Raw genomic sequence first — 111,644 nt, 5'->3', positions numbered from 1 at the left:
TGACAGGCGCCGTCTATGGCGTTTTTGCCTTGGGAAACTGCTCGCAAATTGTCAGACGATACTGGCGTACCAGCTTTCGGCGTGCCATTCTCCCCCCGTCTGCCGCAGCCTAGAGCCTGTACGGCAAGGCTGCGGTGCCTTGGGCGCTGTTGGGAAGACAGCACGGACACAACAACAACAAACCGTCAAAGAGGCATTTATGCGTAAACCAGAACTCGCCGCCGCGATCGCCGAGAAGGCCGACCTCACCAAAGAACAAGCCAACAAGGTGCTGAACGCGCTGCTGGATGAAATCACTGGCGCGCTCAACCGCAAGGACAGCGTTACCCTTGTCGGTTTCGGTACCTTCGTTCAGCGCCACCGTGGCGCCCGTACCGGCAAGAACCCGCAGACCGGCCAACCGGTCAAGATCAAAGCCAGCAATACCGTTGCCTTCAAGCCGGGCAAGGCGCTGAAAGACGCAGTCAACTGATCGTCTCAAGCCCGGAGCCAGAGCGGCTCCGGGTTGCCTTCTACGGTTACATAATCCCTCCAAAAGACCGGATGTAGTCCGTTTTGAAACTGGCTACAATGCGCAGACTTTTGTCTCGAACGTCGAGGTTTGTGCATGAAATTCCGTCTTCTCCTGTGGATGCTCGGTCGCCTGATGGCCAAGGCCAGCCGCGAAAACCCGGCATTCCAGAAGCAGCTCGAAGGCAAGGACCTGGTGTTCCAGCTCCACACCCTCGACGGCAAGGTCGCCCGCCACTACATCGTCAAGGACCTCAAGGTCAGCGCTCGCCGCGGCACGCACCCCAGCCCTGCCTTCGCACTGGGTTTCAAGGACGGCGCCTACGGCTTCGCCACCATGACCTCGAAGAACCCGCAGTTGGCGTTCATGCAGGGCATCCAGAACAAGGACATCCAGATCCAGGGCAACCCCGGCCTGGTGATCTGGTTCCAGGGCCTGGTGAAGTACCTGAAGCCGAAGAAGAAGGCCGCGCCGGCCAGCGACAAGAAAGCGGCCTGAACCGGCCACAAAAAAGCCCTCTTGAGAGGGCTTTTCTATGGGTGCAGATAACGGCTTTTAGCAGGCGCGAGCTTGCTCGCGAACCGGAACCGCTCGGTGCTCTTGGGTTCGCGAGCAAGCTCGCTCCTACAAGAGAAAGCGCAGCTTCGCTCAGTGGCCGGGGTTGAACTGGCTGGCCAACTCGCGCAGTACCGCTTCAGCGTCGAGCACCTTGCGCACAGCGTCTTCGGCCTTTTCACGCGGGATATCCAGGCGATCCAGCAGGTCCTGCGGGATATCGGTCTCCGGGCCGCTGCCGATGCCGTGGTTGCGCAGCAGGCGGGTCGCCAGGCACACCAGGTTGGCGTAGGCCGAGCAGTCGCCGGCATAGGACGGATCGTGCTGGAAGCGCAGCGCGGTGTAGATCTCTTCCGGCATGTCCCAGGTGCGCATCAGCCAGGCGCCGATCTGCTCGCGGGTGATGCCCAGCAGGTGCTGCTCGACGAGGTTGTGCTCGACGTGCGGGTTCACTTCCAGGTGCCGGCAGATCAGCGAGAAATGCGGCGGGAAGATATGCGCCAGGACCAGGTAGCCGATGCTGTGCAGCAGGCCGCCGAGGTAGGTCAGGCCGGCTTCCGGGCGTTCGGCGCGCGGCACGGCGCGGGTCAGGCCCTCGATCACCGCAGCGGTGTAGATCGCCTGGTGCCAGTAGGGCGTGGCGTGCTGCGGCTGGTCCTTGGGCAGGCTCAGGGTCTTGCCCAGGGCCAGGCCCAGGGCCAGGTTGATCACCAGGTCGAAGCCCAGCACGCGGACGATGGCGTCTTCCACCGAGCGGATCTTGCCGGGTGCGGCGTAGTAGGGCGAGGCGGCCCAACTGACCACCTGCGCGGCGAGTGCCGGGTCGGTTTCCACCACGCCGGTGATGTCGTCCACCGTGGCATTGGGATCGACGCGCAGCTTGATGATCTTCTGCGCGGTTTCCGGCAGCGGCGGGATCTCGATGGTTTCTTCCAGGCGCTGCTGGATGCGGCGGGCGGTGAACGCCTGCACGGCCTGGGTGATTTCCTTGCGGTCGTCGTCCGGGCGGTCGAGGTTCGGCCGGATCGAGTCCAGCAGTACGCCGAAGCGCGCCGCGCTGGCTTTCTCCAGCAGGCTGCGGAAGGACGCCGTGGGAATCTCCAGCAGGGTGCCCGGCGTGCCGGATTCGATCAGCAACTGGGGCTCCTGCAGCAGGCGCTCGTCATACAGGCACGGCGAACTGGTCAGCGGCGGCAATGCCGGCAGGCGACCGAGCTGGTGCTTGCCGAGCATGCGCTCCAGGCGATCCGGCTTGACCGCCACCAGCTTGCGCCCGGTGAGTTCGGCGAGGCGATTGAGGTCCAGCAGTTGGCTCTGCGGGAACAGCACCAGCAGGGTGCCGACCGCATCTTCCAGCAGGCTGGCCTGCACCCGACGCGCAGCGGGAAGCGTGGTGGCGTCGCTCACCTCGCGAGAGGGAATGCCCAGCTTGGCGAGCAGCTGCAGGATGACCTCGGGGGCCTGCGAGGAGTCGGATGGGGCGCGTGCGGCATCGCTCATGAATGTGATCCGGTTATCAACGGCTGGGTCGGAGTATAACCACGCAGTCAGCGTGACCGAGCGGTCAACTGACCGATGAGAGTGAAATACATCACACTTGTCCGTATTGCTGCCCGTGTCGCAGCCAGCGTGCCAGCAATGGGCTGACCGATTGCGGCCAGTGTGCCAGTAGGGCTTGAGCGGCATCGCGTACCGCTGGCAGCAGGTCGGCGTCGCGCATCAGGTCGGCGACCTTGAATTGCAGCAGGCCGGTCTGGCGGGTGCCGAGCATTTCGCCGGGGCCGCGCAGCTCCAGGTCCTTCTCGGCGATGACGAAGCCGTCGCAGGTTTCGCGCATGATCCCCAGGCGCTCGCGGCCGATCTGCGACAGCGGCGGGTGGTAGAGCAGCACGCAGTGGCTCGCCGCGCTGCCCCGGCCGACGCGGCCGCGCAGCTGGTGCAGCTGGGCCAGGCCCAGGCGCTCGGGGTTCTCGATGATCATCAGGCTGGCGTTGGGCACGTCCACGCCGACCTCGATCACCGTGGTCGCTACCAGCAGCTGCAGCATGCCTTCCTTGAAGGCTTCCATGACCACGGCCTTGTCCGCCGGCTTCATACGGCCGTGGATCAGGCCCACGCGCAGTTCGCCCAGCGCCGAGGAGAGTTCCTCGTAGGTGGTTTCCGCAGCCTGGCAGGTCAGCTCTTCGGATTCTTCGATCAGCGTGCAGACCCAGTAGGCCTGACGGCCTTCAGCGCAGGCGGCACGAACGCGCTCGATCACTTCGATGCGGCGGCTGTCGGCCACCAGCACGGTGTTAACCGGCGTACGGCCGGGCGGCAGCTCGTCGAGGATCGAGGTGTCCAGGTCGGCGTAGGCGCTCATCGCCAGGGTTCGTGGGATGGGCGTGGCGGTCATGATCAGCTGGTGCGGGCAGAGCCGGCCGTCCACGCCTTTCTGGCGCAGGGCGAGGCGCTGCTGCACGCCGAAGCGGTGCTGCTCGTCGATGATCACCAGGGCCAGGCGCTTGAACTTCACTTCGTCCTGGAACAGCGCGTGGGTGCCGACGATCATCGGTGCGCCGCCGGCAATCTGTTCCAGCGCGCTGGCGCGGGCCTTGCCCTTGAGCTTGCCGGCCAGCCAGGCGACCTCGATACCCAGCGGCTGCAACCACTTGGTGAAGTTGAGGAAGTGCTGCTCGGCGAGGATCTCGGTGGGCGCCATCAGCGCCACCTGGTAGCCGGCCTCCAGCGCCTGCAGGGCGGCTAGGGCGGCGACCACGGTCTTGCCAGCACCCACGTCGCCTTGTACCAGGCGCAGCATTGGCTCGGGCTGGGCGAGGTCGTAGGCGATCTCCGCACCGACCCGCTGCTGTGCGCCGGTGGGCTTGAAGCCGAGGTTCTTCAGGTACAGCGCCGGCAGTCGCTTGGCCGGTGGCAGCTGAGGCGCGGCCTGGGAGCGCACGCTCTCGCGCAGGCGTTGCAGCGACAGCTGGTGGGTCAGCAGTTCCTCGAAGGCCAGGCGGTGCTGGGCCCAGTGGCGGCCTTCGGCGAGTTCTTCCAGGTCGGCGTCGGGCGGCGGCCGATGCAGGTAGCGGATGGCTTCGTCCAGCGGGCCCAGGCGGTAGTCGCGGGCCAGCTCCGCCGGCAGCCAGTCCGGCAGGCTCGACGGGCCGAGACGCGCCAGGGTCTGCTCGCTCAGCTGGCGCAGGCGCTGCTGGGTAAGGCCTTCGGTGGTCGGGTAGATCGGTGTCAGCGTCTGCTCCACCGGCGCCGCGGCGGCGTCGGTGAGCGAGCGGTATTCGGGGTGGTAGATCTCCAGGCCCGATGCGCCGGGGCGTGCCTCGCCGTAGCAGCGCAGGTGCGTGCCGCGCTTGAGGTTTTCCTTCTGCGCCTGGCTGAAGTGATAGAAGCGCAGGCTCAGCGTGCCGGTGCCGTCCTGCAGGCGCACCAGCAGGCTGCGGCGCTTGCCCATCACCACGTCGGCGCCGGAGACCACGCCTTCGACCACGGCATCCTGCCCTGGGCGCAGCGCGCCAATGGGAGTGATGCGGGTACGGTCCTGGTAGCGCAGCGGCAGGTGGAAGAGGATGTCCTGGAGGTTCTCCAGGCCGACCTTCGCCAGCTTTTCCTCCAGCGCGGCGCCGACGCCCTTGAGCGCGGTGACCGGGACGTTAGACAGATCGGTCATGCCGGCTCGGCTTCACCCTTGACGGTCGGCTTGGCGACCGAACAGAGGCGGATCGAGTCGGCCAGCACCTCGATGGCGCGCGGCCGCGGGAAGCTGGCGCGCCAGGCGATGGCGACGGTACGGAAGGGCACCGGCGCGCTGAACGGACGCACTTCCAGCACGCCCGGTGCGTAGTGGTGGCTGTCCACGGCGGAGAACGGCAGCACCGACACGCCCAGGCCGGAGGCGACCATGTGGCGGATGGTTTCCAGCGAGGAGGATTCCACGGTGGTGTGCTTGTTCTCGCTGCCCTTGTGGGTCGTCGGGCAGGCTTCGAGCACCTGGTCGCGGAAGCAGTGGCCTTCGCCGAGCAGCAGCAGGCTCTTGTCGTTGAGCAGCTCCGGGTCGATGGTCTTCTTCGCGGTCCATTGATGGTCCGCCGGCATCAGCACGTAGAACGGCTCGTCGAACAGCTGCAGGGTCAGCACGTCGGCTTCCTGGAACGGCAGGGCGATGATGATCGCGTCCAGCTCGCCGGTGCGCAGCTTGTCGCGCAGGATGTGGGTGAAGTTTTCCTCGATGTACAGCGGCATCTGCGGAGCGACCCGGTGCAGCTGCGGGATCAGGTGCGGGAACAGGTACGGGCCGATGGTGTAGATGGCGCCGACCTTGAGCGGCGAGGTCAGCTGGTTCTTGCCGGCCTGAGCCAGTTCGCGGATGCCCTGGGCCTGCTCCAGCACCTTCTGCGCCTGCGCCACGATGCCTTCGCCGACCGGGGTCAGGCGCACCGCACTCTTGCTGCGCTCGAAGATCAGCACGCCGAGCTCGTCTTCCAGCTTCTTCACGCCCACCGACAGGGTCGGCTGGCTGACATGGCAGCGCTCTGCGGCGCGGCCGAAGTGTTGCTCCTGGGCAAGCGTGACGATGTAGCGCAGTTCGGTCAGGGTCATGGCGACTAAATCCGTTGAGGTGGCCCAAGCATAGCGGCTGCACCGCCGCGAACCAACCGCGCTAAACTGCCGAGCTTTGATTCGCGGAGCCAAGCATGAGCAAGAGCACCTTCCCGAGCCTGATGATCGTCGGTTGCGGCGATGTCGGCAGCCGCCTGGGGCGTCAACTGGCCGCGCAGGACTGGCGCGTCCATGGCCTGCGTCGCAACGTCGCCGCGCTGCCGCTGGAAGTGCTGCCGGTGGCAGGTGACCTGGCCCAGCTCGAATGCCCCGATACCTGGCCCGTCGGCAGCCTGGATTACCTGGTGTACTGCGCCGCCGCGACCCAGCATGACGAGGCTGGTTATCGTGCCGCGTACGTCGAAGGCCTGCGCAATACCCTCGGCTGGCTCAAGCAGCGCGGGCAGACGCCCAAGCGCCTGCTGTTCGTTTCCAGCAGCGGCGTGTACGCCCAGCGCAATGGCGAGTGGATCGACGAGACCTCGCCGGCCGAGGCCGAAAGCTATTCCGGCAGCGTGATGCTCGAAGCGGAGCAGGTGGCGCTGCAGAGCGGCATTCCCGCCAGCGTCGTGCGCCTCACCGGCATCTACGGCCCCGGCCGCGAGTGGCTGCTCAAACAGGTGCGCGAGGGCTACCGCGTAGCCAGCGAGCCGCCGCTCTACGCCAACCGCATTCACGCCGAGGATTGTGCCGGCCTGCTGGCGCATCTGCTGGAAGCCGATCGCCAAGGTGTTGCGCTGGAAGACTGCTATCTCGGCGTCGACAACGACCCCGCTGCATTGCATGACGTGGTCGCCTGGTTGCGTGAGCACCTCGGCGTGACCCACTGGGCCGACGAGCAGACCGTGCGCCGCGCCGGCAGCAAGCGCTGCAGCAATGCTCGCGCCCGTGCGCTGGGCTGGGAGCCGCGTTACCCGAGCTTCCGCGAAGGCTACGCGGCGATTCTCGCGGGCCAGCAGGACTGATGGACGCCAACCGGCTGCTGGCGCGCTCCTGGTTGCCGGGGGTGGAGTTGTTTCACGCGGACTTCTCCGGCCAGCCGTTCGGGCGCCACAGCCACGATGCCTTCGCCATCGGCGCCATCCTGCAGGGCGCCGGCGGCTACCAGTGCCGTGGCGCGCATCATGTGCTGCCGGCCGGCACGCTGTCGCTGATGAATCCGGAGGAGCCGCATACCGGCAACGCCGAGTCCGAACGGCTGGTCTACCGCATGCTCTACATTGAGGAGTCGCGGCTGCTGCCGCTGCTGGGGCGCAAGCAGTTGCCGCGCGGCTTCCAGGCGCTCAATCCACCAGACGACGGGCAAGTCGCGGACGCGCTGCACCGCGTGGCAGCCGAGTTCGAACGCAACGATGCACTGGCGCTGGAGAGCGAGTTGCTGGCGCTGCTGGAGCTGGTGTTCATCCGCCATGGTGGGATGCGTCCGAATGCGGCGGTATCGCGGGATGGCAGCGTCACCGCGCAGCTGCGCGACTACCTGGAAGCGCATTACCGTGAGGCCGTCACTCTGGAAGACCTCGCCGCCCTGTTGCAGCGCCACCCGCGTCATCTGATCGAAGCCTTCCGCAACGCCTACGGCGTACCGCCGCACACCTACCTGCTGCAACGGCGCATCCGCGAGGCCAAGCGTCTGTTGGTGTCCGGCGAGAAGCCGCTGGACGTCGCATTGTCGCTGGGCTTCTACGACCAGGCGCATTTTTCCGGCACCTTCCGCCGCTTTACCGGCGTCACTCCCGGACGTTTCCTGCGCGCCACGCGGACCTGAGTTTCTTCCAAGACGGCTCGATACGGGGCCTTCCAGACTGCGCGACATCGCATCCGGGAGATCGCCATGTTCGCCGCCTTCGCGCTGGTCGCCAGTACCCACTTCGCCGCTCTGCTGTCGCCGGGGCCGGATTTCTTCCTGCTGATCCGTGCTGCGCTTTTGCGCGGCAGGCGCCACGCCGACGGCTGCGCAGCGGGCATCGCCCTGGCCAATCTGGCCAGCATGCTGCTGGTGTTGTTCGTCCTCGGCCTGCTGCCGGAGGTGGCGAGCCATGGGCTGCGTGTCGTGCAGCTGCTGGGTGGTGGGTATTTCGTCTGGCTCGGTGCGCAGGCCCTGCTGGCCCGGCGAGAGCTGGAGATTCCCACGGCCAGCGGCAACCACGAGGCGGGCGGCTTCCTGCGGGGCGTGCGCGAGGGGCTTCTGGCCAGCAGCCTGAATCCCAAGCTGCCGATCTTCTATACCGGACTGTTCGGCGTGCTCGGGCAGTTCCACCTGCCCGCCTGGGCGCTGGGCGCCTGCGTGCTGTGGATGGCCGCGGTGGTACTGCTGTGGGATATGGCGCTGGTGCGCCTGCTGGATCGCCCGCGCTGGCGCGGCTGGCTGAAGCGCCGGGTCACGGCGTTGGACAGGATCTGCGGGGGATTGCTGCTGGCGCTGGGCGGCTGGCTGCTGTGGAGCGGGCTGCGCTGATGCTGTCAGCCCACCCGCTTGCGGATCAGTCGCGCTCCAGGGACCAGACCTTGTTGCCCGGGGCGTACTGCGGCATCTCGTCGGCCTGGGCGCGGTTCACCGCCTCGAACAGCTCCAGCTTGTCGCCGTCGCGTTCGAACAGGTACTCGCGGCCCTGCTGGCCCTGTTGCAGCCAGATGCTGTCGTTGTCGCCGCTCATGGCTGCGCAGTCGCCGGCCAGGCATAGCGCGTAGCGGTCGAAGCCCGGCATGCCTTCGAGGCTGCCGTTGGAGAGGAACTTGACCTTGCTGCCCTTGCCTTCGCCTTCCTCGATGATCCAGGTGCCGTTGAGGTAGGCCGCATACAGCGCGTTCTCGAAGGTGCTGCCGGCCGATACCTGAGCGGCGGGCTGCTCCTTGGGGCGCAGGAAGCGTTGTTCGGGCCAGTTGTCGCTGCCTACCTGCACCAGTTCCTTGCCGTCCAGCTCCAGGGATTCCTGGTTGCTGCCGTAGAACTCGACGCGGTAGTGCTTGGGATCTTCAGCGGTAAGCTGGCCTTCGCCCAGCTCGAAGCCGTTGCTGAAGGTCGCCTGGCTGGTCTTGGTGTCCAGCTTCCATTCCAGGTTCGGGCCGTAGGCCAGCAGCGCCTCGCGCAGCTTGCCACCCTTGCCGGCGGCGTCGATGGCGGCCTGGTTGACCCAGACACCGGAAGGGTCGGACGGGGTGCCGGCGCAGCCGGTAAGCAGGCCGATCAGGGCGCTCAGGATCAGGGCGCGACGCATGTTTGCTCCTTGCAGACAAAGGAACGGGGCCGCTGGGGCCCCGTAGGTGTTTCGTAGCGCTTATTCCAGGACGACGATGGCGTCCATCTCGACCTGGGCACCCTTCGGCAGGGCGGCGACGCCGATGGCGGCGCGGGCCGGGTAGGGCTGGGTGAAGTACTTGCCCATGATCTCGTTGACCTTGGCGAAGTGCGAGAGGTCGGTGAGGAAGATGTTCAGCTTGGCGACGTCGTGCAGGTAGCCGCCGGAAGCCTCGATGACGGCTTTCAGGTTCTCGAAGACCTGGACGGTCTGCTCTTCGAAGCCCTCGACCAGTTCCATGGTTTTCGGGTCCAGCGGGATCTGACCGGAGACATAGACGGTGTTGCCGGCCTTGATGGCCTGGGAGTAGGTACCGATGGCGGCCGGGGCTTTGTCGGTATGGATTACGGTCTTGGTCATGTCGACTCCTTAGGGTGGGATCAGCTGCGCATGCGGGTGATGCGGATCACGCCCTTGAGCGCGCGCAGCTTCTTGATGACGCGGGCCAGGTGCACACGGTCATGCACGCTGACGACGAGCTGGACCACGCTGATGCGACCGTCGCGCTCGTCCATGCTGATCTTCTCGATGTTGCCGTCGGCGGCGTTGACGCTAGTGGCGAGCAGGGCGATCAGGCCGCGCTGGTGCTCCAGTTCGACGCGCAGTTCGACGTTGAATTCGCCGGTGACATCCTTGGCCCAGCTGAGCTGGATGCATTTTTCAGGATTGTGGCGAATCTCGCTGATGTTCCGGCAGTTCTCCAGGTGCACGACCATGCCCTTGCCGGCGGACAGGTGGCCGACGATCGGGTCGCCCGGAATCGGCGTGCAGCACTTGGCGTAGCTGAGCACCAGGCCCTCGGTGCCGCGGATCGCCAGCGGGCCTTCGGCGCTCGGCGCTTCCTCGCCTTCGCTGGACAGCAGGCGACGCGCGACCACGTAGGCCATGCGGTTGCCCAGGCCGATCTCTTCGAGCAGGTCCTCGAAGACTTCCATGCGGTATTCGGTGAGCACGCCCTGGATGCGTTCCTGCGGAATCTTCTCCAGGTGGCTGTCGAAGCCGGCCAGGGTCTTGTTCAGCAGGCGCTCGCCGAGGTTGATCGACTCGGAGCGGCGCTGCAGCTTGAGCGCGTGGCGAATGTGCGTGCGCGCCTTGCCGGTGACCACGAAGTTGAGCCAGGCCGGGTTCGGCCGGGTGCCCGGCGCGGTGACGATCTCCACGGTCGCGCCGCTCTGCAGCGGTTCGGACAGCGGCGCCAGGCGGCGGTTGATACGGCAGGCGATGCAGCTGTTGCCGACGTCGGTGTGCACCGCGTAGGCGAAGTCGACCGCCGTGGAACCCTTGGGCAGCTCCATGATGCGGCCCTTGGGCGTGAAGACGTAGACCTCGTCCGGGAACAGGTCGATCTTCACGTTCTCGATGAATTCCAGCGAGTTGCCCGCGCGCTGCTGCAGTTCGAGGATGCCCTTCACCCACTGGCGGGCGCGGGCATGGGTGCCCTTGGGCGATTCGTCCTCGCTGGACTTGTACAGCCAGTGCGCGGCGATCCCGTGGTTGGCCATCTCTTCCATCTCGCGGGTGCGGATCTGGATCTCGATGGGCACGCCGTGCATGCCGAACAGCGTGGTATGCAACGACTGGTAGCCGTTGGCCTTGGGAATCGCGATGTAGTCCTTGAAGCGACCGGGGAACGGCTTGTACAGGTTGTGCACGGCGCCGAGCACGCGGTAGCAGGTGTCGACCTTGTCGACGATGACGCGGAAGGCGTAGACGTCCATGATCTCGTTGAACGCCTTGCGCTTGCCGCGCATCTTCTTGTAGATGCTGAACAGGTGCTTCTCGCGGCCCAGGACCTGGCCTTCCATGCCTTCGCGGGCGAGGCAATTGACCAGCGATTCCTGGATCTTGCCGACGATCTCGCGGCGGTTGCCGCGGGCTTTCTTCACTGCCTGGCGGATGCGCTCGGAGCGCATCGGGTGCATGGCCTTGAAGCCCAGGTCCTCGAACTCCACGCGCATGCTGTGCATGCCCAGCCGGTTGGCGATGGGCGCGTAGATTTCCAGGGTTTCCTTGGCGATGCGGCGGCGCTTCTCGCCTGACAGCACTTCCAGGGTGCGCATGTTGTGCAGGCGGTCGGCCAGCTTCACCAGGATCACGCGGATATCGCGCGCCATGGCCATGGCCATCTTCTGGAAATTCTCGGCCTGCGCCTCGGCCTTGGACTCGAAGTTCATCTGGGTCAGCTTGCTGACCCCGTCCACCAGTTCCGAGACGGTTTCGCCGAACTGCGCGGTGAGCGCTTCCTTGGCGATGCCGGTGTCCTCGATCACGTCGTGCAGCATGGCCGCCATCAGGCTCTGATGGTCCATGTGCATGTCGGCGAGGATGTTGGCGACGGCGAGCGGATGCGTGACGTAGGCTTCGCCGCTGCGGCGGCGCTGCCCGTCATGGGCCTGCTCGGCGTAGTAGTAGGCGCGGCGAACCAGGTTGACCTGATCCGGGCCCAGATAGCTCGATAGCCGGTCGGCGAAGGCATCTATGCTCGGCATGGGTTCACCCCCTGCCGAGCAGTGCGTCGTGGCGCGCCGATTCGTCGGCCGGACATCGACTTACAGGGCCTCGTTGTTGGCCTCGTCTTCAAAAGCAGCGAACAGCGGCTCTTCTTCAACCACGTCCTCCTGCTGAACGATGTCAGCATCCACCAGGCCCGAGGCGATTTCGCGCAGGGCGACAACGGTGGGCTTGTCGTTTTCCCACGGTACCTTGGGCTCTTTGCCGCCGGTAGCCAGCTGGCGCGAACGCTTGGTGGCGAGCATGACCAGCTCGAAACGGTTATCGACGTTGTCCAGGCAGTCTTCAACGGTGACGCGGGCCATGGTGTTCCTCATTACGCAAATGGAGACCCGGAGAATTACCGGGCGGACTGGATAGTCTAAAAAATCGCCAATCTTTATGGAAGTGCCTTTGCTCGCCCGATTCAGGCCAGCAGGCGCTGCAGCAGCTCGGTGTGGCGTTGCTGCTGGGCATCCTGGCGCAGCTGGCGGGCGCGGAAGATCGCCTTGAGGTCTTCCAGCGCGTGGGCGAAATCGTCGTTGATCACCAGGTGATCGTACTCCACATAGTGGCTCATTTCGCTAACGGCTTCCTGCATGCGCCGCTCGATCACCTCGTCGCTGTCCTGGCCGCGGTTGGTCAGGCGCTGGCGCAGGGCTTCCTGGGTCGGCGGCAGGATGAAGATCGACTGCGCCTGGGGCATCAGCCGGCGCACCTGCTGCGCGCCCTGCCAGTCGATCTCCAGGATCAGGTCGTTGCCCTCGGCAAGGGTCTTTTCCACCCAGCGCTGGGAGGTACCGTAGAGGTTGTCGAAAACCTGCGCGTGCTCGAGGAACTCGTTGCGCTCGAGCATGGCCTTGAAGGTGTCATGGCCGACGAAGTGGTAGTTCACCCCGTCCACTTCGCCCGGACGCATGCCGCGTGTGGTGTGGGAAACGGAGACGCGCACGCTGGGCATGGCGTCGAGCAGGGCCTTGACCAGGCTGGTCTTGCCGGCGCCCGACGGCGCGGAAACGATGTACAGGGTGCCGGACATGGCGCTTTCCTGGAGTAACGGTTGACTGAATGGAAGCCGGAGGCGTCCGGCTTACTCGATATTCTGGACCTGCTCGCGCATCTGCTCGATCAGGACCTTGAGGTTGACCGCTGCCTGGGTCGAGCGCGGGTCGAAAGCCTTCGAACCCAGCGTGTTGGCCTCGCGGTTGAGCTCCTGCATCAGGAAGTCCAGGCGGCGGCCGGCAGCGCCGCCGGCCTTGAGCACGCGGCGCACTTCGGTGACGTGGGTGGTCAGGCGGTCGAGCTCTTCGGCGACGTCGCTCTTCTGCGCCAGCAGGACCATTTCCTGCTCCAGGCGCTGCGGGTCGAGCTCGGCCTTCATCTCGTTGAAGCGGTCGAGGATCTTCTGGCGCTGGTTGGCGAGCATCTGCGGCACCAGCTCGCGCAGGTTCACCACTTCTTCCTGCATCGCGCTCAGGCGCTCGTCGATGATCTTCGCCAGGTCCGCGCCTTCGCGGGCGCGGCCGGCCTTGAGCTCGTCCAGGGCCTGGTTGAAGGCGGCCAGGGCGCTGGCATTGAGCGCCTGCGGATCGGCGGCATCGCCCACCAGCACACCCGGCCAGGCCAGCACGGCCAGCGGGTCGAGCGGGGCGGGCTGCTGGATCAGGCCGGCGACGGTCTCGGCGGCGGCGACCAGTTGCGCGGCGCGCTCGCGGTCGACCTGCAGCGGCTTGCCGGCGTTTTCCTCGTTGAAGCGCAGGGTGCATTCCACCTTGCCGCGCGACAGGCCCTGGCGCAGCGCCTCGCGCACCGCGCCTTCGAGGTCGCGGAAGGCTTCGGGCAGGCGCAGGTTGGGCTCGAGGTAGCGATGGTTGACCGAGCGCAGTTCCCAACTGAGGGTTCCATGGGTGCCGGCGCGCTCGACGCGGGCGAAGGCGGTCATGCTGTGGACCATGGAATTACCTCGCTTGAAGACTGTAGGAAACGGCCGACAGGTCGTCGGAAACCGGCAATTGTAACCCAGCGTAGCGCGCCGTCGCACGCCGGCGGTGGTTGCGTCCGTCCGCTGGCCTCTATAATGGCCGACATTCCCCCGCCAGCAATCTGTACAGGATGCCTCCATGAACCGTCCCAGTGGCCGCGCCGCCGACCAACTGCGCCCGATCCGTATCACCCGCCATTACACCAAGCACGCCGAGGGCTCCGTGCTGGTCGAGTTCGGCGACACCAAGGTGATCTGCACCGTCAGCGCCGAATCCGGTGTGCCTCGCTTCCTCAAGGGCCAGGGCCAGGGCTGGCTGACCGCCGAGTACGGCATGCTGCCGCGCTCCACTGGCGAGCGTAACCAGCGCGAAGCCGCTCGCGGCAAGCAGGGTGGTCGCACCCTGGAAATCCAGCGCCTGATCGGCCGCTCCCTGCGCGCCGCGCTGGACCTGTCCAAGCTGGGTGAAAACACCCTGTACATCGACTGCGATGTGATCCAGGCCGACGGCGGAACCCGCACCGCATCCATCACTGGCGCCACCGTGGCGCTGATCGATGCGCTGGCCGTGCTGAAGAAGCGTGGTGCGCTCAAAGGCAACCCGCTCAAGCAGATGGTCGCTGCCGTTTCCGTGGGCATGTACCAGGGCGAGCCGGTGCTGGACCTGGACTACCTGGAGGATTCCGCCGCCGAGACCGACCTGAACGTGGTCATGACCGATGCCGGCGGCTTCATCGAAGTCCAGGGCACCGCCGAGGGCGCGCCCTTCCAGCCGGCCGAGCTGAATGCCATGCTGGAGCTGGCGCAGCAGGGCCTGCGCGAACTGTTCGAACTGCAGCGCGCCGCGCTGGCGGACTGATCCGCACTCGATACCCAAGGCAAGGAGCGAAAGGATGAGCGACGAAGTACCGGTACAGCAGGTTCAGCCGAGCCAGGAAGCCCGCCAGTGGGCGATGTTCTGCCACTTCGCCGCGTTCCTCGGCTTCATCTTTCCCTTCGGCAACCTGCTCGGGCCGCTGATCGTCTGGCAGATCAAGCGTGAATCGGACCCGTTCGTGGACCGCCAGGGCAAGGAGGCGCTGAACTTCCAGATCACCGTGAGTCTCGCGGTGATGGTCAGCTTCCTGCTGATGCTGGTGGTGATCGGCTTCTTCCTGCTGGGGCTGGTGAGTATCGGCGCGCTGGTGCTCACCATCATCGCCGGGATCAAAGCCAACGAAGGGCTGGATTATCGCTATCCCTTCACCTGGCGCCCGATCAAGTAGGGGCTGAACTCCAGGCACGAAAAAGCCGGCTCGAAGCCGGCTTTTTTCTGTCCGCCTTTCGGCGGCACGACGGGGCTCAGATGCTCAGCGTCCAGTCGTAATCGACGATCAGCGGCGCATGCTGGGAGAAGCGCGGCTGACGCGGCAGCTTGGCGCCGCGCACGAAGCGACGCAGACCCGGCGTGAGGATCTGGTAGTCGAAGCGCCAGCCCAGGTTGAGCAACTCGGCCTGCTCGCTTTCCGGCCACCAGCTGTACTGGTCGCCTTCGCGGTTGACCTCGCGCAGGGCGTCGACATAGCCCATGGTGCCGAAGATCTCATCCATCCAGCCACGCTCCGGCGCCATGAAGCCGGGAGATTGCTGGCATTCGCGCCAGTTCTTCACGTCCAGCTTCTGGTGCGCGACGTAGAGCGAGCCGCAATAGATGTATTCGCGGCGCTTGCGGCGCTGCTTGTTCATGTACTGGGCGAAATCGTCCATGAACTTGAACTTGTGGTTCAGGTTCTCGTCCCCTTCCTGCCCGGTAGGCAGCAGGAGAGTGGCGATACTCACCTTATCGAAATCGGCTTGCAGGTAGCGCCCGTAACGATCGGCCATCTCGAAACCCAGGCCGCTTATGACAGCCTTGGGTTGCAGACGACTATAGATTGCGACGCCGCCCTGACTGGGCACTTCGGCATCGCAGGCGTACAGGAAGTAGCCATCCAGTTGGTAGGACGGGTCATCCAGATCGAAAGCGGAGGCGCGGGTATCCTGCAAGCAGATCACGTCGGCATTCTGGGCTTGCAGCCAACTGAGCAAACCACGCTCGGCTGCAGCCTGAATACCATTCACGTTCACACTGATGATCCGCATAAATGGCCCCCAAAATCACGTGTGTGTATGATACCCGAGCTCAAACGGTTTAGCTAAATTCATACCGGCCGGTTCTCTCCCATGCACGCATATCAACGCGATTTCATCCGCTTCGCCATCGAGCGCGGCGTTCTTCGCTTCGGCGAGTTCACCCTCAAGTCCGGACGCACCAGTCCGTACTTCTTCAACGCCGGTCTGTTCAATACCGGGGTTGCGCTGTCCCAGCTGGGTCGTTTCTACGCCAGCGCAGTGGTCGACAGCGGCATACCTTTCGACGTGTTGTTCGGCCCGGCCTATAAAGGAATCCCGCTGGCGGCCGCTACAGCGATTGCATTGGCCGAACAACACGGCCGCGACCTGCCCTGGTGCTTCAACCGCAAGGAAGCCAAGGACCATGGCGAAGGCGGCACGCTGGTCGGCGCGCCGCTGACCGGCCGCGCGCTGATCATCGATGACGTGATCACCGCCGGCACTGCGATCCGCGAGGTCATGCAGATCATCGACGCCCAGGGTGCCCAGGCAGCCGGTGTGTTGATCGCGCTGAACCGCCAGGAGCGCGGCAAGGGCGAGCTGTCGGCAATCCAGGAAGTTGAACGGGACTTTTCGATTCCGGTCGTAAGCATTGTCTCGCTGGAGCAGGTGCTGGAATATCTGGCCGGTGACGGTCAGCTCAAGCAGCATCTCGCGGCTGTCGAGGCCTATCGGGCGCAGTACGGTATCTAACCGCAACCAGGACGTAGGGCATGGCCAAGCAGGGTGCTTTCCGCTACAGGGTGTTGATGGGGCTTCTGGGAGCCATGCTCGCAGGCCAGGTGACGGCTGCCGGGCAGCCGACCAGCCAGGTCGAGATGTACCGCTACGTCAATGACAAGGGCATCACCGTCATCGACCGCCTGGGTGTTCCTCCGCAATACATCGGCAAGGGCTACCAGGTGCTCAACGACCAGGGCCGGGTCATCCGCGAGGTTCCGCCGGCACCGACCGCCGCCGAGATCGAGCAGCGCAAGGCGGATGCCGCCCGCGCCAGCTCCGATCAGCAACTGATGCGCATGTATACCAGCGTGGAAGACGTCGATCGTGCCCGCGATCGCAAGCTGGCCGAGCTGGATGGGCTGGCCAGCGTGGCCAAGGGCAACCTGCAATCGCTGAAGATGCAGCAGGCCAACCTGCAGGCCCGTGCCGCCGATCAGGAACGCGCTGGTCGCCAGGTGCCGGACGACCTGGTCGCGCAACTGAGCAACCTGCGCGACGATGAACAGCGCCTGCAGCAGGATATCGCCCGCTACCAGCAGTTGCGGGTCCAGGCGCAGAGCAGCTTTGCTTCCGATCGGGCGCGTTTCGCCCAGATATCCGGCGGTAATTGACGCTCCGTCCGCCGCGCTTACTGCTGCGGCGAGACGCGCTCGAATTCGTTGATCTTCCCGCGCAGCCAGTCCGGCAGGGGCTGGCTCGTCCGGTCCTCGCCGGCATAGGCGTAGATCAGCTCTCCCAGCGTCAGCAACTGTTCGTCGCACCAGATCGACACCTGGAAGGTCAGGCTGCTGCGACCCAGGCGGCTGACGCGTACGCCCATTTCCAGCCAGTCGTCGAAGCGCGCCGGCGCCAGGTACTCCAGGGTGGTCTTCACCGCGAACAGGTCGCCGCCGCCACGCAGCAGGTCGGCCGGGTAGCTCACGCCAAGGTGGCGGTAGTACTCGGTGGTGGCGACGTCGGCGTAGGTCAGGTAATTGCCGTTGAAGACGATGCCCTGCGGATCGACCTCCGACCAGCGCACGCGCAGGCCGTGGAAGAAACCGAAGTCGTTGCGGGAAACGGGAGACGCGGCCATGTCAGAAGGACTCCTGTAGGCCTGTTCGAGGCCGGGCATCCATGGGGCTGAAGCGGCCTGGAACAGGCAAAAAAACACCCGCGAGGATCGCTCCTGGCGGGTGTCGTTGCGATCAGCGCTGCTTGCGGTTGGTGATCAGCGTGCCGACACCGCTGTCGGTGAAGATCTCCAGCAGCACGGCGTTGGGCACGCGACCATCGATGATGTGCGCGCTGGTCACGCCGCCCTGGACCGCCTCGAGCGCGCAGCGGATCTTCGGCAGCATGCCGCCGTAGATGGTGCCGTCGGCGATCAGCTCGTTGACCTGCTCGGTGGTCAGGCCGGTGAGCACCTGGCCCTGCTTGTCCATCAGCCCGGCGATGTTGGTGAGCAGCATCAGCTTCTCGGCCTTCAGCGCCTCGGCCACCTTGCCGGCCACCAGGTCGGCGTTGATGTTGTAGGACTCGCCGTTGGCGCCTACGCCGATCGGCGCGATGACCGGGATGAAGTCACCCTGCACCAGCATGTTCAGCAGGTCGACGTTGACCCCGGTGACTTCGCCCACGTGGCCGATGTCGATGATTTCCGGCTTGGTCATTTCCGGCGTCTGGCGGGTGACGGTGAGCTTCTTCGCGCGAATCAGCTCGGCGTCCTTGCCGGTAAGGCCGATGGCGCTGCCGCCATGACGGTTGATCAGGTTGACGATGTCCTTGTTCACCTGGCCGCCGAGGACCATCTCCACCACGTCCATGGTCTGCGCGTCGGTGACGCGCATGCCATCGATGAAGTGGCTCTCGATCGACAGGCGGCTGAGCAGGTCGCCGATCTGCGGACCACCACCATGGACCACCACCGGGTTGATGCCGACGGCTTTCATCAGCACCACGTCGCGGGCGAAGCTGTTCTTCAGCTCGTCCGTTTCCATGGCGTTGCCGCCGTACTTGATCACCAGCGTCTTGCCGACGAAACGGCGGATATAGGGCAGGGCTTCGGCAAGGACGCGGGCAACCTGGGCGGCGTCATCGCGGCTCTGGGTCATGGTGGGCTCCGGCATAATGCTACGTAAGTGTCAGAAGGGCAGGCTGAGGGCGGGATCGACCGCTTTCAACTGGGTACGGAACACGTCCTTGATGCGTTCCAGTTCGTCCTGGGAATCCGCCTCGAAGCGCAGCACCAGCACCGGAGTGGTGTTGGACGCGCGAACCAGGCCCCAGCCTTTGGGGTAATCGACACGCACGCCGTCGAGGGTGGTGAGGTTGGCTTCACCCCACTGGCCGCGGGCCTGCAGCGCCTCGATCAGGGCGAACTTGCCCTCGTCGGTGACGGTGATGTTGATTTCCGGGGTGGAGATGTCCATCGGGAACGCGGAGAACACGCGCTCGGCATCGCGCTTGTCCAGGCTGATGATTTCCAGCAGGCGCGCGGCGCTGTAGATGCCGTCGTCGAAGCCGTACCAGCGCTCCTTGAAGAAGATGTGGCCGCTCATCTCGCCGGCGAGCAGGGCGCCGGTTTCCTTCATTTTCTTCTTGATCAGCGAGTGGCCGGTCTTCCACATCACCGGGCGGCCGCCGTAGCCGCTGATCAGGGAGATCAGGCGACGGGTGCATTTGACGTCGAAGATGATGTCGGCGCCCGGGTTGCGCGAGACAACGTCCTTGGCGAACAGCATCAGCAGGCGGTCGGGGTAGATGATGGTGCCTTCGTTGGTCACCACGCCCACGCGGTCGCCGTCGCCGTCGAAGGCCAGGCCCAGGTCGGCGCCGGTCTCTTTCACCTTGGCGATCAGGTCTTCCAGGTTCTCCGGCTTGCCCGGATCCGGGTGGTGGTTGGGGAAGGTGCCGTCGACATCGCAGTACAGCGGGATCACGGTGCAGCCCAGGGCTTCGATCAGTTGCGGGGCGATCACGCCGGCCACGCCGTTGCCGCAGTCCACCACCACTTTCAGCGGCTTGGCCAGGGCGATGTCGTCGCGAATCTGCTGGAAGTAGCGCGGCAGGATGTCGATCTGCTGCACGCTGCCCACGCCAGAGGCGAGGTCATCGTTCTGGATGCGCTCGCGCAGGGCCTGGATCTGTTCGTTGGCCAGGGTCTCGCCGGCGACGACGATCTTGAAGCCGTTGTAGTCCGGCGGGTTGTGGCTGCCGGTGAGCATCACGCCCGATTTGCCTTCCAGGACGTTGGCGGCGTAGTACAGGACCGGGGTGGGCACCATGCCGATGTCGGTGACCTGGCAACCGCAATCGACCAGGCCCTGGATCAGCTGCTGGACCAGCTCGGGGCCGGACAGGCGGCCATCGCGGCCCACGGAGACGCACGGCTCGCCGCGCGCCAGGCTTTCGGAACCGATCGCGCGGCCGACCCAGTAGGCGGTCTCGGCGGTCAGGGTATCGCCGACCACGCCACGGATGTCGTAGGCGCGGAAGATGCTGGCGGGCAGTTGCGGGGCTTTAGGCGTGCTCATAGCGGGTGTTTGCTCCAATCCCAGGAGATCCTGGTCTTCATCAAGAATGTCGATGTCCAGAATGTCAGTGTTCTGGAATAGCGGATCGACCAATGGCGATTCGATGGCAGCGGCCGGGGCGCTGGCAGCGGTGGCAGCCGGGATCGGCTGGACGGGAGCTGCGGGCGCGGCGGGTGCGCTGGCACCGGGTGTTTCGGTCTTGCGGCGTGGCTGGCGGGCCAGCGCCTGAGCCAGTGCCTGCAGACTCGGCAGGCTCAGCTCAGGTGCTTTGGCAGTGCGTTGGCCGGCGAGTTCCTGAATGAACTGGCCCAGGGCCTGGGCATCCTTGCTGACCCGGCGCTGCATCGCACTTTGCGCAAGATAGAGGCCAAGCAGGCCGCCTACCAGTGCCAGCAGGGCGGCGATACCCAGCAGGGTTGGCGAGTACAGGTGGTCGGTGACGGTCGGGCCGGGGGTGAAGCTCAGCTTCCAGTTCGGATTGCCACTGGGCAGCGCTACCGGAGCGGCGTCACTGGCCTGCCCGCGTTGCATTAGCAACTGGGCCGGCGAGTTGCCGAACTGCTGGGAAATCTGCAACTGACCGATGTCGGCGGACATCGGCGGCAGGTTGCCGAGCAGGCGCTGCAGGTCGACGACCAGCAGCAGCGAACCCTGGATCGAGTTATCCGCGGCGCGCAGGGCAACCGGGCTGTAGACCATCCAGCGAGTGCCGACCTTGTAGGCCTCCGGCGCCACGGCCTGGCCGCTTTCGACGCGGTGCAGCATATCCAGCGCGGCGTAGTTCAGCGGGCCGGGGCGGGCGGTGTCCTGCACGGCCTGACCATTGGCGTTCAGGTGGACGTCCACCAGCCCGTCCAGATGGCCCTGGGTCAGCGCCTTCTCCAGCGCGGCAATGCGCGTTGGATCGTTGCTCTGCAGGACGGGCAGCAGTTGCGGGTCGCCTGCCATGGCGCGGCTGTCGGCCGCCAGCAGGTTCAGGGACTGGCGCAGCGCACCGGCCTGGCTTTCCGACCAGGCGCTGCTCAGCTGGGTGACGTGAGCCTTGTCGGCCTGGCCGAACAGGCTGAACCACAGCAGCGCGCCGGCCGCCGCTACACCGCCCACGGTAAGGACGAGGGATGGCAGCAGTGGTTTGAGGTCGACCTTGGGGGCCGATCCCTTGACGGGCTTCTCCGCCGGTACGAGTTCCGGCAGTTCGGCGCTGTCCTTGGCAGTGCGTTGGAAAAGTTTCATGCAACGTCTCCTCGGCGATTCATCCTGAAATGGGTAGGGGTCAATGGCTGCCGGAGTGCCCGAAGCCGCCGGCACCGCGCTGGCTTTCGTCGAAGCTCTCGACCAGCTCGAAATGCGCCTGCACCACCGGCACCAGCACCAACTGCGCGATGCGCTCGCCGATGGCGATCTTGAAAGCGGTATTGCCGCGGTTCCAGCAGGAGACCATCAGCTCGCCCTGGTAGTCCGAGTCGATCAGGCCGACCAGGTTGCCCAGCACGATGCCGTGCTTGTGGCCCAGGCCCGAGCGCGGAAGGATCAGCGCGGCCAGGCCCGGATCGGCGATGTAGATGGACAGGCCGGTGGGGATCAGCACGGTCTGGCCCGGCTCGAGGATGAGGTCTTCCTTGAGCATGGCGCGCAGGTCGAGGCCGGCGGAACCCGGGGTGGCGTACTGCGGCAGCGGGAAGTCGCTGCCCAGGCGGGAGTCGAGGATCTTGGCTTGCAGGGAATGCATTGAGTTCTCAGTGTTGATTGATGCGTTCGGCGATGAAGGCGATCAGCTGGCGGGCAATCTTGCCCTTGCTGGTCTGGGCGAACGCAGTCTTGTGCAATTCGCGGTCGATGACCGTGATGGCGTTCTCTTCACTATTGAAGCCGATTGACGGATTTGCCACGTCATTGGCGACAATCAGGTCGAGATTCTTGTCCTTGAGCTTGCGCGAGGCGTACTCGAGCAGGTTCTCGGTCTCCGCCGCGAAGCCGACGCTGAAGGGCCGGTCCTCGCGCAGCGAGAGGGTGGCGAGGATGTCGGGATTGCGCACCAGCTGCAAGAGCAGGCCATCACCCTTGGTGGGATCTTTCTTCAGCTTCTGGGTCGCGACCAGCTCCGGGCGGTAGTCGGCCACGGCGGCGGAGGCGATCAGGATGTCCGCCGGCATTGCCGCTTCGCAGGCGGCGAGCATGTCGCGGGCGCTGACCACGTCGACGCGGCTCACCCGGTCCGGAGTCGGCAGGTGTACCGGGCCGGTCACCAGGGTCACGCGGGCACCGGCCTCGGCGGCCGCCTCTGCCAGGGCGAAGCCCATCTTCCCGGAGCTGTGGTTGGTGATGTAGCGCACCGGGTCGATGTTTTCCTGGGTCGGCCCGGCGGTGATCAGGATGTGCTGGCCGGTCAGTGCCTTGAACTCGAAGCAGTCGGCGGCCAGTTGCGCCAGTTCCTCGGCCTCGAGCATGCGCCCGGGGCCGACGTCGCCGCAGGCCTGGCTGCCGGCAGCGGGGCCGAAGAAGTGCAGGCCACGGCTGCGCAGCAGCTCGGCGTTGACCTGGGTGGCCGGGTCGCGCCACATGGCCTGGTTCATTGCCGGGGCGAGGGCAACCTGTGCGTCGGTGGCCAGTACCAGGGTGGTCAGCAGATCGTTGGCCACGCCCTGGGCCAGGCGCGCCATGAGGTCGGCGGTGGCGGGGGCGATCAGTACCAGGTCGGCCCAGCGGGCCAGCTCGATATGCCCCATGGCCGCTTCGGCGGCGGGGTCGAGCAGGTCCAGGTGTACTGGATGACCGGAAAGGGCCTGAAGGGTGAGCGGGGTGATGAACTCGCGGCCGCCCTGGGTCATCACGACACGCACCTCGGCGCCCTGGTCGCGCAACCGGCGGACCAGTTCGGCGCTCTTGTAGGCGGCGATACCGCCGCCGACGCCCAGAACGATGCGTTTACGATAGAGCCGCTGCATAGGCCAGCCTTAAATACGGAAATGGATGACGCGCGCTGAAGCCGACGACGCCTCCCCAGGCCTCCGGCTGCGCGAAGCGAGGGGGCTAAGATAGCACAGCGCCTGCGCGGGAACAGCGGGCGGCCTGACCGGGAGGTTCCTTGAGTATTCGTGACTGGCCTGCGGCAGAGCGCCCGCGGGAAAAGCTTCTCGAACGGGGCGCGGCGAGCCTGAGTGACGCCGAGTTGCTGGCGATCTTCCTGCGCACAGGCGTGGTCGGCTGCAGTGCCGTCGACCTGGCGCGGCGCCTGCTCAGCGAGTTCGGCAGCCTGCGGGCCCTGCTGGAGGCGGACCTGGAATCGTTCTGCAGTCACCTGGGGCTGGGCGTCGCCAAGTTCGTGCAGCTGCAGGCCGTGCTGGAAATTGCCCGGCGCCACCTGGCCGAACAGCTCAGTCGCGACTCGGCGCTGGAAAGCCCCCAGGCCGTGCGTGACTTTCTCAAGGCACGCTTACGCCACGAGCACCACGAGGTATTCGCCTGCCTGTTCATGGACAACCGCCACCGGGTGCTGGACTTCGAAGTGCTGTTCCACGGCTCCATCGACAGCGCCGCCGTCTATCCCCGGCAGATCGTCAAGCGCGCGCTGGCGCACAACGCCGCCGCGCTGATCCTGGCGCACAACCACCCCTCGGGGATCTGCGAGCCGAGCCACTCCGACCGCCTGCTGACCCGCCGCATCATCGAGGCGCTGGCGCTCATCGACGTACGCGTGCTGGATCACTTCATCGTCGGTGACGGCGAGCCGCAATCAATGGCCGAGTTGGGGCTGGTCTGAGATGCGCCGCTGGATATCGCGCAGCAGGCGTCGGCGAATCAGCCCGCTGACCGGGCGGATCGCCAACCAGTAAGGTGTGAACAGCAGGCGGCTGCGGCGGTCCGGGCAGTGCACGCGGGTTTCCGTTCGGACCTGGGTGTAGCCGTCCCGATCCGTCGGCTCGCAGGAAAAGTGCAGCATCAGCCTGGCTGTGCCGGGCTCGGCGAAGCGCCGGAAGGCTTCGCCGTCCGCGCACGAACGCAGGCCGAAGTCGCTGCGCCAGAAGCGTCCAACCAGCCCATAGCCGATTTCCCGGTCGGTGTGGCGACCCAGCAGGGTGAACTCGTGCAGGCCGAAGCGCGGGCGATCAGCCAGCGCGTTGCGTAACCCCAGGCGCAGGGCGAGCCGCGCCGGTGCCTCGCGGATCTGCAGGAAGCGCTGTACCAGCGGGTCCTGCTCGGCGGTGAGCTGGGTCACTGCGTCCAGCACCTGGCCGGGTGACGCCCGCATGTTCAGCGTGTGTCGCTCGGAGAACTGGAACTCCGGTAGCAGATGATTGAGCAGGGCGTCGCTCAAAGCTGCACCTTGGAGAAATCCTGGCGACCGAAGGGGCTGACTGAATAACCCTTCACGTTCTGTTGGGTGAGCGCCGAAGCGGTCGGGTGTGCCAGCGGCAGCCACAGCGCCTGATCGTGGATGATCTGCTGGGCCTGGTGGTACAGCGCGCTGCGCTTGGCCTGGTCGGCGACTGCCTTGCCCTGGCTGATCAGGCCGTCGAGCTTCTCGTCGCAATAACGGGCGAAGTTGAGGCCGGACTTCACGCTGGCGCAGGAGAATTGCGGGGTGAGGAAGTTGTCCGGGTCGCCGTTGTCGCCGGCCCAGCCCATGAACAGCAGGTCATGCTCGCCGGCCTTGGCACGGCGAATCAGCTCGCCCCATTCGATCACGCGGATCTCGGCCTGGATGCCGATCTGCGCCAGGTCCGCCTGCAGCAGTTGCGCGCCGACGCTGGGGTTGGGGTTGAGCAGGCTGCCGGAGGGGCGGGTCCAGATGGTGGTCTTGAAGCCGTCCTTGTGCCCGGCTTCGGCCAGCAGGGCGCGGGCCTTGTCCAGGTCACGGGGATAGCCTTGGATGTCCTTGGCGTAGCTCCAGGTGTTGGGCGGGTAGACGCCGTCGGCGACGGTGGCGCTGCCGGCGAACACGCTCTTGAGGTAGGTGCCCTTGTCGAAGGCAAGGTTGATCGCCTGGCGCACCTTGGGGTTGTCCAGCGGCGGGTGCTGGCTGTTGATGCCGACGAAGGCGGTCATGAAGGCTGGGGTCTGCTCGACCTTGAGGTCGGCGCTCTTGGTCGCCGCCTCGACGTCCAGGGGCTTGGGCGACAGGGCGATCTGGCATTCGCCGCGCTTGAGCTTCTGCAGGCGCACGCTGGCGTCCGGGGTGATGGCGAACACCAGGTTATCCACAGCCGGCTTGCCGCCGAAGTACTCGGCGTTGGCGCTGTAGCGCACCACGGCGTCCTTCTGGAAGCGCTTGAAGACGAAGGGGCCGGTGCCGATCGGCTGGGCGTTGAGCTTCTCCGGGGTGCCGGCCTTCATCAACTGGTCGGCGTATTCGGCGGAGTAGATGGAGGCGAAGCCCATGCTGAGCATCGCCAGGAAAGTCGCGTCCGGGTGGTTGAGGGTGAAGCGCACATGGCGCTCATCGACCCTCTCCACGGCTTTTACCAGGCTCGGCAGCTGCATCGACTGGGCATGGGGGAAGCCGCTCTGCGCGACCTTGTGCCAGGGCTGGGCCGGGTCGAGCATGCGCTGGAAACTGAACACCACGTCGTCGGCGCTCAGCGTGCGGCCGGGCTTGAAGTAGTCGGTGTGGTGGAAGGCTACGCCGTCGCGCAACTGGAAGTCGTAGGTCAGGCCGTCATCAGAGACCTTCCAGCTTTCGGCCAGGCTCGGCACCACTTCGCCGCGGGCGGCATCGAAGTCCACCAGGCGGTTCATCAGTACGTCGGCCGAGGCGTTGGTGGTGGTCAGCGAGTTGTACTGCACCACGTCGAAGCCTTCGGGGCTGGCTTCGGTGCAGACACTCAGCGAGGCGGCACTGGCGAGGGCGGGAGAAAGAAGGAGGGCGAGAAGGGCAAGACGCATGACGGACTCCGTGTAAGCTGGCAAGATGCCCATCCGCGAGGCTGGGCGGGTCATGCAAGGCTGTTGGCAGCCTCGAAGGAGCTACCCTAGACCAAGCCGCTGCCCGTCACAACGATGACAGGCGACGAACGGCACCAGTGCCGCGGCCCGCGGGGGCTGGCGTCGGCTTTTCCGAGTCATGCTTTCCCTTGCAGCGTGAAGTGACTTTCTGATATAAAGCTGCGCTCTTTTCTGGGGCCCTGCCTGATCCTGCGACTCGATCGCGGCGAAGCGGCAGTTAAGACCCCGGTGAAACTGAGAATCCTATTGAGTTAAGCAGCCAACCCATGCCGGGTTTGGCATGTGGTTTACAGAGGGCTGAGCCATGTCGAGAGTTTGCCAAGTGACCGGTAAGGGTCCGGTTACCGGGAATAACATTTCCCACGCACACAACAAAACCCGTCGCCGTTTCCTGCCGAACCTGCAGCATCACCGTTTCTGGGTTGAATCCGAGAAGCGCTTCGTGCGTCTGCGCGTTTCCGCCAAAGGCATGCGTATCATCGACAAGCGTGGCATCGAGGCCGTTCTGAACGACCTGCGCGCCCGCGGCGAAAAATTCTAAGGAGCTGCAGTCATGCGCGAACTGATCCGTTTGGTGTCCAGCGCCGGTACCGGCCACTTCTACACCACCGACAAGAACAAGCGTACCAAGCCTGAGAAAATCGAGATCAAGAAATACGATCCGGTTGTTCGCAAGCACGTGATCTACAAGGAAGCCAAGATCAAGTAATTGATCTTCGCCCTTGTGAAGAAACCCGCCCCTCGTGGCGGGTTTTTTCTTGCCCGCGGTTTCTGACGGAACCGCGGGCACAAAAAAGCCCGCCGATCGGCGGCCTTTTTCATGTTCGGTGGATCAGGCCTTCTGCTCGAAGATCACGTAGACCTTGCGGCACGGCTCCAGTACTTCCCAGGTGCCGCTGAAGCCGGCGGGGATGACGAAGCGGTCGCCGACGCGCACGGTCTTGGCGCCGCCATTGGCGTCACGGATCACCGACACGCCCTGGAGAATCTCGCAGTACTCGTGCTCGGTGTAGCTGACGTTCCAGTGGCCCGGCTCGCCTTCCCAGATGCCCACGTTGAACTGGCCGCAGTCGCTGGCGTAGTGGTTGCGCACGTTCTGCGCCGGGTCGCCCTTGATGATGCGGTCCGGGGCGGGGCGGTAGTGTTCGGGGGCGGTGGTGGCCTGGGCGAAATCGACGATCTGCTCGACGTTCATGGCGGTCTCGGTTCTTTAGAGTTGTAGGCGAGAGTGCGTGCGGGCACGCGCAGCGCTGTTGGTTATTTACTCCGAAGCGGCTGTCGGAAAACCATCAGCCGACGAATCACGGCAGTCTATGTTTAATAAAACGAACGTGACAAGGCCATTTGGCCGCTTAGTGTAAAAAATATTGAAAATTGGCTGCCTCCGGTTTAGGGTTGCCAACAGCATGCGTTTGCTCCGCCTTGCGGAATATTTGACAGCGCGCCCACGCCGGGCGCCTGCACCTGAATAAGTACATTAATAAGAGGACACGTTGTCATGGGTACCCTCACTCGCGCCGATTGGGAAGCTCGCGCCAAGGACCTGAAGATCGAAGGCCGCGCCTTCGTCAACGGTGAATACGTCGACGCCGCATCCGGCGCCACCTTCGACTGCATCAGCCCTGTGGATGGCCGCTTCCTGGCCAAGGTCGCCAGCTGCGACCTGGCCGATGCCGAAAGTGCCGTGCAGGTTGCCCGTGCTGCCTTCGATTCCGGCGTGTGGTCGCGCCTGGCCCCGGCCAAGCGCAAGAAGGTCATGATCCGCTTCTCCGAGCTGCTGCTGGAGAACGCTGAGGAACTGGCCCTGCTGGAAACCCTCGACATGGGCAAGCCGATCAGCGACTCGCTGAGCATCGACGTGTCCAGCGCCGCCAACAGCCTGCGCTGGAGCGGTGAGGCGATCGACAAGATCTACGACGAAGTCGCTGCCACTGCCCACAACGAACTGGGCCTGGTCACCCGCGAGCCGGTCGGCGTCGTCGCCGCCATCGTGCCGTGGAACTTCCCGCTGCTGATGACCTGCTGGAAGCTCGGCCCGGCGCTGACCACCGGTAACTCGGTGATCCTCAAGCCTTCCGAGAAGTCCCCGCTGACCGGTATCCGTATCGCCCAGCTGGCCATCGAGGCCGGCATCCCGAAAGGCGTGTTCAACGTCCTGCCGGGCTTCGGCCACACCGTGGGCAAGGCCCTGGCTCTGCACATGGACGTCGACACCCTGGTATTCACCGGTTCGACCAAGATCGCCAAGCAGCTGATGATCTACGCGGGCGAATCCAACATGAAGCGCGTCTGGCTGGAAGCCGGCGGCAAGAGCCCGAACATCGTCTTCGCTGACGCGCCGGACCTGAAAGCCGCTGCCGAAGCCGCTGCCAGCGCCATCGCCTTCAACCAGGGCGAAGTCTGCACCGCTGGCTCGCGCCTGCTGGTGGAGAAGTCGATCAAGGCCGAGTTCGTGCCGATGGTCGTCGAAGCCATCAAGGCCTGGAAGCCGGGCAACCCGCTGGATCCGGAAACCAACGTCGGTGCGCTGGTCGACACCACCCAGATGAACAACGTGCTGAGCTACATCCAGGCTGGCCACGACGACGGCGCCAAGCTGGTGGCCGGCGGCAAGCGCACCCTGGAAGAGACTGGCGGCACCTACGTCGAGCCGACCATCTTCGACGGCGTGACCAACGCCATGCGCATCGCTCGTGAAGAGATCTTCGGCCCGGTGCTGTCGGTCATCGAGTTCACCGATGCCGAAGAAGCCGTGCGCATCGCCAACGACACTCCGTACGGCCTGGCCGCGGCGGTGTGGACCAGCGACCTGTCCAAGGCCCACCTGACCGCCAAGGCGCTGCGCGCCGGCAGCGTGTGGGTGAACCAGTACGACGGCGGCGACATGACCGCTCCGTTCGGCGGCTTCAAGCAGTCCGGCAACGGCCGCGACAAGTCGCTGCACGCCTTTGATAAATACACCGAGCTGAAAGCCACCTGGATCAAACTCTGATCCTCGGCTGAAGCAGGTCGGCCCCGATCCAGGGGCCGGCTCTGACAAAGAGCCACACCCGCGGCCGGGTTTCCCTCAGGGAAACCCGGCCGCTGTGCATTGCGCATCGGGCACCCTCGCGCCTGGCGTGCGCTCCGGATGGAACGGGAGAAAGACAATGCGTTGGGGTCCTTATTTTGCTGTGTGTGCTGCCGTGATCAGCATCGGTCTGGCCCTGGGCCTGACCATGCCGCTGGTTTCTCTGCGTCTGGAGAGCTGGGGTTACGGTAACTTCGCCATCGGCGTCATGGCGTCCACGCCTGCGGTGGGCGTACTGCTGGGCGCAATGATCGCCGGCCGCCTCGCCGCGCGGGTCGGCACACCGCTGCTGATGCGTATCTGCCTGATTTCCGGGGCCTTCTCGGTGGGCCTGCTGGCGCTGCTGCAGAGCTATCCGGTCTGGCTGATCCTGCGCCTGCTGATCGGTGTACAGCTGACCGTGGTGTTCATCCTCGGGGAGAGCTGGATCAACCAGTTGGCCATCGAGAAGTGGCGCGGCCGCCTGGTCGCCTTGTATGGCACTGGCTATGCGCTGAGCCAGTTGTCCGGCCCGGTGCTGCTGACCTTCATCGGCACCGCCGACGACCGTGGTTTCTGGTTCAGCGTCTGCCTGCTGGTGGGTGGTTCCTTGTTACTGCTCGGCCGCACCGGCGCGCCCAAGGTCGACCCGCACAGTGCCAACGGCCGCGGGTTGTTCAGCTTCTGCGCCCAGCTTCCGGCGATTGCCTGGGCGGTGGTGCTGTTCGCCGGCTTCGAGGCCATGATCCTCACCCTGCTGCCGGTGTATGGCATCCAGCAGGGCTTCACCCAGGCCGTGGCACTGGCGATGGTCAGCACCGTGGTGGTCGGCGATGCACTGCTGCAACTACCCATCGGCTGGCTGGCCGACCGCATCTCCCGGCAGACGTTGTTCAAGGGCTGCGGCATCGTGCTGTTCCTCAGCAGCCTGGCCATGCCGCTGCTGCTGCACCATAGCGCCATCTGGCCGGTGCTGGTGCTGTTCGGCGCCAGTGCGGGCGGGTTGTTCACACTGTCGCTGATCCTGATTGGCGAGCGCTACCGTGACGACGCGCTGGTTCGCGCCAACGCGCATATCGCTCAGCTGTGGGGGATAGGCTGCCTGATCGGCCCCCTGGCGACCGGCGCGGCCAGCCAGTGGATCAGCGGCCATGCGCTACCGCTGGTGATGGCGCTGGGCGCTGCGGGGTTCGTGGTGCTGGTGTCCTATCGCGGCTTGCCGCCGGTGATGCGCGCGACCGACGCCGAGCTGCAGCAGGAGCGCTCCTAGAGCATCTTCTCCAGCCCGATGGCGCCGGCGATCCATACGTTGAGCCGGCGCCAGACGTTGCCCGGCTCACGGTCCAGTGCCACCAGCTTGCCGCCACGCTCCTCGATCCAGATCAGCTTCGGCGGCTCGCTGCCCGGCGCTATCTTCACCCGGTAGCTGACGCTGGGCGACATGCTCGCCAGCGCCAGGCGGCGCACCTGGTCGGCCAGTTCCGGGCTGTCGACGATGATGCCGACCTCGGTGTTCCACAGCACCGAGCGCGGGTCGAAGTTCAGCGAGCCGACGAACACCTTCTGCTGGTCGAACACCGCCGCCTTGCTGTGCAGGCTGGCGCTGCTCGACCCGCGCACCATCCACGGCGCTCCGGAGAGGCGCTGGTCCGGGTCGGCGCGCAGCTCGTAGAGCTTCACCCCATGCTCCAGCAGCTCCAGGCGGTAGGGCGCGTAACCGGCGTGCACGGCCGGCACGTCGGTAGCTTCCAGCGAGTTGGTCAGCAAGCGCACGCTGACGCCGCTTTCGGCGCGCTGGGTCAGGTAGTCGACGCCGGCGCTGGTCGGCACGAAGTAGGCCGAGACTAGGATCAGCTCTTTCGACACTTCGTCGAACAGCGGCTGCAACTGGGTGCTGAGCAACTGCTCGCCTTTCGGATCGCCCTGGTCGAGTACCTTCAGTGGCGTATCCCAGACCGCCTTGCCCGGTGCCCAGACCAGATCGTCCAGCCAGTTCTGCAGGTGTGGGCGGTCGCTGTTGCGATTCAGCCGGGCGATATAGCTGGAGCTCTTCACCCGCTCCTTCGCCATGTAGTGATCCAGCTTGCGGCGCATGCGGTTCAGCTCGTCGAGGTCCGGCTCGCCCCACAGATAGTCCTCGATGGGCCGGCTGATGCGGCTGTTCCAGTACTGGTCGAAGCTCTCTCCCAGCGACTGGGCCACCGGCCCGACGCCCATCAGGTCGAGGTCGCTGAAGTTCATCTCGGCCTTGGCGTCGAAGTACTCGTCGCCCAGGTTGCGGCCGCCGACGATGGCCACGCTGTTGTCCGCCAGCAGCAACTTGTTGTGCATTCGCCGATGCTGCTCGGAGAGGTTGAACAGCCGCCCGAGGTTGCGCGTGACGCCGGTACTGCGGCCCAGGTGCAGCGGATTGAACAGGCGCACCTGGATGTTCGGGTGGGCGGCGAGCGTGCCCAGTTCGTAGTCCCAGCCATCACTGCTGGTGTCGTCGATCAGGATGCGCACGCGCACGCCGCGATCCGCTGCGTGCAACAGTTCGCGGATCAGCGCGCGGGTGGTGAGGCCGTCGTGGACGATGTAGTACTGGACGTCGAGGCTGCGCTGGGCCTTGCGGATCAGCTCGGCGCGGGCGAGGAAGGCGTCGACGCTGGACGCCAGCAGGTGGAAGCCGGACTGGCCGGGATGGGCGGCGGCGCGCTCGCTGATCTCATTGTCCAGCCGCGTGCCCTGCACCGGCAGCACGTGCGAGGGCTCGGGCGGCGGCGCACTGGCGCAGCCAGCCAGGGCCAGCAGGATCAGCAGGAGCAGGCGTGGAAGCAAGGGAAGTCTCCGACAAGCCCGCCGGTGACGGGCTGCGGAAGATTCTAGCCGCTGCAGCGCGCAGGGGTCAGCCGCCGAGGGTTTCCTTGAAGCGGTACCAGGCCATGCCCAGGGCCAGCAATGGCGAGCGCAGCAGCTTGCCGCCGGGGAAGGTGATGTGCGGCACCTTGGCGAACAGCTCGAAGCCGCTGCCCTGCTGGCCGGCAATGGCCTCGGCGAGCAACTTGCCGGCCAGGTGCGTGGCGTTCACCCCGTGGCCGGCATAGGCCTGGGCGAAGTACACATTGGGCTGGTCGGGCAGGCGGCCGATCTGCGGCAGGCGGTTGGCACCGATGCCGATCATCCCGCCCCACTGGTAGTCGATGCGCAGGTTTTCCAGGTGCGGGAAGACCTTGAGCATCTTCGGTCGCATATAGGCGGCGATGTCCGCCGGGTCGCGCCCGGAGTAATGGCAGGCACCGCCGAACAGCAGGCGGTTGTCGGCGGAAAGGCGGTAGTAGTCCAGCGCCACGCGCTGGTCGCACACGGCCATGTTCTGCGGCAGCAGGGCATGGGCCTGTTCGGCGGACAGCGGCTCGGTGGCGATGACGTAGCTGCCGGCAGGCAGCACCTTGCCGTCGAGGTAGGGATTGAGGCGGTTCTGGTAGGCGTTGCAGGCGATCACCAGGGATTTGGCGCGCACGCTGCCCTGGGCGGTGCGCACGCGCACTTCGTTGCCGTAGTCGATGCCGGTGACGGCGGAATTCTCGAACAGCTTCACGCCCAGGCTCTGCGCCGCGGCCGCTTCGCCCAGGGCGAGGTTGAGCGGATGCAGGTGGCCCGAGCCCATGTCCACCATGCCGCCGACATAGAGGTCGGAGCCGACGATGGAGCGCATTTCCTCCTTCGGGACCATGCGCAGTTCATGGCGGTAGCCGAGGCTCTTCAGTTCGTCGAAGTCTTCCTGGAAACCTTCGACGTCGGAAGGCTTGTTGGCCAGGTCGCAGTAGCCCCAGGTCAGGTCGCAGTCGATGGCGTACTGCTCGACGCGGCGACGGACGATTTCCACCGCCTCCAGGCCCATCAGCTTGATGGCATGGACGCCTTCGGCACCGATCACCGGCTCGAATTGCTCCAGGCCATGGCCGACGCCGCGGATCAGTTGGCCGCCGTTGCGGCCGCTGGCGCCCCAGCCGATCTGGTGGGCTTCCAGCAGGATCACCGAGAACCCGCGCTCGGCCAGTTCGATGGCCGTGTTCAGCCCGGAGAAACCACCGCCGATGATGCACACGTCGGCCCTTTCCTCGCCGGCCAGGGGCGGTACTTCGAGGCGCCGATTGACGCTCGCGGCGTAGTAGGACGGGGCGTGGCGGTCGGTGTGTACCGGCTGGTGAACGCGGGCGTTCATGTGCGATATCCTGATTTTTGTGTTGTTAAAATTTTACGCAGGATAAACGCCGACTTCCCGCCCAGCCAATAGGCAGCGGCGCAAAAAACGCCGGGAAGTCGTAAATAAACTCGATGAGCCTGCTGCGAATGGCGGGAATCAGTCCGGCTTTTTAGTCCGGCTATTTAGTCGGGGATAGGCAGGGTGAGGCTTTCCTTCACCTCTTCCATCACGATGTAGCTCTTGGACTCGCGGACATGGGGCAGCTTGAGCAGGATGTCGCCCAGCAGCTTGCGGTAGGAGGCCATCTCCGAGATGCGGGCCTTCACCAGGTAGTCGAAGTGGCCCGACACCAGGTGGCACTCCAGCACGTGGGGCAGCTTGAGCACCGAGCGGCGGAAGTCCTCGAAGGTGTCACCGGATTTGTAGTCCAGGCTGATTTCGACGAACACCAGCAGGCTTGCTTTCAGGTACTGCGGGTTCAGCCGGGCGTTGTAGCCCATGATGATCCCCTCGCGCTCCAGCCGGCGCACGCGCTCGGTGCACGGCGTAGTGGAGAGGCCGACGCGCTCGCCCAGTTCGGTGAAGGAGATGCGACCCTCTTCCTGCAGGATGCGCAGGATATTGCGGTCGATCTTGTCCAGTTCGCGGCGGCTTTGGTGCTGGGTTCTCATGGGAAAGACTCTGGGATGAGCTTTGGGAGAATATCGGCAATATAGTCGGTTGTGTAGGGAATATCACTGGCAACCCTTGAACTTCCCGCGCCGGGCGGCCAGCCTGTAGGCCAGAGTTCTGCCATTTCCGGCTGCAATCGCCTGTTTTTTCCGGAGCCTTCGCATGTCGTTCCCCCGCCTGCGCACCGTCCTCCTGCTGCTGTTGCTGCTCCTGGCACTGGCGGTCGGCGCGGTGTGGCTGGCGATTCCGAGGCTGCTGGCCAACGCCGGGGTGAGCATCGAACAGTGGCAGGGCCTGAGCGTTTCGCGACAAGGGCTGACCCTGCAACAGATGGCTCTTCAGCGGCAGACACCCGATGGTGCGCGGTTGGCCATCCAGTTGCGCGAGGTCCGCGTCGGCTGGCCCGAACATGCCGATGGCCGCTGGCGCTTGAAGGAGCTGGCCGCCGGCAGGATCGATGTCCGCCAATGGCCGGGAGAGAGCGCGGAAGACGAGGACGTCGCGCTGCCGGACCTGACGCAACTCAATCGCTGGCTGGCGCTGCTGCCCGGACGCCTGGCGCTGGAACAGGTTTTCCTCGAGCTGCCCTGTGCCCGCGAGCAGCGTTGCACCCTCAACGGCAGCGCCCACTGGCAGCAGATCCCGGGCGGCGCCGCAGCGCTGGGCGGCGAGTTGCGCCAGGGCGGGCAGCAGCTCGCCTTCAATGGCCTGTTGCAGCCCGGCGACGGGCAGTGGCGCCTGCAACTGGACAGCTTCCTCGACAACGAACAGCTGCTGTCGCTGGATTCGACCTGGGCGCCGGGCGCCCGCCAGCTCAGCGGCAGCCTTGCCAGCCCCGCCGTGCCGCCGGTGCAGGCGGTGCGCAACTGGCTGGGCATGTGGTTGCCAACGCCGAACCTGCCGCTGCCTATCCCCGAAGCCGGCCGCCTGCGCCTGAGCTGGAATACGCAGCTGGCTGGCAACGCCGCGTGGCCGGACTGGCCCGGCCTGCGCGGCGGCCGCGGCAACATTGATCTTTCCCTGCAATTGCCGCAACCCTGGCCGCTGCCGGGCCTGGGCAACCTGCAGGGCGACCTGCGGCTGATCGCCAGCGGCACCGACGTTGGCTGGCGGCCCTCGGTGCTCAGCGGCGATCTGCGCCTGTCCGACCTCTACGGCGACTGGCTGCAGGCGCTGCCAGTGGGCCTGCGCCCGGCACGACTGACGCTGCACATGGAGCCCGGCGTGGATGAAGAGGCCGGTAGTGTTCGCGCCGAGCTGCACGCCGTGGGCGCCGCCGATCTGCGCCTGCGTTCCCGTGTGGCATTGCTAGAAGCGACGCCGCTGGCGCTGCAACTGATGGATTCGCGGCTCGAAGGCAAGGTCCCGCACCTTGAGCTGGCCGGCTTGCGTGGCGACAGCAGCCGTCTCGACCTGAGCTTCGAGGGGCGCATCGACCAGCAGTCCGCCAACGTCGCCTTCGCGGATGGCGCGCAACTCCAGGTCGGCACCCTGGCCGGGCCGCAGTCGCTCAAGGCGAGCAAGCTCAGCGCCGTTCTCGGCAAGGGCGCGCTCGACCTGGGCTATGCGGCCGATGCGCCGGCCACCCTGCAACTGAGTGCGCCGCTGAAACTGGCCGTGGGCGAACTCCGCCAGCCCCACGTCAAACCGCTTTCCTGGAATGCCCTGGGGACGCTGGCGGCGAGCCTCGACAGCCAGCAGTTCAAGGGCCGCCTGCTGAACAGCGGCGGGCTGAATGCCGAAGTCGATCTGAACAATTCCGCCAGGCAGGGCGTTGCGCTGGTTGCGCGCCAGCCGGAGTTCTTCCTGCGCACCGGCAACCCGCTGGAGAAGTCCCTTGGCGACTGGCCGGCGCTGCTCAGCCTGAACAACGGCAAGGCCAGCTTCGACCTGAACTGGCGCCTGCCACCGGGTAGCGCGCCGCAGAGCCTGGGCCTGAACCTGCGCGGGCAAGGTCTGGAGGGCGTGTACGACCGCAGCGAGGTCCATGGCCTCGACCTGCAGGCGAAGTTCGCGCTGAACGGCTCGCAGATGGAGCTGCAGTTGCCGCAGGTGAAAGTCGCCTCGCTCAACCCCGGCGTGACACTGGGGCCGCTGTCGCTGCAGGGCAACTACAGGGGCTCGCTGGACGCACCGCTGGCCGGGCGGGTCGACTGGCAGCAGGCGGAGCTCGGTATGTTCAACGGTCGTGCATGGCTACCGCCGGGGGGCGTGGATCTTTCCGCGCGCCGCGAGGGTCTGACGCTGAAGCTGGAAGGGCTGGCGCTGGAGGCGATCCTGGCGGCCTACCCGGCGGAAGGGCTGTCCGGCAACGGCATCATCGACGGCAACCTGCCGCTGGGCCTGCACGAAGGCAAGCTGGTCATCCACGGCGGAGAAGTCGCCGCACGGCAGCCCGGCGTGCTGCAGTTCCGTTCGGAGAAGATCCGCTCCCTGGGCCAGAGCAACCCGGCCATGCAACTGGTGGCCACGGCCATCGACGATTTCCGCTACGACAAACTGAGCAGCCGCGTGGATTATGATGAATCGGGCAAGCTGCTCCTCGCCCTGAGCCTGAGCGGGCGCAACCCGGCGCTGGAGCAGGGCCGGCCGATCAACCTCAACGTCAACCTGGAGGAGAACGTGCCCAAGCTGCTCACCAGCCTGCAACTGAGCGACCGGGTCAGCGACACCATTCGCAAGCGCGTGCAGGAACGCCTGCGCAACGACCCGGCCGCCGCGCCATGACCGCAAGGAGAACCCCGATGCGCCTTCGCGCCGTTTTACCCTTCCTGCTCCTGGCAGGCGTCGTCCAGGGCTGCACGCCTACCGTGCAGCTGGCCGCGCCCAAGGAGCCGATCAACATCAACCTCAACGTGAAGATCGAGCACGAGATCTATATCAAGGTCGACAAGGCGCTCGACGGCATCATCAACGAGAACAGTGGCCTGTTCTGAGAAGGAGCCTTTGCATGAGATTGCACCGCAAACTGGGCGTCGCGCTGGTCGCCCTCTGCCTGAGCCTGCCGGTCATGGCCATGAGCCTGGAGCAGGCGATGTCTGCCCTGGGTGGCGCCAAGTCCCAGGGTCTGGTCGGTGAACAGACCGACGGCTACCTGGGCGTCGTGAAGAATGGCGGTGACGCCGCCGATATCGCCGCGCAGATCAACGCGGCACGCCGCGCCGAATACCAGAAGGTTGCCGGGCAGAGCGGCGCCAAGCTGGCTGACGTGGAAGCGCTGGCTGGCAAGAAGGCCATCGAACGTACGCCATCGGGGCAGTACGTGCAGGTCAATGGTCAGTGGGTACGCAAGTAGCCGCGCCAAGGGGAATTCCCTGCTCGCCGCCACCTGTGGCGGCGAGTCCGGGGGCTGGCGGCGGGAGCAGGTAATTCCCGTCGGGGAATGGTCCGGCGCGAGAAGTTCTGGCCAATACCATTTCGTTCGCTATTTACTCTGGATCTGGTGAAATTTTCGCCAGATCCTCGACCATCCGGTCTCGGGTGAAAATGCCGTAATCCTGGTGGATGTCCCTCCGTGAAAGCGACTTTTGCCAGGAATTTTCGTCAAATACCGCATCGCAATCAGTGAATATCGCTGAGCCTGACTTCCTATACTGCGCGCATCTACGTTCAGAATAAGAAACGTCTGCGCCCCTGGCGCGACGTAGGAGGCAAAGATGCGCGTTCTGGTGCTTGGCAGCGGTGTGATCGGTACCGCCAGTGCTTACTATCTCGCCCGTGCCGGCTTCGAAGTGGTCGTCGTCGACCGCCAGCCCGGCCCGGCCCTGGAAACCAGCTTCGCCAACGCCGGCCAGGTGTCGCCTGGCTACGCCTCGCCCTGGGCCGCCCCGGGCATCCCGCTCAAGGCCATGAAATGGCTGCTGCAGACCCACGCCCCGCTGGCCATCAAGCTGACTGGTGACCCCAGCCAGTACAGCTGGATGTGGCAGATGCTGCGCAACTGCAACGCCAAGAGCTACGCGGTGAACAAGGAGCGCATGGTGCGCCTGTCCGAGTACAGCCGCGATTGCCTCGACGAGCTGCGCGCCGAGACCGGCATCACCTACGAAGGCCGCTCCCTGGGCACCACCCAGCTGTTCCGCACCCAGGCTCAGCTGGATTCCGCCGCGAAGGACATCGCCGTCCTGGAAAGCACCGGCGTTCCTTATGAAGTGCTGGACCGCGCCGGCATTGCCCGCGTCGAGCCGGCCCTGGCCAAGGTGGCCGACAAGCTGGTCGGCGCCCTGCGCCTGCCCAATGACCAGACCGGCGACTGCCAGATGTTCACCACCAAGCTGGCCGAGATGGCCAAGGCCCTGGGCGTGGAATTCCGCTTCGGCCAGGACATCCAGCGCCTGGACTTCGCCGGTGACCGTATCAACGGCGTCTGGGTCGATGGCCAACTGGTCACCGCCGACCGTTACGTGCTGGCGCTGGGCAGCTACTCGCCGCAGATGCTCAAGCCGCTGGGCATCGACGCCCCGGTCTACCCGCTCAAGGGTTACTCGCTGACCGTGCCGATCACCAACCCGGACATGGCGCCGACCTCGACCATTCTCGACGAGACCTACAAGGTCGCGATCACCCGTTTCGACCAGCGCATCCGCGTCGGCGGCATGGCGGAAATCGCCGGCTTCGACCTGTCGCTGAACCCGCGTCGCCGCGCCACCCTGGAAATGATCACCACCGACCTCTATCCGGAAGGCGGCGATGTCAGCCAGGCGGAATTCTGGACCGGCCTGCGCCCGGCTACCCCGGACGGCACCCCGATCGTCGGTGCCACCCGCTATCGCAACCTGTTCCTCAATACCGGCCACGGCACCCTGGGCTGGACCATGGCGTGCGGCTCGGGCCGCTACCTCGCCGACCTGATGGCCAAGAAGCGTCCGCAGATCAGCACCGAAGGTCTGGATATCTCCCGCTACGGTTCCACTTCGGAGGCTCAGAATGGCCATCCAGCGCCTGCACACTAATCAGCGGATGAGCCAGGTCGTCGTTCACAACGGCACGGTGTACCTCGCCGGCCAGGTGGCGGACGACCTCACCGCCGACGTCGAGCAACAGACCCGCGAAGTCCTCGCCAGCATCGAGCGCCTGCTCGACGAGGCCGGCACCGACAAGTCGCGTGTCCTCTCGGCAACCATCTACCTCAAGGACGTCGCCGCCGACTTTGCCGGCATGAACGGCGTCTGGGACCAGTGGGTCCCGCAGGGCTGCGCCCCGGCGCGCGCCACCGTCCAGGCGGCGCTGTGCTACCCGGAGATCCTCGTCGAGATCTCCATCGTCGCCGCACTGCCCTGATCGTTTTTGCGTGGCCCGGCCGGAGCGCCGGGTTTTTTTCGTCTGCAGTTTCGTACCACGTTGATAAAAAGAGAGCCTCGCCATGCGTCCCGCCCGTGCCCTGATCGATCTCGCCGCCCTGCGCCACAACTACCGCTTGGCCCGTGAAGTCACCGGCGCGCGAGCGCTGGCCGTGGTCAAGGCCGACGCCTACGGCCACGGTGCAGTGGTCTGCGCCCGCGCCCTGGAAGGCGAGGCTGACGGCTTCGCCGTGGCGTGCATCGAGGAAGCGCTGGAGCTGCGCGAAGCCGGCATCCGTGCGCCGATCCTGCTGCTCGAAGGCTTCTTCGAGGCCAGCGAACTGGAACTGATCGACGCCCATGATTTCTGGTGCGTGGTGCACTCGGCCTGGCAGCTGGAGGCCATCGAGCGTGCCCGCCCGAGCAAGCCGCTGACCGTCTGGCTGAAGATGGACTCGGGTATGCACCGAGTCGGCTTCTTCCCGCAGGACTACGCCGCCGCTCTGGCGCGCCTGAAGGCGCTGCCCCACGTGGCCAAGGTCGTGCTGATGAGCCACTTCTCCCGCGCCGACGAGCTGGACTGCGCCCGCACCGAAGAGCAGGTTGCCGCTTTCCAGACCGTGCGCGAAGCCGCAGGCCAGGGCCATGAGATCAGCCTGCGCAATTCCCCCGGCATCCTCGGCTGGTCCGAAGTGCCCAGTGACTGGGTGCGTCCCGGCATCATGCTCTACGGCGCCACTCCGTTCGAGCAGGCCCATCCGCTGGCGGACCAACTGCGCCCGGTGATGACCCTGGAATCCCAGGTCATCAGCATCCGCGAACTGCCGGCCGGCGAGCCGGTGGGCTACGGCGCGCGCTTCATCGCCGACCGCCCGGTACGCGTCGGCGTGGTCGCCATGGGCTACGCCGACGGCTATCCGCGCCACGCGCCGGACGGCACGCCGGTGTTCATCGACGGCAAGCCCAGCCGCATCATCGGCCGTGTGTCCATGGACATGCTCACCGTGGACCTGACCGACCTGCCGCAGGCAGGCCTGGGCAGCCGCGTCGAACTCTGGGGCCCGAACGTCCCCGCCAGCCAACTGGCTTCCCTGTGTGGCAGCATTCCCTACCAGCTGTTCTGCAACCTCAAGCGCGTCCCGCGGGTCTATAGCGGCGAGTGACGGATACCGCCCGTAAAGTTTGCGCAGGATCGTCGGGCGATCTGTTGTAAATACTGAACGGTGTTGCCATGATACGTGGCACTTGGAACCCGCTCGGCTCAAGCCGCTGCGGGTTCTGCCTTTCAGAGCCTGTTTTTGATCTCGCGAGCTAGAGCAGACCAAGGCGAAAGTGGCTGAGGGCGCGGAATTTACGCCAGTAAATGAGCATCCCGGAGGCGCTTTCAACGCAGTGATGCCGACGCGCAGCAGATCAAAGACAGGTTCTTGAGCCTGCCTGATACAAAAATAAGGAGGACCCCACCCTTGGACGTCGGTGCTCGTCTGCAAGCCATCCGTAAGCTCAAAGGTTTGTCCCAGCGCGAACTCGCCAAACGGGCGGGTGTGACCAACAGCACAATCTCGATGATCGAGAAGAACAGCGTCAGCCCCTCCATCAGTTCGCTGAAGAAAGTGCTGGGTGGTATTCCGATGTCCCTGGTCGAGTTCTTTTCCCTCGATCTTGAGCAGAGCAGCAACACTCCTGTGGTCTACAAGGCAGACGAACTCAGCGACCTGTCCAGTGGCTCGATCGTCATGAAGCTGATCGGCAAGGACTACCCCAGCCGTGCCATCACCCTGCTCGACGAGACCTATCCGCCGGGTTCCGACACCGGTGACGACATGTACGCCCACGAAGGCGAAGAGACCGGCGTACTGGTCGAAGGCCGTCTGGAACTGACCGTCGGCGACGAGACTTTCGTCCTCGAATGTGGCGACAGCTACTATTTCGACAGCACCAAGCCGCACCGCTTCCGTAATCCGTTCGAAACCCCGGCACGACTGATCAGCGCGACCACACCGGCAAATTTTTGAATAGCCGGTAGGACCGGCCAGATCAGCTGCGACCTAATGCCGCAAAGGCCGGCAAGGTGGCGCAATTGTTTCGAGCTTCCCGGCTTTGCCGTTATACTTGCGCCCGCTCGCGCGGCCCGAGACTGTGACTGCACCGCGACCGGGCGTGATAAGCCACGATGAGGGTGAAAGGGTGAACCTGATTAGAAAAATCCTGGCAGCCCAAGCTGCCGTACTGGCCCTGTGGGCAGTGAGCGTTCAGGCCGCGACCAACGATGACGCCATTGCCAAGCGTCTCGAACCTGTCGGCAAAGTCTGCGTCCAGGGCAAGGAATGCGAAGGCGTTGGCGCCGTAGCAGCTGCCGGTGGTGGCGGTGCCCCGCGTTCGGGCGAAGAGATTGTCGGCAAGGTCTGCACCAACTGCCACGGTAGCGGCCTGCTGGGCGCGCCGAAAGTTGGCGACAAGGCCGAGTGGGGCAAGCGCGCGAAAGAGCAGGGCGGCCTCGACGGCCTGCTGGCCAAGGCTATCTCGGGTATCAACGCCATGCCGCCCAAAGGCACCTGCGCTGATTGCTCCGATGATGAGCTGAAAGCTGCGATTCACCACATGTCCGGCCTGTAACAGCCGACCTGTGCGAAAAAGCCGCCCAAGGGCGGCTTTTTCATGCCCGCGATTTGTCGCTGCGCATGTAGCGGGAGCAACTTTTGCGTAAAGCCGGTCCAAACTCCAGTCGTGAACAACGAACCCGGAGGGATGCCAGGTGCAATCCTGCTCGATCGAAACCGCTGTTGAAGAACTGCTGCACCGCCTGGACGGGCACATCCGTCTCGGGCTTCCGCTGGGCCTGGGCAAGCCCAACCGACTGGCCAATGCGCTGTACCGGCACATGCGCGAGAACCCGCGCCGGCAACTGACGTTCTACACGGCGCTGTCCCTCGGCCGCCCGCAGGCCGGCGGCGAGCTACAGCGGCGCTTCCTCGACCCCTTCGTCGAGCGCATCTACGGCGACTACCCGGAACTGGATTACCTGCACGACCTGCGCAGCGGCAACGTGCCGGAAAACATCCGCGTCGAAGAGTTCTACCTGCAGCCCGGTAGCCTGCTGGACAGCGCCCCGGCGCAGCAGAACTACATCAGCTGCAACTACAGCCACGTGGCGCGGGACATCAACGCCAAGGGCGTCAATGCCGTTGCCCAACTGGTTGCGCGTGACCCGGCGCGGCCGGGCAAGCTGAGCCTGGCGTGCAATCCGGACATCACCCTCGACCTGTTGCCGATGCTGCAGCGTCGCCGCGCGGCAGGCGAAACCATCGTCATTATCGGCGTCGTCCACGACCAGTTGCCGTACATGCCCGGCGACGCCGAAGTGGACGAGGACTTCTTCGACCTGCTGGTGGATGCGCCGGGCGACAACAGCACGCTGTTTTCCACCCCCAACCTGCCAGTGGGCCTTCAGGACCACTGCATCGGCCTGCATGCCAGCGCCCTGGTGCGCGACGGCGGCACCTTGCAGATCGGCATCGGCTCCATGGGCGATGCCCTGACCTCGGCGCTGCTGACCCGCCAGCGCGACAACGATGGCTATCGTGCGCTGCTCGACGGCCTCGACTCCACCGCCCGCCACGCCGGGCTGATCGAGCGCGACGGCGGTCTGGGCGCGTTCCAGCGCGGGCTGTATGGCTGCAGCGAAATGTTTGTTCCCGGCCTGCTGGCCCTGGCTGAGGCGGGTGTGCTCAACCGCCGGGTAGCGGCGCGCCCCGGCGCCGCGTCGACCGAGCCGGGCGTCTGGCTGCACGGCGGATTTTTCCTCGGTCCGCAGGCCTTCTACCGGCGCCTGCGCGAGATGCCCCGCGAGGAGCTGGCCGGTATCGGCATGACCGGCATCGGCTTCGTCAACAACCTGTACCGCGACGAGGAACTCAAGCGCGAGCAGCGCCGGGATGCGCGCTTCATCAACAGCGCCTTCACCGTCACCCTGCTGGGCGCTGGCGTGGCCGACCAACTGGAGGACGGCCGGGTACTCAGCGGTGTCGGCGGGCAGTACAACTTCGTCGCCCAGGCCCATGAACTGGAAGGCGGGCGCTCCATCCTGATGCTGCGCAGCTGGCGCGAGTCCGAGGGTGAGCTGAGCTCCAACATCGTCTGGAGCTACGGCCACACGACGATTCCCCGACACTTGCGCGACATGGTGGTGACCGAGTACGGCGTCGCTGACCTGCGCGGCCGTAACGATGCCGAGGTGATCGCCGCCATGCTGTCCATCGCCGACTCGCGCTTCCAGGATGCGCTGATCGCCCAGGCCCAGGAGGCCGGCAAGCTGCCGAAGGACTTCGAGCTGGACCAGCGCTATCGCGACAATACCCCGGAGCGCCTGCGGGACGCGGCGCGACAGCATCGTCATCTGCTGCCGGAGTTCCCCTTGGGTTGCGACTTCACCGAACAGGAGCGCGAGTTGCTGCGCGCGTTGGGTTGGCTCAAGAGCAAGCTGAAGCTGAGCGAGATTCTCGAACTGGGCAAGGCGACTCTCGATGCGCCGGCGCCGGAGGCCTACCCGGCGCACCTGGAGCGCATGGGGCTGGCGAATCCGGAGGGGCTGCGCGAGGAGCTCTACCAGCGCCTGGTACTGGCCGGCCTGAAAGCCAGCGCCGAACAAACCTTGTAGACGCGTAGGGCGCATAACGCGCCAGCGTTATCCGCCGCCAGGGAGTCGGCGGATAACCTGTTCCAGGTTATGCGCCCTACGCAAGGTCGGCTTTCAGGTATGAAAAAAGGCGGGCCCTGTCGGCGCCCGCCTTTTTTCGTGGTGCGGTGGATCAGTCTTCGAGGAACTCGACCTGACCGTTGGCCAGGGACTTCACCCGAGCCAGGGATTCCACGCGGTAACCCTCGCTTTCCAGCAGGGAACGGCCTTCCTGGAAGGACTTCTCGATGACGATGCCCAGGCCGGCGATGCTGGCGCCCGCCTGCTGGATCAGGTCGATCAGCGCCTTGGCGGCATGGCCGTTGGCGAGGAAGTCGTCCACCACCAGTACGTGGTCGGCGGCGGTCAGGTGCTTGGCCGAGATGGCGATGGTGCTTTCGGTCTGCTTGGTGAAGGAGAAGACCTTGGAGATCAGCAGGTCGTTCTTCAGGGTCAGCGACTGGAACTTGCGGGCGAAGATCACCGGGATGCCCAGCTCAAGGCCGGCCATGATCGCCGGGGCGATGCCGGATGCCTCGATGGTGACGATCTTGGTGATGCCCTGGTTCTTGAAGCGTTCGGCGAATTCATGGCCGATCTGCTTCATCAGCGCCGGGTCGATCTGGTGGTTGAGGAAGGCGTCTACCTTGAGGACCTGTTCGGAAAGAACGATGCCTTCGCTGCGAATTTTGTCTTTGAGAGTGTTCACGGGGGTGCTTCCGGAGCGGCTGTCGCTGATGAAGCGCGTAATTCTACAACGCCAGTGGCCATCTGCGCGATGTTCCGACCAATGCAATTGCTGATCGAATGGACAGTTTTTCGATGGGCGGAAGTACACGGATCGCCTGTCGGGGGAAACCTGCCTGTGCTTGGCCCTCTCCCTGACCCTGGCTGCGCGCCCCGCTCCGAAGGGAGAGGGGACTGGTCCGAGTGGGGCGGACTACCGGTGCTCGCCGGCGGACGTCTTAGTTGCAGCGAACGCCGGGCGGCTCCCTCTCCCTTCAGGGAGAGGGCGGGGGAGAGGGTGCTCCGGCACGAGACTGACCGGGGAGCTCAGCGCTTGAGCATCGCCCGGATATCCGCCAGCGCCGAATTGCCCTTGGCCACCTTCACCTCCTGCGGCGCGTCCTCCTGGCCTTCCCAGACCAGGTCTTCGGGCGGCAGTTCGTCGAGGAAACGGCTGGGCGAGCAGTCGATGATTTCGCCGTACTGCTTGCGCTTGGCGGCGAAGGTCATGGCCAGGTTCTTCTTTGCCCGGGTGATGCCCACATAGGCCAGGCGCCGCTCTTCCTCGATGGTGTCGGCCTCGATGCTGGAGCGGTGCGGGAGGATTTCCTCTTCCACGCCGAGAATGAACACGTAGGGGAATTCCAGGCCCTTTGAGGCGTGCAGGGTCATCATCTGCACGCCGTCGGCGCCTTCTTCCTCTTCCTGCTGGCGTTCGAGCATGTCGCGCAGCACCAGCTTGGCGATGGCCTGTTCGATGGTCATGTCGCCTTCTTCGTCGCGCTCCAGGGTGTTCTTCAGCGCTTCGATGAGGAACCAGACGTTGCCCATGCGGAAATCGGCAACCTTGTCGCTGGACGCGTTCTGCCGCAGCCAGTTCTCGTAGTCGATGTCCATCACCATGCTGCGCAGCGCGCCGATCGGGTCGCTGCCGGCGCACTGCTCGCGGACCTTGTCGATGAAGCGCTTGAAGCGCTGCAGACGCTCGATGTAGCGGCCGTCCAGGTGTTCGGACAGGCCAAGCTCGCCGGAAGCATTGAACATCGAGCAACCGCGTTCGGTGGCGTAGTTGCCGAGCTTCTCCAGGGTGGTGGAGCCGATTTCCCGGCGCGGTACGTTGATCACCCGGAGGAAGGCGTTGTCATCGTCCGGGTTCACCAGCAGGCGGAAATAGGACATCAGGTCCTTCACTTCCTGGCGTCCGAAGAAGCTGGTGCCGCCTGACAGGTGATAGGGAATCTGGTGGTGCTGAAGTTTCAGCTCGATCAGCTTCGCCTGATAGTTGCCCCGGTAGAGGATGGCGAATTCGCTGTAGGGCCGCTGCGTCTTCAGGTGGATGGTGAGGATTTCCATGGCCACCCGCTCGGCCTCGGATTCCTCGTTGCGGCAGCGGATCACGCGGATCGGGTCGCCTTCGCCCATCTCACTCCACAGCTGTTTCTCGAACACGTGGGGATTGTTGGCGATGAGGATGTTGGCGCACTTGAGGATACGGCTGGTGGAGCGGTAGTTCTGCTCCAGCATCACCACCTTCAGCGAGGGGAAGTCATCCTTGAGCTGCATCAGGTTTTCCGGGCGCGCGCCGCGCCAGGCGTAGATTGACTGGTCGTCGTCACCCACCACGGTGAAGTGCGCGCGCTGCTGCACCAGCATCTTCACCAGCAGGTACTGGCTGGCGTTGGTGTCCTGGTATTCGTCCACCAGCATGTAGCGCACGCGGTTGCGCCACTTGTCGAGGATCTCCGGGTGCTCCTGGAACAGCTTCACCGGCTGCAGGATGAGGTCGTCGAAGTCCACCGCGTTGTACGCCTTGAGCGTGCGCTGGTAATGCAGGTAGACCATGGCCGCGGTCTGTTCCTTGGGGTTGCGCGCCTTTTCCAGCGCCTCTTCCGGAAGGATCAGGTCGTTCTTCCAACTGCCGATCAGGTTCTTGATCTCGTCCAGACCGTCATCGCCGGAATATTCCTTCTGCATGATGTCGGTCATCAGCGCCTTCACATCGCTCTCGTCGAAGATCGAGAAGCCGGGCTTGTAGCCGAGGGCCGCGTGTTCCTTGCGGATGATGTTCAGGCCCAGGTTGTGGAAGGTCGAGACGGTCAGGCCCTTGCCTTCGCCCGGGCGCAGCAGGGTGCTGACGCGCTCTTTCATCTCGCGGGCGGCCTTGTTGGTGAAGGTCACGGCGACGATGTACTGGGCGCGGATGCCGCATTGCTGCACGAGGTACGCGATCTTGCGGGTGATCACGCTGGTCTTGCCGGAGCCGGCGCCGGCCAGCACCAGGAGCGGGCCGCCGACGTAGTTCACGGCCTCTTGCTGCCGGGGATTGAGTCGGGACATGAAGGCGGGGTCTGTAGTGAAGCGGGGGCGTATTCTAGCAGGCCGTGCCGGGCGTCGGGGTGCCGCTCGGAATAGCGGCGATCTGTGACACGATCGTACTTATGTGTTTTGGATAAATCTGTACATGTATTAGGCTTGTGACAGCATTACTTGAAGAAAACTCTTAAGAGTTTCTCTGAAGTTTCGTCTACATCCGTGGGATGTCCGGATGGCGTCGCTTCAAAACCGGGGGAAATGGGCGCAGGGATGGTGCCTGGAGTTTCTCCCCTTTCTAGAGATACATGGGGGTCGCTTGGCAGCGTCGGTCGAACCAACGCGCCTGCTCCTGCTGGCGGAAGCGCCGCAGTGGGCCCAGCTACTGCGCGGGCATCTGGCCGCGTTGGGGCCGGGCTATTCGCTGATCACGGCCCCGTCCTGGCAAGCCGCCAGCGCCCTGTTCGACGAGGATCAGGTCGGCCTGGTGCTCACCACGCCCGCCAAGTTGCCGTCCGCCCACCAGTGCCACCTGCCGCTGATCCTGCTGCTGGAGCGCGAGCCCGCGGAAGAGCCCGTCGGCGTCGCCGACTACCTGGTGGCCGAGTCCCTCAGTGTCGAAGTCCTGCGCCGTACCCTGCGCTACGTGCGCGAGCGCACTTCGTTGCAGAACACCCTGCAGAGCCTGGCCGAACAGGACCCGCTGACCGGCATCGCCAACCGCCAGGGTTTCCAGACCCTGCTCGCCGCCCGGCTGAGCGAGAGCGAAGGGCGCGGCCTGGCGCTGGGCCACCTGGACCTGGACAACTTCCGCCACGTCAACGACGCCCTCGGCCACCAGGCCGGCGACCGCCTGATCCTGCAGGTGGTGGCACGGCTGAAGGCGCACCTGGACAACGGCGACCACATCGCCCGCCTGGGCAGCGACGAGTTCGCCCTGCTGCTGGACACCCGCCGCGACCCGGCACGGGTGGAGAAGGTCGCCGAACTGATAGTCGAGTCCCTGGGCGAACCCTACTGGGTCGAGGGCGAAAGCCTGCTGCTGGGCTGCAGCCTGGGCATGGCCCACGCCCGCGCCGGTGAGGCCGCCGACCCGCTGCTGTGGCACGCGCACATCGCCATGCAACAGGCCAAGTCGCGCCAAGGCTGCACCTTCCACATCTTCGATGAGCGCATCAACCGTGGCGCCCGCAGCCTCGCCGACCTGGAGAGCGAGTTGCGCCGGGCGCTGCGTCGCGACGAGCTGGAGCTGCACTACCAGCCGCGCCTGGACCTGCACACCGGGCAGATCGTCGGCCTCGAGGCCCTGGTGCGCTGGCGCCATCCCGAGCGCGGCCTGCTGACGCCGGGCGACTTCGTGCCGCTGGCCGAGGAAAGCGGGCTGATCGTGCCGCTGGGTTACTGGGTCATCTCCCGTGCCCTGCGGGACATGCAGTGGCTGCGCGGGCGCGGCCTGCCGCCGCTGCACATGGCAGTGAACCTGTCGTTCCGCCAGTTCCAGGACAGCCAGCTGCTGCCGACCCTGGAGCGCCTGATCCGCGAGCGCGGCGTCGATGCCCAGTGGCTGGAATTCGAACTCACCGAAACCGCCGTGATGCGCCGCAGCGACCAGGTCCTGCAGACCATGCAGGCCCTTGGCCGGCTCGGCGTGCGCTTCTCGCTGGACGATTTCGGCACCGGCTTCTCGTCCTTCGTGCACCTCAACAGCCTGCCGATCACCCTGCTGAAGATCGACAAGAGCTTCGTCGGCGGCATGCACGAACGCACGGAAAACCTGCAACTGGTGCGGGCGATGATCAACCTGGCGCACAACCTCAACCTGGAAGTGGTCGCCGAAGGTGTCGAGACCGCCGCCCAGCAGGACGAGTTGCGCCAGTTCGGCTGCGACCAGGTCCAGGGTTACTGGATCAGCCGGCCGCTGCCATTGTCGGAGCTGGCGCGTTTCCTGGTCTTCGGTGCCAACCGTGCGCTGCGCCTGCAGGACTCGGTCAGCTAGCGACCAGCTGGCACGGCCAGCGCCGCGCTAGCCGTGCGCGGACGTAGCAAGCGCGACGTCTTCGCCTCGAAGGCCAGCGTCAGCCCGATGGCCGCGCAGGCCAGGCCCGACGCCAGCCCCCACCACACGCCACTCGGCCCCCAGCCCAGCGGGAAAGCCAGCAGCAACGCCATCGGCACGCCCACCAGCCAGTAGCCGGCCAGCCCGACGAGGAAAGTGGTGCGCGCATCCTTCAGGCCGCGGATCGCGCCCATGGCGATGCACTGGGTGCCGTCGAACAACTCGAACCACGCGGCGATGGCCAGCAGGCTGACCGCCAGTTGCACCACATCGCGGTTGGCCGGGTCGTTGTGGTCGATGAACAGGCCGATGACCAGCTCCGGTGCCAGCCAGAACAGCGCGGCGAAGGCGAGCATGCAGCTGGCGCCGAAGCCGATGCCCAGCCGCCCGGCGCGGCGCGCCTCGACCAGCCGGCCGGCGCCGTAGTGCTGGCCGATGCGGAAGGTCACTGCGTAGGAAAGCCCCATGGGCACCATGAACGCCACGTACACCGACTGGATGGCGATCTGGTGCGCCGCCAGCGCGGTGCTGCCGATCACGCCCATGCACAGCGTCGCCACGGTGAACATGCCCGACTCCACGGCGTAGGTACCGCCGATGGAAATGCCCAACCGCAGCGATTCGCCGATCACCTTGAAGTCCGGCTTCGACAATCCCTTCAGCAGCGGGTAGGGCGCGTAGGCCCGGTGCCAGCGCAGGTACAGGGCGAAGATCACCGGCAGCGCATTCATCACCACCGCGGTGACCATGCCGATTCCCGCCAGCCCCAGGCGCGGCAGGCCGAACAGTCCCTCGATGAAGGCGTAATTGAGGGCGAAGTTGGCCAGCGCGCCGATCAGGCTGATGGCCATGACCGGGCCGGGCCGCTCGATGGCGCTGGTGAAACCGCGCAGCACCATGAAGGCCATGTAGCCGGGCAGGGCGAAGACGATGCTGTGCAGAAAACTCATGGTGCCGGCGACCGTTTCCGGGGCCTGGCCGAAAGCGATCAGGATCGGCCCGAGGTTCCACAGCAACAGGCCCGCCAGCAGCGCCAGCGCGCCACCGATCCACAGGCCGGCCTGGGTCGCTTCGACCACGCCGCGGGCGTCTTTTGCACCATGCCGAATCGCCACCAGGTTGCCGGTGGCCGCGACCACGCCGACACAGAAGGTCGAAACCAACGCGTAAGTCGAAGCCCCGAGGCCGCCGGCGGCCAGTGCCTCGCGGCCGAGCTTGCCCATCATCACGGTGTCGGTGAACACCATGGCGACGTAGGCCAGTTGGGCGGCAATCAGCGGGCCGGCAAGGCGCAGGATGGCGGCGAGTTCGTCACGGTACGGGCGTTTCATGAGTCAGGCTCAGCAAGCGGCAGGCGCCGCATCGGTAGGAGTGGCCCATTCTCCGGCCGTTGTGGACGCGGGCACAAAAGGAAAAATGCGATGCCATCCATGAGTCATACTCATGCTTAAGACAACCGGAGCCCGCCATGAACCGCCAGTTGCCGCCCCTTTATGCCCTGCGCGCCTTCGAGGCCGCCGCGCGGCACGCGTCCTTCACCCGTGCCGCCGAGGAACTGGCGATCACCCAGAGCGCGGTCAGCCGGCACATCAAGACCCTGGAAGAACACTTCGCCTGCCGGCTGTTCCAGCGCCGCGGCCGCCAGCTGGAGCTGACCGAAACCGCGCGGATGCTGCTGCCCGGCCTGCGCGACGGCTTTGATGCGCTGGAGCGCGCCTGTGCCAGCCTGCGCGCGGACGAAGGCGTGCTGCGGCTGAAGGCGCCGTCGACCCTGACCATGCGCTGGTTGCTGGCGCGGCTGAGCAAGTTCCGCATGCAGAACAGCGATATCGAGGTGCAGCTGACCAGCGCCTGGATGGACGTGGATCGCGTCGACTTCGTGCATGAGCCCTTCGATTGCGCGGTGCTGCTGAGCTCGGGGCACTTTCCGCCGGACTGGGAGGCCGCCTTGCTGTTTCCCGAATGGCTGATTCCCGTCGGCTCGCCCGCGCTGCTGGCGGATGGCCCCTGGGACGCCGAGCGGCTGGCCGGCGCCGAACTGCTGCACCCCACCCCCGACCGTCGCGATTGGCGGCGCTGGTTGCAGCGCATGGGCCTGGGGGAGCAGGTCTCGCTCAAGGGCGGACAGGTATTCGATACCCTCGAACTGGGCATAGTCGCCGCGACCCGCGGCTACGGTGTTTCCATCGGCGACCTGGTGATGGTCGCCGAGGATGCCAATCAGGGCCGCCTGGCACTGCCCTGGCCCAGTGCCGTCGCCAGTGGCGAGAGTTATTACCTGGTCTGGCCCCGCGCGCGTCGGGACCAGGGGCGCCTGCGGCGGCTGCGCGAATTCCTCCAGGCCGAGATGCAGGCGATGCAGATGCCAGTGGTGGACTACTTCGAATGACGCATCGCTGCGGATAATCTGTCAGCCGTTGCCTTCGCCGGGAATCCCATGAACTCCATCGACCACCTCATCCAGCTGGCCGGCCTGCGCGGCAGTCTCGACCTGCGTTGCCGCTTCCTCGGCGACTGGGCTCTGGATCACGAGCCCTTGCCCGAGGGGACGGCGCAGTACCACGTGGTGCTGTCCGGCAGCTGCCGGGCGGAAATGCCCGACGGGCAGGCCCTGGACCTCAAGGCAGGCGAGGTACTGGTCCTGCCCGATGGTGCAGCCCACCTGTTGCGCAGCCAAGGCACGCGGGTGGCCGCGCAGTCGCCGGAAGTCCACGAGGCGGGCCTGTTGCCGGTCCATCGCCTTGGCACAGGCGAGGGCGAGCTGGACATGCTTTGCGGCAGCTTCCATTACCAGCGCGGCTCGCTGCTGATCGGCTCCTTGCCGAGTGTCCTGAAGGTGTCCTGCCAGGACAATGGACTGGGCGATGCCGTGGCCGCACTGGTCGGCCTGCTGCGCGCCGAGGCTGAGGGTAACCAGGCCGGTGCGCGTTTCCTGGTCGATGCATTGTCTTCGGCGCTGTTCACCCTGATCCTGCGCGTCTACCTGCAGGAGCACACCCCCAGCAGCGGCACCCTGGCATTGCTCGCCGACAGGCGCCTGAGCCGCGCCTGGGAGGCCATGCTCGACGATCCTGCCCACGAGTGGACCATCGAGGCTCTGGCTGAGCGGGCGAACATGTCCCGCGCCACTTTCACGCGCCTGTTCACCCAGGTTGCCGGGCGGTCGCCCTGGGCGCTGCTGACCACAGTGCGCATGGAACTGGCCTACCGCCTGCTGAGCACCTCGCAGCTGAGCCTCTCCGACATTGCCGCCCAGGTCGGCTACCAGTCCCAGGCCTCCTTCACCAAGAAGTTCAGGGACACCTACGGCGAGGCCCCCGGCCGCCTGCGCCGTGCGGTGAACTAGACCAGTCGTCGCTGCCGGCAAAGCCGCGTGGCGCGTATGGATATGTCCTGCCGCCTTCGCGACGGTTCGCGTCGCTGCCGTCGCAGAGCTGAAACAGCGCTTTGCTAGGGTCATTGCTGGACTAGTCCAGCGAGGGCCCGTGTCGGGCCTTCCCCATTCCAACAACACCACTCGGGGGAATTCCATGAAGCCCATGCGCACCTTGCTCGCCGGCCTGATCCTGGCCGGCCTCGCCAGCACCACGTTTGCCGCCACTGAGCTGAAGCACTGGCCGGCGCCCGCCGCCAAGCAGCTCGACGCCTTGATCGCTGCCAATGCCAACAAGGGCGCCTTCGCGGTCTTCGACATGGACAACACCAGCTACCGCTACGACCTCGAGGAATCGCTGCTGCCCTTCCTGGAAATGAAAGGCGTGCTGACCCGCGAGAAGCTCGACCCCTCGCTCAAGCTGATCCCCTTCAAGGACGTGAACGGCCACAAGGAAAGCCTCAATAGCTACTACTACCGGCTCTGCGAAGTCGACGACCTGGTCTGCTACCCCTGGGTCGCCCAGGTGTTCTCCGGCTTCACCCTCAAGGAGCTCAAGGGCTATGTCGACGAGCTGATGGCCTACGGCAAGCCGGTGCCCAGCACCTATTACGAAGGCGATGTGGTCAAGACCCTCTCGATCAACCCGCCCAAGGTCTTCACCGGCCAGACCGAGCTGTACAACAAGCTGATGGAGAACGGCATTGAGGTCTATGTGATGACCGCCGCCCACGAGGAACTGGTGCGCATGGTCGCCAGCGATCCCAAGTACGGCTACAACGTGAAGCCGGAGAACGTCATCGGCGTCACCACCCTGCTCAAGGACCGCCAGAGTGGCGCGCTGACCACCGCGCGCAAGCAGATCAGCGAGGGCAAGTACGATCCCAAGGCCAACCTGGACCTGGAGATCACCCCCTACCTGTGGACTCCGGCGACCTGGATGGCCGGCAAGCAGGCGGCGATCCTCACCTACATCGACCAGTGGAAGAAGCCCATCCTGGTCGGCGGCGATACGCCCAGCAGCGACGGCTACATGCTCTTCAACGGAACCGCCGAGAACGGCGTGCACCTGTGGATCAACCGCAAGGCCAAGTACATGGATCAGCTCAACGGCATGATCAAGAAGAACGCCGAAGCCCAGGCCAAGCTCGGCCAGCCGGTGACCGCCGACAAGAACTGGGTGATCGTCACGCCGGAGGAGATCCAGTAAGCGCGTTGCGCCTGTGCAGGAGCGGACTCCGTCCGCGATAGGTCCGCATCGCGTCGGATGCCATCGCGGACGGGTCCGCTCCTACGCCGCTTTCCGGTTCTTGCACCACGGTCGCTCTTGCGGGGCGCATCACGCGCCGGCGTTATCCGCCGCGAAGTGGCCGGCGGATAACCCGTTCCGGGTGATGCGTCCTACGCTATTGCCCAGTTCCTGCGCTGCCGGGCAGATAGGTTCGCGAGCAAGGACTGGGCGTCCCCCTCGGTCCTACAAGGAGCGGTGCACGCCTGCAGGAGCGAGCTTGCTCGCGAACCGCTTGGCGCCATTCCTTCAGGCGAACGCTGGCGCAGGGTGTTTCCCGGTGAATTTCCCGACAGCCTCGCAGTTCCCGAAAGTCATCACGCTGGGGCGGTAAAGCGGCTGCGGGATGCTTGGGAAGGCCCCTACACTGCCGCGGCGTTGCGGTCCTACAAGTTCACTGCTTAGCGTTTCGCCCTGCCACGGCGTCATCGTGGCCAGGTGTGGAAACCTGAACATTCGACAGTGATCGTCATGGGTTGGGCAATCCGGCACCTATTCGGTGCCGGATTCGCTTCGCTCTCCATGGCGGGCCGTGTGAGGCGGGCTTCGGCCCGACCGGCTATCGCTGTCTAATGTCCGGTTTCCACCCTTGCACGGTCCGCCTCCCTCTTTCGGCAGTTCCGGGCGGCGGCTTCCTGAATAAGCAAGGAGCTTCTGCATGAACCTTTCGATTTCTCTGGCCGACCAAGGCCTGACCCCGATCTGTTTCGTCCGCCATAACCGGCAGTTGCGCGGCCTGATGATCGAGCAGCAGGCGTGGTTCGTAGTACGTGACCTCGGCAAGCTGCTCAGCTACAAGATTTCCGCGCCCTTCATTACCCGTCTCGACGGCGACCAGAGCCGCCATGAACGTCTCGTTGGTAATCCCGAACCGGAGCTATTGGTCAGTGAAAGCGGCTTCTACGCCTTGTTGCTGGTCTATTGCTACCACCCGGAGAACCGCAGCCTGCGCCAGTGGTTGACCAATGAAGTGCTGCCAGTCCTGCGCGACCAGCCCAACCACGATGCGCGCCTGCCGCGCCGGCGCATGCAGCATCTGCTGGGCGAAGCGTTGCCGGTGATGGATTGGCAGGGCAGCCTGTGGGTGCGCTGGCGTGATGCCGTAGGGCTGATGGAAAACCACCTGCGCGCCTGAGTCCGGCTGCGCTTCACGGCCTGGCGGCCCACTGCCGAGGGCCGGAAAGAAACCGCCCAGCAAGGATGCTGGGCGGTTGCCTGCTGCCACCGCTACCGGCTGGCAGCATCAGGCCCGGTCAGGCCAGTGCGGCTTCGTGGTGCAAGGGTAGAACCGACTCCAGCGCCAGGGTCGTATTGAACACCGGATGGTAGGAGCCGCCTTCCGCTTGTTGTACCTGCACGGTGTGATCGCCGGAGAACGACAGGGTGTCGCGGCCGACCTGCAGGAGGTCGCTCAGCTTGAGGGCGGCAAGTTTCTGCGAGTTCTGAATGACCATGCCGAGGTCAGACTGCGCAGTCGCCCCGGAGCTGTCGGCGCTGAACAGCGAAGTGCCAGCAAGGTTGAACTTGCCCTGGGCGTCCTGGCTTTGCGCATCGATGCTGGACTTGCCAGCCAGCGAATGGCTGTCCGCGCTGAACAGGCCATCGAACAGTGCGGTAGAAGCCTTGGCACCGTTCAGGACAGCCAGGCCCAGGGCCGTCTTGCCCGTCACGCCGTCCTTGCTGGCGTCGAAGAGCGAGCTGTTGGCGAAGTCGAATGCCTTGCTCAGGCCGTCCTGCACCTTCACGCCCAGGTTCGTCTGGGCGTCGGCGCCGTCCTTGCCGACGCTGGCGATACCGTCGAACTGGGAGGAGGAGGACTTGGTGCCATTCTGGGTGGTCACGTCCAGTGCGGTCTGGCCGGCAGCGCCATCCTTGTTGAGGTTGAAGATCGAGCTGTTGGCGAAGTCGAGTGCCTTGCTCAGGCCATCCTGCACCTTGACGTCCAGGTTCGTCTGGCCGGCGGCGCCGTCCTTGCCGATGCTGGCGATGCCGTCGAACTGGGAGGAGGAGGACTTGGTGCCATTCTGGGTGGCCACGTCCAGTGCGGTCTGGCCGGCAGCGCCATCCTTGTTGAGGTTGAAGATCGAGCTGTTGGCGAAGTCGAGTGCCTTGCTCAGGCCATCCTGCACCTTGACGTCCAGGTTCGTCTGGCCGGTGGCGCCGTCCTTGCCGATGCTGGCGATGCCGTCGAACTGGGAGGAGGAGGACTTGGTGCCATTCTGGGGGGTCACGTCCAGCGCGGTCTGGCCGGCAGCCCCATCCTTGCTGAGGTTGAAGATCGAGCTGTTGGCGAAGTCGAGTGCCTTGCTCAGGCCATCCTGTACCTTGACGCCGACATCCGCCTGGCCGGTCAGGCCGGCCTTGCTGGCATTGAATAGGCCATCGAACGCGGCGGCGGTGGTCTTGGCGCCATTCTGCGTCACCAGGCCCAGGTCGAGCTTGCCGGTGGTACCGCCTGCGAGCTGTTCAACAGGGAATTGATCGCGAGGTCCAGAGCCTTGCCGGTGGCATCCTGGGTTTTCACCTGAACGCCCGTCTGCGCTGTTCCAGCGGCCTTGTCCACAATGCTGCTGATACCAACTTCGGTATTCGCGGTGGCGACGTTAAGGTTGAAGTTCAATTTGGACGAAGATGAGCTCGAAGTGCCTGTGCCCAGTCCAAAAATATTTAAAAGACCCATCATGGATTTCCTTCAATAAAGTGCAAAACAGTACCGCCGCAGGCGGGGCCGCGGACGGCAAGTCATCAAGTGAATTGATGCCGAGCCATCGTAGTGAATGGCTTCGCAGGGCGTTCGTGCTCAGGAAGGAAATCGGAATATTCTCAGGGTCTAACAGATGTTTCGTAGCAAAGCAGGTGGAGCCGAGGCGTCTCGGTGATTTCAATTGCCTGGAAGTTGTTTTTGATAAAGAAATTGTCAGTTATATGAAATTGAATTGTCTCGGGCAGTATTCAAACAATTGAACTTGTGCCGCGGCGATTTTCCTCGATTGATAAACCAACTTTCTTGTGAGTTGGCGGGGGATTACTCTCCGCCAGACTCACACGGAGTGGAGGGATCACTCCTTGAGCTGGCCCAGCCCGTACTCCAGGCTGGCAGCAGAAAGCTCGCCCATCTGGCTGTGCTTCAGGCGCCCCTGGGCGTCGTAGAACAGCGTGGTGGGCATACCGTAGGAACCGGTGAGCTGGCCCAGGCGGTTGCCGCTGTCGAGCAATACTGCCGTTTCGCTCAGGCCCTGGTCGCGCAGGAATCGCTGCACGGCTTCGGCGTTCTCGCCCTGGTTGACCAGCAGGAAGCGCACGTCGCTGCGCTGCTTCTGGGCGGCCTCCAGCACCGGCATTTCGCGTCGGCACGGCGGGCACCAGGTGGCCCAGAGGTTCACCACCATGGGCCGGCCATCCCGCGCGCGCAGGTCCACAGCCGCACCGCGCAAGTCCATCACCGTGAGTTCGGGAAGCTGCTGGCTGCGATCCAGCGCCGAAGTCACGGCCTTGCCGCCGCCCCACAGGCACACGCCGACCACGGCCGCGACGGCCAGTGGGCGACGCAGTGCGGCCCTGCGCCACGCCAGCACGGCGCCGATCAGCGCGGCGGCGATCACGCCTGGTAGCGCGAGAAACCCGCCATCGCGGATATCCACAATGCTCAGGGGCGTCGCCGCGTACTGCTCGGCATAGCGCGCAACGAATGCCAGCCGTGCCACCAGCAACCCGCCGAGGAACATGGCGAACAGCGCACCTTCGGGATTGGCGCCGCGCTTGCGCCCGGCCAGCCAGCCGGCCAGCAGCGCACCGAAGAAGCCGAGGTAGAGCAGGACGTGGGGCAGGGGAATGGCCAGTGGGCCGAGGGTCAGACTGGTCAAGGCAGGAGCCCGGCAAAAGGAAACCAAGGTACAGCAGGGCGCGGTCACGGGGCAGCGCCGGGCTGTGGATAAATGTTTCGCCTCAGGCCGGCAGCGGCTCGGCCTGCTGCTCGCGCAATTCGGCGGTGAGCCGCCCGGCGCAGGCGCCGACCTTGCGCACGGCCGCTTCGATCAGCGGCAGGTCGCGGTTGGAGTAGTTCATGCGGATGCAGTTGCGGTACTTGCCCGAGGCGGAAAAGATGTTGCCCGCCGCTACCTGTACGTTGTCGCGGCGTAACTCGTGGTTCAGCCGCACGCTGTCGAACTGCGGGTCGAACTCGACCCAGAGCATGAAGCCGCCGCGCGGCCGGGTGACTCGCGCGCCTTCGGGGAAGTAGCGGCCGACCCACTCGGTCATCAGGTCGCGGTGGCGCTGGTACTGCGCGCGCATGCGGCGGATGTGCGGCTCGTAGTGGCCGCCGCCGACGAACTCGGCCAGGGCCATCTGCGGCTGCGGCGCGCAGGTGCCACTGGCGATGTACTTGAAGTGCAGGATGCGATCCAGGTAGCGCCCCGGCACCACCCAGCCGGTGCGCAGGCCGGGCGCGACCGTCTTGGAGAAAGAGCTGGCCAGCAGGACGCGGTCGTCGGTGTCGAAGGACTTGATGCTGCGCGGACGCGGGAAGGCGTAGGCCAGTTCACCGTAGACGTCGTCCTCGAGGATCGGCACGTCGTAGCGCGCGGCCAGCGTCAGCAGGGCGCGCTTGCGGGCGTCGGGCATGATGTAGCCCAGCGGATTGTTGCAGTTGGGGGTGAGCAGGATCAGCTTCACCGGCCACTGTTCCATCGCCAGTTCCAGCGCTTCCAGGCTGATGCCGTTGGTGGGGTCGGTGGGAATTTCCAGCGCCTTCAGGCCATACGCCTTGAGCGCCTGCATGGCGCCGTGGAAGCTCGGCGAGTCGATGGCGATGATATCCCCCGGTTCGCAGATGGCGCGCAGGGTGATGGCCAGCGCTTCCTGGCACCCGGTGGTGATGACGATCTCGCTGGGTGGCACCTGGCAGCCGGAATCGAGCATCAGCCGGGCGATCTGCTCGCGCAGCGGCAGCGAGCCCTGGATGCCTTCGTAGCCCAGGCTCTGCAGGTCGGTCCGCCGCGCGGCATGCACCATCGCGCGTTGCAGCGGCTTGAGCGACGGGCTGGCGATATCCGGCGTGCCGCGTCCGAGCTGGACGAAATCGCCGCCCGGTGCGCGGCGCACCTGTTCCAGTACCTGGTCCCACTGCGACACATCCACCGGCCGCTGCGCCGGGCGAGTCATCGCCGGCATCGGCGGCAGTTCGCGACGTTCCGGCACGAAGTAGCCGGACTTGGGCCGCGGCTCCACCAGACCGTCATCTTCCAGTACGCGATAGGCCTGCTGCACGGTGCTGATGCTGACGCCATGTTCTTCGCTTAGCGCGCGCACCGAGGGCAGGCGGTCGCCAGGGCGATACAGGCCTTGCTCGATGCGTTCGCCGAGGGTGGCGGCCAACTGCGCGTAGCGTTTCATGACAGATCTCCCGTGCCGGGTTGGTTCGGCTCGATGCAGTACAGATAGGGAAAAAATACGCCATTCAGACCGATTTCGCCCAGCTCTGTATGGAAAAAACTCTGCCTTGTTGAATCTGTAATGATTTTCCCCGATTCGTCACGCTAGCCCCACGTCCGAAGAACCCGACTGGAGGAGCGACGACATGAGCGGCCTGAGTGATGTGCGGCTGACCCTTTATCAACAGGAACTGCTGGAGATCCCCGGCACCCGCATGGCCCCGCGTGAGGCTGGCGAAAGCCGCTGGCAGCAGTTCTGGCGCCGCGTGCGCACCCGCAAGCAACTGCTGGAGCTCTCCGACGAGCAACTGCGCGACATCGGCATCAGCCGCGAGCAGGCGAAGCTGGAAGCGATGCGGCCATTCTGGCGCTGCTGATCGCTCCGTCGGCAGCGGTGGTTGGAGGTTATTCCGTTTAACCTGATAGATTGCCCTGTGCCCTTTTGAGCACGATTTCGACGAACAGGGCTGCGTCGTTGGGCGTGGAGTTCGGGCTATCAGGTTGGGTGAAAGGTTCATGCTGAACGAGCTGGAATTAACGGGTAGGGTTCGATCCCATGTAGTGCAATTGCCTGAGCCGCGCTTGGCGGCGCAGCCTGAAGCGGCGTCAGCCTTTATGGCGATGCGTGAGGCTGCCGGTCGTGATGGCTTCGATCTTCTACCGGTCAGCAGCTTTCGAGATTTTCGTACTCAGCTTCGAATCTGGAACGGTAAGTTCAGTGGCAGCAAGGCTTTGTATGACATGCAGGGGCACCCACGTAACTTCACCCAGCTGACGCCAATTCAGATCGTGCATTGCATCCTGAACTGGTCAGCGTTGCCCGGTGGGAGCCGCCATCAATGGGGAACGGAGATCGATGTCGTCGATGGGGCAGTAATGCCACCCGGCTACTCCCCGAAATTGCTACCTGAAGAGGTGGCTCCCGGCGGGCTGTTCTGGGCATTGCACCAGTGGCTGGACGCCAATATGGCCGCTTATGGATTTTTCCGGCCGTATCGCTACTTCAAAGGCGGTATGTACCCTGAGCCTTGGCATCTCAGCTATGCCCCTCTGTCCGTACCGGCCCTGCGCCAGGTTTCGGTCGATCTGCTACGCGAAGTGCTGATTGGTACCGATTTACTCGGTAAGGATCTGGTCCTGGAAATTCTGCCCGATATCTATCGCGACCATATCCTCAACATCGTGGAGCCTGACGATCAGACTTAACGGCTTGGGACTACAGCGTTTAATGCCCCGCACGGTATTGCAGCGCTTCGGCCAGGTGCGGGCGCTCGATGCGGTCTTCCTGCTGCAGGTCGGCAAGGGTGCGGGCGACCTTGAGAATCCGGTGCAGGGCGCGCAGTGACAGGTTCAGGCGTTCGCCGGCCTTTTCCAGCCAGGCCTGGTCTTCCGGGCTTAACGCACAATATTGGTGCATTTTCTTCAGCGTAAGAAACGCGTTTGCGCAGCCCTGGCGGGCGAGCTGGCGCTGGCGGGCAGCGGCGACCTGAGTGGCCAGTTCCGCGCTGCTGGTGCTGGGCCCGCTGGGGGCAAGGGTGGTGCTTTCCCGGTTGACGGTGAGGTGCAGGTCGATGCGGTCCAGCAACGGCCCGGAGAGCTTGGCGCGGTAGCGCTGGATCTGTTCCGGGGAGCAGCGGCAACGCCCGCTGGGGTCGCCGAGATAGCCGCAGGGGCAGGGGTTCATCGCTGCCACCAACTGGAAGCGTGCCGGGAAGCGCACACGGCCGTTGGCGCGGGCGATGACAATTTCGCCCCCTTCCAGCGGTTCGCGGAGAACCTCCAGGACCTTGCGATCGAACTCCGGCAATTCATCCAGGAACAACACACCTTCGTGCGCCAGTGTGATCTCGCCCGGCTGCGGGCGGCTTCCCCCGCCGACCAGCGCCGGTGCGGAGGCGGTGTGGTGCGGTTGTCTGAAGGGGCGCTGTGGCCAGTGAGTCAGCGGCCCGCGACCTGCCACGGAATGGATCGCGGCAACCTGCAACGCCTCATCTTCGTCCAGCGGCGGCATCAGGCCGGGCAGGCGGCTGGCGAGCAGGGTCTTGCCGGTGCCGGGCGGACCGCTGAACAGCAGGTTGTGCGCCCCGGCAGCGGCGACCAATAGCGCGCGCTTGGCGGCGGCCTGGCCCTGGACTTCCGACAGGTCCGGATAGGGCGGCGTCACCCGCATCAGGCCGTTCGCCTCATAAGGACGCAGTCGCTCCTGGCCGCTGAAGTGCGCGGCCAGCTCCAGCAGGTGGCCGACGGCGTAGACGGTCAGGCCGCTGGCGAGGCTGGCCTCTTCGGCGTTCTCCTTCGGCACCACCAGGGCGCGGCCGGCGGCGCGGGCAGCCAGGGCGGCAGGTAATACCCCGGGGACCGGGCGCAAAGTGCCGGACAGCGCCAGTTCGCCCAGGCATTCCAGTTCATCCAGCCCGGCAGCGTCGGCCAACTGGCCGCTGGCGGCGAGGATGCCCAGGGCGATGGCCAGGTCGAAACGCCCGCCATCCTTCGGCAGGTCGGCCGGGGCGAGGTTCAGGGTGATGCGTCGGTTGGGGAAATCGAAGCCGGCGTTGAGCAGGGCGCTGCGCACGCGGTCCTTGCTCTCTTTCACGGCGCCTTCGGGCAGGCCGACCAGGGTCAGGGAAGGCAGGCCGTTGGCCAGGTGTGCCTCGACGATGACGCCGGGCGCTTCCACGCCGACCTGGGCGCGGCTATGGACGATGGCGAGGGACATGGATCACTCCTGGATCGCATGCCGCCCGCCAGGCGGGGATCAGTTTTCGGAGGCGGAGGCGGCTGTATCGGCTGGGGAGAGGCGGGCTTCCATCTCGGCGACCTTGGCTTCCAAGGCCTCGAGGCGTGCGCGGGTGCGCGCGAGGACGACCATCTGGCTGTCGAATTCGTCGCGGCTGACCAGGTCGAGCTTGCTGAAGGCGCTCTGCATCAGAACCTTGAACTGGGCTTCCAGCTCGGCCTTCGGCAGGGGCGATTCGCCACCGAACAGGCGACCGGCTTGTTGGCTGATGGCATCGAGGAAGGCTTTGGGCGGCAGCATGGTTCATGGGTTCCGGATTGAATCAGAGCGCAGTCTATCACGCAGCCGCCGCCGGCTGCGGCGTGCGGCGTTGCACGCTTTTTGAGCAGTGTGCCCGCTCGCCGTGCGCGCTTTCGGTGCGCACGGGCGGCGCTGGCGAATCGCCAGAAACTCCTCTTTTACGCCAAGTGCCTGATGGCGCGGGCATTTCCACGAACTGGCAAGCTTCATGCTTTGGGGCATACATGGCGTGCACCGATGCAGTTCCGGTGCGGCAGGCGAGGCAGAGGATCGCTTCGATCAACGCAGTCGGAGTGCTGAGGTAGGGCGGCCGGCGCATTACAAAAGCCAGACACTGCGCTTAGACTTGTCTCCGGGTTCGTTCTTCCTGGGGCGGGTCCACCAAAACACGGGAGAGAGTTACATGAAGCTAGTCACAGCCATCATCAAGCCGTTCAAGCTGGACGACGTTCGTGAGTCGCTGTCCGAGATCGGCGTGCAGGGCATCACTGTGACCGAAGTCAAAGGCTTCGGCCGGCAGAAGGGCCACACCGAGCTGTACCGTGGCGCGGAATACGTTGTCGATTTCCTGCCGAAGGTGAAGATCGACGTCGCCATTGCCGATGACCAGCTGGATCGTGTTATCGAAGCCATCACCAAGGCCGCCAACACCGGGAAGATCGGTGACGGCAAGATCTTTGTCGTAAATCTGGAACAGGCCATTCGTATCCGTACCGGCGAAACCGGCACCGACGCGATCTAAGCCAAGCCCACACCGAACCCCACGCCCCAGGAGAAACAACAATGACTCTGCGCAAATACGCAGGGCTAGGCGCCCTATTGCCCCTCGCAATGCCCGGTCTGGCCTTGGCCGACGAGGCTGCGGCCCCCGTCCTGAATAGCGGTGACACCGCCTGGATGCTGATTTCCAGTGCCCTGGTGCTGCTGATGACCATCCCCGGCCTGGCCCTGTTCTACGGCGGCATGGTGCGCGCCAAGAACGTCCTGTCGATCATGATGCAGTGCTTTGCGATCACCGCGCTGATCAGCATCCTCTGGGTCGTCTACGGCTACAGCCTGGCCTTCGATACCGTCGGTATGGAGAAGGGCGTGGTCAACTTCGCTTCCTTCGTCGGCGGCCTGGACAAGGCCTTCCTCAGTGGCCTGACCAGCACCGGCTTGACTTCCGCCGCGGCGCTGTTCCCGGAAAGCATCTTCGTGATGTTCCAGATGACCTTCGCGATCATCACTCCGGCCCTGATCGTCGGCGCCTTCGCCGAGCGCATGAAGTTCTCGGCCATGCTGATCTTCACCGCGCTGTGGTTCACCCTGGTCTACGCACCGATCGCCCACATGGTCTGGAGCGGTGACGGCGGCTTGCTGTGGGACTGGGGCGTGCTGGACTTCGCCGGCGGCACCGTGGTGCACATCAACGCCGGTATCGCCGGCCTGGTGGCGTGCATCGTGCTGGGCAAGCGCAAGGGCTACCCGACCGCTGCCATGGCGCCGCACAACCTGGGCTACACCCTGATCGGCGCCGCGCTGCTGTGGGTGGGCTGGTTCGGCTTCAACGCCGGTTCCGCGGCTGCTGCCAACGGTACTGCCGGCATGGCCATGCTGGTCACCCAGATCGCCACCGCCGCCGCTGCCCTGGGCTGGATGTTCGCCGAGTGGATCACCCACGGTAAGCCGAGCGCCCTGGGTATCGCTTCGGGTGTGGTTGCCGGCCTGGTTGCCGTCACCCCGGCCGCCGGTACCTGTGGCCCGATGGGCGCCATCGTGATCGGCCTGGCGGCCGGCGTGATCTGCTTCTTCGCCGCCACCAGCCTCAAGCGTGCCGTCGGTTACGACGACTCCCTGGACGCCTTCGGCGTGCATGCGGTCGGCGGTATCGTCGGCGCCCTGCTCACCGGCGTGTTCGCAGCGCCGGCCCTGGGCGGCTTCGGCACCGTGACCGACATCGGCGCCCAGCTGTTCACCCAGTTCAAGGGCGTGGCGTTCACCATCGTCTACACCGGTATCGTCAGCTTCGTGATCCTCAAGGTCCTGGACCTGGTCATGGGCCTGCGCGTCACCGAGGAAGAGGAAACCGTGGGTCTGGACCTCTCCCTGCACAACGAACGCGGCTACAACCTGTAAGGGTTCGCGCAAGTTCGACGAAGGGCGCCCTCGGGCGCCCTTTGCTTTTTCGATCAGCACGCTAGAATGCGCGCGCATCACCGTTAGCGACGGAGAAGTGCCCGCCATGTGGCAGCAGAAGTCGATCACCCTGCGCCCTCGCCCGCGAGGTTTTCACCTGGTCACCGACGAGATCCTGGCTGCGTTGCCGGAGCTGTCGAGGTGCCGGGTAGGCCTGCTGCACCTGCTGCTGCAGCACACCTCCGCCTCGCTGACGGTCAACGAGAATGCCGATCCCTCGGTGCGTCGCGACTTCGAGCGGTTCTTCAATCGCCTGGTGCCCCAGGGTGAAGGCGGCTACGAGCATGACTACGAGGGGCCGGATGACCTTCCGGCGCATTTCAAGTCGAGCCTGCTGGGCTGTCAGCTGACGCTGCCGATACAGCAGGGAGGCTTGGCAATGGGCACCTGGCAGGGTATCTATCTGGGCGAGCACCGTGACCACGGCGGCCCGCGCAGGATAGTGGCGACCTGGCAGGGCGAGCTTGTATGAATTTTTTCCGGCGGCGTTCGTCAAAGCGCGCAGCTGGGCTATAACTAACGTGCTTTGCAGCACCACAGAGGTTGAACGATGAGCGACGAAGAACTGGAACAGGACGAGCTGGACGGCGCTGACGAGGATGATGGCGAAGAGCTCGCCGCAGCCGACGACGGCGACGCCGAAGCAGACAGCGGCGATGGGGATGAAGCCCCTTCTTCCAAGGGCGGTGGCAAGAAAGCCAAGGCCGCTGCGGAAGAAGAGGAACTGCCCTCGGTCGAAGCCAAGCAGAAGGATCGTGATGCACTGGCTCGCGCGATGGAGGAATTCCTCACTCGCGGCGGCAAGGTGCAGGAGATCGAGCCCAACGTCGTGGCCGACCCGCCCAAGAAGCCGGATAGCAAATACGGCAGCCGCCCTATCTGATATCTGACGCAATACGAAAAGCCCCGTCGCTCCGTCTGGAGCGGCGGGGCTTTTTCATGTCCGATTATTGCGGCGTGCCGTGCTGTAGGAGCGAGCTTGCTCGCGAATCACCTGGAACCAGCGGCAGCCGGGAGCCCTGGTTCGCGAGCAAGCTCGCTCCTGCGAATAGCAGGAGTATCAGAGCTTTGCCAGGACGCCCGGCAGCTCTGCCAGGTTGTGGATGATCGCGCTGGGCGCTTCTTCGCCGTCCCATTGCTTGCGCGCGGGGTTGAACCAGATCGCCTTCATGCCCGCGCGGCGCGCGCCGGCGATGTCATCGCTGGGGTGGTCGCCGATGTGCACGGCGTGTTCGGCGGCGACGCCGCCGCGCTTGAGCGCTTCCTGGAACGGGTGCGGATCGGGCTTGCCGACGCCCAGTTCTTCCGCGCACAGGGCGAACTGGAAGTAGTCGGCCAGGCCCAGCCGGCGCACGTCGGCGTTGCCGTTGGTGAGCACGCCGAGGATGAAGCGGTTGGCCAGTTGCTCCAGGGTCGGGTGTACCTCGGGGAACAGTGCCACCTGGTGCCGCGCCTGGAGGAAGGTTTGGAAGCCGGCCTCGGCCAACTCCGTCGCCTCGGGCTGTGGATAACCCGCGTCGAGCAGCGCGTGGAACAGGATGCGCCGGCGCAGCTCGCTCAAGCGGTGCTTGAGCATCGGGTCCTGCTCCATCAGCCGCGAGCGGATTGCCCACAGGTGCTCGATGGGCACCGGGCCGAGCTGTGCAGCGTGCACCGCGAGCCAGTCACGCAGGGTGGCTTCGGCGCTGTTCATCACCGGGGCGACGTTCCACAGCGTGTCGTCGAGATCGAAGGTGACCAGACGGATACTCATTCTTCTGCTCCGGGTTTACGGCGTGCCCGTGGGTGCGCCTGGTCGTAGACCGTGGCGAGGTGTTGGAAGTCCAGGTGGGTGTAGATCTGCGTGGTGGCGATGTCGGCGTGGCCGAGCAGCTCCTGTACCGCGCGCAGGTCCTGGGAGGATTCGAGCATATGGCTGGCGAACGAATGCCGCAGCATGTGCGGGTGCAGGTGCTGGCCCAGCTCGCGCACGCCGGCCTCGCGCACCCGCAGCTGGATGGCGCGCGGCGTCAGGCGCTTGCCGCTGCGGCCGATGAAGACGGCGTTGTCCTGCGGCGACACGCTGGCCCGTAGTGGCAGCCAGGCTTCGATGGCCTGCCGCGCGGCGCGGCCGACCGGCAGTTCGCGGACCTTGTTGCCTTTGCCGTGGACGCGTACCAGGCCGTCCTTCAGGTCCAGCCATTCCAGGTCGAGGCCGACCAGCTCGGAGAGGCGCAGGCCGGAGGAATAGAACAGCTCCAGCAACGCCTGGTCGCGACGGGCGATGAAGTCGTCCTCGACGCCGCCGTCCAGCAGTTGCGCGGTGCGGTCGGTATCCAGCGTGCGCGGCAGCTTGCGGGCGCCCTTGGGCGCGGCGAGGCCGTCGGCGGGATCGTGTCGGCAGCGGCCTTCGCGAATCAGGTACTGGTACAGCCCGCGGGTGGCCGACAGCAGGCGGGCCAGGCTGCGGCTGGCAAGGCCCTGCTGGTGCAGGCGGGCGACGAACAGGCGCAGGTCGCGTACCTGCAGCGCCGACCATTCGTTGATCGAGGATTTCTCGCACAGCGCGGCGAGCCGCGCCAGGTCGCGGCGGTAGCCGTCGAGCGTGTGCACGGACACCTGGCGCTCGCTGCGCAGGTGTTCCAGATAGGATTCCAGATCGGCTTCGAGCGACACGCGGAAAGCTCCCAGTGATACAGCCAGGCTGGCAGCTTACCGCGTTGCGAAGGTCAGCGTACCGAGCGCAGTGGCGTGGAGAAGCGCGGCAGGGTGCGCGCGAGGACTTCGGCGACGTAGCCGAGGAACAGGGTGCCCAGCGAGCTCTTGTAGTGCTGCGGATCGGGGCTGCCGATTGCCAGCACGCCGTGCAGACCCTGGAAGGTCAGCGGCACGACGGCGGCGGAGCCGACCTGCTCGCGTTCGCTTTCGCAGAACAGGAAGGCCAGCTCGTGGGGGCGCAGCACGCCGCAGACGGTCTTGCCGCCGGACAGCAGGCCACCGATGGCCTGGTGCGCTTCGGCGCTGCTCACCGAGCGGCCCACCGGCAGGTTGTTGTCGCTGAACAGGATCAGGCTGACGTAGGGCACGAGGAATTCGTGGCGCAGGCTGTCTTCCACCGTGCTGACGATTTCCTCGAGGCTGGTGGCGTCGAGCAGGTCGAGCACCAGGCGGCGGGTCTTGTCGAACAGGCGATCGTTGTCGCGGGCTACGTCCATCAATTGCGACAGCCGATGGCGCATCTCGATGTTGCGTTCACGCAGCAGGCGCACCTGGCGCTCCACCAGCGACACGGCATCGCCCGGCTGGTGCGGAATGCGCATCTCCGGGATCAGCTCGTCATGGTCGACGAAGAATTCAGGGTGCCGGCGAAGATAGTCGGCGACCTGTTCGGCTTCGAGCGTAACGGTGGGGTCCTGCGGAGTATCGGTCATAAGCGTCCCGGTTATAGACGTACCTGGCCTTCGAACACCCGCACGGCGGGCCCGGTCATCATAACGGGCTGACCCGGTCCTGCCCACTCGATGGACAACCGTCCGCCGGGAAGGTCGATCTGTACCGGCGATTGCAGCCAGCCCTGGCGAATGCCGGCGACGGCGGCGGCGCAGGCGCCGGTGCCGCAGGCCAGGGTCTCGCCGGCGCCACGTTCCCAGACGCGCAAGCGTGCCTGGTGCGGATTGACGATCTGCAGGAAGCCGATGTTGGCCTTCTGCGGGAAGCTTTCGTGGACTTCGAGTTTCGGGCCCAGCGTGCGCACCGGTGCGCTGTCGACATCATCCACGCGCAGCACGCCGTGCGGGTTGCCCATGGAGATGGCGGCCAGTTCGTAGCTCTGCCCGTCCACTTCCAGGGGATAGCTCAGCGCCTCGCTCTCGGCCTTGAACGGCACCTGCTCGGGCACCAGGCGCGGCGGGCCCATGTCGACGGTGACCTGGCCATCGTTGGCGATGGTCAGCTCGATCATGCCGCCCTTGGTTTCCACGCGGATGGTCTTCTTCGCGGTCAGGCGCTTGTCGACCACGAAGCGCGCGAAGCAGCGCGCGCCGTTGCCGCACTGTTCGACCTCGGTACCGTCGCAGTTGAAGATGCGGTAGCGGAAGTCCGCGTCCGGTGTGCTCGGCGGCTCGACGATCAGCAGTTGATCGAAACCGACTCCGAAATTGCGGTCGCCCCACTGTTTGACGTGGCGTGGCTGCACATGGGCGTGCTGGCTGACCAGGTCCAGGACCATGAAGTCATTGCCCAGTCCGTGCATCTTGGTAAAGCGCAGAAGCATCGTCGTCTCGGCCTCAGTCCGGCAGCAGGCTTTCGCCGGCGAACAGCTCTTGTCTCTTGCGGCAACGCACCCCGTGCGCGGCCGAGCTATCCACCAGCACCTCAGCGGCGCGGCCCCGGGTGTTGTCGTTGGAATTCATGACGAAACCATAGGCGCCGGCCGGATGAACGGCCAGCAGGTCACCTTCTTTCCGGGCGGGAGCGCGAAGCCGGCAGGGAAGTCGCCGGTTTCGCCGGGCGGCGTGCCAAAGCGCTCGGCAATCGCCGACGCTGGCACGTCTGCCGCGAGCAGTAGCCCGCCGCGGACGTCGAAGGCGTCCATGGGAACGCCTTCAGAGACCGTAGCGGTCCTTGCTGTGTTCGTTCTTGGCCTTTTCGTCGTCCGGCAGGTACAGCGGGCCTTTCTGCCCGCAGCCAGCGATGGCGGCGGTCAGCAGGGCGATCGCGACGAAGGGAAGCAGCAGTCGCTTCATGGCGGAATCCTTGTAATAAAGCGTCAATGGGGCCGGAGTATACCGGCCCCCCGCCGGCTTGCCTATGCGAGCCGGCTCCCGCCCGGCGGGGCTTTCGGCTCGCGCCCGGCGGGCCACTGGCCCTATGATGGCGGGCAAAAAATGGAAAGCTCGATGGACTATCGCGATCCCCTGCCCAGTTCGGTGTCGGTGGCCTACCTGCAGGGCCTTGTGGAGCATCTGCAGCGCCACGGCGTGGAGCCGGCGCAGCTGCTGGCGACGGTGCATCTGGATCCCTCGATCCTCGCCCAGCGCGACCAGCGTATTGCCGCCAGTGCCTACCTTGAACTGGTCGGTGCCGGCGTACGCCTGAGTGGCGACGACAACCTCGGCCTGCATCTGGGCGAGGCGGTGCGCCCTGGCTACTACGGTGTACTCGGCTACCTGATCATGAGCTGCGCGACCCTTTCCGACGCCCTGCATCGCCAGGCGCGCTATGCCGCGCTGGTGGGCAACCTGGGCCGCGTCGAGCTGGCCGACGAGCCGCCGCGCGCCGGTTGCGAGCCGTTGGTCAAACACTGCTGGGAGGCGCTGCTGCCGCAACAGCAACGGCAGATGAGCGAGGAGACGCTGGCCGGCTGGGTCAGCTTCGGCCATTGGGTCAGTGGCGTGGACGAGGCGCCATTCGAAGTGCGCTTCAGCCACAGTGCCCCGGCGGACGTCAGCGAACACGCACGCATCTTCCGCTGCCCGGTACTGTTCGATCAGCCGGACAATGCCCTGGTCTTCCCCAAGCGCCTGCTGGCGCTGCCGCTCGGCCAGGCCGACGCCCAGGTGCAGCGCACCCTGGATGCCTACGCTGAACGCCTGCTGGTGGAGATCAACAAGGGCGACAGCGTGCTCGACCGCGCGCGCCTGGAGCTGGCGCGCCAGTTGCCGGAGCAGGGCGCCGACCTGGAGCGCCTGTCACTGACGCTCGCCCTGAGCCCTCGCACTCTGCAGCGCCGCCTGCGCGATACCGGCCTGTCGTTCAGCCAACTGGTGGACGAAACCCGCCAGCAGCTGGTGCTCCACTATTTGCGCGACGCGGCACTGGACACTGCCGACATCGCCTACCTGCTGGGCTTCAGCGAAGCCGGTTCGCTCGCCCGCGCATTCCGGCGCTGGACGGGGCAGAGTCTGGGCGAATACCGGCGTAAACTGGTGCCTTTGACTGATCCCGAGGACGATGCATGAGCACTTTGAGCGAAGCCCGCTTCCATGACCTGGTGGACGCCGTACAGGTAACGGTGGAGGACGCCTTCGACGACAGCGATCTGGACCTGGACCTGGAGAACTCCAGCGGCGTGCTGACCGTGCGCTTCGAGAACGGCACCCAGCTGATCCTCAGCCGCCAGCCGGCGCTGCGCCAGCTGTGGGTGGCGGCGCGCTCCGGCGGCTTCCACTTCGACTACGACGAATCTGGCTCGCTGTGGATCTGCGACAGCACCCGCGAACCGCTGGGCGCGCTGCTCAATCGCGCCACGCTGGAACAGGCTGGCGAGGATGTCGACTTCCCCGGCATCTGACGCGCAGGCGAGCGTCGCCTCGCCTTGCTGCCGGCGCTGCTGCCTGGACGACGCGGATGTCTGCGTCGGCTGCGGCCGCACCCTGGGCGAAATCCTGGAGTGGAACGAGGCGGACGGTGAGCGTCGCCGGGCGATCCTGGCGGACTGCGAAAAGCGCCGAAACAACCACCTGCCGAAGTGGTGACTGGTCGGTGTTGCTTATTTTCTGTGCTGTGTTAGTGTCCGGGAAAACCCCGCCTTGGGCGGGGTTTTTCTTTTTTTGGAATTCATTGCGCGTTCGTTTCCCGAACGTCTTTACTGCCAGAACACCCAGGGCCCCGAACGCGCGAGCGTCCGGGGCTCTCCTGTAAGGAGACTGCCAACCATCATGACCACGACTCCCATCACCGTCACCCGACTCGACCTGCAACGTCTGGAGCGCATGCTCGACAGCCTGGATGAGTACGGCCCCGCTGCCGAGGCGTTGGAGGCCGAGCTGGCCCGTGCCACGGTCGTCGGCCACGACGAGATACCGCCGGGCGTGGTCACGATGAATTCCACCGTGCGCTGCCGCGAGGAAAGCAGTGGCAAGGAATACCACCTGACGCTGGTCTACCCGGCCGATGTCGGCGGGGAAGGCAAGGTATCGATCCTCGCCCCGGTGGGCACCGCGCTGCTGGGCCTGACCACGGGCCAGAGCATCGACTGGCCGGCGCCCAGCGGCAAGACGCTGAAGCTGACCCTGCTGGAAGTCGAATACCAGCCCGAAGCGGCCGGCGACTTCGATCGCTGAGTTCCCCCTCCGGGACTTTCCCTCCCCGGGCGTCCGGTCCGGCCTTCAGGCCTCGGCCAGCGCCCGGTTCAGCGCCTGTTCCAGGCTCTGCTTGTAGCGCAGGAAGTGCACGGTCTGCAGCTCGCCGCCCTCGCGCATGGCCGACAGGTCCAGGTCGGTGATGTAGCAGGGGTAGCGCTCCTGTCCCCGGCGCCGGTCCAGGATGTGCCTGGCCACGGCCTGGAACAGCTCGCTGCCGAACTCCAGTTCCGAGAACTCGCGGTGGTTGCAGAACAGCGTGGTGCGCGCGCGCTGGCCTTCTCCGGGTTCGACGATCGCCTGCACGTTGTAGAACGGCAGCGCTTCCAGCGGCTGCGGCGTGTTGCGCCGCTCGATACGTTGCGCGCGCTGGTGACCGTTGGTCACCACTTCGTAGAAGAGGATGTCCGCACCCACCGGTCCCTGGCTTTCCAGTAGCGAGATCACGGCGTTGCGGCGGTACTGCACCGACTGCAGGAAGCGCTGCAGCGGCAGCAGCAGGCCTTCCTCGGTGTCGTACTCCTGGCGGCGCCGCCAGAGGGCGTTGCGTTCGTCGAGGATAGTGATTTCCGCACTGCCTTCGTCCAGGCGGTAGAACACCTGTACGGTATTGGCCCGGCCCAGCGGCAGGATCATGGCGAGGTCGTCGCCCTCCAGTGCGTGCCGGTCCAGTTGCAGGAAGCCACTGTCGTCCTGGGTGTCGCCCAGGTGCTCGACGAGCGCCGGCAGCCCTTCGATCACCCGGTGGCTGACGCTGCCGGGCACCAGGTGCAGCAGGTGGAAATGCTGGCGCACCTGCAGCAAATAGCGCCCGCCCTTGCCGCTGGCGAGCTGCGCATGGGCATCGCGGAACAGGTCTTCCACGCGCTGGGCGATGGCCGCGGCGCGGTTGCGGCAGAAGCAGCGCACCAGTAGACGCGGCGGCGGGGCGTCGGAGGGCAGCGTGTTGAGGAACTCGCGCAGGCAGTCGAGCAGCGCGTGGGGGCCCGAGTAGCGGCTGACCAGCAGTTCGTTCCAGCTGTTGAGGGTGATCTGGTCGAGGGTCAGCACCAGGTTGTCGCGCACGCCGGAGTAGCCGAGCGAGTCGGTGCGCTCGGTGGTCATGTGCACGTTCATCTGGCTGTGCTGGCGCAGCGGGTCGATGCCGACGTTCACCAGCAGCAACACCTGCGACGGCACCGCGCTGCGCAGCAGGGCGCTTTCCGGCACCTCGTTGAGCGGCAGCGGGACGGCCTGCTGCAGGCTGCCCAGCAGGTTCTGCAGTTCGAACTCGCTCAGATCGCTGGCGCCCGGCTGCAGGGACAGCCGCGTGGTCGCATCGATCACGCCGTTGCGATGGCTCCAGGCGAGCAGGTCCATGAGGTCACGGGCGCGGCGCAGCGGGGCGAAGTCGGCCATCTCCTGCAACGACAGGTTGCCGCCATACAGCGCCCAGAACGGTGGTTTACCGGCGTCGCCACCCGGCAGCTGGGCGAGGGTGAGGATGTCTTCGGCCATGTCCGGGGCGATACCCGGATTGATGAATTCGACCTTGCCGGCCTTGCGCTCGAAGGCGGCGTACAGGCGCCGGCCGAGTATCCCCATGTCCCGCGGGTTGATGCCGCTGGCGGCATGCTGCAGGCGGGCGAATTGCGAGAGGAAGCGGTAGCTGTGGGTCAGCTCGTTGACCAGCGCGCGGCGCTCCAGCAGCACCTGGCGTACTTTCCACTGGCTGCGGCTGTCCAGTTGGGCGAAGGCGCGGTTGTCCCACTTCCATTCCGCCGAGACGCGCTCCATCACCTTGCGTTGCCAGCTCTTGTGGCCCTGGCGCGGCGGCCGGCTGAGCTTCTTGCCAACCTTGAGGTAGAGGCAGCGGCGGATCAGTTCCAGGCGCTCGGTTTCCTCGCGCGCCTTGAGGTATTCCTCCAGGCGGCGGTAGAGCATCACGTAGGGGTCGAGGTCCTCCACGTCCAGGCGTCCGGCGTAGATTGCCTGCTTGTAGCGCAGGCTCAGGCAGGAAACCTGTGGGTGTTCGCTGGCGTAGACCTCGGTGAGCAGCAGCTTGAGCACCGATTTGTAGGGAGACTCGATGCCCTTGAACAACTGCCACATGCCGGCGCCGATGAACTCGCCCGGCGGGATGCGCGCCAGGTGGCCGAGGTCGAGGACGTCCTCGGCGCGGATGAAGCGCTTGCTCAGCAGTGTCTGGCAGTACTCGGCATAGCGGTTCTCCTCGTACACCGGCACCAGCCACCACAGCGGCGTGCGGCCGCCAAGCCAGATGGCGGTGCGGTAGAACTCGTCCAGCAGCAGGTAGTGCTGGCTGGTACCGCAGTCGTCGGAGGTCAGTCGCGCCTCGCGGGCGCCCTGGGTGTAGTGCTGCGGGTCGACGAGGAAGCAGTGCACCTCGGCGCCCTGGGTGGCGGCCCATTGTTCGAGCAGCTCGCATTTGCGGCGCAGTTCCGCCAGCTCCCGCTCGGAGAGGTCGGAGGCGTGGCAGACCCACAGGTCCAGGTCGCTCTGCTCGGCCTGGGCGACGGTGCCCAGGCTGCCCATCAGAAACAGCCCGTGGATCGGCAGCGGCGGGTTGCCGCGCCGGGTCTTGTAGCTGAAGGAGCGGGTCAGGCGCTGGGCTTCGGAGAGGATGTCGTCGTCCGGGACGAAGTTCGACAGCCCTGCGGGTGTACTGGCCGACACGTAGCCGGGCAGCAGCGGGTGGTTCACGTCCAGCAGCAGCGGCAGCAACTTGAGAACAAGTTGCTGCCGCGTGGAAAGCGCTTCACTGGCCCGCTTCAGGCGCGCGGCGTTGACCTTCAGGAAGCGCTGACGCAGCTGCGTCAGCACCTTTCGGTCGATGCCGTCGTCGATGTCCGGGCGGATTTCGGGAGTGAGCGTCATGGCGTACTGCTGCCTGGCCAGCGGCGCCGCATCAGGGAATGCGGCGCTCGGAAATGTGCCAGTTTATCGCCCGCTCGCAGGGGAACTTGAGGTCAGCCGCGCAGGATGCCGAGCAGGACCTGAGCGTGCTCGGCGGCGTCGAGGCCCAGGCTGGTCAGATAGCCGCCGTCCTGCTGGTCGATCAGGCCCTTGGCGTGGAGCCGTTCGGCGGCAGCCACTGTTTCGGCGGAAGCGTCGTGGTGCACTTTCAACCCGGCCTGGCTGTTCTCCAGGTCGTAGAGCGCCAGCAGATCAAGTTCTTCAACCATTTCTTTGGTGAAAGCCATTCTTATAACTCCCGATGGTCAATGAGGCTCCAGTGTAGTCTCAAGTCCCGCCGGTTCGGCAAGCGGTGTTATGCCGCTGTCTCATTCGGCAACAGTACCGTCCGGAAGTGTCGGCAGCGCGCGCAGTGCCTGTTCGTACCACTCACCGTTGAAGGGGCGGTCATCGGCCAGCATCGCTTCGATCTCGTGGGCGAGCACCAGGGCCATCAGGTGCAGGGCATCTTCGCGCTCGTAGCCGACCAGGGTCAGCTTGTTGAACACTGCGCGGGCCGCCGGTGGATTCTCGCTCTCGATCTGGTTCTCGATGGCCTGGATCAGGGTGTCTTCGGCGAAGGACTCTTCGCTGTCGTCGTGTTCGCTCATCACAGTGTTCTCCGATGGGCTTGTGAAGCGCCGGGAAGTTGGCCAACCTGCGGATCAACTTCTGGCTGTAAAGGATTGTCGGGCGACATGATCACCTATTACACCCTGGTCGGCGACCGCCTGGTGCGCCACAACGGCAGCGAATGCCATGGCATGCCCAAGGAAACGCTGTGGATCGACCTGTTCCAGCCCACGGCGGAAGAGGAGCAGTTGCTGGAGTCGATCATCGAGGTCGACGTGCCGACCCAGGAAGAGATGGCCGAGATCGAGGACTCCTCGCGCTTCTACGAGAGCAAGGGCGCGCTGTACATGACCACCACCGTGGTCGGTGGCATCCGCGAGCACAAGCCGAGCACCTCGGAGGTCACCTGCGTACTGACGCCGCACTGGCTGGTGACGGTGCGCTACACCGATCTGCTGGCCTTCCGTACCTTCGAATCGCGCACCCAGCGCGGCGGCTGCGAGGGGCGCAGCGACCAGCTGTTCGTGACCCTGATGGACAGCGTGGTGGACCGCATTGCCGACGTGCTGGAGAACGTCCAGAAGCAGCTCGACAGCCTGGGCACCAGCATCTTCCGCGAGGGCCCGGCCAACGAGAAGGCCGACCTGCAGGAAGTGGTCAAACAGCTCGGGCGCAAGAACTCGCTGCTGTCCAAGCTCAACGAGAGCCTGCTGAGCATCAGCCGGCCGCTGAGCTATTTCCGCCAGGGCAGCAACGGCTGGATCAGCGACGAGGTGAAGCTGGGCATGAAGTCGGTGGAGCGCGACGTGCGCTCGCTCAGCGAGTACCAGACGAAGATGGCCGGGGAGATCACCTTCCTGCTGGACGCCACCCTGGGCCTGATCAACATCGAGCAGAACAGCATCATCAAGGTGTTCTCCATCGCCGCAGTGCTGTTCCTGCCACCGACCCTGGTGGGTACGGTGTACGGCATGAACTTCGCGCACATGCCCGAGCTTGCGTGGCTGGCCGGTTACCCGATGGCGCTGGTGGCGATGGTGATCTCGGCGATCATTCCCTACTACTGGTTCAAGTACAAAGGCTGGCTGTAGCCGGTTGCTGGGTGGATTGAGACGAGCTCGCTCGATGAGATTGATGCCGGTCAAGAAGGCTCGCCCCGCTGGGGCAGAGAGTGGGAAGTCCCCTGACCACTCAATGTCTCACCGGAGGAGACCATGTCCGAGACCGTCACCAGCAGAACCGCCCCGGTACGTCGTGCCAACAAGACTGCCAGCCGGGCGCCGGCCGCCGCCAAGCCACCGATAACCGATGGCGCGGAGGAAATCCGCGCCCAGAGCCATGGCCCGGTTGCGCTGAAAGTGGCCATGGCGCCGCGCGGCAGCAACGAGGACTCTACGTCCGCCGAACTGCCGGCCTTCTACCCTTACCGCAAGCGGCTGCAGCGCAGGGAATACGAACATCTCAAGGAGCAGCTGCAGGTCGAGCTGCTGAAGGTGCAGAGCTGGGTGAAGGAGACCGGCCAGCGCGTTGTCGTGCTGTTCGAGGGCCGTGACGCCGCGGGCAAGGGCGGCACGATCAAACGCTTCATGGAGCACCTCAACCCGCGTGGCGCGCGGGTCATCGCCCTGGAGAAGCCCAGCGACGCCGAGCGCGGCCAGTGGTACTTCCAGCGCTACATCCAGCACCTGCCCACGGCCGGGGAGATCGTCTTCTTCGACCGCTCCTGGTACAACCGCGCCGGCGTCGAGCGGGTGATGGGCTTCTGCTCGCCGCGCCAGTACCTGGAGTTCATGCAGCAGACCCCGGAGCTGGAGCGCATGCTGGTGCGCAACGGCATTCTGGTCTTCAAGTACTGGTTCTCGGTGAGCCGCGAGGAGCAACTGCGCCGCTTCGTCTCGCGCCGCGACGACCCGCTCAAGCACTGGAAGCTGTCACCCATCGACATCCAGTCGCTGGACAAGTGGGATGACTACACCCAGGCCAAGGAAGCGATGTTCTTCCACACCGACACCGCCGATGCACCCTGGGTGGTGATCAAGTCCGACGACAAGAAGCGTGCGCGCCTCAACTGCCTGCGGCACTTCCTGCACACGCTGGATTACCCCGGCAAGGACGAGAAGATCGCCCACGCGCCTGACCCGCTGCTGGTCGGCCGGGCCGCCGACCTGGACCGTGACGAGATGCAGGCGCCGCCTGTGGTGGAGAGCGCTGCCGCGGTACCCGTGGCGGAGCCGGAACCCGAGGCGATCCCGGCCTGAGGCGCTACTGCTGGCTGATCAGCATGAGCTGGCCGGAAACGGCGCGGGCATTGCGGTCGACGATGATCGGAGCCCAGGGCCGGCCGGAAGCGCTGATGCCGCTGTTGCTCTTGCTGTTCATGTCCAGCAGAGCTTTGCTCAGGTATTCCCAGCGGGTGCGCAGTTTCTTGGTCGCATCGCTATCGGGCAACTGATCGATGCGCTGGGTCAGCAGCGGCACCAGCACGCTCTCGTCCTGGCCGAGGTATTCCTGCGGCTGTTCGCGGGCCAGTTCCAGGCCGCTGATGTACGCGCGGCCCAGGTACTGGGTGGCCAGGTACTCGACGCGCACCGGCAGTTCCCACAGCGGAATCTGATTGGCGTCGGCGGTAGCCGGCACGAAGCGCTCGACCTGGTTGAGCAGCTCGCGCAGGGCACGGCTCAGGTCCTGGTTGTAGCGCCAGGGCAGGTCTTCTTCCTTGGGGCCGTAGGAAACGCCATTGCGGATCTGCGTTACGAATTCCGCATGGGCCTTCTTGAGGGCGTCGTCGGCCTTGGGGTAGCCCTTGACGGCCTTGTCCAGGGTGGCCAGGTCCTTCTCAAGCTGGGCGGCGTGGGTTTCCTGGAAGCCTTCGCCGCGCAGCAGCAACAGGCTGTTTATCGAGCGGCAGGTGTAGACCTGCAGGGTCTGCAATTGCAGTTCCTCGCTGGGCAGGTTGGCCTGGGCGGCGAGGGAGAGGAGTCCGAAACAGCACAGCAGGAAACCGCGATAGACATCGAGCTTTCGGAACATGGCGGAGGCGTCCTTCTTGTTATTGTGAGCTGCCTGATTCGCCCGGGCGCGTGTTCTCTGGCGCCAGAAATGCAGCTATCCCTAGGCTAGCTGCGAACCTTGCCGCTGCAACCGTCCGAAAGAGTGATTTGTGCAGCTGAACCGGTGCCGGCGGAAGGTTCGGGAGGGGGAGGACTGCTCTGGGGAGAGCCGAACCTCCGCCGGGCTTTGCGGGGCAGACGGGCGTCAGAAACGCCAGTAGGCCGAAAGGGTGGTCTGGTCGAGGTCGATGTCGCCGACGTCCAGGTACTCCTGCTCCAGGCGCACGCCCAGGCCGCCGATCACATCCATTTCACCGCCGAAACCGTAGAGCGCGTCCACGTCGTCGGATTTGCCGGCGGCATCGTCATCGGCGTGCCAGGCATGCACGCCGGCGATGCCATACAGGCGGATGCGCTGGCCGATGGGGAAGCCCAGGTGGACGTTGGCTTGCAGCGACTCGCCGTCGAAGTGTTTCTTGCCGTCGCTCATGTCACCGAAGTCGACCACCGCGCCTTCCAGGGACAGGTAATTGTTGAAGCGGTAACCGGCGTACAGCTTGTAGCTGTTGTCGTGGTCATCGAAGGACCGGTCGTCGATTTCGAGGCGGGTCACGCCGCCACCGACGTAGAGGCCGCTGTCGTCGGCCATCGCCAGGGCCGGAGCGGTCAGGGCGAGGGCGCAGAGGAGTTTCGAAAGGCGCATAGGATTCCCTTGCGGCCGGCGCGTGGCGCTGGCCGCCTTGCTGTCATGCTGAAGGTTCGGGTGCCGGCTCGGCGCTGGCGAGTCGGGGCCAGCGCGGCGGCGGGTGCATTAGAGCGAGGGGGTGACGGGCTCGGCCATCGTAGGTTGTCGAGACTCGCCTGGCTTTTTTTCTAGACGGGCTGGCAGAGGTCAGGCGTGGGCCGCCTGGCGCAGGCGTGCGCGGTCGAGGATCTCGATGCCGCCGTAGCTCAGGCGCACGATGCCCTGGGCTTCCAGGTCCTTGAGAATCTGGTTGGTGGTCTGCCGTGACAGCGAGAGCATGGCCGCCAATTGGTCCTGGGGCAGGTGCAACTCGCGCTTGGCGGTGGCCGACTCGCCGTAGCCCTCGGCGATCATCAGCAGGCGCCGGGCCAGGCGTGGCGCGGCGGGCAACAGCGACAGCTCTTCCAGCACGGCGAAGGTGATGCGCAGCTTGTGGCTCATCAGCAGGGCGAAGTCGCGCCAGTATTCCGGGTGCAGCGCCAGCAGCGCCTGCAGCGGCGCCAGGGGCACCTGCAAGAGCACGGTGGCGCCTTCGGCGTAGGCGTCATGGGTGCGCGGCTGGCCGTCGAACAGGCAGATCTCGCCGAACCAGTTGGGCGCTTCCACCAGGGCCAGCAGCGCTTCCTTGCCGCTTTCGCCGACCACACTCACGCGCATCGCGCCTTCCACCACGCAGTACAGGCCGCAGGGCGCATCGCCGCGGGCAAACAGACGCTGGCCGGCGGGTAGGCGGCGCACCAGGGCGGCGTCGCACAGCGCCTGGCGCAGGCCCTCCGGGAGGGTCTGGAACCAGCGGCCTTCCGGCAGGCGGGAGAGGTAGGGCTTGGCGTCGGTCATGGGTAATGTCGGCTAGCTGACAGAGTGGCGAGGCGCACATCGCCATGATGCCAGTACCTTGCGGGAGAACAACAATGAAAACGCTCGTCGACCACCTTGCCCAATATGCCGCCTACCACCGTGACCGGCGGAACATCGTCAGCCATTTCATCGGCATCCCGATGATCGTGCTGGCCATCGCTACCCTGCTGTCGCGCCCCGGCTTCGAGCTGGCCGGCCTGCTGGTCTCACCGGCCACGCTGCTGGCACTTGCCTCTGTCGTTTTCTACCTGCGCCTGGACCTGCGCTTCGGCCTGCTGATGACTGCGCTGCTGGCGCTGTCGCTATGGGTCGGCGCCGCATTTGCAGCCGGCACCACGGCGTCCTGGCTCGCCTGGGGGATCGGCCTGTTCGTGGTGGGCTGGATCATCCAGTTCGTCGGCCACTGGTACGAGGGGCGCAAGCCGGCGTTCGTCGATGATCTCACCGGGCTGATCGTCGGCCCGCTGTTCGTCGCTGCCGAAGCGGCCTTCCTGCTCGGCCTGCGCGATGAAGTGCGCCACGCCGTGGAAGAGCGCGCCGGCCCCACCTGCATCCGCGAGAAGAAGGCGACCGCCTGATTCAGCTCACTCCGTACCGCTGAGCTGGCGCAGGATTCGTGCGCTGTCGGGGTCGGCGGGGAAGAAGGTTTCCAGCGCCAGCTCCGACAGCGTCACGTCCACCGGCGTGCCGAACACCGTGATGGTGCCGATCAGGCTGCACACGCCCAGTTCGGTCTGCAATTGCACCGGGATCAGCACCATGTCGCCGCTGGCTGCCTCGTCGTAGGGCGGCGCCGGATAGGCTGCCACCTCGTCGCGCAACGCCGCCAATGCCGGGTCGCCGCTGGCCTCGTAGTCGCGCTGCAAGCGCTCCACTACATGCGCCTTCCACGGCCCGAGATTGAGGATGCGCGGCGCCAGGCCCTTGGGGTGCAGGCTCATACGCAGCACGTTGATCGGCGGCTGCAGCAGCTCCGGGTCGACGCCGAGCAGGAAGATATCCACCGTGCGGTTGGACGCCAGCAGGTTCCAGTGGCGGTCCACGACCATCGCCGGGTTCGGCTCGTGGGCCTTGAGCAACTGGTCGATGGCCTGTTTCGCCACGGTCAGCGCCGGATCGTCCAGGCCTTTCTCCGAATACACCGGGGCGTAGCCCGCCGCGCTGAGCAGGCGGTTGCGCTCGCGCAGCGGAATGTCCAGCTGTTCCGCCAGGTGCAGGAGCATCTCGCGGCTGGGCAGGGCGCGTCCGGTTTCGACGAAGCTCAGGTGGCGCGTGGAAATCTCCGCGTCGCAGGCGAGGTCGAGCTGGCTGAGCCGGCGGCGCTGGCGCCATTGGCGGAGCAGGGCGCCGACCGGTTGGGCTGGACTGTTCATGGCTGGACTGTTCATGGTTTCGAACGATAGACCTCCCACCCCGTAACGGCCATTACCTGTCAGGTAATCGACGCACCTACGTCCCAGGCGGATTCTTCAGCCACACGCCGCCAACCGGTGGCGACCCTTGAAGGAGCTCCGCCATGACCCTGCTGCAACCGTCCCCGCTGCTTCGTCTCACCCTCAAGGCCGACGCCCTGGCCGGCGGCGCCATGGGCCTGCTGATGGCATTGGCCGCACAACCGCTAGGCCAGCTGCTGGGCCTGCCGTTCGTCCTGCTGCTGGTGGCCGGCATCGTCCTGTTGCCGATGGCGCTGGTGCTCTACTGGATGTCCAATCAGCCGGCGCTGTCGCGCACCGGAGTCTGGGCCGTGATCGCGCTGAACGCGCTGTGGGTGGTGGAGAGCGCTGCCCTGCTGGTGACCGGCTATGTGCAGCCGACCGCCCTGGGCTATGCCTTCGTCATCGGCCAGGCGCTGGTAGTCCTGCTGTTCGCCGAACTGGAGTTCTTCGGCCTGCGTCGCTCGGCTGTCCTGGCGCTGTGATGTTCGCGAGCGAGCTTTACGCCAGTTGGTAGGATGGGTGGAGCGCAGCGATACCCATGCGGTCGGTGCACGGAATCGATGGGTATCGCTGCGCTCCACGCCATCCTACGTAAGTGGTCACTGGCGCTGCTGTAGGTGTTGCTCGCGAACCGCTTTACGCCAGCGCTTCGCGAACGAAGTCGAGGCGATCCTGGCCGAAGAACATCTCGTTGCCGACGAAGAAGGTCGGCGCTCCGAACATGCCGCGCTTGATGGCCGCCTCGGTGTTGGCCTTCAGCGCATCCTTCACTTCCTGCTCGGCGGTCAGCGCCAGCAACGCCTGCGGGTCGAAGCCCGCCTCGGCCAGCAACGGGCCGAGCACCGCCGGGTCGCCCAGGTTCAGCGCATCCACCCACATGCCCCTGAACACGCAGGCCAGCAGCGCCTCGAAACGCTCCGGCTGGCGTAGCTGGATGCCAGTTGCGGCACGCATCAGGGTGAGGGTATTGATCGGGAAGTGCGGGTTCATCTTCATCGGCACGCCGTAGCGGCGGGCGAAGCGGGTCATGTCGATCAGCGTGTAGCGACCCTTGGCCGGCACGGCGATGGGTGAGGCGTTGCCGGTGGCTTGGAACACGCCGCCCAACAGCACCGGACGATAGACCAGCTCGGCGCCGGCTTCGGCGCAGATGCCCGGCAGTTGGGTATACGCCAGGTAGGACGTCGGGCTGCCGAAGTCGAAGTAGAACTCGACGGATTTGCTCATGAGTGGCTCTCTTCTTGTTGTCGTTATGAGGGGATTACCAGCGCTCGATCCAGGGGCGCAGATCGAGTTCGAAGGTCCAGGCATCGCGCGGTTGCGAATGCAAATACCAGTAGCTGTCGGCGATGTGCTCGGGGTCGAGGATGCCGTCCTGGTCCTTCTGCGCGTACTTCTGCGGGAAGTTCTCGCGGATGAATTCGGTGTCGATGGCGCCGTCCACCACCACGTGGCCGACGTGCAGGCCCATCGGCCCCAGTTCGCGGGCCATGCTCTGCGCCAGGGCGCGGATGCCGTGCTTGGCCCCGGCGAAGGCGGCAAAGCCCGAGGCGCCGCGCAGGCCGGCCGTGGCGCCGGTGAACAGGATGGTGCCGCGCTGGCGCTTGACCATGCGCTTGGCCACTTCGCGGCCGGTGAGGAAGCCGGAGAAGCAGGCCATTTCCCAGATCTTGAAGTACTTGCGCGCGGTCTCCTCGAGGATGCTGCACGGCACGTTGGCGCCAATGTTGAAGACGAAGGCTTCGATGGGGCCAATGTCGCGCTCGATGGTCTCCACCAGTTCGATCACCGCTTCTTCCTTGCGGGCGTCGGAGGCGAAACCGTGGGCCTCGCCACCTTCGGCGCGGATGGCATCCACCAGCGGCTGCAGCTTGTCCGCCGAGCGCCGGGTGACGCAGGCGACGTAGCCTTCGCGGGCGAAACGGCGGGCGATGGCGCCGCCGGTGGCATCGCCAGCGCCGATGACCAGGACGACTTTCTTGTTCGACATTCTCGTTTCCTCTGGGGTGCGCGAAATTTGGTAAACGGTCGTTAGGTAAACGAACGTTATGTTATTATCCAACGCATCGTCAACCGCTTCGACGGAGGCGCTCCATGCGCTACTCAGCAACCCACAAGGAAGAAACCCGCCAGCGCCTGCTCGACAGCAGCGGCTCGCTCGCCAAGCAGGGCGGTTTCGCCACCACCGGCGTGGACGGGCTGATGAAGGCCGTGGGGCTGTCCGGCGGGGCGTTCTACAACCACTTCGGTTCGAAGGACGAACTGTTCGCCGCCATCGTCGAGCGCGAGCTGAGCCAGAGCGTCGAGCGCCTCGCGGCGAAGGGCAAGGTGCTCGACCGCGCGCGCCTGGAGCGCGGGTTGAAGCGCTACCTGAACGTCACCCATGTGCAGGATTCGGCTGCCGGTTGCGCGATTCCGGCGCTGGGCGCGGAGATTGCCCGTGCTGACGAGTCAGTGCGACAAAGTGCCGAGGATGCGCTGCTGGAATTGCAGCAGGCCTGGGCTGAAGTGCTGGGCTCGGCGGAAGACGCCTGGGCCCTGCTGGCGCAATGTGTCGGCGCGCTGGTGCTGGCGCGGATGGTGGCCAGCGAACAGGCGCAGAAGGCGATCGTCGAGTCGAGCCGGGATTTCCTGATCCGTCATCTGGACGAGAAGTGAGCTACTTCCCTTCGGGGCGCAATCTCGGCGTTGTTCACCAGCTCTGGTAGGGCGAATAACCCGGCACGGGTTATCCGCCGGAATGGCGGATAACGCCCTAGGCGTTATGCGCCCTACGCGGCTGGGTTCGCGAGGCCGAATCCGTTCCCTTCGGATAACGGCATTCCCCACATCCCTGTGGGTCACAAGCTCGCTCCTACAAAAGAGCAGTTACAGGCCGCGAACTGCGAGGTCCGCGCCCAGCAGCAACAGCCCGCCGAAGAAGCAGCGGCGGAACGCCAGCGGGCTGATCCGCGAACGCAGCCAGGTGCCCAGGTACATGCCTGCCAGCGCCGGCAGCAAGGCCAGTAACGACAGGCCGAGCACGTCTGCCTGCAACAGCGAACCGTGCTGGCTGAGGGTGATCGCCAGGGCCAGCGTCGAGACGGTGAACGACAGCCCCAGCGCCTGCACCAGATCATCCTTCTCCAGGCCGAGGGCCTGCAGGAAAGGCACGGCGGGAATCACGAAGACGCCGGTCACGGCGGTGACACCGCCGGTGATCAGACCAATCAGCGGTGACAGCCAGCGTTCATGCCGCGGCGCCACGCTGAAGCGCTTGTTCGACAGCCCCAGCAGCGCATAGAGGATCAGTGCGACGCCCAGCAGCGGCGTGGCAGCCGACCAGCTTTCGCCTGCCAGCAGCCAGCCCACTAACAGCGTGCCGACGACGATGCCGACGAGCATGCCCCAGAGCCGCTTGAGCAGCCCGAGGAAGCGCGGGCCGGCCGCGAGTTGCCAGACATTGGTGACGGTGGAGGGGACGACAAGGATCGCGGCGGCCTGCATCGGCGGCATCACCAGCCCGAGCAGCCCGACGGCCACGGTGGGCAGGCCGAGACCCACCACGCCCTTCACCAGGCCGGCGAGGAGGAAGGTGAGGATGATCAGTTCGAGGTGCTGGGGGAGGGCGTCGAACATGGCCGGGCCTTGTTGAAAGCAAGGTCGGCAGGATACGAGGGTTTGAAAGCCATGGGGAAGCGCGAGAGGCTCTCTGTAGGAGCGAGCTTGCTCGCGAACAAGCTCGCTCCTACAGAAAAGCGGTTTGCCGGATCAGATGTTGGCCACCGGCTGATAGGCCTTCGGCTTGAAGTACAGCGTCTCGCCACGCGCCAGGCCGGTCAGGCTGTCGTGGTCCTTCACCACTTCGGCCTCGATCAGCTCGTCCTGGCCGTCGACCTTGAGGGTCACGCGGGTAATCGCGCCCAGCGGGCGGATGTCGCGGACCTCGGCGGCGCGGTGCTCGGCCACTTCGGAGCGCGACAGCGAGATCTCGTGCGGACGGAACAGCACGTGTTCGTCACCGCCGAGGTGCAGGCGGTTGGAGTCGCCGAGGAAGTGGTAGACGAAGTCGCTGGCCGGGTTCTCATAGACTTCGCCCGGCGAGCCGATCTGCTCGATCACGCCCTTGTTCATCACCACGATGCGGTCGGCGACTTCCATCGCTTCTTCCTGGTCGTGGGTGACGAACACGGAGGTCAGGTTGATCTCCTCGTGCAGGCGCGCCAGCCAGCGGCGCAGCTCCTTGCGCACCTTGGCGTCGAGGGCGCCGAAGGGTTCGTCGAGCAGCAGGATCTTCGGTTCCACCGCCAGGGCGCGGGCCAGGGCGATACGCTGGCGCTGGCCGCCGGAGAGCTGTTCCGGGTAACGGTCGGACAGCCAGTCCAGTTGCACCATGTTGAGCAGCTCGTGAACCTTCTCGGCGATGCGCGCTTCGCTCGGGCGTTCCTTCTTCGGCTTCATGCGCAGGCCGAAGGCGACGTTGTCGAACACCGTCATATGGCGGAACAGCGCGTAGTGCTGGAACACGAAGCCGACGTTGCGGTCGCGCACGTCGTGCTGCGAGACGTCTTCGCCGTGGAACACGATGTTGCCGGCATCCGGGGTTTCCAGGCCGGCGATGATGCGCAGCAGGGTGGTCTTGCCGCAGCCGGACGGGCCGAGCAGGGCGACCAATTCGCCGCTGTGGATGTCCAGGTTGATGTCGTTCAGCGCCTTGAAGGCATTGAAGTTCTTGCTGACGTTACGGATCTCGATGCTCATGGCTGGGCTCTCACTTATTCATCGTCAGCTTTGACTTTGGTGCGGGACAGGCGCGACTCGCTCCACTGCTTGAGCAGCAGGATGACGAGGGCCATCAACAGCAACAGGGTGGCAACGCTGAAAGCGGCGACGTGGTTGTACTCGTTGTAGAGGATTTCGACGTGCAGCGGCAGGGTGTTGGTGACGCCGCGGATGTGCCCGGAGACCACCGACACGGCGCCGAACTCGCCCATGGCCCGCGCGGTGCAGAGCACCACGCCGTAGATCAGGCCCCATTTGATGTTCGGCAGGGTCACGTGCCAGAACATCTGCCAGCCGTTGGCGCCGAGCAGGCGTGCGGCTTCTTCTTCCTGCGTGCCCTGTTCCTGCATCAGCGGGATCAGTTCGCGGGCGACGAAGGGGAAGGTGACGAAGAGGGTGGCCAGGACGATGCCGGGCACGGCGAAGACGATCTGGATGTCGTGGTCCGACAGCCACTCGCCGAAGTAGCCCTGGGCGCCGAACAGCAGCACGTAGATCAGACCGGCGATCACCGGGGAGACCGAGAACGGCAGGTCGATCAGGGTGACCAGGATGCTCTTGCCGGGGAACTCGAACTTGGTCACGCACCAGGCAGCGGCGACGCCGAACACCAGGTTCAGCGGCACCGAGATGCCCACGGCGATCAGCGTCAGCTTCAGTGCGGCCAGCGCATCGGGCTCCAGGATGGCTTCGAAGAAGGTGCCGAAGCCCTGCTTCAGTGCCTCGCTCAGCACCACGAACAGCGGCAGCAGCAGGAACAGCGCAAAGGCCAGCCAGGCCAGCGCGATCAGGGCGCGGCGGCCCCAGACATTACCCCGGCGAGCAGCGTTGGCAGCGGCCGCGGCGGAAAGGCTTGCGGTACTCATGGCGCGCTCCTCAAGGCGTTTCGATGCGGCGCTGCAGCAGGTTGATCAGCAGCAGCAGGACGAAGGCGACGACCAGCATCAGCACGCCAATGGCGGTGGCGCCGGTGTAGTCGTACTGGTCCAGCTTGACCATGATCAGCAGCGGCAGGATCTCGGTCTTCATCGGCATGTTGCCGGCGATGAAGATCACCGAGCCGTATTCGCCGACACCGCGGGCGAACGCCAGGGCGAAACCGGTCAGCCAGGCGGGCAGCAGCGCTGGCAGGAGCACGTGGCGGAACACCTGCAATGGCTTGGCGCCCAGGCAGGCGGCAGCCTCTTCGACTTCACGCGGGATATCCGCCAGCACCGGCTGCACCGTGCGCACCACGAAGGGCAGCACCACGAAGGTCAGCGCCAGGGTGATACCCAGCGGGGTATAGGCGATCTTCAGGCCGATCTCGGTGGCGAAGCGCCCGACCAGGCCGTTGGGCGCATACAGCGCGGTGAGCGCGATGCCGGCCACGGCGGTGGGCAGGGCGAACGGCAGGTCGATCATCGCGTCGATGATCTTGCGGCCGGGGAAGCGGTAGCGCACCAGCACCCAGGCCAGCAGCGTGCCGATCACGCCGTTGATCAGGGCGGCGATCAGCGCGGTGCCGAAGCTCAGCTTGAGCGCAGCGATGACGCGCGGCGCGGTGATGATGGTCCAGAACTGATCCCAGGAAAGCTGGGTCGTCTTGAGGAACATGGCCCCCAGCGGAATCAGCACCAACAGGCTGAGGTACACCAGGGTGTAGCCCAGAGTCAGCCCGAAGCCGGGTATGACCGGGGAGATGCGTCGCGACATTGTCTGTCCTTTCTCGTGAACGCGTTAAGCCCCCGCCATGGGGCGGGGGTTTTCGTTCCGGCGGGCTGTGCACCGCCCGCCGGATCGGACCGCCCGGCGCAGTGCCGGGCGGGTGGCACATCACTGCGCCTGGTAGATCTTGTCGAAGATGCCGCCGTCGTTGAAGAACTTCGGCTGTGCGGATTTCCAGCCGCCGAAGTCCTTGTCGATGGTCACCAGGTTCAGTTTCGGGAACTGGCTGGCGAACTCGGCAGCGACCTTGGCATCACGCGGGCGGTAGAAGTTCTGCGCGGCGATGCGTTGGCCTTCTTCGCTGTACAGGTACTTCAGGTATTCCTCGGCGACCTTGCGGGTGCCCTTCTTGTCGACGGTCTTGTCGACGACGGCCACCGGCGGTTCGGCCAGGATCGAGATGGACGGAACGACGATCTCGAAGTTCTCGCCACCCTGTTCCTTCTTGGCCAGGAAGGCTTCGTTTTCCCAGGCCAGCAGCACGTCGCCAATGTTGTTGTTGACGAAGGTGATGGTCGAACCGCGGGCGCCAGTGTCCAGAACCGGGACGTGCTTGTACAGGTTCTGCACGTATTCCTGGGCTTTCTCGTCGCTACCGTATTGCTTCTTGGCCCAGGCCCAGGCGGCCAGGAAGTTCCAGCGGGCGCCGCCGGAGGTCTTCGGGTTCGGGGTGATGACTTCCACGCCCTGCTTGGTCAGGTCGCCCCAGTCCTTGATGCCCTTGGGGTTGCCCTTGCGCACCAGGAACACGATGGTCGAGGTATAGGGAGTGCTGTTGTCGGGCAGGCGCGCCTGCCAGTCGGCGGGCAGCAGCTTGCCAAGCTTGTTCAGTTCGTCGATGTCGCCGGCCAGGGCCAGGGTCACCACGTCGGCCTTCAGGCCGTCGATCACGGCGCGGGCCTGCTTGCCCGAGCCACCGTGGGATTGCTGCACGGTCAGGTCATCACCGCCCTGGGCCTTCCAGTGCTTGATGAAGGCGGCGTTGTAGGCCTGGTACAGCTCGCGGGTCGGGTCGTAGGAAACGTTCAGCAGTTGGGTGGCGGCGGAAACCGGGCCGGCAATCAAGGCGCTGGCGAGGGCGGCCAGGGCGAAACGGCGGATGGACATGTGCAGCTCCTGAAAAAAATGCAGTTCTTTATGTTTGTTTGGCAGGGTCTTTCGGGGGGCGATGTCAGCCACGCATTCGTGGCTGGCAGCTGCAGTACCGGTGGGGCAGTACGGTCATGGCGACGCTCCGGGTGTCCAGACGGTTCGCTCGAGGCTCAGGCAGGCTTGCCCGGGCTCTGTTGCAGACGGAATTTTTCCTTGCGCTCGATCTGCACGACCTGGCCGTTGTGCACGGTGATCTCGACGGCGCCGAAACGCAGGCCACGCAGGGCGCTCTGCACTTCGCGCAGGATGTTGGCTTCGTCCTGGCCGTCCAGGCTACGGAGGGTTGCGCTCATGGGTATCTGCTCCTAATGGGTTGACCACCGGCCGATTCACCAACGGCGCGTGCGGTGTGAGCGCATCTTAGGCAGGAGCTGGATATTCTTAAAAATACTGTTTAAGAATTTTTATATATCCGAAAGTTTTTAGCGAGGTTTCATGCGCTGCCGCGCGGCAGCTGTGCCAGCAGAATGCTGGCCGGCTGCGGTGCGCCGTACCAGTAACCCTGGCCGAAGTTGCAGGCATGAGTGAGGAGGAAGGCGGCCTGGTCGGGGCGCTCGATGCCCTCGGCGACCACCTGCAGGCCCATGCTCTGGCCCAGGGCGATCACCGCGCAGGCGATGGCGGCGTCCTCGGACTCGTCCGGCAGGCCGGCGACGAAGCCCTGGTCGATCTTCAGCTTGTGCACCGGCATGCGCTTGAGGCGCATCAGCGAGGAATAGCCGGTGCCGAAGTCGTCGATGGCCAGGTGCACACCCAGCAGGCGCAACTGGCAGAGCAGCTCCAGCGCCTGGTCGAAGTTTTCCATCACGGCGCTTTCGGTGATTTCCAGCTCCAGATGGTGGGGCGCCAGGCCACTCTGTTCCAGGGCCAGGGCCACGCGCTCCTCCAGGCCGCCGCGGCCGAACAGTCGGCTGGAGACGTTCACTGCGATGAAGTCCAGGTGGATTCCGTCGTCCAGCCACTGGCGCATCTGCCGGCAGGCGCGCTCCAGTACCCAGGCGTCGATGGCGGTGATCAGGCCACTTTCCTCGGCCACCGGGATGAATTCGCTGGGGGCAATCAGGCCGTGTTGCGGGTGCTGCCAGCGCACCAGCGACTCGACGCCGACCATGCGGCCGCTGGCAAGGTCGTGTACCGGCTGGAAGTACAGGCGCAGTTCGTCGTGGTCCAGCGCGTGACGCAGCGCCGACTCCACCTGCACGTGGGAGCGCGCGCGGGCGGTCAGCTCGGGGGTATAGAAGGCATAGAGGTTGCGCCCGCTGGCCTTGGCCTGGAACAGCGCGGCGTCGGCGTGCTGCATCAGGTGATCGACGTTTCGTGCATCCTCGGGGAACAGGCTGACGCCCAGGCTCACCGACATATAGATGAGCTGGCCATTGACCTCGAAGGGCGCGCTCATCGCCTCCAGCAGGCGCTGGGCGAGGCTGCTGGCGTGATGCGGCTGCTGGCTTTCGAGGACCACGGCGAACTCGTCGCCGCCCAGGCGCGCCAGGGAGCAGCGCTCGTCCAGGCAGTCTTCCAGGCGCTCCGCAACGGCGCGGATCAGCAGGTCGCCGATGCTGTGGCCGAGGCTGTCGTTGATGTGCTTGAAGTGGTCCAGATCGATGCTCAGCAGCGCGCCGCCGCTGCCTTCACGCTCGGCGCGGGCCAGCGCCTGCTCGATGCGCTCGCGCAGCAGCAGGCGGTTGGGCAGGCCGGTGAGCGGGTCGTGGTGGGCGAGGAAGTCCAGCTCGTGCTGGGAGCGCTTGAGGCTGCTGAGGTCGGAGAACACCGCGACGTAATGGGTCAGCTCACCTTCGTCATTGCGCACGGCGCGGATGTGCTGCCACTGCGGGTACACCTCGCCGCTCTTGCGGCGGTTCCAGATTTCGCCGCTCCAGACACCCTGTTCATGCAGGGCGGTCCACATGCGCTGGTAGAAGGCGGCATCCTGGCGGCCGGACTTGAGCAGCGAGGGCTGGCCGCCGAGCACGTCTTCGGCGCTGTAGCCGGTGATGCGCGAGAAGGAAGGGTTGATGTGCACGATCACGCCGCGAGCATCGGTGACCAGCAGGCCTTCCTGGGTCGCCTCGAACACGGCGGCGGCCTGGCGCAGGTGGTCTTCGTTGCTGCGCTGGTGTGTGATGTCGCGGTTGATGCCGGTCAGGCGCAGGGGGCGGCCGTCGTCGGCGCGGGTCAGGCGGCCGCTGCTGCGTACCCAGCGATAGCTGCCGTCGCCGTGGCGGATGCGGTAGACGCACTCCAGGTGGGTGCGCAGGCCCTGGATGCAGTCCTGGTGGAGGGCGAGGATGCGCGCGCGGTCGTCCGGGTGCAGGCGGTTCTCCCAGAGCAGCAGGTCATCGCTCAGGTGCTCCAGGGGCAGGCCGATCAGGTTGGCGTAGCCGGGCGAGTAGTAGACGCGCTGGGTTTCCAGGTCCCAGTCCCAGATGCCGTCCTCGACCACCGCGAAGGCGCGGCTCAGGCGCTGCTCGCTGTCGGTCAGCGCGGCGAGGGCGGCGTGCTGCTGGCGAAAGTGCCGGCAGAGCAGAAAGAACAGCACCAGGAAGGTAATCGCGAGGAAGACGTACTTCTTCAGCTCCAGTGCCCGCGCCAGCGAGGCCGGGTCGCGCAGGACATTTTGTAACCATTGGTCACCCAGCCAGACCCAGAGGGTGGCGGCGACCAGGTACAGGAAGCTGATGCGCAGGGCGCTGAGGCGTGGATTCATGCGGTAGTGGGTTGGAATTATTGGCTGAGCAGTATAAATGATGGCCACTTGGCCTTGTTCGTATCTAAAAGACCGGATGGTAATCCGGACCTGCTTAGTGATAATGCGGGCTGGCTTTTCCCGGCAACGCATGCCCAGCAAGGCGTTGCCCACACCCCTTCCGAGGTACAGTATCGCCTATGTGGTACAACGGTTTCCTTGATCTGTCGCCGTGGCAATTGGTGGCGGTCACCCTGATCCTGACCCATATCACCATCGTCGGTGTCACGGTCTACCTGCATCGCTATTCTGCGCACCGGGCGCTCGAGCTGCACCCGGGGCTGAAGCATTTCTTCCGCTTCTGGCTGTGGCTGACCACGGCCATGAACACCCGTGAGTGGACCGCCATCCATCGCAAGCACCACGCCAAGTGCGAGACCGCCGAAGACCCGCACAGCCCGGTGTTCAAGGGCCTGGGCACCGTGCTGCGTACCGGCGCCGAGCTCTATCGCAAGGAGGCGGAGAACGCCGACACCCTGCGTATCTACGGCAAGAACTGCCCGGAAGACTGGATCGAGCGCAACCTCTACTCGCGCTTCCCCATCGGCGGCGTGGTGCTGATGGCGATCATCGACCTCGCCCTGTTCGGCGTACTCGGCATGACCGTCTGGGCCGTGCAGATGATGTGGATCCCCGTGTGGGCGGCCGGCGTGATCAACGGCCTGGGCCACGCCATCGGCTACCGCAACTTCGAGTGCCGCGATGCTGCCACCAACCTGGTGCCCTGGGGCATCCTGATCGGCGGTGAAGAGCTGCACAACAACCACCACACCTACCCGAACTCGGCGAAGCTGTCGGTGAAGAAGTGGGAGTTCGACCTGGGCTGGGCCTGGATCAAGGTGTTCAGCTTCCTCCGCCTGGCCAAGGTAGCCCGCGTGGCGCCCATCGCCCACCGCGTGGAAGGCAAGGGCAGCCTGGACATGGACACCGCCATGGCCATCCTCAACAACCGCTTCCAGATCATGGCCCAGTACCGCAAATTGGTGATCGGCCCGCTGGTGAAGCAGGAACTGGCCAAGGCCGACGAGTCGGTGCGCCACCTGTTCCGCCGCGCCAAGCGCCTGCTGTCGCGGGAGACCAGCCTGCTGGAAGAGCGCCATCACGCGCGCATCCAGGACCTGCTCGCGCAGAGCCAGTCCCTGCAGGTGATCTACGAGAAGCGCCTGGCCCTGCAACAGATCTGGGTGAAAACCAGCGCCAACGGCCACGACATGCTCGCCGCGATCAAGCAGTGGGTGCACGAGGCGGAAGCCAGCGGCATCCAGTCGCTGCGCGAATTCGCCGAGCAGCTGAAGACCTACTCCCTGCGCCCGGCCGTCTGAATGACGGAAGCGTCCTAGGACGTTGAGAGATGCGTCTCAAGAAAAGCCCGCCGTTCGGCGGGCTTTTCGTTTAATTTGCAGCAGCCTGGCGTAGTTTGCGGTCATAGCCCCGGTCAATGAGCGGGAGGACGCTGATACATGGATGAGAATAAATTGCCGGCCGATCAGGAAGAGGCCTTGCTGGCATTGCTGCACAGTCGCGCCGAGGTGACGCGCCTGAAGGAGCGCGAACAGCTTTTCAGCGCACTGCTGGCCAGTGTGAACTCGGTGCTCTGGGCCTTCGACTGGCAGGCCCAGCGCATGGTCTATGTCAGCCCGGCGTACGAGCGCATCTTCGGTCGCTCCGCCGCGCTGCTGCTGGCGGATTACAACGAGTGGCGCAATTGCATCTATCCCGATGACCTGGACTACGCCCAGAGCACCCTGCAGGAAGTACTCGAGCGCGGCGCCATCGAGCAGCGCGAGTACCGCATCCTGCGTGCCGACGGCGAGGTGCGCTGGCTCAGCGACAAATGCTTCGTCAGCCAGCACAGCGATGCCGGCTTGCCGCTGATGATCGTCGGCATTGCCGAGGACATCACCGACAAGAAGCACCTGGAAACCGAGCTGCACCGCCTGGCCACCACCGACGTGCTGACCCAGAGCAGCAACCGCCGCTACTTCTTCGACAGCGCCGAGCAGGCCTTCCGCGACTGCAAGGCGACCTCCACGCCGCTGGCCTTCCTGCTGCTGGACGTGGACGACTTCAAGAAGATCAACGACGTCTACGGCCACCAGGTCGGCGACGTGGTGCTGCAACGCATCGCCCAGAGCGGCGCTGGCGCATTGCGCCGCGGCGACCTGTTCGGGCGTATCGGTGGCGAGGAGTTCGCCGTGCTGCTGCCCGGCTGCGACGAGAACATGGCGCGGCAGATCGGCGAGCGCCTGCAGCGGGAAGTGCAGCGTCTGCGCTTCAATGAGGCCGAGCATTTCTTCAGTGTGACCATCAGCCAGGGGCTCACCCTGTTGCAGCCCGATGACCAGAATCTTTCTGCGCTCTACAGCCGCTCCGACGCGGCGCTGTATCAGGCAAAACGCACCGGCAAGGACCGCATTGTTCAGGGATGAAACACATCCGCCGTGTCCGCGGCGGATACATTAATACTTTCCGACTAATACTTTTAACGCAGATACGAAGGTGTACGTTTATGCTGTCAAAACGCCTGTGTCGGGTTTATGGCGCCTTATAAATCAATAAGTTACAAAGTCTGATTTGCCTTCTGTCGGATTCCCGGCGTAGGAGCGCTTCCTACGTTGACATGCCTTTGTCCCCCCCCCTCTATTACTATCCACATAGCAATATCGTGTGGTGTCCGGATGAGACACCTCAGGGAGTAGTCGCAAGAGCAGTAAGGTCAAGGAAGATTCTGCCCCCCTCTTCTTCCTGTCATTTTCCTATCGCTGCCTGACAACTTTCGCCAGCCTTCTTCGCTGCGGAAGCGCGATAGTTTTTTGCTGTTGTTTTTCCAGATTTTCGGAACAGGCCGAAGGGCGGTAGCTTTGCCCAGCAAAAACTAGCGGCCACTCCAGGGACGAACAGTTGATTGTCGTTTTTTGAATCGGGTCGTTCGAACTCGGGCGGTAGCCTTGTCTTCGAATTTTACCAAAGGCCCGGTACAGAGCTTCTCCTGGATTGGAGTCAGTGACGATGGCCGCTCGAAGAATGGATAACGACGGAACTTTGCGTTCCCTCGAAGCAGGCAGAAAGAACAGCCCTTTGCACTCGGAAAGTTTTTATTTCACGGGGCTGCGAAAGTCTGGCGTCAAACTTTGCGGTATTCATGAGCAATATGCTTTCGCCCGCTTAGTTAATTTAGCGATGAGTTATGCCATGTATCCAGGGTGTAACGATGCTGAACTTTCGTCGAAACTTTCCCTGCATCCTTCAGTGCCTGTTTCATTGCCGAAACACTCACTTCCATTTATCCCCGAAGTTACCTCGCCGGCATCCGCCATCAATTCCGAAGACTCTCCCGCCGCCTTCTCGAAGAGGGTGCGCGTGCCTGCGGCTGCGCCGCGAGTGACGGAATTCCGGCGCGAGCGCTGCCACCCTGCCGGCCGACAGTGCCGGTATCACGAAAGCCGCGCGCCCCGTCGCGCTGGGAGTCAAGGCTGATGGCCGAGCAATCTCTTCGTTCCAACTATGCCTGTGTGGTCGGCGGCGCCGGCCCGGCAGGCATGGGGTTCCTCTTCAACGCCTACAAGACCGGCGCGCTGGCGAGCCTCGCCCGTGATGGCCTGCTGGTCGTGGACGCTGCACTGGCGGTCGGCCGTGGCCGCCTGGGGGACTATCACATCACCGCGAACTCGGTGGGCGATGTGTTCCTCGACTGCCTGCGCGATCCGGCGTTGTTGCCCATCTTCGCGCCGCTGGCGCATTCGCCGGCGTTTCGCGCGCTGCAGAACGACCCCCATGGTGCGCCGATGCTCACGCAGGTGGGCGAGCTGCTGGCCCATGCCTCGACCCTGTTCATGCGCTACGTCACCGAGCACCTGGGCGTCGAAGTGGCGCTGGGTACCCGCATCGAGAAGATCACCGCGCAGGACGACGGCAGCTTCCAGCTGGCGCTGCGCAGTGGCTCCCATGGTGTGCAGATCGGTGCCGGCACACTGGTGATGAACCTCGGCGGGCGGCAGAACCGCGAGTACCTGAACTGGAGCCTGGCCGAGCAGGACCTGCACCTGGCCCACGACGGCCCGACGGTTTACTCCTCCGACGCGCTGCTCAGCCTTAACCCTGCCGAGCTGGTGGAACTGTTCGGCGACCGGGTCACCCCGGGCACCCGCTTTACCGTGGTCGGCGGTTCCCACAGTGCCTTCTCGATCCTCGACAACCTCGCCTGCGCGCTGGACTGCCTGGGGCTGGAGCAGATCACCCTGCTGCACCGCGCGCCGATCCGCCTGTTCTTCGAGAGCGCCGAGGAAGCCCGCGCGGCTGGCTACGTCGTCGACGAAGGCATGGATGTCTGCCCGGTCTCCGGCCGAGTCAACCGCTCCGGCGGCCTGCGCTACCGCGCCCACCAGGTCGGCACCGACGTGCTGGCCAACGGGATCGTCAGCGGCACGCGGGTGAAGGTCGAGCTGCTGTGTCTGGAGGACCGCTCACCCGCCGTGCGCGAGCGTCTGGCGCAGGTCTGCAGCGAAGACGGCGTGATCGTCCAGGCCATCGGCTACCAGCCCTGCCTGCCGGCGCTGCGCCGCGCCAACGGCGAGCCGCTGCAGGTGCGCGAGAGCAAGGGCGGGCTGGATTCGGACGCCGCCGGCTGCCTGCGTGACCTCAATGGCCGGCCCATCCCCGGCCTCTACAGCTTCGGCCTCGGCTCGGGCCTCGCGGCCAATCCGATGCTGGGCAGCGAGCGCTCCTTCGACAGCCGCATCTATGGCGTCTGGCAGTTCCACCACGACGCCAGCGGCCGGGTCATCGAGGCCCTGCAGGAGCACCTGGCCAGCCGCGCGACGCCAGCCGCGCAACCCATGGAAAGCGGCCTCGACGACGCGCCTTTCGCGTTGTCGGCGCTGGGCTGAGCGGCGCGTACGCCAGCTGCGAGCTAACGGATTTTCCATCCAACAGAGGGATGCGACCGTGATCAATGTGACCAAGACCTACCTGGGCAACCTGGACAAGTTCAAGGCCTATGTGGAACAGATCTACGCCTCCGGCTGGATCACCAACCACGGCCCCTTCGTCACGGAGTTGGAAGAGCGCCTGCAGGATTACTTCGGTGTTCGCCATGTGATTCTCACCAACAACGGCACCATCGCCCTGCAGGTGGCCTACCGCGCCCTGGGCGTGACCGGCAGTGCCGTCACCACCCCCTTCAGCTTCGTTGCCACCAGCAGCACGCTGCAGTGGGAGAGCATCCGCCCGCGCTTCGCCGACATCGATGCGCGGACCTGGAACCTCGACCCTGCGCGCATCGAAGCCAGCCTTGCGCCGGATACCACCGCCATCGTCGCCACCCACGTGTTCGGTAATCCCTGTGCGGTGGAGGAGATTCAGGCGGTGGCCCAGCGCAACCGGTTGAAGGTGATCTACGACGGCGCCCACGCCTTCGGTTCGCGCTACCGCGACCGCTCGGTCCTGGCCTGGGGCGACGCGACCACCCTGAGCTTCCACGCTACCAAGCTGTTCCACACCATCGAGGGCGGCGCCATCGTCACCTCCGATGACGAGCTGGCGAAGCAGATCCGCCTGATGTGCAACTTCGGCATTGCCGGCGTCGACCAGATCGTCGGCCTGGGGATCAACGCCAAGCTCAACGAGTTCTCCGCGGCCATGGGCTTGTGCGTGCTCGACGAGATCGACGACATCCTCGCCCAGCGCGAGGAAATTGCCGCCCGCTACACCGCGTCGCTCAGCGGCTACTACGACCTGCAGGCCAGCGAGAGTTATGCCCGGCTGAACAACAGCTACTATCCCATCGGGCTGCGTGACGAAGCCCAGGTGCTGCGCGTGCGTACTGCGCTGAACGAGATCGGCGTCAACCCGCGGCGCTACTTCTACCCGTCGCTGGACACCCTCGATTACCTCGCCCCGCAGGTGCCGCAGGTGCAGTCCCGCGAACTGAGCCAGCGCATCCTCTGCCTGCCCCTGTACCCGGGCCTGCCGCAGGAAATACAGCGCGCAGTGATCGAAGTGTTGCTGCTGGAAAGCGGCCGCGTCGCGGTCGCGGTGTAAGGGGGCGATGATGCGCACCGCACGCTCGCTGTCGATGGTCCGCAACACCCTGCTCAACTATGCAGGGCAGGCGTACGCCATCGTCATCGGCATCCTGATCCAGCCGTTCTACCTCGGCCACCTGGGCGCCGAGGCCTACGGCCTGATCGGCTTCTTCGCGGTGTTGCAGACCTGGTTGCTGCTGCTCGATGTCGGCCTGTCGCCGGCGCTGGTGCGCCAGGTGGCCCATGGCCGTGGCGTCAACGGCGAAGGTCAGGACCAGGCACGCCTGCTGCGTTCGTTCGAGCTGATCCTGCTGCCGCTGACGGCCGCCAGCACCCTGGCCGTGTTCGGCGGCAGCGGCTGGATCGCCGGGCAGTGGCTGAACGTGCAGCAGCTGTCGCCGGAACTGGTGGCGCAGTGCATCAGCCTGATGGGGCTGTTGGTCGCCCTGCGTCTGTACGCCACGCTTTACCGCAGTGCACTGCAAGGCCAGGAACTGCACGCCTACATCAATGGCGTGAACGTGTTCATCACCACCTTGCGTTACTTCGGCGGCCTGTTGCTGGTGGCGCACATCAGCCAGGACCCGCTGGTGTTCTTCCAGTTCCAGGTTGCGGTATCGCTGATTGAGGCGCTGCTGCTGGGCGGCAAGGCCTACCTGTGGATGGACGTGCGCCTGCTGACCCGCTTCTGCTGGGACACGGTGCGCCCGGTGCTGCCCTTCGCCCTGGGCATGTCGCTCACCTCGTGCCTGTGGATCGTCCTCACCCAGCTGGACAAGGTCCTGCTGTCGAACCTGCTGCCCCTGCAGCAGTACGGTTATTTCTCCCTGGTGGCGCTGATTTCCGGCGGCATTCTCAGCCTGGTCAACCCGCTGGCGCAGTCGCTGCTGCCGCGCATGACCATGCTGGTCGCCGAAGGGCGCCACGACGACATGCAGCAGCTCTATCTCAAGGCGAACCGCTTCGTCTGTGTGCTGCTGTTCCCGATGGTCGCGGTGATCGCCGCTCATGGTCATGACCTGGTCCTGGCCTGGAGCGGCGATGCCGTGGCCGCCAGTTGGTGCCGGCCCATCCTCGTCTGGTACGTGCTGGGCTCCGGCCTGCTGGCTGTTGCCAGCTTCCAGTTCTACCTGCAGTACGCCCATGGCCAGCTGCGCATGCACGTCTGGTACAGCGTCGTTTCCACCCTGGTGAGCGTGCCGCTGGTGATCGCCAGCGCCTACCTGTATGGCGTCGTTGGCGTGGCGCTGTGCTGGTTCGGCCTGCGCCTGGTGTCGTTCCTGATCTGGCCGCTGATCGTGCACCGCACCTTCGCTCCGGAACTGCACGGCACCTGGCTGCGCGACACCCTGCAGATCGCCGCGCTCAGCGCCGCCGGCCTGCTGCTCAGCGAGCCCTTCTACACGCTGCTGGCCCGCTCGGGTGAGCGCCTGTGGCTGCTGGCGGCGCTCGCCGCGTGCGGCCTGATCACCCTGTTCCTCGTTGGCGCGGGCTCTGCCCCGGCTCTGCTGCGCCTGTTCAAACCGTCCCACAAGCCGAGTGTCTAGACATGGATATCCGCTCCGAGCTGCAGATCCTCTCCAACTGGCCGGAAGACCCGAAGCCTCTCTTGAGTGTCGTTTGCCTGGCCTACAACCAGGTCAACTACATCGGCCGCACGCTGGACAGCTTCCTGGAGCAGGTCACCGACTTCCGCATCGAAGTCCTGGTCAACGATGACGCCTCCACCGACGGCACCAGCGAAGTGATCGCCGACTACGCGGCGCGCTATCCGCACATCATCAAGCCGATCTTCCACAAGGAAAACCAGTACTCCAAGGGCCTGTCCCACGGCCTGCCGGTGTTCCGCAAGGCGCGCGGCCGCTACATCGCCTACTGCGAGGGCGACGACTTCTGGACCGACCCGCGCAAGCTGCAGATCCAGGTCGATTTCCTCGAGAAGAATCCCGATTACGTCATCACCTACCACGACGCCTACACCTTCAACGAGGACGGCGTGATCAAGCCGATGCAGCTCACCGGCAAGTTCCGCCGAGATGCCAGCCGCCTGGAGCTGCAGCAGGCGCGGGCGATCTCCACGCTGACCACGGTGTTCCGCAACGTGCTCACCGAAATGCCCGAGGAGCTGCTCACCACGCGCATGGTCGACCTCTGCTGGTGGTCGCTGCTGGGTGCCTACGGCAAGGGCCGCTTCATGGAGGAAATCCGTCCCGCCGCCTACCGCGTGCACAAGGGCGGGATCTTCTCCATGCAGGCCGACCGCGTGCAGCAGCACATGACCCTGCACACCTACTACTGCCTGTCGCGCTACTACCAGCGCCTGGGGAACCAGGAGCTCAACGAGTATTTCCTGATGCAGGTCTGCCGGATGTCCATGGCTGCCATTTCGCCCATGCGCAAGGTGCAGGCGTTCCTGATGTTGATCGGCAACCACGGCGTCAACCTGCTCAAGCGGCTGAACCCGATTCAGGCGCGCTGAGCCGCGCTACCTCAATGGAGGATGGAAGTCCATGAGTGTCATGCCCCGCTCGTCCCTGGAAACGCTCCAGGACACCCGCATCGATGTCGCCGGCCTGCTGCGCCTGCTGTTCGATCACAAGAAGATGATCCTCGCCGTCACTGGCCTGTTCGCCGTACTCGGGCTCTTCTATGCAGTGGTCGCCACGCCCATCTATGTCTCCGGCGCGATGATCCAGATCGAGCAGAAGAAGAACGGCCTTAACGGCACGCCCGAGGTGATCAATCGCCCCGACTCGGTGTCGATCGCCTCCACCGAAATCGAGCTGCTGAAATCCCGCGCGGTGCTCGGCAAGGCGGTCGAACTGCTGAAGCTGGACATCGTCGCCAAGCCCAAGCGCATGCCGCTGATCGGTGACTACCTGGCGCGGCGCTACCAGCCGGAAGCCGGCCAGACCCTCGCTGCGCACTGGCTGGGCATGGGCGCCTACGGTTGGGGCGGCGAGCAGATCAAGGTGTTCTCCCTCGAGGTGCCGGAGGAATACCTGGGTGAGCCGCTGACCCTGGTGGCCGATGGCGGCGACGCCTATCACCTGCTCAACGCCGATGGCCAGCTGCTGCTGCGCGGCGAGCTGAAGAAACCGGTGCTGGAGAAGGGCTTCAGCATCGAGGTGGACGAGCTGGTGGCGCGCCCTGGTACCGAGTTCATCGTGGCGAAGAACCGCCTGCTGACCACCACCCTGAACTACCAGAAGCTGCTCAAGGTGGCCGAGGCCGGCAAGGACTCGGGGATCATCTACATGACCCTCGAAGACCCCAACCCGCTGCAGGCCGACCGCATCCTCGACAAGATCAGCCAGCTCTACGTGCTGCAGAACGTCGAACGCAGCTCCGCCGAAGCCTCCCAGCGCCTGCAGTTCCTGCGCTCGCAACTGCCGGTGGTACGCCTGGACCTGGAGAAGGCCGAGGCTGCCTATAACGCCTACCAGACCACCGCCAAGTCGGCCGACATCAGCGTCGAGACCCGCGGTGTGCTGGACCAGGTGGTGGGCATCGACAACCAGCTTTCCGAACTCAAGCTCAAGCGCGCCGAGTACGACCGCCTGTACACCCCGACCCACCCGCTGTACCAGGCGCTGAACAAGCAGATGGGCAGCCTGGAGGACCGCAAGGCCCAGCTGCAGAAACGCATCCAGAGCCTGCCGGCTACCCAGCAGGAACTGCTGCGCCTGTCCCGTGACATGCAGGTCACCCGGCAGACCTACACCAACCTGCTGAACAAGGCCCAGGAGCAGGACATCATCCGCGCCGGCACCATCGGCAACGTGCGGGTGATCGACACCGCCCAGGCCAACGTCGAGCAGCCGGCCAAGCCGATGCGCAAGGTCATCGTGCTGCTCGCCACCCTGCTCGGCTTCTGTGTCGCCCTGGGCATCCTGTTCCTGCGCCAGGCCTTCTACCGTGGCGTGGAGAACCCCGAAGCGATCGAACAGCTCGGCCTCTCGGTGCTCGCCGCGATTCCCTACTCGCGGCAGCAGGAGCGCCTGGAGAAGGAACGCAAGGGCGACATCCTCGGCCATACGCCCAAGCTGCTCGCCGCCTCCACCCCCGGCGACCTGGCCAACGAGGCCATCCGCAGCCTGCGCACCAACCTGCATTTTGCCCTGCTCGAAGCGCGCAACAACGTCGTGATGCTCACCAGCCCCGCGCCGGGCGCCGGCAAGTCGTTCGTCTCCAGCAACCTGGCGGCCATCGTCGCGCAATCGGGCCTGCGCACCCTGCTGATCGATGCTGACATGCGCAAGGGCTACCTGCACCGGGTGTTCGGCCTGACCCCGCGCCACGGCCTGTCCGACGCGCTGAGCGCGCACCGCCCGCTGAGCGAGGTGATCCTGCCCACCGAGGTGCCGGAGCTGGACTTCATTTCCTGTGGCTTCGCCGCACCGAACCCGTCCGAGCTGCTGATGCACGACAACTTCGCCCAGCTGCTGCGCGATGCCTCGTCGATGTACGACCTGGTGATAGTCGATACCCCGCCGGTGCTGGCGGTGACCGACGCCGCGCTGGTCGGCCGGCTGTGCGGCATCTGCCTGCTGGTGACCCGCTTCGGCCAGAGCCCGGCCAGCGAGATCGACACCGCGCGCCGCCGCCTGGGGCAGAGCGGCATCCACCTGCAGGGCGCGATCCTCAATGGCGTGAAGCGCAAGGCCTCCACCGCAGCCTACGACTACGGTGCCTACGCCTATCGCTACGACGCCAAGGACTGAAGCCGCAGTCAGGGAAGGAGTACCGACATGGTCCATATCGTCAGCCTGATGCAGCCGTACCTGTTCCCCTATCTGGGGTACTTCCAGCTGATCGCCGCGAGCAGTCTGTTCATTCTCGGCGACAGCCTGCAGTACACCCGGCGCGGCTGGATCAACCGCAATCGGGTGCTGGTCGGCGGCAAGATCTGGCAGTTCAGTTTTCCCCTGGAACAGGGCTCGCAGACCCAGGCGATCAACGAACGACGCCTGAGTGACGAGATGCGGCTGACCAACCAGCGCTTGCTGCACACGATCCGCCATGCCTACCACCGTGCGCCGTGCTACGAGCAGGTGATGCCGCTGCTGGAGGAAATCCTCGAACACCCCGAGCGCAACCTGTCGCACTTCGCCGAGCACTCGATCCGTCGCATCTGCCAGTACATGGAGATCGACACGCCGATGACGCGTGTCTCCGAGCTGGACCTGGCCGACGACATCGGCCGCGACCAGCGCCTGATCGAAGCGGTGAAGCAGACCGGTGGCGACGTCTACCTCAATCCCGAAGGTGGCCGCCACCTGTACTCGCCGGACGTGTTCAACGCCCACGGCCTGGAGTTGCAGTTCCTGCGCATGGAGCCGGTGAGCTACCCGCAGTTCAGCCCGGATTTCGTCCCCAGCCTGTCGATCATCGACGTGCTGATGTTCAACCCGCCAGACGAACTGCAGCGCCTGCTGGGCCGCTACACCGTGGAGCGACCTGCTCCGTCGTCCGACATCCTCGGGGAGTACGAGTCATGAATGCTGTGATTGGCGTGGACCTGGAAGCCGCGCAATACCGCTGGTACCTGATCCAGACCAAGCCGCACCAGGAACTGCGTGCCGAAGAGAACCTCGGTCGCCAGGGCTTCTCCTGCTACCGCCCGGTGGTGGGGCAGGGCGGCCGGGCGCAACCGCTGTTCCCCGGTTACCTGTTCATCCGCCTTGATCAGCAGCACGACAACTGGTTCCCGATCCGCTCGACTCGGGGCGTGGCGCGCCTCGTCAGCTTTGGCGCGCAGCCGCTGGCAGTGGCCGACGAGCTGGTGGAAGGCATCCGCCAGCGCCTGGCCGCCATGCCGGAGCGCCGTGCCAGCGGCTTCCACGAAGGGCAGATGGTGCGCGTGAAGTGCGCAGGCGATTGCGAAGTGGACGCGATCTTCCTCAGCGACGACGGCACCGAGCGCGGGCTGATCCTGCTCAACCTGCTGCAACGCGAACAACGCATCCGGGTCCCGCTCAGCCAGCTCTCGGCAGCGAGCGGGAATGACGGCTGGCGCGCCTGATGGGCACGCCTGCAAGGAGGAGTGGCGAAATGAATGGATCGACCGTGCTGGTGACGCTGACCTATGGCGATCGCCTGGAGTATCTGGAAGAGCTGCTGGCCCGCGCCTTCCGCGAGAAAGACATCACCCGCGCCATCGTCGTCAGCAATGCCTCGGTGGCTGAGCTGGACCAGTTGTTCATGCTCTGGCCCAACCGCGTGCAGGTGATCGAGCTGGACAGCAACACCGGCTCGGCCAATGGCTATGCCGTGGGCATCGAGGCCGCGCTGAAGAGCGGCTGCGACTTCATCTGGCTGATGGATGACGACAACGCGCCGACGCCGGGCTCGTTCCCGCTGCTCAAGCAGCGCCTGATCGATTGCGCGCTGCGCCATGGCACCGACAACACGGCCGTGCTGGGCTTCCGCCCGACCCACCAGGCCGACGTCGCTTCCGGAGTGCCGACCCGTTTCATCACCCCGCCGCGCTCCAGCTACTTCGGCTTCCACGTTCGCCAGCTGCCCTACAAGCTCTGGCGCCGCACGCCCTGGGGCAAGCCGAAGCCGCGCCCGGCGCAGCCGCTGCTGGAACTGCCGTTCGCTTACTACGGCGGCCTGCTCGGGCATGCCGATCTGTTCCGCCGCATCGGCCTGCCGCGCCGTGACCTGGTGTTGTACGCCGACGACACCGAATACACCTTCCGTATCGGCAACCTGGGTGGCCACCTCTACCTGGTGCCGGAGGCGAGCCTGGATGACCTGGAGAACTCCTGGAACATCAAGGCGCGCACCTCGAACATCTACGAGACCTACCTGCTGGGCAGCTCCGACCTGCGCGCCTACTACGCCGCGCGCAACCAGGCGTGGTTCGACAAGAACCTGTGGGTGACCTCGCCGCTGATGTACCGCTTCAACCGCTGGGTGTTCATCCGCCTGCTGCACTTCTTCGCCCGCCGCCACCAGCGCGAAAGCCGCCTGGCCCTGCTGCTGCAGGCGATCCGCGATGGCGAAGCCGGTGCGCTCGGCATGAACCGGGCCTACCCGCTATGAGACTGCTGCTGCTCAACACCCTCTACGCCCCGCACATCGGCGGCGGGGCGGAGGTCATGCTGCAGCACATGGCCGAGGGCCTGCGCGCACGCGGCCATGAGGTGCAGGTGCTCTGCACCGGACCGGACGCCGGCCTGCAACGCGAGACGGTGAACGGTGTGCCGGTGCTGCGAGCCGGCCTGCACAACCTTTACTGGCCCTTCGACGACAAGAGCCAAGGCGCCCTGAAACGCCTCGCCTGGCACGGGCTGGACCGCTACAACCGCGGCATGCGCAGTCTGCTGGCGAAGGTGCTCGAAGAGGTCGAGCCGGACGTGGTGATCTGCCACAACCTGTCGGGCTGGTCGATCTCCGCCTGGGATGCGATCCGTGCCGCCGGCCTGCCCATCGTGCAGGTCCTGCACGACCAGTACCTGACCTGCCCGCGCGGTGTGCGCTTCAACAAGGGCCGCCATTGCGAGCAGCAATGCGCACCCTGTGCGTTGTTGCGGCGCTCCCATGCTGCGGCCTCGAGCGATGTCGACGCGGTGGTCGGTGTCAGTCGCTACCAGCTCAATACGCTGCTCGACGCCGGTTACTTCTCCGGCAGCCAGACCCACGTGGTCTACAACGGCTCGCCGATGGCAGAGGTGCCTGTGGCACCGCCGGCTTCCGGGCGCCGCCCGTTGCGCTTCGGCTTCATCGGTGCGCTGACGCCGAACAAGGGCGTGGAGTGGTTGATCGAGCAGTTCCAGGCGCGCGGCGACGATGCCTCGCTGCTGATCGCCGGACGCGGCGACGCGGCCTACGTGAACCAGCTGAAGTCCGCCGCCGACCCCCAGCGCGTGCACTTCGTCGGCTACCGCAAGGCCTCCGAGTTCTTTGCCGAGATCGACGTCGCCGTGGTCCCCAGTCTGTCGCCGGAGTCCTTCGGCCTGGTGGCGCTGGAGGCCTGCGCGCATCACCTGCCGGTAATCGCCTCGCGCATGGGCGGGCTGGTGGAAGTCGTCCAGGACGAGATCAACGGCCTGCTCTGCTCGCCCGAGCAACCCGACTCGCTCGGTGATGCCATCCAGCGCCTGGCCCGGGACCCGGCGCTGCGCCAGCGCCTCGCCTCGCGAGCCCATGAATACGTAGCGCCGATGCTCAGCCTGGAGCGGATGCTCGACGAGTACGAAACCATCCTGCGCCACACCCTGCTTACCCGCGGAGTCCAGCATGGAACTGCAATCCCCGTATCCACGCTTTGAGCTCGACCGTCGCGTGACCTTCGACCGCTCGTTGCTGGCGCTCGGGGTGCTGGTGGCGTTGCTGCTGGTGGAGACCTTCAACGGCGCGCTGCGCTTCTACACCGATCAGGCCGGGCTGTCGGCGATCGTCTACCTGCCCAAGGTGGCCTGCATCATCGCCGTGGCCTGGGAGCTGATCACCCGCCCGCAGCAGCGCGGGCTGTGGCTGTTGCTGATCCTCGCTGCGGCTTCGCTGCTGCTCGGGCGGCTGCATGGCGCCGAGTTCAAGAGCGGCTTCTTCGCTGTGTTCATCTACGCGCCGCTGTTGTTCGGCCTGCTCTGCGGCCCTTACCTGGAAATGCATCGCAAGGCGGTGGGCTGGATCATCGCCTTCTGCCTGGTCGCCTCCCTCATCGGCATCGCGCTGGACCTGCTGATCAATGTGCCGTGGAAGGGCTACACCTACTCCATGGGCGGCGTTGAGGTCAGCGCCAACCGCTCCTGGAGCGCCTACGGCCTGGATCGCATCGCCGGCTTCTCGCGGATGTCCTCCAGCCTGGCGATGATGCTGGCGGTGTTCAGCCTCTACCTGGGGTCGTTCCGCCTGCCCCTGCTGGCGCGTGGTCTGCTCTACGCGGTGGCGCTGGTGGGCATCGTGCTCACCACCAACAAGTCCTCTGCCGGCGCCTTCTTCCTCGCCCTGATGGTGATGAGCATTGCCCGCCAGCGCCTGCTGTTCCTGTTCGCCGCGCTGCTGGTGGTGCTCGGCGCGCTGCTGCTGCCGCTGTACGGCCTGTATGCGCAGGTCGACCCCTACCTGGCCAGCGCCACTGGCGACAACCTGATGGGGTCGATGGTGGATCGCCTGGTCAACACCTGGCCGAACCTGATCAAGGTGATGGACTACAACGGCTGGATCTACACCGGCGCCGGGCTGGGCATGACCGGCAGCGCCTATGCCGCCTTCCCGATCTTCGGTGTCGAGCAGCTGGCGGTGGCCGACAATTCGCTGCTCTACCTCTGGTGCCTGTTCGGCGTGGCCGGCGTCGCCCTCTACCTGCTCGGGGTGCCGATGCTGATGCGCCTGCAGCGCCAGCCCGGCCAGGAAGCCCGTGCGCTGCTGGGGATCGCCTATTGCATCCTGCTGATCGGCTGGACCAGCGACGTACTCGAATCGCCCATACCCAGCCTGTTCCTCGGCCTGGCAATCGGTCGCGCCCTGCGCCTGCCGGGCGAGGCCGCGCCGCAACCGGCGCCGCGCACCCTGCGCCTGCAGGGCGGCATGCTCAGCCTGCTGGCCTGCGCGCTGCTGATCGGCGGCCTGCTGCAATCGCCGCGCACCCTGGCCAACCAGGCGCCGGTGGAAAACCCCGGTGCAGCGGAATTCATCGTCGGCGCCAGCACCCACCAGAACATCCGTGCCGGCAACCGCGACGGCATCAATCGCCTGGGACGCGAGGCCGGCATCACCTCGTTCCGCGACGACGCCTACTGGTCCAGCGTCGAGCGCGAGCGCGGCAAGCTGGCCATCGATGCCGCGTGGCGCGCACAGCTGCGCAGCACGCGCAGCCTGGGTATCAGCACGCTGCTGATCCTGGGCAACGAGAACCAGTTCTACGGCAATGCCAAGCCGCGCGACGACGCCTCCCGCGAGGGCTACCTGCGCTACGTGCGCTACGTGGTCCGCAGCTTCAAGGGGCAGGTCGCCTTCTACGAAGTGTGGAACGAGTGGGACTCGGAAAACGCCACCGACAAGGACTTCAGCGACGACTACCTGACCCTGGTGCGCGCCGCCGCCAAGGTGATCCGCGAGGAAGATCCGCAGGCCAAGGTGCTCGCCGGCGCCGTCACCCTCAAGGGCATCCGCCAGGGCTTCGCCGAACGCATCGCCGGTGGTGGCGTGCTCGATGTGGCCGACGGCATCTCGCTGCACCCGTCGGTGTATTGCGAGGGCGAGATGTCCACGCCCGAGGCCTGGCTCAACTGGTTCCAGGGCGTCAACCAGAAGCTGGAAAACGCCGCCGGCAAGCCGGTGCCGCTGTACTTCACCGAATTCAGCTGGCCGGCCCATGAAGGCGATTGCGGCATCAGCCGCGAACGCCAGGCCGCGTACCTGGCCCGCGCCTATGTGCTGGTGCGCAGCCTGCCCAATGTGAAGGGCGCCTGGTGGTACGACCTGGTGGACGACGGTATCGACCGCACGGACATGGAGCACAACTTCGGCCTGCTCACCGCCAGCGGCCAACCCAAGCCGGCCTACCACGCCATGGCCAGCGTCGCCGACATCATCGGCCGCTACCGCTTCGTCGGCCGCGTGCCCAACCAGGACCCGAACGTCTACCTGCTGCGCTTCGCCAAGGCCAGCGAGGAAATCCTGGTGGCCTGGACCCTGGGCCACGAACAGACCCTGAACATCACCAGCAAGCCCGGCAGCAGCGACACCCTCTGGCGCCTCGACGCCGTGGAGGGCATCGCCCGCCGCGAGGGCCGGCCGGTGCCCTGGCAATGCCCCGCAGGCGGCGGCGATTGCCAGGCCAGCATCCGCATCGACGAGTCGCCCACCCTGGTGCGCAGCGCGTCGGCCCCGCAACTGTCGCTGCGCTGACCCCTCGCGGAGAACCCTTGATGATCGTGATCAACGCGCGTTTCCTCACCCAGCAGTTGAGCGGTGTGCAGCGCTTCGCCGAGCAGATATCGCTGTCGTTGGCACGCCTGCGCAGCGACCTGCACTTCGTGGCGCCGCCGGGGGAAATCCTCCGCCCGGAGATCGCCCGCCAACTGAACGTCGAGCAGATCGGGCGCAACGGCGGGCACCTCTGGGAGCAGGTCGACCTGCCGCTATGGCTGGCGCGCCACGGCCGGCCGCTGCTGGTCTCGCTGTGCAGCACGGCGCCACTGGCGTACTCGCGGCAGGTGATGACGCACCACGACATCACCTACGTGCGCCACCCGGAAAGCTTTTCCTGGAAGTTCCGCGCCCTGTACCGCGTGATGATTCCCCTGCTGCTGCGCCGCTCGCTGGCGCAGGTCACCGTCAGCGAATTCTCCCGCCAGGAGATCGCCACGCACTACGGCGTCGACCCCAAGGGCATCCATGTGATCGCCAACGCGGTGTCCGCCGAGTTCTGTACCGGCCTGGAACCGACGACGCCCGAGCGCCCCTATGTACTGGCGGTGTCCTCGCCGGCCACGCACAAGAACTTCCAGCGGCTGATCGAAGCCTTCCGCCTGCTGGGTGAGCTGGACGTGGAGTTGCGCATCGTCGGCGCCGCTAACCGCAGCTTCGTCGACGCGCAGCTGCAGCAGAGCGGGCAGGGCGATCGCGTGCGCTGGCTGGGACGGCTGGACGACGACCAACTGATCGAGCAGTACCGCCACGCGGCCGTCTTCGCCTTTCCGTCGCTGTATGAAGGTTTCGGCATTCCACCGCTGGAAGCGCAGGCCTGCGGCTGCCCGGTGGTGGCCGCCAGCAGCGCCTCGATTCCCGAAGTGCTGGGCAACTCGGTGCTGTATTTCGACCCCCTCGACCCGCCCGGCATCGCTGCCGCCCTGCGCCGCGTGCTGCTCGACCACCAGCTGCGCGCCGAACTGCGCCGGCTGGGGCAGGAGAATGTCCTGCGCTACTCCTGGGACATCTCCGCCCTGCGCCTGTCGAGCCTGATCGACACCTTTCTGATGGAGCGCTCGGGCTACCCGGCGCGCTTCGACGCCAAACAGATCGCCAAGCCAGGAGGCAGATCATGAAGGGCATCATCCTCGCCGGCGGCTCCGGCACCCGCCTGCACCCGATCACCCTGGGCGTGTCCAAGCAGCTGCTGCCGATCTACGACAAGCCGATGGTGTACTACCCGCTCTCGGTACTGATGCTCGCCGGCATCGACGACATCCTGCTGATCTGCACGCCCACCGACCTGCCGAACTTCCGCGCCCTGCTGGGTGACGGCGAGCAGTTCGGCGTGCATCTGCAGTACGCCGTGCAGCCTTCGCCGGATGGCCTGGCCCAGGCGTTCCTGATCGGCGCCGAGTTCATCGGCGATGACTCGGTATGCCTGGTGCTGGGCGACAACATCTTCTACGGCCAGGGCTTCACCGAAACCCTGCGTGAGGCGGCGACACGAACCCAGGGCGCCACCGTGTTCGGCTACCAGGTGGCGGACCCGGCGCGCTTCGGCGTGGTCGAGTTCGACGACCAGGGGCGCGTGCTCTCCATCGAGGAGAAACCGCGCGTGCCGCGCTCGAACTACGCCGTCACCGGCCTGTACTTCTACGACAACCGCGTGGTGGAGATGGCCCGCCAGATCCGCCCTTCGGCCCGTGGCGAGCTGGAAATCACCGACATCAACAACCTCTACCTGGAGCGGGGCGAATTGCACGTGAGCCTGCTCGGTCGTGGGTTTGCCTGGCTGGACACCGGCACCCACGAATCGCTGATGGAAGCCGGCCATTTCGTGCAGACCATCGAGCAGCGTCAGGGGTTGAAGGTGGCCTGCCTGGAGGAAATCGCCTTCCAGCAGGGCTGGCTCAGCGAAACGCACCTGGCCCTGCAGGCCGAGCGGCTGAGCAAGACCGGCTATGGCCGCTACCTGCAGCAGTTGCTGCTGGACAAGCGACAGTGAATTCGCACCCGGCGAACCCGAGGCGGGTTCGCCGGCCCTGCGCCCGTTAACGGACTGCGATAACGAAGCAGCGGCACAAGGAGCGATGCCGGACATCGCGAGGTCATCATGCCCAACAAGACAAAAGGAATTCTGCGTGCGCACCAGTCACTGATTTCGCTGGCGCACCGCCTGAGCGACATCCTGGTGATCGTGCTCACCGGGGTGATACTGCTCAGCGCCGGCAATGGCGTACTGGACGCACAGATCTGGGTCTCGGTGCTGCTCTGCGTCATGCTGTTCCACTGGCTCGGCGAGCTGAACCAGCTCTACGGCTCCTGGCGCGGCGAGTCGCTGCTGCGCGAGTCGTTGAGTGTCACCCTGTACTGGTCGCTGGCGTTCTTCGCCGTGCTGCTGCTGGACATCTCGCTGCGCCATGTGGTGCTGGAGGAGCCGCGCCGACTGGGGTGGTTCGCCGCCGCGTTGCTGATCATGTGCGGCTACCGCCTGGCAATCCGCATGTTGCTGCGCGTCGCCCGGCGCCATGGTTTCAACAGTCGCAACGTGGCCATCTACGGCACCGGCGAGGTCGGTGCGCGGCTCGCCGAAACCATCCTCAATGCCCCGTGGATGGGGCTGCGCCTGATCGGCTTCTACGACGACCGCCCGCAGCAGATGGAACTGGGCGAGCGGGTGCCGGTAAAGGGGGATCGCCTGGCGTTGATCGAAGCCGCACGCTCCGGGCAGATCGACAAGGTCTACCTGACCCTGCCACTGTCCCGCGAGCCGCTGCTCAACGAGCTGATTCGCGAGCTGTCCGATACCACCGTGTCGGTGTACCTGATCCCCGACCTGTTCATGTTCGACCTGCTGCACGCGCGCAGCGAGAGCATCAACGGCCTGGCCACGATCAGCATCTTCGACACGCCCATGGACGGCCCCAACGCCGTGCTCAAGCGCATCGAGGACGTGGTGCTGGCCTCGCTGATCCTGCTGCTGATCGCCGTGCCCATGCTCTTCATCGCGGTGGCCGTGAAGCTCAGCTCGCGCGGCCCGGTGCTGTTCCGCCAGACCCGCTACGGCATGGATGGCCGGCCGATCCGCGTCTGGAAATTCCGCAGCATGACGGTGATGGAAGACGGCGCCGCCGTCACCCAGGCCTCGCGCAACGATTGCCGCATCACCCCGCTGGGCGCCTTCCTGCGGCGCACCTCGCTGGATGAGCTGCCACAATTCTTCAACGTCTTGCTCGGCGACATGTCCGTGGTCGGCCCGCGCCCCCACGCCGTGGCGCACAACGAGCAATACCGGCGTCAGGTCAGCCGCTACATGCTGCGTCACAAGGTCAAGCCGGGCATCACCGGCTGGGCCCAGGTGAACGGCTGGCGCGGCGAAACCGACACCCTGGAGAAGATGCAAAAACGCATCGAGTTCGATCTGGACTACATCGAGAACTGGTCCGTCTGGTGGGACCTGAAGATCGTCCTGCTGACCCTGTTCAAGGGTTTCGTACACCGCAACGCCTACTGAGTTTTCACACTCGTTTCAAGGAAGGATTGCCATGAAAAACCTGCTCGCTTTCAGCTTTGTAGTCGGCAGTCTGGCGCTACAAGGCTGCGTGTTCTCCCCCGGTCAGTACATGACGGATTCCGATGTCCAGCGCGAGGCGCAGAAGCAGGGGATGAACATTACCCTC

General features: G+C 65.4%; 111 protein-coding genes and 1 pseudogene (2 of these 112 running past the window's edge). 60 read left to right on the top strand and 52 right to left on the bottom strand.

Features of this window, described 5'->3' with window-relative positions; genetic code table 11:
* The 3 genes from RS899_RS25785 to RS899_RS25775 form a co-directional block, all read left to right on the top strand.
* Positions 1-3, top strand: the 3' end of a protein-coding gene (locus RS899_RS25785; protein WP_054910049.1) for an NAD(P)/FAD-dependent oxidoreductase. It extends 1,152 nt beyond the left edge of the window; 3 of the gene's 1,155 nt are visible here — the last part of the coding sequence; its start codon lies beyond the left edge, outside the window; it ends in the stop codon at positions 1-3.
* 196 nt (positions 4-199) lie between these two features.
* Positions 200-472 carry an HU family DNA-binding protein gene (locus RS899_RS25780; RefSeq protein WP_017520695.1) on the top strand — a complete coding sequence of 91 codons (273 nt, stop codon included), beginning with the start codon at positions 200-202 and terminating at the stop codon, positions 470-472.
* A gap of 135 nt (positions 473-607) precedes the next feature.
* A complete protein-coding gene (locus tag RS899_RS25775) occupies positions 608-1,009 on the top strand; it encodes a hypothetical protein (RefSeq protein ID WP_024762049.1) in 402 nt (133 codons plus the stop codon).
* A 150-nt stretch (positions 1,010-1,159) separates the two neighbouring features.
* On the opposite strand, the gene RS899_RS25770 is transcribed toward RS899_RS25775, so the two are convergent.
* The 3 genes from RS899_RS25770 to RS899_RS25760 all read right to left on the bottom strand — a co-directional run bounded on the left by RS899_RS25770 (position 1,160) and on the right by RS899_RS25760 (position 5,662).
* Positions 1,160-2,566: an aminoacyl-tRNA deacylase and HDOD domain-containing protein gene (locus tag RS899_RS25770; RefSeq protein WP_054910051.1), complete on the bottom strand. Its 1,407-nt coding sequence runs from the start codon at positions 2,564-2,566 to the stop codon at positions 1,160-1,162.
* 91 nt (positions 2,567-2,657) lie between these two features.
* Positions 2,658-4,733, bottom strand: coding sequence for an ATP-dependent DNA helicase RecG (recG, locus tag RS899_RS25765; protein WP_054910052.1), 2,076 nt, complete (start codon positions 4,731-4,733; stop codon positions 2,658-2,660).
* Positions 4,730-5,662: a hydrogen peroxide-inducible genes activator gene (locus RS899_RS25760; protein ID WP_037016754.1), complete on the bottom strand. Its 933-nt coding sequence runs from the start codon at positions 5,660-5,662 to the stop codon at positions 4,730-4,732. Before RS899_RS25760 ends, recG begins: the two co-directional genes overlap by 4 nt.
* Positions 5,663-5,757: 95 nt before the next feature.
* Between RS899_RS25760 and RS899_RS25755 the strand changes: the two genes are divergently transcribed.
* The 3 genes from RS899_RS25755 (at position 5,758) to RS899_RS25745 (ending at position 8,117) form a co-directional block, all read left to right on the top strand.
* Positions 5,758-6,627: an NAD-dependent epimerase/dehydratase family protein gene (locus tag RS899_RS25755; RefSeq protein ID WP_054910053.1), complete on the top strand. Its 870-nt coding sequence runs from the start codon at positions 5,758-5,760 to the stop codon at positions 6,625-6,627.
* Positions 6,627-7,427: a helix-turn-helix transcriptional regulator gene (locus tag RS899_RS25750; protein ID WP_054910054.1), complete on the top strand. Its 801-nt coding sequence runs from the start codon at positions 6,627-6,629 to the stop codon at positions 7,425-7,427. Before RS899_RS25755 ends, RS899_RS25750 begins: the two co-directional genes overlap by 1 nt.
* Positions 7,428-7,493: 66 nt before the next feature.
* Positions 7,494-8,117 (top strand): LysE family translocator, encoded by a 624-nt coding sequence (locus tag RS899_RS25745; RefSeq protein WP_054910055.1) that lies wholly within the window; start codon positions 7,494-7,496, stop codon positions 8,115-8,117.
* 25 nt (positions 8,118-8,142) lie between these two features.
* Here RS899_RS25745 and RS899_RS25740 read toward each other — a convergent pair whose 3' ends face one another.
* The 6 genes from RS899_RS25740 to RS899_RS25715 all read right to left on the bottom strand — a co-directional run bounded on the left by RS899_RS25740 (position 8,143) and on the right by RS899_RS25715 (position 13,402).
* Positions 8,143-8,877: a hypothetical protein gene (locus tag RS899_RS25740; protein ID WP_054910056.1), complete on the bottom strand. Its 735-nt coding sequence runs from the start codon at positions 8,875-8,877 to the stop codon at positions 8,143-8,145.
* Between the two features lie 60 nt (positions 8,878-8,937).
* The gene (locus RS899_RS25735; protein ID WP_024762056.1) at positions 8,938-9,318 is read right to left on the bottom strand and encodes a RidA family protein; all 381 of its coding nucleotides are present in this window, start codon (positions 9,316-9,318) and stop codon (positions 8,938-8,940) included.
* Between the two features lie 20 nt (positions 9,319-9,338).
* Entirely contained in the window at positions 9,339-11,447 is a 2,109-nt protein-coding gene (gene spoT / locus RS899_RS25730; RefSeq protein WP_054910057.1) for a bifunctional GTP diphosphokinase/guanosine-3',5'-bis pyrophosphate 3'-pyrophosphohydrolase, read from the bottom strand.
* Positions 11,448-11,507: 60 nt separating this feature from the next.
* On the bottom strand, positions 11,508-11,774 hold the full coding sequence (rpoZ, locus tag RS899_RS25725) for a DNA-directed RNA polymerase subunit omega (protein WP_024762058.1): 267 nt from the start codon (positions 11,772-11,774) through the stop codon (positions 11,508-11,510).
* A gap of 101 nt (positions 11,775-11,875) precedes the next feature.
* Positions 11,876-12,487, bottom strand: a complete 612-nt coding sequence (gene gmk, locus RS899_RS25720; RefSeq protein ID WP_233297568.1) for a guanylate kinase — start codon at positions 12,485-12,487, stop codon at positions 11,876-11,878.
* Positions 12,488-12,538: 51 nt separating this feature from the next.
* Positions 12,539-13,402: a YicC/YloC family endoribonuclease gene (locus RS899_RS25715; protein ID WP_054910059.1), complete on the bottom strand. Its 864-nt coding sequence runs from the start codon at positions 13,400-13,402 to the stop codon at positions 12,539-12,541.
* A gap of 166 nt (positions 13,403-13,568) precedes the next feature.
* Here RS899_RS25715 and rph point away from each other — a divergent pair, with 166 nt between their 5' ends.
* Together rph and RS899_RS25705 are read left to right on the top strand one after the other, a co-directional pair.
* Entirely contained in the window at positions 13,569-14,288 is a 720-nt protein-coding gene (rph, locus tag RS899_RS25710) for a ribonuclease PH (RefSeq protein WP_015479557.1), read from the top strand.
* 34 nt (positions 14,289-14,322) lie between these two features.
* Positions 14,323-14,694 (top strand): DUF4870 domain-containing protein, encoded by a 372-nt coding sequence (locus RS899_RS25705; protein WP_024762061.1) that lies wholly within the window; start codon positions 14,323-14,325, stop codon positions 14,692-14,694.
* A 76-nt stretch (positions 14,695-14,770) separates the two neighbouring features.
* Here RS899_RS25705 and RS899_RS25700 read toward each other — a convergent pair whose 3' ends face one another.
* Positions 14,771-15,550, bottom strand: a complete 780-nt coding sequence (locus tag RS899_RS25700; protein WP_037009721.1) for an exodeoxyribonuclease III — start codon at positions 15,548-15,550, stop codon at positions 14,771-14,773.
* An 81-nt stretch (positions 15,551-15,631) separates the two neighbouring features.
* Here RS899_RS25700 and pyrE point away from each other — a divergent pair, with 81 nt between their 5' ends.
* Positions 15,632-16,273, top strand: a complete 642-nt coding sequence (pyrE, locus tag RS899_RS25695) for an orotate phosphoribosyltransferase (RefSeq protein ID WP_054910061.1) — start codon at positions 15,632-15,634, stop codon at positions 16,271-16,273.
* Positions 16,274-16,293: 20 nt separating this feature from the next.
* The gene (locus tag RS899_RS25690; protein ID WP_054910062.1) at positions 16,294-16,914 is read left to right on the top strand and encodes a hypothetical protein; all 621 of its coding nucleotides are present in this window, start codon (positions 16,294-16,296) and stop codon (positions 16,912-16,914) included.
* Between the two features lie 17 nt (positions 16,915-16,931).
* Here the strand turns inward: RS899_RS25690 and RS899_RS25685 are convergent, their stop codons facing one another.
* The 5 genes from RS899_RS25685 to coaBC all read right to left on the bottom strand — a co-directional run bounded on the left by RS899_RS25685 (position 16,932) and on the right by coaBC (position 22,763).
* Complete coding sequence (locus RS899_RS25685) at positions 16,932-17,378, bottom strand: acyl-CoA thioesterase (protein WP_233297567.1); 447 nt, start codon at positions 17,376-17,378, stop codon at positions 16,932-16,934.
* A 112-nt stretch (positions 17,379-17,490) separates the two neighbouring features.
* Entirely contained in the window at positions 17,491-18,396 is a 906-nt protein-coding gene (argB, locus tag RS899_RS25680) for an acetylglutamate kinase (RefSeq protein ID WP_024762065.1), read from the bottom strand.
* A gap of 30 nt (positions 18,397-18,426) precedes the next feature.
* Positions 18,427-21,051, bottom strand: a complete 2,625-nt coding sequence (locus RS899_RS25675) for a phosphomannomutase/phosphoglucomutase (protein ID WP_315808374.1) — start codon at positions 21,049-21,051, stop codon at positions 18,427-18,429.
* A gap of 40 nt (positions 21,052-21,091) precedes the next feature.
* Complete coding sequence (dut, locus tag RS899_RS25670) at positions 21,092-21,547, bottom strand: dUTP diphosphatase (RefSeq protein WP_315808373.1); 456 nt, start codon at positions 21,545-21,547, stop codon at positions 21,092-21,094.
* 7 nt (positions 21,548-21,554) lie between these two features.
* On the bottom strand, positions 21,555-22,763 hold the full coding sequence (gene coaBC, locus RS899_RS25665; RefSeq protein WP_233297565.1) for a bifunctional phosphopantothenoylcysteine decarboxylase/phosphopantothenate--cysteine ligase CoaBC: 1,209 nt from the start codon (positions 22,761-22,763) through the stop codon (positions 21,555-21,557).
* Positions 22,764-22,903: 140 nt separating this feature from the next.
* On the opposite strand from coaBC, the gene radC reads away from it, so the two are divergent.
* Complete coding sequence (gene radC, locus RS899_RS25660; protein WP_054910066.1) at positions 22,904-23,578, top strand: RadC family protein; 675 nt, start codon at positions 22,904-22,906, stop codon at positions 23,576-23,578.
* Here radC and RS899_RS25655 read toward each other — a convergent pair.
* On the bottom strand, positions 23,552-24,133 hold the full coding sequence (locus RS899_RS25655) for a hypothetical protein (RefSeq protein WP_315808372.1): 582 nt from the start codon (positions 24,131-24,133) through the stop codon (positions 23,552-23,554). The genes radC and RS899_RS25655 overlap by 27 nt on opposite strands.
* Positions 24,130-25,701: an ABC transporter substrate-binding protein gene (locus tag RS899_RS25650; protein WP_315808371.1), complete on the bottom strand. Its 1,572-nt coding sequence runs from the start codon at positions 25,699-25,701 to the stop codon at positions 24,130-24,132. Before RS899_RS25650 ends, RS899_RS25655 begins: the two co-directional genes overlap by 4 nt.
* Positions 25,702-26,065: 364 nt before the next feature.
* On the opposite strand from RS899_RS25650, the gene rpmB reads away from it, so the two are divergent.
* Both rpmB and rpmG read left to right on the top strand, forming a co-directional pair.
* The gene (rpmB, locus tag RS899_RS25645; protein ID WP_009614118.1) at positions 26,066-26,302 is read left to right on the top strand and encodes a 50S ribosomal protein L28; all 237 of its coding nucleotides are present in this window, start codon (positions 26,066-26,068) and stop codon (positions 26,300-26,302) included.
* Positions 26,303-26,314: 12 nt separating this feature from the next.
* The gene (rpmG, locus tag RS899_RS25640; protein WP_017520721.1) at positions 26,315-26,470 is read left to right on the top strand and encodes a 50S ribosomal protein L33; all 156 of its coding nucleotides are present in this window, start codon (positions 26,315-26,317) and stop codon (positions 26,468-26,470) included.
* A gap of 123 nt (positions 26,471-26,593) precedes the next feature.
* Here the strand turns inward: rpmG and RS899_RS25635 are convergent, their stop codons facing one another.
* Positions 26,594-26,956, bottom strand: coding sequence for a cupin domain-containing protein (locus tag RS899_RS25635; protein ID WP_024762072.1), 363 nt, complete (start codon positions 26,954-26,956; stop codon positions 26,594-26,596).
* A 303-nt stretch (positions 26,957-27,259) separates the two neighbouring features.
* Between RS899_RS25635 and RS899_RS25630 the strand changes: the two genes are divergently transcribed.
* Together RS899_RS25630 and RS899_RS25625 are read left to right on the top strand one after the other, a co-directional pair.
* Positions 27,260-28,753, top strand: coding sequence for an aldehyde dehydrogenase (locus RS899_RS25630; protein WP_024762073.1), 1,494 nt, complete (start codon positions 27,260-27,262; stop codon positions 28,751-28,753).
* A 157-nt stretch (positions 28,754-28,910) separates the two neighbouring features.
* Entirely contained in the window at positions 28,911-30,080 is a 1,170-nt protein-coding gene (locus RS899_RS25625; protein WP_233297561.1) for an MFS transporter, read from the top strand.
* On the opposite strand, the gene RS899_RS25620 is transcribed toward RS899_RS25625, so the two are convergent.
* The 3 genes from RS899_RS25620 to dadR form a co-directional block, all read right to left on the bottom strand.
* Positions 30,077-31,630 (bottom strand): phospholipase D family protein, encoded by a 1,554-nt coding sequence (locus tag RS899_RS25620; RefSeq protein WP_315808370.1) that lies wholly within the window; start codon positions 31,628-31,630, stop codon positions 30,077-30,079. The genes RS899_RS25625 and RS899_RS25620 overlap by 4 nt on opposite strands.
* Positions 31,631-31,697: 67 nt before the next feature.
* Complete coding sequence (locus tag RS899_RS25615) at positions 31,698-33,017, bottom strand: FAD-binding oxidoreductase (protein ID WP_315808369.1); 1,320 nt, start codon at positions 33,015-33,017, stop codon at positions 31,698-31,700.
* Positions 33,018-33,181: 164 nt separating this feature from the next.
* Complete coding sequence (dadR, locus tag RS899_RS25610; protein WP_015479539.1) at positions 33,182-33,670, bottom strand: transcriptional regulator DadR; 489 nt, start codon at positions 33,668-33,670, stop codon at positions 33,182-33,184.
* Between the two features lie 163 nt (positions 33,671-33,833).
* Here dadR and RS899_RS25605 point away from each other — a divergent pair, with 163 nt between their 5' ends.
* The 9 genes from RS899_RS25605 (at position 33,834) to RS899_RS25565 (ending at position 43,607) form a co-directional block, all read left to right on the top strand.
* On the top strand, positions 33,834-36,398 hold the full coding sequence (locus RS899_RS25605) for a YdbH domain-containing protein (RefSeq protein WP_315808368.1): 2,565 nt from the start codon (positions 33,834-33,836) through the stop codon (positions 36,396-36,398).
* A 17-nt stretch (positions 36,399-36,415) separates the two neighbouring features.
* On the top strand, positions 36,416-36,607 hold the full coding sequence (locus tag RS899_RS25600) for a YnbE family lipoprotein (RefSeq protein ID WP_024762075.1): 192 nt from the start codon (positions 36,416-36,418) through the stop codon (positions 36,605-36,607).
* 14 nt (positions 36,608-36,621) lie between these two features.
* On the top strand, positions 36,622-36,966 hold the full coding sequence (locus RS899_RS25595) for a YdbL family protein (RefSeq protein WP_024762076.1): 345 nt from the start codon (positions 36,622-36,624) through the stop codon (positions 36,964-36,966).
* 361 nt (positions 36,967-37,327) lie between these two features.
* Positions 37,328-38,623, top strand: coding sequence for a D-amino acid dehydrogenase (dadA, locus tag RS899_RS25590; RefSeq protein ID WP_024762077.1), 1,296 nt, complete (start codon positions 37,328-37,330; stop codon positions 38,621-38,623).
* Positions 38,598-38,951 carry a RidA family protein gene (locus tag RS899_RS25585; protein WP_315808367.1) on the top strand — a complete coding sequence of 118 codons (354 nt, stop codon included), beginning with the start codon at positions 38,598-38,600 and terminating at the stop codon, positions 38,949-38,951. The genes dadA and RS899_RS25585 overlap by 26 nt, the downstream gene beginning before the upstream one ends.
* Positions 38,952-39,033: 82 nt before the next feature.
* Positions 39,034-40,113 (top strand): alanine racemase, encoded by a 1,080-nt coding sequence (gene alr / locus RS899_RS25580; protein WP_233297558.1) that lies wholly within the window; start codon positions 39,034-39,036, stop codon positions 40,111-40,113.
* Between the two features lie 303 nt (positions 40,114-40,416).
* Positions 40,417-40,965: a cupin domain-containing protein gene (locus RS899_RS25575; RefSeq protein ID WP_233297557.1), complete on the top strand. Its 549-nt coding sequence runs from the start codon at positions 40,417-40,419 to the stop codon at positions 40,963-40,965.
* A 172-nt stretch (positions 40,966-41,137) separates the two neighbouring features.
* Positions 41,138-41,566: a c-type cytochrome gene (locus RS899_RS25570; RefSeq protein WP_054910073.1), complete on the top strand. Its 429-nt coding sequence runs from the start codon at positions 41,138-41,140 to the stop codon at positions 41,564-41,566.
* Positions 41,567-41,831: 265 nt separating this feature from the next.
* Positions 41,832-43,607, top strand: coding sequence for an acetyl-CoA hydrolase/transferase C-terminal domain-containing protein (locus tag RS899_RS25565; protein WP_315810475.1), 1,776 nt, complete (start codon positions 41,832-41,834; stop codon positions 43,605-43,607).
* A 151-nt stretch (positions 43,608-43,758) separates the two neighbouring features.
* On the opposite strand, the gene RS899_RS25560 is transcribed toward RS899_RS25565, so the two are convergent.
* Positions 43,759-44,334, bottom strand: coding sequence for a xanthine phosphoribosyltransferase (locus RS899_RS25560; RefSeq protein WP_024762083.1), 576 nt, complete (start codon positions 44,332-44,334; stop codon positions 43,759-43,761).
* 344 nt (positions 44,335-44,678) lie between these two features.
* Positions 44,679-46,688 (bottom strand): DNA helicase Rep, encoded by a 2,010-nt coding sequence (rep, locus tag RS899_RS25555; RefSeq protein ID WP_315808366.1) that lies wholly within the window; start codon positions 46,686-46,688, stop codon positions 44,679-44,681.
* A 292-nt stretch (positions 46,689-46,980) separates the two neighbouring features.
* Between rep and RS899_RS25550 the strand changes: the two genes are divergently transcribed.
* Positions 46,981-48,657 carry a putative bifunctional diguanylate cyclase/phosphodiesterase gene (locus tag RS899_RS25550; RefSeq protein WP_054910076.1) on the top strand — a complete coding sequence of 559 codons (1,677 nt, stop codon included), beginning with the start codon at positions 46,981-46,983 and terminating at the stop codon, positions 48,655-48,657.
* On the opposite strand, the gene RS899_RS25545 is transcribed toward RS899_RS25550, so the two are convergent.
* Positions 48,654-50,048 carry a NorM family multidrug efflux MATE transporter gene (locus RS899_RS25545; protein ID WP_315808365.1) on the bottom strand — a complete coding sequence of 465 codons (1,395 nt, stop codon included), beginning with the start codon at positions 50,046-50,048 and terminating at the stop codon, positions 48,654-48,656. The genes RS899_RS25550 and RS899_RS25545 overlap by 4 nt on opposite strands.
* A gap of 137 nt (positions 50,049-50,185) precedes the next feature.
* On the opposite strand from RS899_RS25545, the gene RS899_RS25540 reads away from it, so the two are divergent.
* From RS899_RS25540 to RS899_RS25525, 4 genes are all read left to right on the top strand, one after another.
* Positions 50,186-51,106 carry a LysR substrate-binding domain-containing protein gene (locus RS899_RS25540; RefSeq protein WP_315808364.1) on the top strand — a complete coding sequence of 307 codons (921 nt, stop codon included), beginning with the start codon at positions 50,186-50,188 and terminating at the stop codon, positions 51,104-51,106.
* A gap of 48 nt (positions 51,107-51,154) precedes the next feature.
* Positions 51,155-52,063 carry an AraC family transcriptional regulator gene (locus tag RS899_RS25535; RefSeq protein ID WP_315808363.1) on the top strand — a complete coding sequence of 303 codons (909 nt, stop codon included), beginning with the start codon at positions 51,155-51,157 and terminating at the stop codon, positions 52,061-52,063.
* A 184-nt stretch (positions 52,064-52,247) separates the two neighbouring features.
* Entirely contained in the window at positions 52,248-53,300 is a 1,053-nt protein-coding gene (locus RS899_RS25530) for a hypothetical protein (protein ID WP_024762088.1), read from the top strand.
* A gap of 736 nt (positions 53,301-54,036) precedes the next feature.
* Complete coding sequence (locus RS899_RS25525) at positions 54,037-54,513, top strand: BRO-N domain-containing protein (protein ID WP_315808362.1); 477 nt, start codon at positions 54,037-54,039, stop codon at positions 54,511-54,513.
* 118 nt (positions 54,514-54,631) lie between these two features.
* Here the strand turns inward: RS899_RS25525 and RS899_RS25520 are convergent, their stop codons facing one another.
* The 4 genes from RS899_RS25520 to RS899_RS25505 form a co-directional block, all read right to left on the bottom strand.
* Positions 54,632-55,801, bottom strand: a complete 1,170-nt coding sequence (locus RS899_RS25520) for a hypothetical protein (RefSeq protein ID WP_315808361.1) — start codon at positions 55,799-55,801, stop codon at positions 54,632-54,634.
* Complete coding sequence (locus tag RS899_RS25515) at positions 55,798-56,061, bottom strand: hypothetical protein (RefSeq protein WP_315808360.1); 264 nt, start codon at positions 56,059-56,061, stop codon at positions 55,798-55,800. Before RS899_RS25515 ends, RS899_RS25520 begins: the two co-directional genes overlap by 4 nt.
* Positions 56,062-56,437: 376 nt before the next feature.
* A complete protein-coding gene (locus RS899_RS25510; protein WP_315808359.1) occupies positions 56,438-57,241 on the bottom strand; it encodes a TlpA disulfide reductase family protein in 804 nt (267 codons plus the stop codon).
* An 82-nt stretch (positions 57,242-57,323) separates the two neighbouring features.
* Entirely contained in the window at positions 57,324-58,772 is a 1,449-nt protein-coding gene (locus tag RS899_RS25505) for a PLP-dependent aminotransferase family protein (RefSeq protein WP_038803555.1), read from the bottom strand.
* 184 nt (positions 58,773-58,956) lie between these two features.
* Here RS899_RS25505 and RS899_RS25500 point away from each other — a divergent pair, with 184 nt between their 5' ends.
* Both RS899_RS25500 and RS899_RS25495 read left to right on the top strand, forming a co-directional pair.
* Positions 58,957-59,187 (top strand): DUF1127 domain-containing protein, encoded by a 231-nt coding sequence (locus RS899_RS25500; protein WP_315808358.1) that lies wholly within the window; start codon positions 58,957-58,959, stop codon positions 59,185-59,187.
* 139 nt (positions 59,188-59,326) lie between these two features.
* Positions 59,327-60,016 (top strand): M15 family metallopeptidase, encoded by a 690-nt coding sequence (locus tag RS899_RS25495; RefSeq protein ID WP_315808357.1) that lies wholly within the window; start codon positions 59,327-59,329, stop codon positions 60,014-60,016.
* Positions 60,017-60,035: 19 nt separating this feature from the next.
* Here RS899_RS25495 and RS899_RS25490 read toward each other — a convergent pair whose 3' ends face one another.
* Positions 60,036-61,526: a YifB family Mg chelatase-like AAA ATPase gene (locus RS899_RS25490; RefSeq protein WP_065348187.1), complete on the bottom strand. Its 1,491-nt coding sequence runs from the start codon at positions 61,524-61,526 to the stop codon at positions 60,036-60,038.
* Between the two features lie 39 nt (positions 61,527-61,565).
* Positions 61,566-61,847, bottom strand: coding sequence for an accessory factor UbiK family protein (locus RS899_RS25485; protein ID WP_054910835.1), 282 nt, complete (start codon positions 61,845-61,847; stop codon positions 61,566-61,568).
* A gap of 403 nt (positions 61,848-62,250) precedes the next feature.
* Here RS899_RS25485 and glnK point away from each other — a divergent pair, with 403 nt between their 5' ends.
* From glnK to sutA, 4 genes are all read left to right on the top strand, one after another.
* On the top strand, positions 62,251-62,589 hold the full coding sequence (gene glnK, locus RS899_RS25480) for a P-II family nitrogen regulator (RefSeq protein ID WP_003457590.1): 339 nt from the start codon (positions 62,251-62,253) through the stop codon (positions 62,587-62,589).
* A 41-nt stretch (positions 62,590-62,630) separates the two neighbouring features.
* The gene (locus RS899_RS25475) at positions 62,631-63,965 is read left to right on the top strand and encodes an ammonium transporter (RefSeq protein WP_045215404.1); all 1,335 of its coding nucleotides are present in this window, start codon (positions 62,631-62,633) and stop codon (positions 63,963-63,965) included.
* 106 nt (positions 63,966-64,071) lie between these two features.
* Positions 64,072-64,497 carry a secondary thiamine-phosphate synthase enzyme YjbQ gene (locus RS899_RS25470; protein WP_054910834.1) on the top strand — a complete coding sequence of 142 codons (426 nt, stop codon included), beginning with the start codon at positions 64,072-64,074 and terminating at the stop codon, positions 64,495-64,497.
* A gap of 78 nt (positions 64,498-64,575) precedes the next feature.
* Complete coding sequence (sutA, locus tag RS899_RS25465) at positions 64,576-64,908, top strand: transcriptional regulator SutA (protein ID WP_037011556.1); 333 nt, start codon at positions 64,576-64,578, stop codon at positions 64,906-64,908.
* 177 nt (positions 64,909-65,085) lie between these two features.
* Here the strand turns inward: sutA and RS899_RS25460 are convergent, their stop codons facing one another.
* The 6 genes and pseudogenes from RS899_RS25460 to lptM all read right to left on the bottom strand — a co-directional run bounded on the left by RS899_RS25460 (position 65,086) and on the right by lptM (position 68,749).
* On the bottom strand, positions 65,086-65,778 hold the full coding sequence (locus tag RS899_RS25460; protein WP_315808356.1) for an HAD family hydrolase: 693 nt from the start codon (positions 65,776-65,778) through the stop codon (positions 65,086-65,088).
* The gene (gene xerC / locus RS899_RS25455; RefSeq protein ID WP_024762097.1) at positions 65,775-66,680 is read right to left on the bottom strand and encodes a tyrosine recombinase XerC; all 906 of its coding nucleotides are present in this window, start codon (positions 66,678-66,680) and stop codon (positions 65,775-65,777) included. Before xerC ends, RS899_RS25460 begins: the two co-directional genes overlap by 4 nt.
* 53 nt (positions 66,681-66,733) lie before the next feature.
* The gene (locus RS899_RS25450; RefSeq protein ID WP_045215418.1) at positions 66,734-67,435 is read right to left on the bottom strand and encodes a DUF484 family protein; all 702 of its coding nucleotides are present in this window, start codon (positions 67,433-67,435) and stop codon (positions 66,734-66,736) included.
* Between the two features lie 11 nt (positions 67,436-67,446).
* Positions 67,447-68,277, bottom strand: a complete 831-nt coding sequence (dapF, locus tag RS899_RS25445) for a diaminopimelate epimerase (protein ID WP_054910832.1) — start codon at positions 68,275-68,277, stop codon at positions 67,447-67,449.
* A 13-nt stretch (positions 68,278-68,290) separates the two neighbouring features.
* A pseudogene (locus RS899_RS25440) lies at positions 68,291-68,517 on the bottom strand (diaminopimelate decarboxylase); the annotation flags it as partial.
* Positions 68,518-68,608: 91 nt separating this feature from the next.
* Entirely contained in the window at positions 68,609-68,749 is a 141-nt protein-coding gene (lptM, locus tag RS899_RS25430; protein ID WP_017520757.1) for an LPS translocon maturation chaperone LptM, read from the bottom strand.
* Between the two features lie 153 nt (positions 68,750-68,902).
* Between lptM and RS899_RS25425 the strand changes: the two genes are divergently transcribed.
* The 4 genes from RS899_RS25425 (at position 68,903) to rnk (ending at position 71,068) form a co-directional block, all read left to right on the top strand.
* Positions 68,903-69,964 carry an AraC family transcriptional regulator gene (locus RS899_RS25425; protein ID WP_315808355.1) on the top strand — a complete coding sequence of 354 codons (1,062 nt, stop codon included), beginning with the start codon at positions 68,903-68,905 and terminating at the stop codon, positions 69,962-69,964.
* Positions 69,961-70,296: an iron donor protein CyaY gene (cyaY, locus tag RS899_RS25420; RefSeq protein WP_024762102.1), complete on the top strand. Its 336-nt coding sequence runs from the start codon at positions 69,961-69,963 to the stop codon at positions 70,294-70,296. The genes RS899_RS25425 and cyaY overlap by 4 nt, the downstream gene beginning before the upstream one ends.
* On the top strand, positions 70,274-70,480 hold the full coding sequence (locus RS899_RS25415) for a DUF1289 domain-containing protein (protein WP_045215430.1): 207 nt from the start codon (positions 70,274-70,276) through the stop codon (positions 70,478-70,480). The genes cyaY and RS899_RS25415 overlap by 23 nt, the downstream gene beginning before the upstream one ends.
* A gap of 183 nt (positions 70,481-70,663) precedes the next feature.
* Positions 70,664-71,068, top strand: a complete 405-nt coding sequence (gene rnk, locus RS899_RS25410; protein WP_045215433.1) for a nucleoside diphosphate kinase regulator — start codon at positions 70,664-70,666, stop codon at positions 71,066-71,068.
* A 45-nt stretch (positions 71,069-71,113) separates the two neighbouring features.
* Here the strand turns inward: rnk and RS899_RS25405 are convergent, their stop codons facing one another.
* The 3 genes from RS899_RS25405 to RS899_RS25395 all read right to left on the bottom strand — a co-directional run bounded on the left by RS899_RS25405 (position 71,114) and on the right by RS899_RS25395 (position 74,652).
* Positions 71,114-73,963 (bottom strand): class I adenylate cyclase, encoded by a 2,850-nt coding sequence (locus RS899_RS25405; RefSeq protein WP_315808354.1) that lies wholly within the window; start codon positions 73,961-73,963, stop codon positions 71,114-71,116.
* Positions 73,964-74,055: 92 nt separating this feature from the next.
* The gene (locus RS899_RS25400) at positions 74,056-74,289 is read right to left on the bottom strand and encodes a TIGR02647 family protein (RefSeq protein WP_054910828.1); all 234 of its coding nucleotides are present in this window, start codon (positions 74,287-74,289) and stop codon (positions 74,056-74,058) included.
* Between the two features lie 81 nt (positions 74,290-74,370).
* Entirely contained in the window at positions 74,371-74,652 is a 282-nt protein-coding gene (locus RS899_RS25395; protein ID WP_054910827.1) for a hypothetical protein, read from the bottom strand.
* 87 nt (positions 74,653-74,739) lie between these two features.
* Here RS899_RS25395 and RS899_RS25390 point away from each other — a divergent pair, with 87 nt between their 5' ends.
* Both RS899_RS25390 and ppk2 read left to right on the top strand, forming a co-directional pair.
* Positions 74,740-75,705 (top strand): magnesium transporter CorA family protein, encoded by a 966-nt coding sequence (locus RS899_RS25390; RefSeq protein WP_233297545.1) that lies wholly within the window; start codon positions 74,740-74,742, stop codon positions 75,703-75,705.
* 273 nt (positions 75,706-75,978) lie between these two features.
* The gene (gene ppk2 / locus RS899_RS25385) at positions 75,979-76,872 is read left to right on the top strand and encodes a polyphosphate kinase 2 (protein WP_175405523.1); all 894 of its coding nucleotides are present in this window, start codon (positions 75,979-75,981) and stop codon (positions 76,870-76,872) included.
* A gap of 4 nt (positions 76,873-76,876) precedes the next feature.
* Here the strand turns inward: ppk2 and RS899_RS25380 are convergent, their stop codons facing one another.
* The 3 genes from RS899_RS25380 to RS899_RS25370 all read right to left on the bottom strand — a co-directional run bounded on the left by RS899_RS25380 (position 76,877) and on the right by RS899_RS25370 (position 79,246).
* Positions 76,877-77,644 (bottom strand): hypothetical protein, encoded by a 768-nt coding sequence (locus RS899_RS25380; protein ID WP_315808353.1) that lies wholly within the window; start codon positions 77,642-77,644, stop codon positions 76,877-76,879.
* Between the two features lie 225 nt (positions 77,645-77,869).
* Positions 77,870-78,367: an outer membrane beta-barrel protein gene (locus RS899_RS25375; protein WP_054910823.1), complete on the bottom strand. Its 498-nt coding sequence runs from the start codon at positions 78,365-78,367 to the stop codon at positions 77,870-77,872.
* Between the two features lie 189 nt (positions 78,368-78,556).
* Positions 78,557-79,246: a Crp/Fnr family transcriptional regulator gene (locus RS899_RS25370; RefSeq protein ID WP_315808352.1), complete on the bottom strand. Its 690-nt coding sequence runs from the start codon at positions 79,244-79,246 to the stop codon at positions 78,557-78,559.
* A 74-nt stretch (positions 79,247-79,320) separates the two neighbouring features.
* Between RS899_RS25370 and RS899_RS25365 the strand changes: the two genes are divergently transcribed.
* Positions 79,321-79,845 (top strand): DUF962 domain-containing protein, encoded by a 525-nt coding sequence (locus RS899_RS25365; protein ID WP_233297543.1) that lies wholly within the window; start codon positions 79,321-79,323, stop codon positions 79,843-79,845.
* Positions 79,846-79,851: 6 nt separating this feature from the next.
* Here RS899_RS25365 and RS899_RS25360 read toward each other — a convergent pair whose 3' ends face one another.
* Positions 79,852-80,640, bottom strand: a complete 789-nt coding sequence (locus RS899_RS25360; protein ID WP_045215457.1) for a helix-turn-helix domain-containing protein — start codon at positions 80,638-80,640, stop codon at positions 79,852-79,854.
* Positions 80,641-80,783: 143 nt separating this feature from the next.
* Between RS899_RS25360 and RS899_RS25355 the strand changes: the two genes are divergently transcribed.
* Positions 80,784-81,185, top strand: coding sequence for a hypothetical protein (locus RS899_RS25355; RefSeq protein ID WP_315808351.1), 402 nt, complete (start codon positions 80,784-80,786; stop codon positions 81,183-81,185).
* Between the two features lie 154 nt (positions 81,186-81,339).
* Here the strand turns inward: RS899_RS25355 and RS899_RS25350 are convergent, their stop codons facing one another.
* Positions 81,340-81,930: a 2-hydroxychromene-2-carboxylate isomerase gene (locus tag RS899_RS25350; RefSeq protein WP_315808350.1), complete on the bottom strand. Its 591-nt coding sequence runs from the start codon at positions 81,928-81,930 to the stop codon at positions 81,340-81,342.
* A 34-nt stretch (positions 81,931-81,964) separates the two neighbouring features.
* A complete protein-coding gene (locus RS899_RS25345; protein WP_024762115.1) occupies positions 81,965-82,693 on the bottom strand; it encodes an SDR family oxidoreductase in 729 nt (242 codons plus the stop codon).
* A 104-nt stretch (positions 82,694-82,797) separates the two neighbouring features.
* Between RS899_RS25345 and RS899_RS25340 the strand changes: the two genes are divergently transcribed.
* Positions 82,798-83,361, top strand: a complete 564-nt coding sequence (locus RS899_RS25340) for a TetR/AcrR family transcriptional regulator (protein ID WP_065348186.1) — start codon at positions 82,798-82,800, stop codon at positions 83,359-83,361.
* A 210-nt stretch (positions 83,362-83,571) separates the two neighbouring features.
* Here RS899_RS25340 and RS899_RS25335 read toward each other — a convergent pair whose 3' ends face one another.
* The 7 genes from RS899_RS25335 to RS899_RS25305 form a co-directional block, all read right to left on the bottom strand.
* Positions 83,572-84,321 carry a sulfite exporter TauE/SafE family protein gene (locus tag RS899_RS25335; protein WP_054911330.1) on the bottom strand — a complete coding sequence of 250 codons (750 nt, stop codon included), beginning with the start codon at positions 84,319-84,321 and terminating at the stop codon, positions 83,572-83,574.
* Positions 84,322-84,453: 132 nt separating this feature from the next.
* Positions 84,454-85,443 (bottom strand): sulfate/molybdate ABC transporter ATP-binding protein, encoded by a 990-nt coding sequence (locus tag RS899_RS25330; protein ID WP_065348185.1) that lies wholly within the window; start codon positions 85,441-85,443, stop codon positions 84,454-84,456.
* Positions 85,444-85,457: 14 nt separating this feature from the next.
* Complete coding sequence (gene cysW / locus RS899_RS25325; protein ID WP_045215472.1) at positions 85,458-86,330, bottom strand: sulfate ABC transporter permease subunit CysW; 873 nt, start codon at positions 86,328-86,330, stop codon at positions 85,458-85,460.
* Positions 86,331-86,340: 10 nt separating this feature from the next.
* Positions 86,341-87,159: a sulfate ABC transporter permease subunit CysT gene (cysT, locus tag RS899_RS25320; RefSeq protein ID WP_017520777.1), complete on the bottom strand. Its 819-nt coding sequence runs from the start codon at positions 87,157-87,159 to the stop codon at positions 86,341-86,343.
* Positions 87,160-87,279: 120 nt separating this feature from the next.
* On the bottom strand, positions 87,280-88,278 hold the full coding sequence (locus RS899_RS25315) for a sulfate ABC transporter substrate-binding protein (protein ID WP_024762120.1): 999 nt from the start codon (positions 88,276-88,278) through the stop codon (positions 87,280-87,282).
* Between the two features lie 155 nt (positions 88,279-88,433).
* A complete protein-coding gene (oscA, locus tag RS899_RS25310) occupies positions 88,434-88,616 on the bottom strand; it encodes a sulfur starvation response protein OscA (protein WP_017520779.1) in 183 nt (60 codons plus the stop codon).
* 140 nt (positions 88,617-88,756) lie between these two features.
* The gene (locus RS899_RS25305) at positions 88,757-91,030 is read right to left on the bottom strand and encodes a putative bifunctional diguanylate cyclase/phosphodiesterase (RefSeq protein WP_315808349.1); all 2,274 of its coding nucleotides are present in this window, start codon (positions 91,028-91,030) and stop codon (positions 88,757-88,759) included.
* Positions 91,031-91,209: 179 nt separating this feature from the next.
* On the opposite strand from RS899_RS25305, the gene desA reads away from it, so the two are divergent.
* From desA to RS899_RS25225, 16 genes are all read left to right on the top strand, one after another.
* A complete protein-coding gene (desA, locus tag RS899_RS25300; protein WP_315808348.1) occupies positions 91,210-92,391 on the top strand; it encodes a delta-9 fatty acid desaturase DesA in 1,182 nt (393 codons plus the stop codon).
* Positions 92,392-92,529: 138 nt separating this feature from the next.
* Entirely contained in the window at positions 92,530-93,498 is a 969-nt protein-coding gene (locus RS899_RS25295) for a GGDEF domain-containing protein (RefSeq protein ID WP_024762123.1), read from the top strand.
* A 1,047-nt stretch (positions 93,499-94,545) separates the two neighbouring features.
* A complete protein-coding gene (locus RS899_RS25290) occupies positions 94,546-95,955 on the top strand; it encodes a hypothetical protein (RefSeq protein WP_315808347.1) in 1,410 nt (469 codons plus the stop codon).
* 58 nt (positions 95,956-96,013) lie between these two features.
* A complete protein-coding gene (locus tag RS899_RS25285) occupies positions 96,014-97,108 on the top strand; it encodes a DegT/DnrJ/EryC1/StrS family aminotransferase (protein ID WP_024762125.1) in 1,095 nt (364 codons plus the stop codon).
* Between the two features lie 10 nt (positions 97,109-97,118).
* A complete protein-coding gene (locus RS899_RS25280; protein ID WP_054908152.1) occupies positions 97,119-98,639 on the top strand; it encodes a lipopolysaccharide biosynthesis protein in 1,521 nt (506 codons plus the stop codon).
* A 2-nt stretch (positions 98,640-98,641) separates the two neighbouring features.
* A complete protein-coding gene (locus RS899_RS25275) occupies positions 98,642-99,571 on the top strand; it encodes a glycosyltransferase family 2 protein (protein ID WP_233297539.1) in 930 nt (309 codons plus the stop codon).
* Positions 99,572-99,602: 31 nt separating this feature from the next.
* Entirely contained in the window at positions 99,603-101,816 is a 2,214-nt protein-coding gene (locus RS899_RS25270) for a polysaccharide biosynthesis tyrosine autokinase (RefSeq protein ID WP_315808346.1), read from the top strand.
* 27 nt (positions 101,817-101,843) lie between these two features.
* A complete protein-coding gene (locus RS899_RS25265; protein WP_024762129.1) occupies positions 101,844-102,593 on the top strand; it encodes a WbqC family protein in 750 nt (249 codons plus the stop codon).
* On the top strand, positions 102,590-103,117 hold the full coding sequence (gene rfaH, locus RS899_RS25260) for a transcription/translation regulatory transformer protein RfaH (protein ID WP_233297536.1): 528 nt from the start codon (positions 102,590-102,592) through the stop codon (positions 103,115-103,117). Before RS899_RS25265 ends, rfaH begins: the two co-directional genes overlap by 4 nt.
* Positions 103,118-103,146: 29 nt before the next feature.
* Positions 103,147-104,145, top strand: a complete 999-nt coding sequence (locus RS899_RS25255) for a glycosyltransferase (protein ID WP_054908147.1) — start codon at positions 103,147-103,149, stop codon at positions 104,143-104,145.
* Positions 104,142-105,374, top strand: coding sequence for a glycosyltransferase family 4 protein (locus RS899_RS25250; protein ID WP_315808345.1), 1,233 nt, complete (start codon positions 104,142-104,144; stop codon positions 105,372-105,374). The genes RS899_RS25255 and RS899_RS25250 overlap by 4 nt, the downstream gene beginning before the upstream one ends.
* Complete coding sequence (locus RS899_RS25245; protein ID WP_054908145.1) at positions 105,343-107,958, top strand: GH39 family glycosyl hydrolase; 2,616 nt, start codon at positions 105,343-105,345, stop codon at positions 107,956-107,958. Before RS899_RS25250 ends, RS899_RS25245 begins: the two co-directional genes overlap by 32 nt.
* A 20-nt stretch (positions 107,959-107,978) precedes the next feature.
* On the top strand, positions 107,979-109,097 hold the full coding sequence (locus RS899_RS25240) for a glycosyltransferase family 1 protein (protein WP_315808344.1): 1,119 nt from the start codon (positions 107,979-107,981) through the stop codon (positions 109,095-109,097).
* Entirely contained in the window at positions 109,094-109,969 is an 876-nt protein-coding gene (gene rfbA, locus RS899_RS25235) for a glucose-1-phosphate thymidylyltransferase RfbA (protein WP_233297532.1), read from the top strand. Before RS899_RS25240 ends, rfbA begins: the two co-directional genes overlap by 4 nt.
* A 108-nt stretch (positions 109,970-110,077) precedes the next feature.
* Entirely contained in the window at positions 110,078-111,478 is a 1,401-nt protein-coding gene (locus tag RS899_RS25230; RefSeq protein ID WP_054908142.1) for an undecaprenyl-phosphate glucose phosphotransferase, read from the top strand.
* A gap of 31 nt (positions 111,479-111,509) precedes the next feature.
* Positions 111,510-111,644 carry the 5' end (the start) of a polysaccharide biosynthesis/export family protein gene (locus RS899_RS25225; RefSeq protein ID WP_024762136.1) on the top strand. The gene runs 984 nt beyond the window's last position, so only the first 135 of its 1,119 coding nucleotides appear in the window; its start codon is at positions 111,510-111,512; its stop codon lies beyond the right edge, outside the window.

It is taken from the genome of Pseudomonas sp. C9-3, from assembly GCF_032392015.1.
Lineage (GTDB): Bacteria > Pseudomonadota > Gammaproteobacteria > Pseudomonadales > Pseudomonadaceae > Pseudomonas > Pseudomonas nitroreducens.
This window is presented reverse-complemented; position numbering and strand designations above follow the sequence as displayed.

Coding starts and splice junctions, on each gene's coding strand:
- RS899_RS25740 (WP_054910056.1), bottom strand. CDS start 8,877: ATGCGTCGCGCCCTGATCCTGAGCGCCCTGATCGGCCTGCTTACCGGC.
- RS899_RS25685 (WP_233297567.1), bottom strand. CDS start 17,378: ATGGCCGCGTCTCCCGTTTCCCGCAACGACTTCGGTTTCTTCCACGGC.
- spoT (WP_054910057.1), bottom strand. CDS start 11,447: ATGCCGAGCATAGATGCCTTCGCCGACCGGCTATCGAGCTATCTGGGC.
- RS899_RS25705 (WP_024762061.1), top strand. CDS start 14,323: ATGAGCGACGAAGTACCGGTACAGCAGGTTCAGCCGAGCCAGGAAGCC.
- lptM (WP_017520757.1), bottom strand. CDS start 68,749: ATGAAGCGACTGCTGCTTCCCTTCGTCGCGATCGCCCTGCTGACCGCC.
- RS899_RS25470 (WP_054910834.1), top strand. CDS start 64,072: ATGTGGCAGCAGAAGTCGATCACCCTGCGCCCTCGCCCGCGAGGTTTT.
- RS899_RS25700 (WP_037009721.1), bottom strand. CDS start 15,550: ATGCGGATCATCAGTGTGAACGTGAATGGTATTCAGGCTGCAGCCGAG.
- RS899_RS25565 (WP_315810475.1), top strand. CDS start 41,832: ATGCGCGAGAACCCGCGCCGGCAACTGACGTTCTACACGGCGCTGTCC.
- RS899_RS25490 (WP_065348187.1), bottom strand. CDS start 61,526: ATGTCCCTCGCCATCGTCCATAGCCGCGCCCAGGTCGGCGTGGAAGCG.
- rep (WP_315808366.1), bottom strand. CDS start 46,688: ATGTCCCGACTCAATCCCCGGCAGCAAGAGGCCGTGAACTACGTCGGC.
- RS899_RS25745 (WP_054910055.1), top strand. CDS start 7,494: ATGTTCGCCGCCTTCGCGCTGGTCGCCAGTACCCACTTCGCCGCTCTG.
- RS899_RS25780 (WP_017520695.1), top strand. CDS start 200: ATGCGTAAACCAGAACTCGCCGCCGCGATCGCCGAGAAGGCCGACCTC.
- dut (WP_315808373.1), bottom strand. CDS start 21,547: ATGCATTCCCTGCAAGCCAAGATCCTCGACTCCCGCCTGGGCAGCGAC.
- cysW (WP_045215472.1), bottom strand. CDS start 86,330: ATGAGTACCGCAAGCCTTTCCGCCGCGGCCGCTGCCAACGCTGCTCGC.
- rph (WP_015479557.1), top strand. CDS start 13,569: ATGAACCGTCCCAGTGGCCGCGCCGCCGACCAACTGCGCCCGATCCGT.
- coaBC (WP_233297565.1), bottom strand. CDS start 22,763: ATGCAGCGGCTCTATCGTAAACGCATCGTTCTGGGCGTCGGCGGCGGT.
- rfbA (WP_233297532.1), top strand. CDS start 109,094: ATGAAGGGCATCATCCTCGCCGGCGGCTCCGGCACCCGCCTGCACCCG.
- RS899_RS25290 (WP_315808347.1), top strand. CDS start 94,546: ATGGCCGAGCAATCTCTTCGTTCCAACTATGCCTGTGTGGTCGGCGGC.
- RS899_RS25370 (WP_315808352.1), bottom strand. CDS start 79,246: ATGACCGACGCCAAGCCCTACCTCTCCCGCCTGCCGGAAGGCCGCTGG.
- RS899_RS25515 (WP_315808360.1), bottom strand. CDS start 56,061: ATGATGGGTCTTTTAAATATTTTTGGACTGGGCACAGGCACTTCGAGC.
- rfaH (WP_233297536.1), top strand. CDS start 102,590: ATGAATGCTGTGATTGGCGTGGACCTGGAAGCCGCGCAATACCGCTGG.
- RS899_RS25315 (WP_024762120.1), bottom strand. CDS start 88,278: ATGTCCATCCGCCGTTTCGCCCTGGCCGCCCTCGCCAGCGCCTTGATT.
- RS899_RS25630 (WP_024762073.1), top strand. CDS start 27,260: ATGGGTACCCTCACTCGCGCCGATTGGGAAGCTCGCGCCAAGGACCTG.
- rpmG (WP_017520721.1), top strand. CDS start 26,315: ATGCGCGAACTGATCCGTTTGGTGTCCAGCGCCGGTACCGGCCACTTC.
- RS899_RS25735 (WP_024762056.1), bottom strand. CDS start 9,318: ATGACCAAGACCGTAATCCATACCGACAAAGCCCCGGCCGCCATCGGT.
- RS899_RS25450 (WP_045215418.1), bottom strand. CDS start 67,435: ATGACCGATACTCCGCAGGACCCCACCGTTACGCTCGAAGCCGAACAG.
- RS899_RS25525 (WP_315808362.1), top strand. CDS start 54,037: ATGAACCTTTCGATTTCTCTGGCCGACCAAGGCCTGACCCCGATCTGT.
- cyaY (WP_024762102.1), top strand. CDS start 69,961: ATGAGCACTTTGAGCGAAGCCCGCTTCCATGACCTGGTGGACGCCGTA.
- RS899_RS25770 (WP_054910051.1), bottom strand. CDS start 2,566: ATGAGCGATGCCGCACGCGCCCCATCCGACTCCTCGCAGGCCCCCGAG.
- RS899_RS25240 (WP_315808344.1), top strand. CDS start 107,979: ATGATCGTGATCAACGCGCGTTTCCTCACCCAGCAGTTGAGCGGTGTG.
- dapF (WP_054910832.1), bottom strand. CDS start 68,277: ATGCTTCTGCGCTTTACCAAGATGCACGGACTGGGCAATGACTTCATG.
- RS899_RS25615 (WP_315808369.1), bottom strand. CDS start 33,017: ATGAACGCCCGCGTTCACCAGCCGGTACACACCGACCGCCACGCCCCG.
- rpoZ (WP_024762058.1), bottom strand. CDS start 11,774: ATGGCCCGCGTCACCGTTGAAGACTGCCTGGACAACGTCGATAACCGT.
- RS899_RS25475 (WP_045215404.1), top strand. CDS start 62,631: ATGACTCTGCGCAAATACGCAGGGCTAGGCGCCCTATTGCCCCTCGCA.
- RS899_RS25600 (WP_024762075.1), top strand. CDS start 36,416: ATGCGCCTTCGCGCCGTTTTACCCTTCCTGCTCCTGGCAGGCGTCGTC.
- dadA (WP_024762077.1), top strand. CDS start 37,328: ATGCGCGTTCTGGTGCTTGGCAGCGGTGTGATCGGTACCGCCAGTGCT.
- alr (WP_233297558.1), top strand. CDS start 39,034: ATGCGTCCCGCCCGTGCCCTGATCGATCTCGCCGCCCTGCGCCACAAC.
- RS899_RS25535 (WP_315808363.1), top strand. CDS start 51,155: ATGAACTCCATCGACCACCTCATCCAGCTGGCCGGCCTGCGCGGCAGT.
- RS899_RS25280 (WP_054908152.1), top strand. CDS start 97,119: ATGCGCACCGCACGCTCGCTGTCGATGGTCCGCAACACCCTGCTCAAC.
- RS899_RS25540 (WP_315808364.1), top strand. CDS start 50,186: ATGAACCGCCAGTTGCCGCCCCTTTATGCCCTGCGCGCCTTCGAGGCC.
- RS899_RS25335 (WP_054911330.1), bottom strand. CDS start 84,321: ATGTTCGACGCCCTCCCCCAGCACCTCGAACTGATCATCCTCACCTTC.
- RS899_RS25585 (WP_315808367.1), top strand. CDS start 38,598: ATGGCCATCCAGCGCCTGCACACTAATCAGCGGATGAGCCAGGTCGTC.
- RS899_RS25345 (WP_024762115.1), bottom strand. CDS start 82,693: ATGTCGAACAAGAAAGTCGTCCTGGTCATCGGCGCTGGCGATGCCACC.
- ppk2 (WP_175405523.1), top strand. CDS start 75,979: ATGGCGCCGCGCGGCAGCAACGAGGACTCTACGTCCGCCGAACTGCCG.
- RS899_RS25295 (WP_024762123.1), top strand. CDS start 92,530: ATGGATGAGAATAAATTGCCGGCCGATCAGGAAGAGGCCTTGCTGGCA.
- RS899_RS25265 (WP_024762129.1), top strand. CDS start 101,844: ATGGTCCATATCGTCAGCCTGATGCAGCCGTACCTGTTCCCCTATCTG.
- RS899_RS25495 (WP_315808357.1), top strand. CDS start 59,327: ATGCTGAACGAGCTGGAATTAACGGGTAGGGTTCGATCCCATGTAGTG.
- RS899_RS25605 (WP_315808368.1), top strand. CDS start 33,834: ATGTCGTTCCCCCGCCTGCGCACCGTCCTCCTGCTGCTGTTGCTGCTC.
- RS899_RS25305 (WP_315808349.1), bottom strand. CDS start 91,030: ATGAATCCACGCCTCAGCGCCCTGCGCATCAGCTTCCTGTACCTGGTC.
- gmk (WP_233297568.1), bottom strand. CDS start 12,487: ATGTCCGGCACCCTGTACATCGTTTCCGCGCCGTCGGGCGCCGGCAAG.
- RS899_RS25715 (WP_054910059.1), bottom strand. CDS start 13,402: ATGGTCCACAGCATGACCGCCTTCGCCCGCGTCGAGCGCGCCGGCACC.
- RS899_RS25425 (WP_315808355.1), top strand. CDS start 68,903: ATGGACTATCGCGATCCCCTGCCCAGTTCGGTGTCGGTGGCCTACCTG.
- RS899_RS25355 (WP_315808351.1), top strand. CDS start 80,784: ATGACCCTGCTGCAACCGTCCCCGCTGCTTCGTCTCACCCTCAAGGCC.
- sutA (WP_037011556.1), top strand. CDS start 64,576: ATGAGCGACGAAGAACTGGAACAGGACGAGCTGGACGGCGCTGACGAG.
- RS899_RS25350 (WP_315808350.1), bottom strand. CDS start 81,930: ATGAGCAAATCCGTCGAGTTCTACTTCGACTTCGGCAGCCCGACGTCC.
- RS899_RS25340 (WP_065348186.1), top strand. CDS start 82,798: ATGCGCTACTCAGCAACCCACAAGGAAGAAACCCGCCAGCGCCTGCTC.
- rpmB (WP_009614118.1), top strand. CDS start 26,066: ATGTCGAGAGTTTGCCAAGTGACCGGTAAGGGTCCGGTTACCGGGAAT.
- RS899_RS25755 (WP_054910053.1), top strand. CDS start 5,758: ATGAGCAAGAGCACCTTCCCGAGCCTGATGATCGTCGGTTGCGGCGAT.
- RS899_RS25500 (WP_315808358.1), top strand. CDS start 58,957: ATGAGCGGCCTGAGTGATGTGCGGCTGACCCTTTATCAACAGGAACTG.
- RS899_RS25650 (WP_315808371.1), bottom strand. CDS start 25,701: ATGCGTCTTGCCCTTCTCGCCCTCCTTCTTTCTCCCGCCCTCGCCAGT.
- RS899_RS25275 (WP_233297539.1), top strand. CDS start 98,642: ATGGATATCCGCTCCGAGCTGCAGATCCTCTCCAACTGGCCGGAAGAC.
- RS899_RS25750 (WP_054910054.1), top strand. CDS start 6,627: ATGGACGCCAACCGGCTGCTGGCGCGCTCCTGGTTGCCGGGGGTGGAG.
- RS899_RS25485 (WP_054910835.1), bottom strand. CDS start 61,847: ATGCTGCCGCCCAAAGCCTTCCTCGATGCCATCAGCCAACAAGCCGGT.
- RS899_RS25690 (WP_054910062.1), top strand. CDS start 16,294: ATGGCCAAGCAGGGTGCTTTCCGCTACAGGGTGTTGATGGGGCTTCTG.
- RS899_RS25675 (WP_315808374.1), bottom strand. CDS start 21,051: ATGAAACTTTTCCAACGCACTGCCAAGGACAGCGCCGAACTGCCGGAA.
- RS899_RS25330 (WP_065348185.1), bottom strand. CDS start 85,443: ATGAGCATCGAGATCCGTAACGTCAGCAAGAACTTCAATGCCTTCAAG.
- pyrE (WP_054910061.1), top strand. CDS start 15,632: ATGCACGCATATCAACGCGATTTCATCCGCTTCGCCATCGAGCGCGGC.
- RS899_RS25625 (WP_233297561.1), top strand. CDS start 28,911: ATGCGTTGGGGTCCTTATTTTGCTGTGTGTGCTGCCGTGATCAGCATC.
- RS899_RS25415 (WP_045215430.1), top strand. CDS start 70,274: ATGTCGACTTCCCCGGCATCTGACGCGCAGGCGAGCGTCGCCTCGCCT.
- RS899_RS25405 (WP_315808354.1), bottom strand. CDS start 73,963: ATGACGCTCACTCCCGAAATCCGCCCGGACATCGACGACGGCATCGAC.
- RS899_RS25530 (WP_024762088.1), top strand. CDS start 52,248: ATGAAGCCCATGCGCACCTTGCTCGCCGGCCTGATCCTGGCCGGCCTC.
- RS899_RS25775 (WP_024762049.1), top strand. CDS start 608: ATGAAATTCCGTCTTCTCCTGTGGATGCTCGGTCGCCTGATGGCCAAG.
- RS899_RS25505 (WP_038803555.1), bottom strand. CDS start 58,772: ATGAAACGCTACGCGCAGTTGGCCGCCACCCTCGGCGAACGCATCGAG.
- RS899_RS25545 (WP_315808365.1), bottom strand. CDS start 50,048: ATGAAACGCCCGTACCGTGACGAACTCGCCGCCATCCTGCGCCTTGCC.
- RS899_RS25380 (WP_315808353.1), bottom strand. CDS start 77,644: ATGTTCCGAAAGCTCGATGTCTATCGCGGTTTCCTGCTGTGCTGTTTC.
- rnk (WP_045215433.1), top strand. CDS start 70,664: ATGACCACGACTCCCATCACCGTCACCCGACTCGACCTGCAACGTCTG.
- RS899_RS25360 (WP_045215457.1), bottom strand. CDS start 80,640: ATGAACAGTCCAGCCCAACCGGTCGGCGCCCTGCTCCGCCAATGGCGC.
- RS899_RS25635 (WP_024762072.1), bottom strand. CDS start 26,956: ATGAACGTCGAGCAGATCGTCGATTTCGCCCAGGCCACCACCGCCCCC.
- RS899_RS25270 (WP_315808346.1), top strand. CDS start 99,603: ATGAGTGTCATGCCCCGCTCGTCCCTGGAAACGCTCCAGGACACCCGC.
- argB (WP_024762065.1), bottom strand. CDS start 18,396: ATGACCCAGAGCCGCGATGACGCCGCCCAGGTTGCCCGCGTCCTTGCC.
- RS899_RS25390 (WP_233297545.1), top strand. CDS start 74,740: ATGATCACCTATTACACCCTGGTCGGCGACCGCCTGGTGCGCCACAAC.
- RS899_RS25460 (WP_315808356.1), bottom strand. CDS start 65,778: ATGAGTATCCGTCTGGTCACCTTCGATCTCGACGACACGCTGTGGAAC.
- RS899_RS25255 (WP_054908147.1), top strand. CDS start 103,147: ATGAATGGATCGACCGTGCTGGTGACGCTGACCTATGGCGATCGCCTG.
- RS899_RS25230 (WP_054908142.1), top strand. CDS start 110,078: ATGCCCAACAAGACAAAAGGAATTCTGCGTGCGCACCAGTCACTGATT.
- recG (WP_054910052.1), bottom strand. CDS start 4,733: ATGACCGATCTGTCTAACGTCCCGGTCACCGCGCTCAAGGGCGTCGGC.
- oscA (WP_017520779.1), bottom strand. CDS start 88,616: ATGAGCGCAACCCTCCGTAGCCTGGACGGCCAGGACGAAGCCAACATC.
- glnK (WP_003457590.1), top strand. CDS start 62,251: ATGAAGCTAGTCACAGCCATCATCAAGCCGTTCAAGCTGGACGACGTT.
- RS899_RS25400 (WP_054910828.1), bottom strand. CDS start 74,289: ATGGCTTTCACCAAAGAAATGGTTGAAGAACTTGATCTGCTGGCGCTC.
- RS899_RS25595 (WP_024762076.1), top strand. CDS start 36,622: ATGAGATTGCACCGCAAACTGGGCGTCGCGCTGGTCGCCCTCTGCCTG.
- dadR (WP_015479539.1), bottom strand. CDS start 33,670: ATGAGAACCCAGCACCAAAGCCGCCGCGAACTGGACAAGATCGACCGC.
- RS899_RS25250 (WP_315808345.1), top strand. CDS start 104,142: ATGAGACTGCTGCTGCTCAACACCCTCTACGCCCCGCACATCGGCGGC.
- RS899_RS25375 (WP_054910823.1), bottom strand. CDS start 78,367: ATGCGCCTTTCGAAACTCCTCTGCGCCCTCGCCCTGACCGCTCCGGCC.
- RS899_RS25395 (WP_054910827.1), bottom strand. CDS start 74,652: ATGAGCGAACACGACGACAGCGAAGAGTCCTTCGCCGAAGACACCCTG.
- RS899_RS25760 (WP_037016754.1), bottom strand. CDS start 5,662: ATGACCCTGACCGAACTGCGCTACATCGTCACGCTTGCCCAGGAGCAA.
- RS899_RS25245 (WP_054908145.1), top strand. CDS start 105,343: ATGGAACTGCAATCCCCGTATCCACGCTTTGAGCTCGACCGTCGCGTG.
- RS899_RS25365 (WP_233297543.1), top strand. CDS start 79,321: ATGAAAACGCTCGTCGACCACCTTGCCCAATATGCCGCCTACCACCGT.
- cysT (WP_017520777.1), bottom strand. CDS start 87,159: ATGTCGCGACGCATCTCCCCGGTCATACCCGGCTTCGGGCTGACTCTG.
- desA (WP_315808348.1), top strand. CDS start 91,210: ATGTGGTACAACGGTTTCCTTGATCTGTCGCCGTGGCAATTGGTGGCG.